Origin of the sequence: Candidatus Sulfuricurvum sp. RIFRC-1 (assembly GCF_000310245.1) — a bacterium.
Classification (GTDB): Bacteria; Campylobacterota; Campylobacteria; order Campylobacterales; family Sulfurimonadaceae; genus Sulfuricurvum.
The window spans coordinates 230,687-346,029 of the sequence record NC_020505.1 but is presented as its reverse complement, the minus strand read 5'-3'; the positions used below and the strand labels follow the sequence as shown (position 1 = coordinate 346,029).

The 115,343-nt window shown below is 44.2% G+C and carries 108 protein-coding genes and 3 tRNA genes (2 of these 111 running past the window's edge); 35 read left to right on the top strand and 76 right to left on the bottom strand.

Translation table 11 applies throughout. The features are described 5' to 3' along the window. Positions 1 to 102 carry the beginning of a nucleotide exchange factor GrpE gene (locus B649_RS01785; RefSeq protein ID WP_015652786.1) on the bottom strand. Its footprint begins 438 nt before the window's first position, so 102 of the gene's 540 nt are visible here — the first part of the coding sequence; it begins with the start codon at positions 100 to 102; the stop codon falls past the left edge of the window. Between the two features lie 164 nt (positions 103 to 266). Here B649_RS01785 and B649_RS01780 point away from each other — a divergent pair, with 164 nt between their 5' ends. Genes B649_RS01780 through B649_RS01770 form a run of 3 tightly spaced genes read left to right on the top strand, consistent with a single transcriptional unit; the run spans position 267 to position 4,452 of the window. Further along, the gene (locus B649_RS01780) at positions 267 to 1,664 is read left to right on the top strand and encodes a DASS family sodium-coupled anion symporter (protein ID WP_015652785.1); all 1,398 of its coding nucleotides are present in this window, start codon (positions 267 to 269) and stop codon (positions 1,662 to 1,664) included. Positions 1,665 to 1,702: 38 nt separating this feature from the next. Further along, a complete protein-coding gene (locus B649_RS01775; RefSeq protein ID WP_291750917.1) occupies positions 1,703 to 2,908 on the top strand; it encodes a hypothetical protein in 1,206 nt (401 codons plus the stop codon). Between the two features lie 47 nt (positions 2,909 to 2,955). After that, a complete protein-coding gene (locus B649_RS01770) occupies positions 2,956 to 4,452 on the top strand; it encodes a SagB/ThcOx family dehydrogenase (RefSeq protein WP_041192370.1) in 1,497 nt (498 codons plus the stop codon). Here the strand turns inward: B649_RS01770 and B649_RS01765 are convergent, their stop codons facing one another. The 5 genes from B649_RS01765 to rpmB all read right to left on the bottom strand — a co-directional run bounded on the left by B649_RS01765 (position 4,453) and on the right by rpmB (position 9,387). Next, positions 4,453 to 5,028: a phosphoribosyltransferase family protein gene (locus B649_RS01765; RefSeq protein WP_015652782.1), complete on the bottom strand. Its 576-nt coding sequence runs from the start codon at positions 5,026 to 5,028 to the stop codon at positions 4,453 to 4,455. It lies immediately after the preceding gene. 1 nt (position 5,029) lies between these two features. Then, positions 5,030 to 6,820: a translation elongation factor 4 gene (gene lepA / locus B649_RS01760; RefSeq protein WP_015652781.1), complete on the bottom strand. Its 1,791-nt coding sequence runs from the start codon at positions 6,818 to 6,820 to the stop codon at positions 5,030 to 5,032. Next, positions 6,820 to 7,749: a ribose-phosphate pyrophosphokinase gene (locus tag B649_RS01755; RefSeq protein WP_015652780.1), complete on the bottom strand. Its 930-nt coding sequence runs from the start codon at positions 7,747 to 7,749 to the stop codon at positions 6,820 to 6,822. Before B649_RS01755 ends, lepA begins: the two co-directional genes overlap by 1 nt. A 145-nt stretch (positions 7,750 to 7,894) precedes the next feature. Beyond that, positions 7,895 to 9,082, bottom strand: coding sequence for a bifunctional glutamate N-acetyltransferase/amino-acid acetyltransferase ArgJ (gene argJ / locus B649_RS01750; RefSeq protein WP_015652779.1), 1,188 nt, complete (start codon positions 9,080 to 9,082; stop codon positions 7,895 to 7,897). A gap of 116 nt (positions 9,083 to 9,198) precedes the next feature. Beyond that, the gene (gene rpmB, locus B649_RS01745; RefSeq protein ID WP_015652778.1) at positions 9,199 to 9,387 is read right to left on the bottom strand and encodes a 50S ribosomal protein L28; all 189 of its coding nucleotides are present in this window, start codon (positions 9,385 to 9,387) and stop codon (positions 9,199 to 9,201) included. 153 nt (positions 9,388 to 9,540) lie between these two features. Between rpmB and B649_RS01740 the strand changes: the two genes are divergently transcribed. The 5 genes from B649_RS01740 to B649_RS01720 all read left to right on the top strand — a co-directional run bounded on the left by B649_RS01740 (position 9,541) and on the right by B649_RS01720 (position 13,808). Further along, positions 9,541 to 10,350 carry an HDOD domain-containing protein gene (locus B649_RS01740; protein ID WP_015652777.1) on the top strand — a complete coding sequence of 270 codons (810 nt, stop codon included), beginning with the start codon at positions 9,541 to 9,543 and terminating at the stop codon, positions 10,348 to 10,350. After that, on the top strand, positions 10,334 to 11,728 hold the full coding sequence (locus B649_RS01735) for a chemotaxis protein CheX (protein WP_015652776.1): 1,395 nt from the start codon (positions 10,334 to 10,336) through the stop codon (positions 11,726 to 11,728). Before B649_RS01740 ends, B649_RS01735 begins: the two co-directional genes overlap by 17 nt. 66 nt (positions 11,729 to 11,794) lie before the next feature. Next, positions 11,795 to 12,436 carry a ribulose-phosphate 3-epimerase gene (gene rpe, locus B649_RS01730; protein ID WP_015652775.1) on the top strand — a complete coding sequence of 214 codons (642 nt, stop codon included), beginning with the start codon at positions 11,795 to 11,797 and terminating at the stop codon, positions 12,434 to 12,436. Next, positions 12,433 to 13,020 carry a phosphoribosylanthranilate isomerase gene (locus B649_RS01725; RefSeq protein WP_015652774.1) on the top strand — a complete coding sequence of 196 codons (588 nt, stop codon included), beginning with the start codon at positions 12,433 to 12,435 and terminating at the stop codon, positions 13,018 to 13,020. The genes rpe and B649_RS01725 overlap by 4 nt, the downstream gene beginning before the upstream one ends. Next, positions 13,017 to 13,808, top strand: a complete 792-nt coding sequence (locus B649_RS01720; protein ID WP_015652773.1) for a 3'-5' exonuclease — start codon at positions 13,017 to 13,019, stop codon at positions 13,806 to 13,808. Before B649_RS01725 ends, B649_RS01720 begins: the two co-directional genes overlap by 4 nt. Before the next feature lie 9 nt (positions 13,809 to 13,817). Here B649_RS01720 and accA read toward each other — a convergent pair whose 3' ends face one another. From accA to gpmI, 5 genes are all read right to left on the bottom strand, one after another. Further along, complete coding sequence (accA, locus tag B649_RS01715) at positions 13,818 to 14,753, bottom strand: acetyl-CoA carboxylase carboxyl transferase subunit alpha (RefSeq protein ID WP_015652772.1); 936 nt, start codon at positions 14,751 to 14,753, stop codon at positions 13,818 to 13,820. A 12-nt stretch (positions 14,754 to 14,765) separates the two neighbouring features. Continuing rightward, positions 14,766 to 15,983 (bottom strand): beta-ketoacyl-ACP synthase II, encoded by a 1,218-nt coding sequence (locus tag B649_RS01710; RefSeq protein ID WP_015652771.1) that lies wholly within the window; start codon positions 15,981 to 15,983, stop codon positions 14,766 to 14,768. A 105-nt stretch (positions 15,984 to 16,088) separates the two neighbouring features. Beyond that, complete coding sequence (gene acpP, locus B649_RS01705; protein WP_015652770.1) at positions 16,089 to 16,319, bottom strand: acyl carrier protein; 231 nt, start codon at positions 16,317 to 16,319, stop codon at positions 16,089 to 16,091. A gap of 83 nt (positions 16,320 to 16,402) precedes the next feature. After that, positions 16,403 to 17,146 carry a 3-oxoacyl-ACP reductase FabG gene (fabG, locus tag B649_RS01700; protein WP_015652769.1) on the bottom strand — a complete coding sequence of 248 codons (744 nt, stop codon included), beginning with the start codon at positions 17,144 to 17,146 and terminating at the stop codon, positions 16,403 to 16,405. A 99-nt stretch (positions 17,147 to 17,245) separates the two neighbouring features. After that, positions 17,246 to 18,721 (bottom strand): 2,3-bisphosphoglycerate-independent phosphoglycerate mutase, encoded by a 1,476-nt coding sequence (gene gpmI, locus B649_RS01695; protein WP_015652768.1) that lies wholly within the window; start codon positions 18,719 to 18,721, stop codon positions 17,246 to 17,248. An 87-nt stretch (positions 18,722 to 18,808) separates the two neighbouring features. On the opposite strand from gpmI, the gene mraY reads away from it, so the two are divergent. The 5 genes from mraY to galU all read left to right on the top strand — a co-directional run bounded on the left by mraY (position 18,809) and on the right by galU (position 24,304). Beyond that, on the top strand, positions 18,809 to 19,885 hold the full coding sequence (gene mraY, locus B649_RS01690; RefSeq protein WP_015652767.1) for a phospho-N-acetylmuramoyl-pentapeptide-transferase: 1,077 nt from the start codon (positions 18,809 to 18,811) through the stop codon (positions 19,883 to 19,885). Next, positions 19,885 to 21,093: a UDP-N-acetylmuramoyl-L-alanine--D-glutamate ligase gene (gene murD, locus B649_RS01685; RefSeq protein ID WP_015652766.1), complete on the top strand. Its 1,209-nt coding sequence runs from the start codon at positions 19,885 to 19,887 to the stop codon at positions 21,091 to 21,093. The genes mraY and murD overlap by 1 nt, the downstream gene beginning before the upstream one ends. A 64-nt stretch (positions 21,094 to 21,157) precedes the next feature. Then, a tRNA-Phe gene (locus B649_RS01680) sits at positions 21,158 to 21,233 on the top strand. A 119-nt stretch (positions 21,234 to 21,352) separates the two neighbouring features. Beyond that, entirely contained in the window at positions 21,353 to 23,266 is a 1,914-nt protein-coding gene (locus B649_RS01675) for an HD domain-containing phosphohydrolase (protein ID WP_015652765.1), read from the top strand. A gap of 189 nt (positions 23,267 to 23,455) precedes the next feature. Further along, positions 23,456 to 24,304, top strand: a complete 849-nt coding sequence (gene galU / locus B649_RS01670) for a UTP--glucose-1-phosphate uridylyltransferase GalU (RefSeq protein WP_015652764.1) — start codon at positions 23,456 to 23,458, stop codon at positions 24,302 to 24,304. A gap of 194 nt (positions 24,305 to 24,498) precedes the next feature. Here galU and B649_RS01665 read toward each other — a convergent pair whose 3' ends face one another. After that, a complete protein-coding gene (locus B649_RS01665; RefSeq protein WP_015652763.1) occupies positions 24,499 to 24,891 on the bottom strand; it encodes an META domain-containing protein in 393 nt (130 codons plus the stop codon). A gap of 116 nt (positions 24,892 to 25,007) precedes the next feature. On the opposite strand from B649_RS01665, the gene B649_RS01660 reads away from it, so the two are divergent. Both B649_RS01660 and B649_RS01655 read left to right on the top strand, forming a co-directional pair. Further along, the gene (locus tag B649_RS01660) at positions 25,008 to 25,409 is read left to right on the top strand and encodes a DUF948 domain-containing protein (RefSeq protein ID WP_015652762.1); all 402 of its coding nucleotides are present in this window, start codon (positions 25,008 to 25,010) and stop codon (positions 25,407 to 25,409) included. Between the two features lie 3 nt (positions 25,410 to 25,412). After that, positions 25,413 to 25,721, top strand: a complete 309-nt coding sequence (locus B649_RS01655) for a hypothetical protein (protein ID WP_015652761.1) — start codon at positions 25,413 to 25,415, stop codon at positions 25,719 to 25,721. Here B649_RS01655 and B649_RS01650 read toward each other — a convergent pair. Then, complete coding sequence (locus B649_RS01650) at positions 25,718 to 26,785, bottom strand: AI-2E family transporter (RefSeq protein WP_015652760.1); 1,068 nt, start codon at positions 26,783 to 26,785, stop codon at positions 25,718 to 25,720. The two genes, B649_RS01655 and B649_RS01650, sit on opposite strands and share 4 nt — an antisense overlap. 12 nt (positions 26,786 to 26,797) lie before the next feature. Next, positions 26,798 to 28,561: an ABC transporter ATP-binding protein gene (locus B649_RS01645; RefSeq protein WP_015652759.1), complete on the bottom strand. Its 1,764-nt coding sequence runs from the start codon at positions 28,559 to 28,561 to the stop codon at positions 26,798 to 26,800. Positions 28,562 to 28,723: 162 nt separating this feature from the next. On the opposite strand from B649_RS01645, the gene B649_RS01640 reads away from it, so the two are divergent. From B649_RS01640 to fetB, 4 genes are all read left to right on the top strand, one after another. Continuing rightward, a complete protein-coding gene (locus B649_RS01640; RefSeq protein WP_015652758.1) occupies positions 28,724 to 29,320 on the top strand; it encodes a peroxiredoxin in 597 nt (198 codons plus the stop codon). A gap of 222 nt (positions 29,321 to 29,542) precedes the next feature. After that, positions 29,543 to 29,884, top strand: a complete 342-nt coding sequence (locus tag B649_RS01635; protein ID WP_015652757.1) for a type II toxin-antitoxin system RelE/ParE family toxin — start codon at positions 29,543 to 29,545, stop codon at positions 29,882 to 29,884. After that, entirely contained in the window at positions 29,877 to 30,149 is a 273-nt protein-coding gene (locus B649_RS01630; RefSeq protein ID WP_015652756.1) for a helix-turn-helix transcriptional regulator, read from the top strand. Before B649_RS01635 ends, B649_RS01630 begins: the two co-directional genes overlap by 8 nt. An 18-nt stretch (positions 30,150 to 30,167) precedes the next feature. Continuing rightward, positions 30,168 to 30,911: an iron export ABC transporter permease subunit FetB gene (fetB, locus tag B649_RS01625; RefSeq protein ID WP_015652755.1), complete on the top strand. Its 744-nt coding sequence runs from the start codon at positions 30,168 to 30,170 to the stop codon at positions 30,909 to 30,911. On the opposite strand, the gene B649_RS01620 is transcribed toward fetB, so the two are convergent. The 4 genes from B649_RS01620 to B649_RS01605 are packed head-to-tail and all read right to left on the bottom strand — an operon-like array spanning position 30,895 to position 35,438. Beyond that, complete coding sequence (locus B649_RS01620; protein WP_015652754.1) at positions 30,895 to 32,133, bottom strand: DEAD/DEAH box helicase; 1,239 nt, start codon at positions 32,131 to 32,133, stop codon at positions 30,895 to 30,897. The two genes, fetB and B649_RS01620, sit on opposite strands and share 17 nt — an antisense overlap. Beyond that, the gene (locus B649_RS01615) at positions 32,126 to 33,202 is read right to left on the bottom strand and encodes a VWA-like domain-containing protein (protein ID WP_015652753.1); all 1,077 of its coding nucleotides are present in this window, start codon (positions 33,200 to 33,202) and stop codon (positions 32,126 to 32,128) included. Before B649_RS01615 ends, B649_RS01620 begins: the two co-directional genes overlap by 8 nt. After that, positions 33,199 to 34,191: an AAA family ATPase gene (locus tag B649_RS01610; RefSeq protein ID WP_015652752.1), complete on the bottom strand. Its 993-nt coding sequence runs from the start codon at positions 34,189 to 34,191 to the stop codon at positions 33,199 to 33,201. Before B649_RS01610 ends, B649_RS01615 begins: the two co-directional genes overlap by 4 nt. Then, entirely contained in the window at positions 34,191 to 35,438 is a 1,248-nt protein-coding gene (locus B649_RS01605; protein ID WP_015652751.1) for a hypothetical protein, read from the bottom strand. Before B649_RS01605 ends, B649_RS01610 begins: the two co-directional genes overlap by 1 nt. A gap of 78 nt (positions 35,439 to 35,516) precedes the next feature. On the opposite strand from B649_RS01605, the gene B649_RS01600 reads away from it, so the two are divergent. Further along, positions 35,517 to 35,777: an SEL1-like repeat protein gene (locus B649_RS01600; protein WP_015652750.1), complete on the top strand. Its 261-nt coding sequence runs from the start codon at positions 35,517 to 35,519 to the stop codon at positions 35,775 to 35,777. On the opposite strand, the gene B649_RS01595 is transcribed toward B649_RS01600, so the two are convergent. From B649_RS01595 to B649_RS12410, 19 genes are all read right to left on the bottom strand, one after another. Then, positions 35,774 to 36,520: an exonuclease domain-containing protein gene (locus tag B649_RS01595; protein ID WP_015652749.1), complete on the bottom strand. Its 747-nt coding sequence runs from the start codon at positions 36,518 to 36,520 to the stop codon at positions 35,774 to 35,776. The two genes, B649_RS01600 and B649_RS01595, sit on opposite strands and share 4 nt — an antisense overlap. Continuing rightward, complete coding sequence (locus B649_RS01590; protein WP_015652748.1) at positions 36,520 to 36,870, bottom strand: hypothetical protein; 351 nt, start codon at positions 36,868 to 36,870, stop codon at positions 36,520 to 36,522. The genes B649_RS01595 and B649_RS01590 overlap by 1 nt, the downstream gene beginning before the upstream one ends. A 9-nt stretch (positions 36,871 to 36,879) precedes the next feature. Further along, positions 36,880 to 39,708 (bottom strand): EAL domain-containing protein, encoded by a 2,829-nt coding sequence (locus B649_RS12025; RefSeq protein WP_015652747.1) that lies wholly within the window; start codon positions 39,706 to 39,708, stop codon positions 36,880 to 36,882. Between the two features lie 159 nt (positions 39,709 to 39,867). Then, positions 39,868 to 39,952 (bottom strand) — tRNA-Leu (locus tag B649_RS01580). A gap of 48 nt (positions 39,953 to 40,000) precedes the next feature. Continuing rightward, entirely contained in the window at positions 40,001 to 40,378 is a 378-nt protein-coding gene (locus tag B649_RS01575) for a F0F1 ATP synthase subunit C (RefSeq protein WP_015652746.1), read from the bottom strand. Between the two features lie 202 nt (positions 40,379 to 40,580). After that, positions 40,581 to 42,758, bottom strand: coding sequence for a polyribonucleotide nucleotidyltransferase (locus B649_RS01570; RefSeq protein WP_015652745.1), 2,178 nt, complete (start codon positions 42,756 to 42,758; stop codon positions 40,581 to 40,583). A gap of 13 nt (positions 42,759 to 42,771) precedes the next feature. After that, entirely contained in the window at positions 42,772 to 44,172 is a 1,401-nt protein-coding gene (locus B649_RS01565) for an MlaD family protein (protein ID WP_015652744.1), read from the bottom strand. A 13-nt stretch (positions 44,173 to 44,185) separates the two neighbouring features. Next, a complete protein-coding gene (lptD, locus tag B649_RS01560) occupies positions 44,186 to 46,339 on the bottom strand; it encodes an LPS assembly protein LptD (RefSeq protein ID WP_015652743.1) in 2,154 nt (717 codons plus the stop codon). Further along, positions 46,332 to 46,781: an RDD family protein gene (locus B649_RS01555; RefSeq protein ID WP_015652742.1), complete on the bottom strand. Its 450-nt coding sequence runs from the start codon at positions 46,779 to 46,781 to the stop codon at positions 46,332 to 46,334. The genes lptD and B649_RS01555 overlap by 8 nt, the downstream gene beginning before the upstream one ends. Continuing rightward, positions 46,781 to 48,049 carry a phosphoribosylamine--glycine ligase gene (gene purD, locus B649_RS01550; RefSeq protein ID WP_015652741.1) on the bottom strand — a complete coding sequence of 423 codons (1,269 nt, stop codon included), beginning with the start codon at positions 48,047 to 48,049 and terminating at the stop codon, positions 46,781 to 46,783. Before purD ends, B649_RS01555 begins: the two co-directional genes overlap by 1 nt. A 280-nt stretch (positions 48,050 to 48,329) precedes the next feature. Continuing rightward, positions 48,330 to 48,980, bottom strand: coding sequence for a uroporphyrinogen-III synthase (locus B649_RS01545; protein ID WP_015652740.1), 651 nt, complete (start codon positions 48,978 to 48,980; stop codon positions 48,330 to 48,332). Positions 48,981 to 48,989: 9 nt separating this feature from the next. Further along, a complete protein-coding gene (gene guaA, locus B649_RS01540; protein ID WP_015652739.1) occupies positions 48,990 to 50,534 on the bottom strand; it encodes a glutamine-hydrolyzing GMP synthase in 1,545 nt (514 codons plus the stop codon). An 82-nt stretch (positions 50,535 to 50,616) separates the two neighbouring features. Next, positions 50,617 to 51,942, bottom strand: coding sequence for a sodium:proton antiporter NhaD (gene nhaD / locus B649_RS01535; RefSeq protein ID WP_015652738.1), 1,326 nt, complete (start codon positions 51,940 to 51,942; stop codon positions 50,617 to 50,619). A 74-nt stretch (positions 51,943 to 52,016) separates the two neighbouring features. Then, positions 52,017 to 53,612, bottom strand: a complete 1,596-nt coding sequence (locus B649_RS01530; RefSeq protein WP_015652737.1) for a cation:proton antiporter — start codon at positions 53,610 to 53,612, stop codon at positions 52,017 to 52,019. A gap of 45 nt (positions 53,613 to 53,657) precedes the next feature. Then, positions 53,658 to 55,151, bottom strand: a complete 1,494-nt coding sequence (locus B649_RS01525; RefSeq protein WP_015652736.1) for a SulP family inorganic anion transporter — start codon at positions 55,149 to 55,151, stop codon at positions 53,658 to 53,660. 258 nt (positions 55,152 to 55,409) lie between these two features. Further along, a complete protein-coding gene (locus B649_RS01520; RefSeq protein ID WP_015652735.1) occupies positions 55,410 to 56,777 on the bottom strand; it encodes a sodium ion-translocating decarboxylase subunit beta in 1,368 nt (455 codons plus the stop codon). Continuing rightward, positions 56,777 to 57,028, bottom strand: coding sequence for an OadG family transporter subunit (locus tag B649_RS01515; RefSeq protein WP_015652734.1), 252 nt, complete (start codon positions 57,026 to 57,028; stop codon positions 56,777 to 56,779). The genes B649_RS01520 and B649_RS01515 overlap by 1 nt, the downstream gene beginning before the upstream one ends. Positions 57,029 to 57,069: 41 nt before the next feature. Then, on the bottom strand, positions 57,070 to 58,509 hold the full coding sequence (gene nadB / locus B649_RS01510) for an L-aspartate oxidase (RefSeq protein WP_015652733.1): 1,440 nt from the start codon (positions 58,507 to 58,509) through the stop codon (positions 57,070 to 57,072). After that, positions 58,499 to 58,624 carry a lipoprotein gene (locus tag B649_RS12410; RefSeq protein ID WP_291750916.1) on the bottom strand — a complete coding sequence of 42 codons (126 nt, stop codon included), beginning with the start codon at positions 58,622 to 58,624 and terminating at the stop codon, positions 58,499 to 58,501. The genes nadB and B649_RS12410 overlap by 11 nt, the downstream gene beginning before the upstream one ends. 116 nt (positions 58,625 to 58,740) lie before the next feature. Here B649_RS12410 and uvrC point away from each other — a divergent pair, with 116 nt between their 5' ends. The 5 genes from uvrC to B649_RS01485 all read left to right on the top strand — a co-directional run bounded on the left by uvrC (position 58,741) and on the right by B649_RS01485 (position 66,469). Continuing rightward, the gene (uvrC, locus tag B649_RS01505; protein WP_015652732.1) at positions 58,741 to 60,549 is read left to right on the top strand and encodes an excinuclease ABC subunit UvrC; all 1,809 of its coding nucleotides are present in this window, start codon (positions 58,741 to 58,743) and stop codon (positions 60,547 to 60,549) included. A gap of 70 nt (positions 60,550 to 60,619) precedes the next feature. Continuing rightward, entirely contained in the window at positions 60,620 to 61,033 is a 414-nt protein-coding gene (locus B649_RS01500; protein ID WP_015652731.1) for a PAS sensor domain-containing protein, read from the top strand. Between the two features lie 10 nt (positions 61,034 to 61,043). Further along, positions 61,044 to 62,645, top strand: a complete 1,602-nt coding sequence (locus tag B649_RS01495; RefSeq protein ID WP_015652730.1) for a hypothetical protein — start codon at positions 61,044 to 61,046, stop codon at positions 62,643 to 62,645. A 16-nt stretch (positions 62,646 to 62,661) separates the two neighbouring features. Next, on the top strand, positions 62,662 to 66,072 hold the full coding sequence (locus tag B649_RS01490; RefSeq protein ID WP_015652729.1) for an ATP-binding protein: 3,411 nt from the start codon (positions 62,662 to 62,664) through the stop codon (positions 66,070 to 66,072). A gap of 19 nt (positions 66,073 to 66,091) precedes the next feature. Beyond that, complete coding sequence (locus B649_RS01485) at positions 66,092 to 66,469, top strand: response regulator (RefSeq protein WP_015652728.1); 378 nt, start codon at positions 66,092 to 66,094, stop codon at positions 66,467 to 66,469. 97 nt (positions 66,470 to 66,566) lie between these two features. Here B649_RS01485 and B649_RS01480 read toward each other — a convergent pair whose 3' ends face one another. From B649_RS01480 to B649_RS01455, 6 genes are read right to left on the bottom strand one after another with little or no spacing between them, the layout of a single operon-like run. Next, positions 66,567 to 67,031: a hypothetical protein gene (locus B649_RS01480; protein WP_015652727.1), complete on the bottom strand. Its 465-nt coding sequence runs from the start codon at positions 67,029 to 67,031 to the stop codon at positions 66,567 to 66,569. After that, positions 67,018 to 67,959: a prepilin-type N-terminal cleavage/methylation domain-containing protein gene (locus B649_RS01475; RefSeq protein ID WP_015652726.1), complete on the bottom strand. Its 942-nt coding sequence runs from the start codon at positions 67,957 to 67,959 to the stop codon at positions 67,018 to 67,020. The genes B649_RS01480 and B649_RS01475 overlap by 14 nt, the downstream gene beginning before the upstream one ends. Continuing rightward, entirely contained in the window at positions 67,960 to 68,655 is a 696-nt protein-coding gene (locus B649_RS01470; RefSeq protein WP_291750915.1) for a hypothetical protein, read from the bottom strand. It abuts the gene before it with no gap. Next, the gene (locus B649_RS01465; RefSeq protein ID WP_015652724.1) at positions 68,616 to 72,809 is read right to left on the bottom strand and encodes a hypothetical protein; all 4,194 of its coding nucleotides are present in this window, start codon (positions 72,807 to 72,809) and stop codon (positions 68,616 to 68,618) included. The genes B649_RS01470 and B649_RS01465 overlap by 40 nt, the downstream gene beginning before the upstream one ends. Before the next feature lies 1 nt (position 72,810). Beyond that, entirely contained in the window at positions 72,811 to 73,224 is a 414-nt protein-coding gene (locus B649_RS01460) for a HEPN domain-containing protein (RefSeq protein ID WP_015652723.1), read from the bottom strand. Then, positions 73,208 to 73,549, bottom strand: coding sequence for a nucleotidyltransferase domain-containing protein (locus B649_RS01455; RefSeq protein ID WP_015652722.1), 342 nt, complete (start codon positions 73,547 to 73,549; stop codon positions 73,208 to 73,210). Before B649_RS01455 ends, B649_RS01460 begins: the two co-directional genes overlap by 17 nt. Positions 73,550 to 73,838: 289 nt before the next feature. Here B649_RS01455 and raiA point away from each other — a divergent pair, with 289 nt between their 5' ends. Continuing rightward, positions 73,839 to 74,375 carry a ribosome-associated translation inhibitor RaiA gene (raiA, locus tag B649_RS01450; RefSeq protein WP_015652721.1) on the top strand — a complete coding sequence of 179 codons (537 nt, stop codon included), beginning with the start codon at positions 73,839 to 73,841 and terminating at the stop codon, positions 74,373 to 74,375. 43 nt (positions 74,376 to 74,418) lie between these two features. Here raiA and recG read toward each other — a convergent pair whose 3' ends face one another. Genes recG through msrP form a run of 10 tightly spaced genes read right to left on the bottom strand, consistent with a single transcriptional unit; the run spans position 74,419 to position 84,290 of the window. Then, a complete protein-coding gene (gene recG, locus B649_RS01445) occupies positions 74,419 to 76,218 on the bottom strand; it encodes an ATP-dependent DNA helicase RecG (RefSeq protein ID WP_041192368.1) in 1,800 nt (599 codons plus the stop codon). Then, positions 76,199 to 77,440 (bottom strand): pitrilysin family protein, encoded by a 1,242-nt coding sequence (locus tag B649_RS01440; protein WP_015652719.1) that lies wholly within the window; start codon positions 77,438 to 77,440, stop codon positions 76,199 to 76,201. The genes recG and B649_RS01440 overlap by 20 nt, the downstream gene beginning before the upstream one ends. 46 nt (positions 77,441 to 77,486) lie before the next feature. Further along, positions 77,487 to 78,608 carry a dehypoxanthine futalosine cyclase gene (locus tag B649_RS01435; protein ID WP_015652718.1) on the bottom strand — a complete coding sequence of 374 codons (1,122 nt, stop codon included), beginning with the start codon at positions 78,606 to 78,608 and terminating at the stop codon, positions 77,487 to 77,489. Between the two features lie 5 nt (positions 78,609 to 78,613). Beyond that, on the bottom strand, positions 78,614 to 79,012 hold the full coding sequence (gene nusB / locus B649_RS01430; protein WP_015652717.1) for a transcription antitermination factor NusB: 399 nt from the start codon (positions 79,010 to 79,012) through the stop codon (positions 78,614 to 78,616). After that, positions 79,012 to 79,482 (bottom strand): 6,7-dimethyl-8-ribityllumazine synthase, encoded by a 471-nt coding sequence (gene ribH, locus B649_RS01425; protein ID WP_015652716.1) that lies wholly within the window; start codon positions 79,480 to 79,482, stop codon positions 79,012 to 79,014. The genes nusB and ribH overlap by 1 nt, the downstream gene beginning before the upstream one ends. A 25-nt stretch (positions 79,483 to 79,507) precedes the next feature. Further along, the gene (gene kdsA / locus B649_RS01420; protein WP_015652715.1) at positions 79,508 to 80,302 is read right to left on the bottom strand and encodes a 3-deoxy-8-phosphooctulonate synthase; all 795 of its coding nucleotides are present in this window, start codon (positions 80,300 to 80,302) and stop codon (positions 79,508 to 79,510) included. Between the two features lie 43 nt (positions 80,303 to 80,345). Next, positions 80,346 to 81,575: an FAD-dependent oxidoreductase gene (locus tag B649_RS01415; RefSeq protein WP_015652714.1), complete on the bottom strand. Its 1,230-nt coding sequence runs from the start codon at positions 81,573 to 81,575 to the stop codon at positions 80,346 to 80,348. A 36-nt stretch (positions 81,576 to 81,611) separates the two neighbouring features. Further along, positions 81,612 to 82,760 carry an aminoacetone oxidase family FAD-binding enzyme gene (locus B649_RS01410; protein ID WP_015652713.1) on the bottom strand — a complete coding sequence of 383 codons (1,149 nt, stop codon included), beginning with the start codon at positions 82,758 to 82,760 and terminating at the stop codon, positions 81,612 to 81,614. Further along, positions 82,757 to 83,359 carry a ferric reductase-like transmembrane domain-containing protein gene (locus B649_RS01405; RefSeq protein WP_015652712.1) on the bottom strand — a complete coding sequence of 201 codons (603 nt, stop codon included), beginning with the start codon at positions 83,357 to 83,359 and terminating at the stop codon, positions 82,757 to 82,759. Before B649_RS01405 ends, B649_RS01410 begins: the two co-directional genes overlap by 4 nt. A 10-nt stretch (positions 83,360 to 83,369) precedes the next feature. Next, positions 83,370 to 84,290, bottom strand: a complete 921-nt coding sequence (gene msrP, locus B649_RS01400) for a protein-methionine-sulfoxide reductase catalytic subunit MsrP (protein ID WP_015652711.1) — start codon at positions 84,288 to 84,290, stop codon at positions 83,370 to 83,372. Positions 84,291 to 84,341: 51 nt separating this feature from the next. Here msrP and rimO point away from each other — a divergent pair, with 51 nt between their 5' ends. Together rimO and tilS are read left to right on the top strand one after the other, a co-directional pair. Continuing rightward, positions 84,342 to 85,658: a 30S ribosomal protein S12 methylthiotransferase RimO gene (gene rimO / locus B649_RS01395; protein ID WP_015652710.1), complete on the top strand. Its 1,317-nt coding sequence runs from the start codon at positions 84,342 to 84,344 to the stop codon at positions 85,656 to 85,658. Then, on the top strand, positions 85,651 to 86,646 hold the full coding sequence (gene tilS, locus B649_RS01390) for a tRNA lysidine(34) synthetase TilS (RefSeq protein ID WP_015652709.1): 996 nt from the start codon (positions 85,651 to 85,653) through the stop codon (positions 86,644 to 86,646). The genes rimO and tilS overlap by 8 nt, the downstream gene beginning before the upstream one ends. Here tilS and lon read toward each other — a convergent pair. Together lon and bamD are read right to left on the bottom strand one after the other, a co-directional pair. Further along, a complete protein-coding gene (lon, locus tag B649_RS01385; RefSeq protein WP_015652708.1) occupies positions 86,621 to 89,044 on the bottom strand; it encodes an endopeptidase La in 2,424 nt (807 codons plus the stop codon). The genes tilS and lon overlap by 26 nt on opposite strands. A 14-nt stretch (positions 89,045 to 89,058) precedes the next feature. After that, the gene (gene bamD, locus B649_RS01380; protein WP_041192367.1) at positions 89,059 to 89,775 is read right to left on the bottom strand and encodes an outer membrane protein assembly factor BamD; all 717 of its coding nucleotides are present in this window, start codon (positions 89,773 to 89,775) and stop codon (positions 89,059 to 89,061) included. A gap of 131 nt (positions 89,776 to 89,906) precedes the next feature. Between bamD and fliW the strand changes: the two genes are divergently transcribed. Both fliW and B649_RS01370 read left to right on the top strand, forming a co-directional pair. Further along, a complete protein-coding gene (gene fliW / locus B649_RS01375; RefSeq protein WP_015652706.1) occupies positions 89,907 to 90,296 on the top strand; it encodes a flagellar assembly protein FliW in 390 nt (129 codons plus the stop codon). Beyond that, positions 90,289 to 91,050: a pyrroline-5-carboxylate reductase gene (locus B649_RS01370; RefSeq protein WP_015652705.1), complete on the top strand. Its 762-nt coding sequence runs from the start codon at positions 90,289 to 90,291 to the stop codon at positions 91,048 to 91,050. The genes fliW and B649_RS01370 overlap by 8 nt, the downstream gene beginning before the upstream one ends. Before the next feature lie 7 nt (positions 91,051 to 91,057). On the opposite strand, the gene B649_RS01365 is transcribed toward B649_RS01370, so the two are convergent. The 7 genes from B649_RS01365 to B649_RS01335 are packed head-to-tail and all read right to left on the bottom strand — an operon-like array spanning position 91,058 to position 96,232. Beyond that, positions 91,058 to 91,660 (bottom strand): hypothetical protein, encoded by a 603-nt coding sequence (locus B649_RS01365; protein WP_015652704.1) that lies wholly within the window; start codon positions 91,658 to 91,660, stop codon positions 91,058 to 91,060. Next, positions 91,657 to 92,190 carry a hypothetical protein gene (locus B649_RS01360; protein ID WP_015652703.1) on the bottom strand — a complete coding sequence of 178 codons (534 nt, stop codon included), beginning with the start codon at positions 92,188 to 92,190 and terminating at the stop codon, positions 91,657 to 91,659. The genes B649_RS01365 and B649_RS01360 overlap by 4 nt, the downstream gene beginning before the upstream one ends. After that, complete coding sequence (locus tag B649_RS01355; protein ID WP_015652702.1) at positions 92,187 to 93,218, bottom strand: hypothetical protein; 1,032 nt, start codon at positions 93,216 to 93,218, stop codon at positions 92,187 to 92,189. Before B649_RS01355 ends, B649_RS01360 begins: the two co-directional genes overlap by 4 nt. Further along, on the bottom strand, positions 93,215 to 94,057 hold the full coding sequence (locus tag B649_RS01350) for a tyrosine-type recombinase/integrase (protein ID WP_015652701.1): 843 nt from the start codon (positions 94,055 to 94,057) through the stop codon (positions 93,215 to 93,217). Before B649_RS01350 ends, B649_RS01355 begins: the two co-directional genes overlap by 4 nt. A gap of 12 nt (positions 94,058 to 94,069) precedes the next feature. Continuing rightward, positions 94,070 to 94,693 carry a lysophospholipid acyltransferase family protein gene (locus B649_RS01345; protein WP_015652700.1) on the bottom strand — a complete coding sequence of 208 codons (624 nt, stop codon included), beginning with the start codon at positions 94,691 to 94,693 and terminating at the stop codon, positions 94,070 to 94,072. Next, positions 94,686 to 95,984 carry a tRNA (N6-isopentenyl adenosine(37)-C2)-methylthiotransferase MiaB gene (gene miaB, locus B649_RS01340; protein WP_015652699.1) on the bottom strand — a complete coding sequence of 433 codons (1,299 nt, stop codon included), beginning with the start codon at positions 95,982 to 95,984 and terminating at the stop codon, positions 94,686 to 94,688. The genes B649_RS01345 and miaB overlap by 8 nt, the downstream gene beginning before the upstream one ends. Before the next feature lie 5 nt (positions 95,985 to 95,989). Further along, the gene (locus tag B649_RS01335) at positions 95,990 to 96,232 is read right to left on the bottom strand and encodes an HP0268 family nuclease (RefSeq protein ID WP_015652698.1); all 243 of its coding nucleotides are present in this window, start codon (positions 96,230 to 96,232) and stop codon (positions 95,990 to 95,992) included. Between the two features lie 162 nt (positions 96,233 to 96,394). On the opposite strand from B649_RS01335, the gene nusA reads away from it, so the two are divergent. Then, positions 96,395 to 97,525, top strand: a complete 1,131-nt coding sequence (gene nusA / locus B649_RS01330) for a transcription termination factor NusA (RefSeq protein WP_015652697.1) — start codon at positions 96,395 to 96,397, stop codon at positions 97,523 to 97,525. A gap of 127 nt (positions 97,526 to 97,652) precedes the next feature. Here the strand turns inward: nusA and B649_RS01325 are convergent, their stop codons facing one another. Together B649_RS01325 and B649_RS01320 are read right to left on the bottom strand one after the other, a co-directional pair. Beyond that, complete coding sequence (locus B649_RS01325; protein ID WP_015652696.1) at positions 97,653 to 98,606, bottom strand: ABC transporter permease; 954 nt, start codon at positions 98,604 to 98,606, stop codon at positions 97,653 to 97,655. A gap of 77 nt (positions 98,607 to 98,683) precedes the next feature. After that, positions 98,684 to 99,979: a porin gene (locus B649_RS01320; protein ID WP_015652695.1), complete on the bottom strand. Its 1,296-nt coding sequence runs from the start codon at positions 99,977 to 99,979 to the stop codon at positions 98,684 to 98,686. A 251-nt stretch (positions 99,980 to 100,230) separates the two neighbouring features. On the opposite strand from B649_RS01320, the gene B649_RS01315 reads away from it, so the two are divergent. Then, positions 100,231 to 100,653: a hypothetical protein gene (locus B649_RS01315; RefSeq protein WP_015652694.1), complete on the top strand. Its 423-nt coding sequence runs from the start codon at positions 100,231 to 100,233 to the stop codon at positions 100,651 to 100,653. Positions 100,654 to 100,677: 24 nt separating this feature from the next. Here B649_RS01315 and fabI read toward each other — a convergent pair whose 3' ends face one another. The 4 genes from fabI to gap all read right to left on the bottom strand — a co-directional run bounded on the left by fabI (position 100,678) and on the right by gap (position 104,572). Next, entirely contained in the window at positions 100,678 to 101,502 is an 825-nt protein-coding gene (gene fabI / locus B649_RS01310) for an enoyl-ACP reductase FabI (RefSeq protein WP_015652693.1), read from the bottom strand. Then, positions 101,502 to 102,224 (bottom strand): triose-phosphate isomerase, encoded by a 723-nt coding sequence (locus B649_RS01305; protein WP_015652692.1) that lies wholly within the window; start codon positions 102,222 to 102,224, stop codon positions 101,502 to 101,504. The genes fabI and B649_RS01305 overlap by 1 nt, the downstream gene beginning before the upstream one ends. 116 nt (positions 102,225 to 102,340) lie before the next feature. Further along, positions 102,341 to 103,531: a phosphoglycerate kinase gene (locus tag B649_RS01300; protein ID WP_015652691.1), complete on the bottom strand. Its 1,191-nt coding sequence runs from the start codon at positions 103,529 to 103,531 to the stop codon at positions 102,341 to 102,343. Positions 103,532 to 103,567: 36 nt separating this feature from the next. After that, on the bottom strand, positions 103,568 to 104,572 hold the full coding sequence (gene gap, locus B649_RS01295; RefSeq protein ID WP_015652690.1) for a type I glyceraldehyde-3-phosphate dehydrogenase: 1,005 nt from the start codon (positions 104,570 to 104,572) through the stop codon (positions 103,568 to 103,570). A gap of 78 nt (positions 104,573 to 104,650) precedes the next feature. On the opposite strand from gap, the gene nadD reads away from it, so the two are divergent. Together nadD and rsfS are read left to right on the top strand one after the other, a co-directional pair. After that, on the top strand, positions 104,651 to 105,184 hold the full coding sequence (nadD, locus tag B649_RS01290; RefSeq protein ID WP_015652689.1) for a nicotinate (nicotinamide) nucleotide adenylyltransferase: 534 nt from the start codon (positions 104,651 to 104,653) through the stop codon (positions 105,182 to 105,184). Next, positions 105,181 to 105,510: a ribosome silencing factor gene (gene rsfS, locus B649_RS01285; protein ID WP_015652688.1), complete on the top strand. Its 330-nt coding sequence runs from the start codon at positions 105,181 to 105,183 to the stop codon at positions 105,508 to 105,510. Before nadD ends, rsfS begins: the two co-directional genes overlap by 4 nt. A 167-nt stretch (positions 105,511 to 105,677) precedes the next feature. Here rsfS and B649_RS01280 read toward each other — a convergent pair. From B649_RS01280 to mqnP, 4 genes are all read right to left on the bottom strand, one after another. Then, a tRNA-Arg gene (locus B649_RS01280) sits at positions 105,678 to 105,754 on the bottom strand. 56 nt (positions 105,755 to 105,810) lie between these two features. After that, positions 105,811 to 106,326, bottom strand: a complete 516-nt coding sequence (locus tag B649_RS01275; protein ID WP_015652687.1) for a hypothetical protein — start codon at positions 106,324 to 106,326, stop codon at positions 105,811 to 105,813. After that, entirely contained in the window at positions 106,323 to 106,841 is a 519-nt protein-coding gene (locus B649_RS01270; protein WP_015652686.1) for a hypothetical protein, read from the bottom strand. The genes B649_RS01275 and B649_RS01270 overlap by 4 nt, the downstream gene beginning before the upstream one ends. Beyond that, complete coding sequence (mqnP, locus tag B649_RS01265; protein ID WP_041192366.1) at positions 106,838 to 107,701, bottom strand: menaquinone biosynthesis prenyltransferase MqnP; 864 nt, start codon at positions 107,699 to 107,701, stop codon at positions 106,838 to 106,840. Before mqnP ends, B649_RS01270 begins: the two co-directional genes overlap by 4 nt. A 186-nt stretch (positions 107,702 to 107,887) precedes the next feature. On the opposite strand from mqnP, the gene miaA reads away from it, so the two are divergent. Beyond that, positions 107,888 to 108,781 (top strand): tRNA (adenosine(37)-N6)-dimethylallyltransferase MiaA, encoded by an 894-nt coding sequence (miaA, locus tag B649_RS01260; protein ID WP_041192488.1) that lies wholly within the window; start codon positions 107,888 to 107,890, stop codon positions 108,779 to 108,781. Here the strand turns inward: miaA and B649_RS01255 are convergent. The 4 genes in view from B649_RS01255 to nuoL are tightly spaced (at most 23 nt apart) and all read right to left on the bottom strand, a layout consistent with a single transcriptional unit that may run on beyond the window. Beyond that, positions 108,773 to 111,130, bottom strand: coding sequence for a hypothetical protein (locus tag B649_RS01255; protein ID WP_015652683.1), 2,358 nt, complete (start codon positions 111,128 to 111,130; stop codon positions 108,773 to 108,775). The two genes, miaA and B649_RS01255, sit on opposite strands and share 9 nt — an antisense overlap. A gap of 23 nt (positions 111,131 to 111,153) precedes the next feature. After that, positions 111,154 to 112,659 (bottom strand): NADH-quinone oxidoreductase subunit NuoN, encoded by a 1,506-nt coding sequence (nuoN, locus tag B649_RS01250; RefSeq protein WP_015652682.1) that lies wholly within the window; start codon positions 112,657 to 112,659, stop codon positions 111,154 to 111,156. Further along, the gene (locus B649_RS01245) at positions 112,659 to 114,206 is read right to left on the bottom strand and encodes an NADH-quinone oxidoreductase subunit M (protein WP_015652681.1); all 1,548 of its coding nucleotides are present in this window, start codon (positions 114,204 to 114,206) and stop codon (positions 112,659 to 112,661) included. Before B649_RS01245 ends, nuoN begins: the two co-directional genes overlap by 1 nt. Positions 114,207 to 114,215: 9 nt before the next feature. Continuing rightward, positions 114,216 to 115,343, bottom strand: partial view of an NADH-quinone oxidoreductase subunit L gene (gene nuoL / locus B649_RS01240; protein ID WP_015652680.1) — the 3' portion only. The gene runs 759 nt beyond the window's last position; 1,128 of the gene's 1,887 nt are visible here — the last part of the coding sequence; its start codon lies beyond the right edge, outside the window; it ends in the stop codon at positions 114,216 to 114,218.

The following is a 115,343-nucleotide window of genomic DNA, read 5'->3' as shown; positions in this document are numbered from 1 at the left end:
TATAGTTTCTAATTCATTCATGCTCTCAGCAATAACTTCTTCACCTTCTGGAAGGGTAACTTGTTCTTCGCTGATCGCTTCTTCATTTACTTCTGTTGACATGATTTCTAAAGACTCCTTTGTTGAAATCTGACGTTATTATAATGCATTGAGTCAAGTGTTGTCAAGAGGTATGTGAATTTTTTTATGCAAAATAGTTGAGTCTATATATATCAACTATAAAAACTTCCCTAAAATGCTATAATAGAGCTAAAAAAAGAGCCCTTATGTCTATCACACGGTTTATACCGCTGTTTGCTTTAATCTTTTTCGCACTCATACTATGGTTTACTCCGCCGCCACTCGCGATGAGTCCTAATGTCTGGTACCTCTTTACTATTTTTATCACTACCATCGCCGCCATTCTTTTTAACCTCCTCCCTATCATCGCGGCTTCCATTATTGCCCTGGCCGTCAGTGTCCTGGCCGGAGTAATCGAACCCGCAAAAGCCTATGCCGGATTTTCAGAGAGCTTTATTCTCCTCATCGTTGCAGCTTTTTTGGTCTCTCACGCCGTCCACAAATCAGGTCTCGGGAAGCGGCTATCCCTTCATATTATCCGCCGATTCGGCCATTCAACATTGGGACTGGGATACAGCGTTATCGCCACCGATATCCTGATCGCCCCTGCATTTCCGAGCAACACGGCCCGCTCAGGAGTACTCTATCCGATCATCTATGGTCTTGCCCACGACTGCGGTTCGAAAGTAGGAGACAATACCCATAGACGGGCAGGAAGCTACCTGATGATGACTTCGATGGCAGGTCTTACGATCTCATCGGGGTTATGGCTCACCGCAATGGCGGTGAATCCGATCGGTGTCGGAATCGCCGAAACCATGGGGATACATATCACCTTCATCTCATGGCTCCTTTATGCCCTCCTCCCTACCATTATCGCGTTCATCGCAATACCGTGGGTTCTCTTTAAAATCTATCCTCCTGAGCTTCGCGACACCCCAGATGCACCTCAAATAGCGAAAGATGCGCTCAGCGCCATGGGGCGAATCAGCCGCAATGAATGGATTACCGGAAGCGTCTTTTTAGGGATGTTGATCCTCTGGTCTCTCTCAGGAATGTTTCCGATCGATAAAACCGCCGTTGCCTTCGGAGGATTAGGGATACTCATGGCAACACGGGTGTTTGGAATCGAAGATTTCAAAGCGCAGGGTGAAGCGCTCAGCACCCTCATTTGGTTTGCGATTTTGTTTGCCCTCTCGACCCAACTCGCCGAGCAGGGGTTCATGCGCGCCGTTGCAGAACACTTTACCCTCTATCTCTCTGGCCTCTCATGGGTCAGCGTTTACCTGCTGCTCATCGTCATCTATGTCTTGATCCATTACCTCTTCGTCTCTCAAAGTGCGCATCTGTTAGCCCTGTTTGGTATTTTTCTCTCCATCGGTGTCAGTGCCGGAGTCCCGGGTGAATTAATGGCGATGATGCTGCTCTTTGCTACCAACTTTAACGCTACAATCACACCGCAGGGCTCTTCGTGCAATGCAATCTATCTCAGTTCAGGATACATCCAGCCCCGAGAGATTTACATTTACGGCGGTGCCATCACCCTGCTTAATCTGATGATATTCCTCATCATCGGCACACCGTGGATATTGGCCATCTCATGAATATGCTTCATCGATTCCGACGAACTAAAACTGCGAAAGTGCTTCTGGCATTTATCGCCTTCATTGCGGTTCTCTATCTCATTTTATTTTCCCTATGGGGTAACCGTCTGATGAGCCCTATTGTTGAGAAAGCTTTGAGTTCAGGCTTCTCAACACCAATGAACGTACAGGAATTTACCCTGCGCCACAATCGCTTTCATATGATAGCACAAGATGATTTCGGTAATACCCTCTCAACGCAAGGAGGGTTTTCGCTTCTAACTCTGCGTCTGTACGCCCATTATCGATTGGAATGTTTTAGGGCAGATGGGATGAATCCTATGCGTGTCCCTTTTAAAACCGTTGGAGCGTTTAGCGGAGGGATTGGCGCATTTAATATTCGGGGAAATGCCACGATATTCGGAGGGGATATCCTTTACAAAATCGAGTTGCATCGCTTTCATCTATCACAGCTCGATCTCATAATCGATCAAATCGATTATGAGCCTATGATGCATTATCTGGATTACCCTTCCGATACCGATACACAACTGAGCGGTACCGTTGATTTGAGAGGACTTGATCGTCGTGATGTGATGGGAACAATCTACCTCAGCACCCAAACCAAACGATTTTCCCCCACACCGATCCATGAAGATGACAACAGCACCTTTAATCTCAAATCTTTGTTGGCCGATAAATTCGGTCAAATCAAACCGTTCGATGTCAATGTTGCCCTTGATGCTTCTTTGGAACATGCCGGAATTTTGGAACAATTTGTCGGTCTCCCCTTAGCCGGAGCGCTTAGCGCACAAGGAACTTTGAGCGGGGATAAAACGCTGCTAAAATTCAAAGCTTCTTCGGATGTTGCCCGAAGCAACACAAAATTCACCGTTATTATCCCTGATTTGGAACCTTCATCGATCCTATTGGATCTCCGAAATGCTGATGCACAACAAACCTTTGAGCTTTTTGCACTTCCTGCACCCATCACAGGTCAAATATCGGCTTACGCAGAGTTAAATGCCACCGCCGGAACGCTCCAAACAACCATTCGTAAAGGTTCCACTATTCCAGATATCTTACAACAACACTACCGCATCACCCAGCCCCTCATCCATTTTGATGCCGATGTTAATGCCGATATCTCTGAAAAAGGGGTTCATTACCGGGCTTCATTCAAATCGGATCTCAACCGCATGGATATCGATAATACCACCGCGCATGATCAAATGCTTCGAGAACTTTTAAAAACTCTACGCTAGAAAGAACGCAAAGGGTAAATTTACCCCTTATGTTCGACAATCCCGCTATGAAAAATATTTCTTCCGTACTTGAGTACCACGATCGTACCAAACATCGTCCTCACGCATATGCCGCAAGTTTGGGATATATGGACTGGGCAACCCAGCCCGACCCCTATCGACGCTATCATGGCGCACCGTTGATCTCCCTCATACATTCTGAGGTAACACCCCCCTATCATCTTCTGTTTCAAAAAGATGCTCTGCCAATAGCACCTTTGTGTATCGAATCGCTCTCCATGCTCCTACGCTACTCACTGGGACTTGCCGCGATCAAAAGTCATGGAGGGTCTTCATGGGCCCTACGCTGTAATGCAAGCAGCGGTAATCTCCAGCCCACTGAGTGCTATATTATCGCACCTGCCATCAAAGGTCTCAGTGAGGGTTCAACTCTCTCCCACTATGCTCCTCGTGAACATGCACTTGAATTACTTCATACGTATGATGAAACGTTAAAAGAGGGGAGCTTCCTGATCGCTCTGAGCTCGGTAATTTGGCGTGAAGAGTGGAAATACGGTGAACGGTGCTGGCGCTACTGCCAGCTCGATGCGGGACATGCGTACCAATCGATCAAAATTGCAGGCAGGATGCTGGGATGGGAATGCGAGATACTCCCTTCAGATACCGAAGAGATTGGACGTTTATGCGGATTGGATCAACATCACCGCTTTCATCCGCATGAGATCGAGAGCCCTGATATGCTGATACGCATCGGAAAATCAAACACTTCGACCCTTCCGATCACACCGTCTCTCCCCTATAGGGCAAATACCCTGAGTCCGGCGCACCATGAATGGCCGATTTTAGAGAGGATAGAGAAGGCAACTCAAGGAATTTATCCGCTCCCCCCTCCGCTTCATCCAACACGTGATGTTCCAAACCCCTCCAAAAGCGCTATCGATGTTGTCCTCAAACGGCGTAGTGCACAGATGATGGACGGGAGCGGCATTACATTGGAGCAATTTCGTACCCTTTTGAATGCCTCCCTTTTTTGCACCCATGCGAGTGATGTCCATTTCATCCTCTTTGTACATCGGGTAGAGGGTTTAGAAAAGGGCTTGTACACTTATCTCCGTAACTCGGATGATCTTGAAACGCTCAAACATGCCATGGATGAAAATTTTAGTTGGAAAGATCTCGGAAAGGGACTTTATCTCCTCCGAAGCGGTGACTTTCGCGGTGCCGCACAAATGGTCTCGTGCAACCAAGAGATTGCCAAAGAGGGGGCGTTTAGTTTCGGAATGCTTTGTAATTTTTCAAGCTCACTTGAAATGCACGGTGCCATCGGGTATAAAAATCTCTACCATCAATGCGGTGCCATCGGTCAAATGCTCTACCTCGAAGCAACGTCATTGGGATTAAGCGCTACAGGAATCGGATGCTTTTTGGACGATGAGTTTCACGCCCTTCTGGGCTTAAGGGATCAACATTATCAGTCACTTTACCATTTCACGATCGGTCGTGCTATCGTCGATACACGGATCACGACACTCAAACCGTATTAACTACTTATTCTCCGCATCGGTGAGGGTAAGACAAAGGATCACCTTCTTTCCCTGAGCGTGAAGTACTTCGGAGGCTTCACTCAGCGTTGTCCCCGTTGTCACAATATCATCAACCAAAATTACCTCATTTTCGGCAAACGGTTTATAGTGAAACTGCCGAGGGTTCATGAGACGTTCTTCGACACTTTTACCGGCATACTTATGAGCGTTTGTAGCACGCAGTTTTCCATAGCGAGGGGTGATATTTGCAGCGTTCAATGCACGGTTCAATACCGCTGTGTGAGAATAGCCGCTGCTAGCATGATCATCGATTCCGATGGAAGCGACGCGACGCTCATACTGCCACTCGTGCGCAAAAGCCGCCAGCGATCGTTTGGCTAAAATGGTATAAATATAGTATCCGACATCGGTATGTTTACTCAGCAACAGAGGCTCGATATCGTTGTAAGGGAAAAATGAATAGACAGGGATGGAACCCATAATTTTGCGTTTGTGGAGTGTCGGAATAAGCAGTGAATCTTGACATGCGGGGCAGATATGCGAGAGACTGAATCGCTCACACATCATGCAGCGCATATTAGTCCATTTTTAGAACGGACATAAACGCCTCTTGGGGAAGCTGAACTTTCCCGATTGCTTTCATCCGTTTTTTACCCTCTTTTTGTTTATCGAGGAGTTTGCGTTTACGGGAGATATCCCCTCCGTAACATTTGGCGGTAACGTTTTTACCCATCGATTTAACCGTTTCGCGAGCAATAACCCGGTTTCCGATAGAGGCTTGGATCGCCACTTCAAAAAGCTGACGAGGGACTATCTCTTTCATGTTGGTCACGAGTGCACGGCCGCGTGATTCCGAACTGCTGCGAGGGACGATAACGCTAAGTGCATCGACGACATCTCCCGCAACACGTACATCAAGTTTGACCAAATCTCCCTGACGAAATTCGATCGGATCGTAATCGAAACTTGCATACCCTTTCGAGGTTGATTTGAGTTTATCGTAAAAATCGACGACGATCTCATTCATCGGCATAACATAGATGAGCATAACACGCGTCTCGTTGAGATACTCCATCTTCTCTTGCATTCCCCGTTTGTTGGTCAAAAGGGTAATCACATTCCCCAAATAATCGGTCGGAACAATCACCGTCGCACGAACATACGGCTCTTCTATTTTATCGATGTTTTGCGGTTCGGGCAATTCGCTCGGGTTTTGAACTTCTACCATCGTTCCATCCGTCTTATAGACTTTGTAGACGACTGATGGAGCGGTAGCGATCAAATCGAGATTAAACTCTCTCTCCAACCGCTCTTTGACCACCTCCATGTGAAGCATCCCCAAAAACCCGACACGAAAACCAAATCCGAGTGCGATAGAAGTTTCCGGCTCATAACTGAGTGAGCTGTCATTGAGTTTTAGCTTATCGAGCGCATCACGCACCGCTTCAAACTCATCGGTATCAATCGGATAAAGCCCCGCAAAAACGAACGGTTTTGCAGGAGCGTATTCACCTACCGGCTCTTTCGTAGGGTTGCGAGCATCGGTAATCGTATCACCGACTCGGATACTCCCCACCTCTTTAACCCCCAAGATCACAATCCCGATCTCTCCGGCTTTAATGCTTTGGGTTTTTTGACGACGAAGGGGATGAGGATACATCAGTTCCAGCACTTGATGATTTTCATCGTTGTGCATCAGTTTAATCATCTGCCCCATCTTGATCTCACCGTCAAACACACGAACCAGTGCCATCGCCCCTTGGTAGGAGTCAAACCACGAATCGTAAATAATCGCCTTGGTCGTAGCGCTCGGATCACCCACAGGAGCGGGAATACGATCGACGATTGCATCGATGAGGGTGCGGATACCCACACCCGTTTTGGCCGAAATCATGATCGCATCGGTTGCATCGATTCCAATGGTTGTTTCGATCTCTTCGGCAACCCGTTCCGGTTCAGCGGCGGGAAGATCGATTTTATTGATAACAGGGATGAGGGTGAGGTTGTTTTCCATCGCCATATAGACATTCGCGATGGTTTGTGCCTCGACCCCTTGAGCCGCATCGACGATGAGCAATGCACCGTCACTGGATGCGAGCGACTTACTGACTTCATAGCTGAAATCAACGTGGCCCGGAGTGTCGATCAGATTGAGGATATAGTGCTGGCCGTCTTTGACATAATCGAGACGAACGCTTTGCGCTTTGATCGTGATCCCGCGCTCTTGCTCGATATCCATCGTATCCATCATCTGCTTGGAGAGTTCACGGTCACTTACTGCACCGCATTCTTGGATGATACGGTCAGCCAGTGTACTTTTCCCATGATCGATATGGGCGATGATAGAGAAATTGCGAATATTATTCATTAACTAAATAGCGAGTTAACGCTCTCGTTGTGATAGACACGGCGAATGACTTCAGCGAAAAGAGGAGCGACACTCAACACTTTGATCTTGTCACTTTGACCGCTTAATACCAACGTATTGGAGATTACCAGTTCATCGAGTTCACCGTTATTGAGATTGTCATACGCTTTTCCGCTGAGGACACCGTGGGTAGCACAGGCCATAACCGAGGTCGCTCCACGATTTTTGAGGGCTGCTGCCGCTTTGACCATCGTTCCTGCGGTATCGACCATATCATCGATAATGATGATATCTTTACCGGCAACGTCACCGATGATGTTCATGACTTCGCTTTCATTCGCTTTTTCACGGCGTTTATCGACGATAACCATATCCAGACCCAATTTTTCAGCAAAATATCGAGCACGTGCCACTCCTCCGATATCCGGTGATGCGATAACAGGGTTCGGAAGATTTTTAGAGCGAATATACTCTTCAAAAATAATAGCCCCATAAAGGTTGTCTACCGGAATATCAAAGAAGCCTTGGATTTGACCCGCATGCAAATCGATCGTAACCACACGGTCAATTCCCGCAGTTTCGAACATATCGGCAACGAGTTTAGCCGTAATCGGAACACGAGGAGCCGCTTTGCGATCTTGTCGTGCGTATCCGAAATAGGGAACAACTGCTGTAATAGAGTTGGCAGATGAACGGCGTAATGCATCGGTCATAATGAGGAGTTCCATCAAGTTGTCATTAGAGGGAGCACCGGTAGATTGGACGATAAATACATCACGTCCGCGAACACTCTCTGAGATTTGAACGTTGATTTCTCCGTCACTGAAACGTTTTACTGAAGCTTTGGAGAGGGGAACATCAAGGGTTCTGCACACTTCCGCTGCAAACTCGGTACACGCTGAACCGCTGAAAATTTTATATCCGCGCATTAGTCTTCCTCTTGAGCATAAATTATCGCGATTATAGCAAGAGGAGACTTAGGGTGAGATAATACGATACGCCTGTCATTCCGTACTTGATACGGAATCTGAGATCCTGAATCAAGTTCAGGATGACAAGAAACCGAACTTATGATTACGTGCGATAATCGGCATTGATTTTAACGTATTCATGACCCAAATCACATCCGTAAGCGGTAAACTCACCGTCTTGAAGTCCGATGTCACAATGGATCGTAAAGGCCGATTTTTGCATAATCGCAGCGGCAAAAGGCTCGAGTTGTTCATCGAACAGAAGCTCCCCTTTTTTGTAAACACATACATCGTCAAACCAAATGCTCAAAAATGCTTCGTCACACATGATACCGCTTGCACCGACGGTCGAAGCGATACGCCCCCAGTTGGGGTCTTGTCCGAAAAGTGCCGTTTTGACGAGAAGCGAATTACTGAGCGCTTTCGCCGCAATCTCCGCCTCTTTATGGTTGATCGCTCCGCTCACCTGATAGGTCACCAGCTTGGTCGCCCCTTCACCGTCACGTACCATCTCTTTCGCCAAAAAGAGCATGATAGACTCTAGAGCCTCTTTAAAAGCCGCCGCATGAAACGCTCCGCTTTGTCCGTTCGCCATAACCAATACCGTATCATTGGTCGACGTGTCCCCATCAACACTTGCCGCGTTAAACGTCGTATGGACACACTCATCGAGGATACTTTGCATGGTTACCTTATCAACGGCCGCATCGGTTGTGATAAAACAGAGCATGGTCGCCATTGCCGGATTAATCATCCCTGCACCCTTGGCCATGGCACCGAGGCGAAACGATTCTCCATTTTCAAGGACTACTTCATACGCAATTCGCTTTGCAAACGTATCGGTCGTCATAATCGCTTCGGAAGCGTTGATCCCCTCACGGTGAGAGAGATCAAAATTCATAGCACCTTCGATGATCTTGGCTTTCGGCAGACGTACCCCGATGACTCCGGTCGAACTCATTACCGGATTTTGAATCTGAGGAAATTTTGCTTTGAGTGCGTTCATGACCTCATCGATATCATCGATCCCTGCCCGTCCCGTCATCGCGTTCGCATTTTTGGAATTGATGAGGACAAAATTTCCTTCAAATTCCCCCTGCGCACGAAAATGGCGTATCGGTGCCGCCGTCATTTTATTGGTGGTAAAGACCGAAGCGATAGTACACGGTTTCTCAGAATAGATGAATGCTAAATCCTTAGCACCCTCTTTTTTGAGTCCGATATGAATCCCATCGGCGAAAAAGCCGTTTGCAGCACATACACCGCCATCAATAGGGTTAAGAGTATACATAAAAAAATTCTCCTGGAAAAACAAGTGTCAAATTATAGAGAGTTTTTGATTACAAAAAAAGTAAAGGGGAAAGAAGGGAGGAATCTCCCGGAAAAGCGTGGGGACCACGCGAGAGATTACGAATCTTTTTTAAGGGTACGAAGCTCAGAAGCAGCGATACGAAGTTTTTTCGTAGTACCGTCTTCAAGTGTTACACGAACAGTACGAAGATTTGGTAAAAAACGACGTTTTGTTCTGTTTTTCGCGTGAGAAACGTTGTTCCCGCTCATTGGGCCTTTACCACTAATAGCACATTTTCTTGCCATGTTGGGGCTCCTTGCGTAAATTTAGGTTGCGAATTTTATCTCATGCAACCCAAAGTTTACCTTAAGTAATGGTTTAAATTTTACTAAAGGCTTCTTTAATCAATACGCCATTACAATTAGTCCACATTAATAATCGATTGGAACTGTGAGCCCGTGATCACACAAGAACAAATATCGCTTTACATCCAAAATATTCCGCCGACACCTGCCATTGTCAAACAAACTCTCGAATTTGTCCGAGTCGGTGATCTGACCAAAGCCGCCAAATGTGCCGAAGGGGATCCGGCTCTCAAGCTCTACCTTAAAACACTCATTAACCGCCCCATCTACGGGTTTCGAAATGAAGTACACGACGTAGCCCAAATTTTTGGAATTTTAGGTACCTCGACAACACAACAAATTATGTACCATTACCTCCTAACCCTTTTGGCCCCGAAAGAGTGGAAGCTCTTTACGCTCAACAACAATGCATTCTATGATTTACAAGCTTCTCTGAGTCGAAAATGGGAAAAAATTCTTCGCCATCTTAATCTTTTAAACCATGATACCGAAAGCGCTATTACCCTTTTACCCGCCAGTATCATCGTGTGTGACGCACTCTTTGGGGATCATAAGAGCGAAGTGCAACAACTGCGCAGTGTCAAAGCGCTGGATTACAATACCATTCTCTACCGTCTGAGCAAACAATCATTATTTGATATATGCACCATTATCGCTGAAAAATGGGAAATGTCTCCCACCATCAGTCGAATTGTTCATGCCGCATCGGGCTTGGATCAAGAGGTGGCACCCAACGAGAAAATTTTGGCCCAGTGGATCCATTTATTGCTCTTTTATGAACTGAGCCAAAGCAGCTATGTGGAAGGCGGATTAAACGAGTTTATCGATTTCCAAATCGAGTTCGTCCAAGATATTTATGAATCTTTTATGCAGGTGGTGGAGTACGATGAGAGCAACCGTTAAAGGGAGAGTCGCCATCTTCAATCCGCAAGGTTTTTTGGATGGCAACAACGCCCCCTCTTTTTTAAGTATTGATGATATCAAAGCAACCGAAGCTCTCAACGTCGATATGCTTCTTGTCTCCCTTAAAAAAGTGATATTTTTCAACAAAAACGGCTTGGATGTTTTTATTAAACTCATGCTCGCCATCCGTAACCAAAAACATATTGCAATCGGTTTGTGCGATTACGATTCCGCCAAATTTAAAACCATCAAAGCGTTCTACGGAAACAATCTGAATTTTTCACTGTTTCGTACCGAAAAAATCGCCGAACTTTTTGCCCCGACCAACAAAAGCGACCCGAAAACGGTCCTTCTTTACAATGATGACCCCTCTCAGCGCTCGGCAATGGCCATCGAACTGTTCGATTACGGACACAATCCGGTAATTGCCCAAAGCAAAAAAGAGTTTGATGAGAAAAAACAAAATCCTGACCTCTATTACGCCATTATCGAAGATACCTATTTAGGGCTGTTCGGTCAAAAAATCGCGACCCGTGTCACCGGCAATGCGATCATCTATACCATTGCCAACTTTCTTGATGCCGAAATCGGAAATACCTTTAACATCGCCTACCATAACAACTCACTCAATGTCGGGTTCCGCCTCTTTATTTTTGATGCGTACAAAGTGGTCTCGATGAATGTCCATGCATTGAACTTTTTCACCAAACTTGCCTCCTCCGCAGCTGAATACAATGCCTCGATCTGTTTTGTCGGGCTCACCTTCGAAAAAACGCCGCAAAGTTTTAAAAACGATCTCGAAGATGCCGGTATCATCTTTTTTGACAACATGGATGATATTCTTAAAAACAAAGAACTGCTCCAAGAACTCGGCGGAAGCAGCGCAGCAGCCTCGAAACAAATGCGCACTCTCAATAAAGCATTGGTCAATGAACTGCCTCATTTTATCGATGCCACGGTTTCAACCATTGCGATGATGACCAACGCTCAAGCCACCAAAGAGTCGATGAACGTTCAAACCCTCGACATCCAAAACAGTTCAAATCAGTACGCCAGCTCGATCGGATTCTATGGGGATGTGGATGGAATGATCATCCTCGTTTTCCCCAAAGAGATCGCCAAAAAAGCGTGTGAACTTCTTATCGGGGAAACAACCGAAGATGAAGAGGCAATTTTGGACTCTTTAGCAGAATTCGTCAATATCATCGGAGGACGTGCCAAGGCCCTGTTAGGGGAGAAAAAGCAGCATGTTGATATTACCCTTCCCCGTACGTACGGCGATGTTGCGTCCCTTATGGAGATGGCACAAAACAAAAAAGGGGTTCAAGTGAACCTTAGCTTCGAGGGGAGTAACTTTATCTTTTTCCTGACACGATAAAAGTGTCAAAGCTATCTAAAAATCTTTTTCGCTAAAATAACGAAAATATTATTCAAGGTGTATCCTATGCTCGTTGCTCCCAGTGTCCTCTCAGCCGATTTCGGTAATTTAGCGCGTGATGTCCGTGCCATTTGTGACGCAGGGTGTGACTTGGTACACGTTGATGTGATGGATGGACACTTTGTCCCCAATCTCACCATCGGGCCGGTCGTCGTCAATGCTATCGCAAAAGCTGCGACAAAACCGCTCGATATCCATCTGATGGTGCAGAACAACACTTTTTTTGTTGACCTCTTCGCTCCCTTAAAACCGCAATACATCTCCTTTCACATCGAAGAGGAAAAAAATCCTCACCGCCTTATTCAGTATATCCGCTCGCTGGGGATCAAACCCGCTATCGTTCTAAACCCTCATACTCCCGCCGAAGCGATCGAGTATCTTTTGGGTGATTTGGATATGGTTTTGGTCATGTCGGTTAATCCGGGATTCGGAGGACAAAAATTCATCCCAACCGTGATTGATAAAATCAAACGTCTCAAAGCGTTGCGAGATCGTATTAACCCCGAGTGTTTGATCGAAATCGACGGCGGAGTGGGTAGTTCAAACATCCAACTGCTTAAAGAAGCCGGAGTTGATATCTGTGTCGCCGGCAGTTATGTTTTTGGGGCGGAGGATTTTAAAACCGCGATTGACAGCTTAAAAGTATGAAAGTCAAGATCTGCGGGATTACTAATCTAGAAGATGCTTATATAGCTATTGATGCGGGAGCCGATGCACTCGGATTTGTCTTTTATCCTGAATCACCCCGCTATATCACTCCTCAAGATGCTCGTTCCATCATCAAAATGCTCCCCCCCTTCGTGGAAAAGGTAGCCCTTTTTGTCAATGAAACTCCCGAAATGATTCGTGAAACCTGCCTCTTAAGCGGTTGCACCTTGGCACAGATCCATTTCGATGTCGAAGACGATTTTTTTACTCAGGTAAATTTCCCCTCTTTGCGTGTTGTGCGTGCCAAAAAACGAGAGGACATCCTCACTCATACCGATGAATACCGTCTGATTGATGCGTATTGTGAAAGTTTTGGCGGAAGCGGTAAACGGCTCAATATCGAATGGTTTGAAGGGATTGATTGTTCTAAAATTATCCTTGCCGGAGGGCTTGACCCAGGTAACGTGGCAAGTCTTAAATCGTACGGTTTCTACGGTGTTGATGTCAGCAGCGGTGTCGAAGCATCTTATGGTAAAAAAAATCCTCAGCGTGTTAAAGCTTTTATCCAAAAGGCTAAAGAGTGACACTATCGGATCCCAAAACCCTCTCTCGACTCTCTAAAAACGGTATCCCAAAAAAAGAGTTTGAAGATTCTTTAGGTATGGAGAGTGAACTTACCCTTGAACTGTTAAAAGCGCAGGGGATGAACATTGCACTGCATAATGATGTTTACCTCTTTGAAAGTACCGTTACCAGTGTTGATGATACCCTTTTTTGCATCGTTGATGTCGAGTCCAACGGTTCTAAACCCTCACGTGACCAAATTATCGAAATCGGAGCCGTCAAGCTTCAAAACGGCCGCATACTCGATACCTATGAAAGCTTGGTCTACTGCAACTCTATATCGGATCAGATTCAAGAAATCACCGGTATCAAGGTGGAACAAACCCTAAAAGCGCCCGTGATGGGAAAGGTCATGCGGGAATTCCGTCTCTTTTTAGGCGATGCCGTATTTGTCGGTCACGATGCCAAATTCGATTATAATTTTGTCTCCGGCATGATGGAACGGGTGGGCCTTCAAAAACTGCTCAACCGCTCTTTGTGTACGATTGATTTAGCCGAACGAACCATCGAGAGTGAACGCTACGGTCTCAAGTATCTTAACGAGCAATTAGAGCTCTATAAAGATGCCACCCATCATCGAGCCCTCTCCGATGCAATGACAACCACAAAGCTCCTCAAACGGACACTGACACTCATCCCCAGTACTATCCACAACACAGAAGAGCTGATCGCATTTTCAAAAGAGGCAAAACGGTTAAAAAGACCAAAAGTAAAAAAAGAAGAGAAGAGAATAAAAATAGAGGAATAAGGGTTAACCTTATTCGCTGAATCTGCCCATTCCGACAAGACGGTTGTAACGTTTTTCCAGACGTTCCGCATCACTCAAAGTTTTGAGTTTTGACACTTCACCCAGAAAATAGTTTTTAAGAGCACGGACAGCACCCTCTTTATCACGATGTGCCCCGATTAGAGGTTCATCAATAATATCATCGATCAAATCAAGCTCTTTAAGATCGGCAGAGGTGATTTTAAGCGCTTTGGTTGCAGCTTCCACTTTGGTCGGATCATTCCATAAAATAGCCGAACACCCCTCTGGAGAGATAACACTGAATACGGAGTAGCGCATCATCGCAAGGCGATCGGCCACACCGATTGCCAATGCTCCACCGCTTCCCCCTTCGCCGATAACAACCGATACGGTAATCGTATTAAGGTTAGAGAGTTCGAGCAAATTACGGGCAATCGCTTCACTTTGATTACGTTCTTCAGCACCAAGCCCTGGATATGCGCCCGGAGTGTCAATCAGCATCAACAAAGGGATATTGAATTTCTCGGCCATTTTTGCCACGCGGAGAGCTTTGCGATACCCTTCAGGATGCGGCATACCGAAGTTACGTTTGAGCTTGTTTTTGGTTCCGCGCCCTTTTTGCTCACCGATCACCATTACCCGTTCATCACCGATGGTTCCGATATAACAGATAATAGAGAGGTCATCACGAAAATGGCGATCCCCGTGAATCTCATATTTTTGATCCAAAAGGAGATTGATGTAATCAAGCGCATACGGGCGGTCTTGGTGACGCGCGAGCTGAAGCTCTTGATAAGGGGAAAGATTAGCATAGGTTTTTTGAACTTCTTTGTCCAAATCCTGCTTCAGAATCTCTACTGCATGGTGATCATAGCGTACTTCTGCCGCAATGATCTCCTCTTGGATTTGACGAATAGTCTGTTCGAAATCTAAATAGGTAGCCAACGGCTTGCCCTCTTATATTTTTTTGAAAATAACGACACCGTTAGTGCCGCCAAATCCAAATGAGTTGCTCATAACGATATTCAGCTCTGCTTTGCGTGCCACATTCGGAACGATATCCAAATCACAGTTTTCATCAGGGTTTACGTAGTTGATGGTTGGAGGGATAATACCATCACGCATCGCCATAATACTGATAACCGCTTCGATTCCACCCGCTGCACCGAGGCAGTGACCCGTTTGACCTTTGGTTGAACTTACCGGAGGACAGTTCTCTTTGGAACCGAATGCGATTTTAAGCGCCGCAGTTTCATTTTTGTCATTGGTAGGGGTGCTTGTTCCGTGGGCATTGACGTAATCGACTTTCGGATGTCCCGCCATTTTCAATGCCGCTTTCATGGCACGTAACGGCCCTTCAAGACTCGGAGTCGTAATATGATTCGCATCGCCGCTTTCACCGAAACCGATAAGCTCAGCATAAATACGTGCTCCGCGAGCCACTGCCGCATCATACTCTTCGAGTACCAATGCAGCCGCTCCCTCACCCATAACAAATCCGTCACGTTCCGCATCAAACGGACGTGATGCGTGTTTTGGATCATCGTTGCGGGTGCTAAGCGCTTTCATCGAAGCAAATCCGCCGATACCGACACCGGTAATCGCCGATTCAGCCGCAACCACGAGCATTTGATCCGCACCGCCGATCATAATCGTCTTTGCCGCTTCACTAATAGCGTGAGTCCCCGCCGCACATGCCGTTACCGCAGAAAGATTCGGCCCTTGCAAACCATGATCGATCGTGATAAATCCTCCGAGCATATTGACCAATGCACCCGGAATAAAGAATGGAGAGATACGACGAGGCCCTTTGGTCTCGAGGATAATCGAGTTGCGCTCAATCGATGGAAGACCGCCGATACCCGATGCTGCATCGATACCGAAACGCTCTTTATCAAACCCTTCCGGAAAATTGGCATCTGCCATCGCCTCTTGCGCCGCTTTAATCCCCAAATGGATAAAACGGTCCGCTTTTTTAACCTCTCTTGCATCCATAACCGATTCAGGATCGAAGTTTTTGACCTCACCGGCAATTTGCGCACTTTGTGTTGAAGCATCGAAAATCGTGATCATATCGATCCCGCATTCACCTTCACAAATTGCTTTGAATGAGCTCTCTTTATCATGACCAACTGCATTGATCATTCCCATTCCGGTTACTACTACTCTTTTCACATTCTCTCCTGATGGTGGATGGTCTGAAACTTTGGCTCCATTAAGCCAAACTCTTAGACCATATTGTTAGATTGATACTATCGAGGCAAAACCTCGATAATGGTTTTAGTTTTTGCTTTGGATGTAGTTGATGACATCTTGAACAGTTTGGATTTTTTCCGCTTCGTCATCAGGGATTTCGATATCGAATTTCTCTTCAAGAGCCATTACCAATTCAACAACGTCAAGGCTGTCAGCGCCAAGATCTTCTACGAATTTAGAATCCTCTTTAACTTCGTCCGGGTTTACGCTGAGTTGCTCAACCACTACTTCTTTAATATCGTCGATAAGTGCCATAATAGCTCCTGTTCCTATGAATAAAATCGGCAAATTATACCATATTTAGCTTAAGGAGGCAAAATAGACCTCCCAACCTAGTACTACATAAACATCCCGCCGTTGACTTTGAGGGTCTCTCCGGTAATGTAGCTCGCATGATCACTAAGCAAAAACGCCGTTGCTTCCGCCACTTCTTTTGCATCACCGAAACGTCCCATCGGGATTTTTGCCGTAAAGGCCGCTTTTACTTCCTCTTTTAACTCATCCGTCATATCGGTTGCGATAAAGCCCGGAGTGATACAGTTGTAACGGATGCCGCTGGTTGCCGCTTCGATCGCAAAACTTTTGGTCATCGCGATCATTCCCCCTTTGGATGCGGCATAGTTGGTTTGTCCCGCATTCCCGGTTTCACCTACGATTGAGGCCATGTTGACGATGCTTCCGAATTTTTGTTTGCGCATCGCTTTCATCGCTTCACGGCAACCGATAAATGCAGAAGTAAGGTTTGCATCAATGACACTCGTAAATTCTTCGGCCTTCATACGAAGCGCCAATTTATCGTTTGTAATTCCCGCATTGTTAACAAGATAAGAGAGTTCACCGTCCGCATCGACAATGGTTTTCACCGCATCGACAAACGCCGCTTCATCCGCAACGTCAAAACCGATCACCGCCGCACATCCGCCTTCAGCTTCAATCGCTTCTTTGACTGCGTCTGCCGCTGCCGCACCGCTGCGATAGTTGATCCATACTTTAAGACCGTATCCCGCCAATACTTTTGCCACTTCCGCACCGATTCCTCGGCTTGAACCTGTTACCAATACATTTTTACCTGTGAATTTCATCTGTTTCCTTATGTTGTAAAGTTTTGTCATTGCGGACCCGATCCGCAATCTTTGAGATCCTGAATCAAGTTCAGGATGACGAAAAAGCCTAATGATATACTAAATCAGCGGCCCATCCATCTCGGATGGAATGTCAAGCCCCATCAGTTTGAGAACCGTCGGTGCTACATTATTCAGTGCGCCCGGATGAACCTGCTTCACCCCATCTGCCATCACAAAACACCATACTTTTCCGACCGTATGATTCGTGAGGGTATTGCCCGCATCATCACGCATCTCTTCGCAGTTACCGTGATCGGAGGTCAAAACCATTGCATAGCCGTTTTTTTGTGCTGTTTCGACAATCCGTCCCAGCTCTTCATCAACGGCCTCAACCGCCTTAACCGCTGCTTCAAAGTTTCCGGTATGCCCGACCATATCGCCGTTTGCGAAATTAACGACCACAAAATCAACCCCTTCATCCATCGCTTTAAGCACAACATTACCTACTTCAGGAGCGGACATCTGCGGTTGCATATCATAGGTTTTCACTTGTGGGCTTGGGATCAGTACCCGTGTTTCGTTTTCATACGGCTCTTCGATACCGCCGTTAAAGAAAAAAGTAACGTGGGCATATTTTTCGGTCTCTGCCGTGTGAAGCTGTCGTAAACCTGCTTTAGAGATGACCTCAGCGAGCGTATTGATCGGCGCATCTTTAGGAAACAGCACCGGATAAGGGAAATTTTTGTCGTACTGCGTTATTGTCGCCAAATGAGTCGGTACAAATTCCCGCTTAAATCCGTTGAACGCAGAATCGCCCACAGCCGTTGTCAGCTCACGCATCCGATCGCTTCGGAAATTGAGTATTAAAACAGCATCACTCTCTTTAAATCCGTCATATCCTTCAAAAGCCGTAGGGGTGATAAATTCATCGGTCTCACCGGCAGCATAGGCATTTTCGATGTAATCGGCAACACTTTGTTCACTTTTAGGGTTGGCACATACGATTGCATCATAGCCCTTTTGAACACGATCCCAGCGATTATCACGATCCATTCCAAAAAATCGCCCGCCCAATGAGCCGATCTTAACGTTAGGATAGCCGTGTGCATTGACCGTATGCAAAAAGAGTTTTGCCGATGTAGGGGCCACATCTCTCCCATCGCTAATCAGATGGAGCCATACCTCTTTGCCCGCTTCGGCAGTAATCTCCACGACTCCCATCAAATGATCGATGTGCGAATGAACACCACCGTCGCTTAAAAGAGAGATCAAATGGATCCGCTTGCTGGTTTTGAGTAATGAGGCAAAAACACTATTATTCTCAAACGTTCCCTCTTCGAGAGCCAGAGAGATTTTGACTAAGTCCTGATACAATACCCGACCGCTTCCGATCGACATATGTCCTACCTCAGAGTTGCCCATCTGTCCCTCAGGGAGACCGACACTCAGCCCAAAGGTATCGATCAGTGAATGGGGAACATCACGAAACAGTTGATCGTACGTCGGCTTATGGGCCGCGTGAAAAGCATTATATTCACGTTTCTGAGAGTAGCCGATGCCGTCAGTAATGACTAAAACCGTTTTTTTACTCAAATTGGCTCCTTCGATTAATCAAACTTTTGACTAATTATATTAAAATGTCACTTGCTTTACAATTTTGTCTTTTAAAGAGTACCCTAAATGTTATATTGGTTTTATCAAAATATCCCTGCTGATTCTTTTTTCCACTTAAATATTTTTCAATACATTACCGTTCGGGCGGGCATTGCTTTCTTTATCGGTTTACTCCTTACCCTCTTTTTTATGCCTCGCTTTATCACCTGGGCACAGCGCTCCGCACGCGTGCAGCCAATCAATGAGTACGTCAGCGCTCACCAAGGGAAAGCCAAAACCCCAACAATGGGGGGAATCGTTTTTGTTGCTTCTACCGTTATAGCATCCCTCCTGACAGTAAATATCACAAACCCGTTTGTTATCGGCGGCTTATTGACGTTAGTATTTTATGCGTATATCGGTTTTACCGACGACTGGGGTAAAATTCGCGGCGGTGACAACCTTGCAGGACTTAGTGCCCGTGCGAAACTTACCCTCCAGATCATTTTTGGTATTGCCATTGGATTATTTTTGATCTATGTTGCCAAACTAGAGACCGGTTTTTACGTTCCGTTTATCAAATCGAGCCTTTTTGATATGGGGGGATGGAGTATTGTGTTTTGGGTTTTGGTTATGATTGCCACTTCCAATGCGGTCAACCTTACCGATGGACTCGACGGTCTTGCCACGGTTCCCTCGATCTTTGCCCTCCTCTCCCTCAGCATTATCGTCTACATCGTCGGTAATGCCGCACTCTCCCATTATCTCTTGATGCCGAAAATTCCCGCCGGAGAGGTTGTGATCATCGCGGCGGCATTGATCGGTTCACTGCTGGGCTTTTTGTGGTTTAACTGTCACCCTGCGCAAGTGTTTATGGGGGATAGCGGCTCACTTACCTTGGGAGCGTTTATCGCCTACATGGCAATCATCGGTAAAAGTGAGATTCTCCTTATCCTCATCGGCCTCATCTTCGTCATCGAAACGGTATCGGTTATCTTGCAGGTAGGAAGCTACAAACTCCGCAAAAAACGGGTCTTTTTGATGGCACCGATTCATCACCATTTTGAAATGAAACAGTGGGCGGAGAACAAAATCATCGTCCGATTTTGGATTATCGCCCTCCTCTCAAACATCTTCGCACTAATTACTTTAAAGATTCGCTAATGAAAAATCAAACTATCGCCTGTTTCGGGTACGGGAAAACGACCCGTGCCATCGCCAAACATTTCGGCCCTTGCACTTTTTTCGATGATAAATTTACGGAAGCTTCGGTCGATGAAGAGGGAAATTTTCTCAAACCGGTCGGTGAATTTGATTCCTCTCACTTTTCCCACGAGATCCCCTCACCCGGGTTCCCCCCTTCGCATGCGCTGATCCAACACGCACAGCACCTTATCAGCGAATACGATTTCTTTGCCCCGCAAATGCCGTTTTCGATCTGGATCAGCGGTACCAACGGCAAAACAACGACAACACAGATGGTCGAACACCTCCTCAGCGACAAAGGAGCCATCAGCGGCGGTAACATCGGGACTCCATTAGCCGATATGTCCCCCGATGCCCCGATCTGGATTTTGGAAACCAGTTCGTTCAGTATGCACTACAACACCATTGCACGTCCGAATATCTATGCCCTCCTCCCTGTTACCCCCGATCATGTCAGCTGGCATGGGAGTATGCAGGCTTATTACGATGCGAAACTGGGGCCCCTCACCATGATGAAGGAGGGAGAAGCGGTCATCTTGCCTAAAATGTTTGCCGATGCCCCCACCAACGGATTTAAAATCATCTACGAAGATGAAAAAGATCTCGCCGCATATTTCGGATTTGATGCTTCTAAGATCAAATTTAAAGGGGCATTCTTGATGGATGCGATGATTGCGATGGGGATTGATAAAATCCTCTATGATCGATGCGATTATGACCGTATTAACGCTTTCGTCCTCGATCCTCACCGTCAAGAGGAGTTTCGCGACGCTCGCGACCGTCTTTGGGTCAACGATTCCAAAGCGACGAATATCGATGCAACCCTCGCCGCATTACGAACCTACAGCGATCATAAAATTCATCTGGTACTCGGAGGGGATGACAAAGGGGTCGATCTCGAAGAGCTTTTTGCACCGCTTAAACGCTACGATGTAGATGTCTACGCAATCGGAAGCAACGCTTTACGTCTTGAAGCCCTTTGTAAACAATACAACATCCCCTGCACCCTCTGTAACACTCTCGATGTTGCGGTAGAGCAGATCAGCAAGAAACATAACCGCCACAGCATCGCGATGCTCTCTCCCGCAGCGGCAAGTTTGGATCAATTTACCTCGTACGCCCAGCGGGGGAACCTATTTAAGGAACTTGCGAAAGCGACAAAATAGTCGCTTTCCACACTTTAAGCTTATCTTTAAGCTTGTCAAGCTATAATTTCGGCCTCACAAAAGTGGCTAATTAGCTCAGTCGGTAGAGCAGTAGACTGAAAATCTGCGTGTCCTTGGTTCGATTCCGAGATTAGCCACCACCTATATTTTGAAACTCACAGCCCATTAAACCACAAGATACAACACTATTACTCCTCTGCACAATAAAATGCTATAATCATTGCCAATACAATTAAAGAAAATTGGACAGGGTCAAATTGTGAACAATACGCGAGAAAAGATAAATACTAAAATCGAGTATGCCTATCAAGAATGGTTGTACGCTTTGGATGCTATTTCATCTCCGATATTTCTGCATGACAAAGAGTTCCGTATCCTCCGCTGTAATAAAGCCTACAGTAAGTATGCCGGCATCCCCTATTCCGAGATTATCGGCCGACTCTATTATGAACTCTTCCCTAAAAGCGACGGGCCCCTGCCCCACTGCACCGAAGCACTCGAAGATCCTTTAAGTGAAGGAAGTGAGGAAGATGTTAAGATTGACGATAAACTTTTTCATTCAAAAGGTTTCATCATCAAAGATGAGCGAGGCAATTATCTTTACTCTTTGCATATCCTCGAAGATATTACCGAACAACGACAAATTGAACAGGCTCTTCGCGAAAGTGAAGAGAAATTCCGTATGCTTGTCGAATCAACCAGTGACTGGATTTGGGAAGTTGATCAAAATGGAAACTACACCTACGTCAGCCCAAGCGTGCAGACACTCCTTGGCTACACCCCTGAAGAAGTCTTAGGGAAATCCCCTTTTGATTTTATGCCCCCCGATGAAGCTCAGCGTCTCAGTTCCGGATTTAAAAAACTGGTAGCTGATCATACTGCGCTTACGACCTTGGAAAACACCAATGTGTGCAAAGACGGAAGTACCAAAACTTTGGAAACGAGCGGTCTCCCTTTTTTTAACGAGCAGGGGGAATTTGCCGGTTATCGGGGGATCGATCGGGACATTACGGAGAGAAAACTCTCTGAAATATCACTCAGCCGTGCCAACCGTGCACTCAAAACCCTCTCATCGTGCAATATGGCCTTGGTACGAGCTAAACATGAATACGAATTGCTTCAAACAGTCACCAATGTAATCGTTGAGCAGGCAGGATATAACCTCGCTGCCGTTGTATACGCTGAAGAAAACCCGCAAAAGAGTTTGACTCTCATAGCCGGAGCCGGATTAAACGTTAAGAATCATGAATGGGCCAATAATATCACATGGGATGATACGCCCGATGGTCAATTGCCCGTTTCGTTTGCGATACGGACCGGGACAACACAAGTCTGTCACAATATCGCCTGTGCCATCGGCGTAAAATTATGGAAAGAGGCGGCCCTCTCAGAAGGATATATTTCAAATATTGCTCTCCCGCTCTCAAATGCAGACAAAACTTTTGGCGCTCTGTGTATCTATTCCAGCGAAGAAAACACTTTTGACGAGGAAGAGATTCGCCTCCTCGAAGAACTCGCCAATGATCTCTCCTACGGTATCCTCAATCTACGCACCCGCGCCCTTCATGAACAACATACAATACTTCTTCGGCAAAGTTTGGAACAGTCTATTCAAACCATAGCCGCTACGGTTGAGGCACGCGATCCCTATACCGCAGGTCACCAACATCGTGTAAGTGAATTAGCGACAGCCATTGCCCGTGAAATGCAATTAGGTGATGAACAGGTGCAGGGGATACATCTCGCCGCTATCATCCACGATTTAGGTAAAATTCATATCCCTGCAGAAATCCTATCCAAGCCCGGTAAACTCAACAAAATCGAGTTCATGCTGATACAAACCCATCCTGAGGAAGGATACAATATTCTCAAAGATGTCAAATTTCCATGGCCGATTGCCGACATTATCTTACAACACCATGAGAAAATAGACGGTACCGGCTACCCGCAAGGGCTCAAAGGGGATGAAATACTGCTTGAAGCAAAAATTATCTGCATTGCCGACGTCGTCGAAGCGATGTCATCGCATCGACCTTATCGCGCATCATTAGGGATCGAACCGGCGTTAGAAGAGATCAGACGGGGACGGGGAAGCTGGTACGATGCTTCAGTGGTTGATGCATGTCTGAAACTGTTTCATGAAAATAGATTTACTTTCAGTAATACTCGATAATTTCGTACGATGCACACCATTCAATGCGAACACTAACCGTTCAAAGCCGATCATAATTACATCGAGTATTTCTTGTATAATGTCAAAGAAAATACCCGTTTTATTGTTATTTTATGAATTGCCATCCAAACCGTATTTTCAATTATCGGATTTTGTTGAACTTCCGAATACAAATCCCTAAGGTCATGCATGAAACAAAAATCTCCGATCCAAGTCTGTTTATTTCCTGCTGCAGGATACGGAACCCGTTTCTTACCCGCTACCAAAGCAATGCCCAAAGAGATGCTTCCGGTACTCACAAAACCTCTTATCCAATACGGAGTAGAAGAGGCGATGGAAGCGGGGATGAACACCATGGCAATCGTCACCGGTCGCGGAAAACGTGCTATCGAGGACCATTTTGATATCAGTTATGAGCTGGAACATCAGATCAAAGGGACATCAAAAGAGAAAATGCTCGCAGACATTCGTCATATTATCGATAAATGTACCTTTTCCTATACACGACAGTTAGAGATGAAGGGGCTGGGACATGCCATCTTAACCGGAAAACCGCTAGTCGGACATCAACCTTTTGCCGTCATTTTGGCGGATGATTTATGTGTCAATGATCATCAAGGGGTACTTACCCAAATGGTCGCATTGTACGAAAAATATCAATGCTCGATCGTTGCTATTGAAGAAATCGATCCCAATCATACCGATAAATACGGGGTTATCGCCGGTGAAGAGATTGAAAAGGGTATTTATCGCGTCAGTACGATGGTTGAAAAGCCCTCACCTGCCGATGCGCCAACCAACCTTGCAATTATCGGGCGTTATATCCTCACACCCGATATCTTTGATATTCTCAGCTCCACCAAACCCGGCAAAGGGGGAGAGATCCAAATCACCGATGCGCTCATGGAACAAGCACGCACCGGAAATGTTATCGCCTATAAATTCCAAGGCAAGCGTTACGACTGCGGAAGTATCGACGGATACGTTCAAGCTACGGTAGAGCTTTACCAAAAATCAAAACTACAGCCCTCACACTAAGTACTTTTATCACTCCTAAGCCAACTCGCTTATGGCAGTGTTATCACAACAATGCGTCTTTTTGCATCCGCTCTTGAAGCGCTATCAAAATATAGGCGCTCACTGTTCCTCCATGAAATTCTCTTATTTTTTCTTCCCACTCTACCGGTATGGTAATCAGCTTTTTTTTCTTCTCTTTATCACTTAAAAAAGGATTACGGTTGTTTTTCTATACGAACAAATTCACCGAGAATTTCTCCTGACGTACCCAATAGTGTCAATGTTTTTTCGCCTAAGCGGTATCGTTTAGAGAGCATCAGTACGTGACGAAACTGATCGGCACTTTTCATCCGCTCCGGCTCACATGCCATCATCGTCGACATCATTTTATCCGATATCATTAGGGTATCGCCGCTGGAAATATAAGCTGATCCGAAGCGGTTACACCCATCACTCCCGCTTATTCTTCCATTATCAAAACGGATCGTGGCACTCGAGCTGAGGGATTTCCACTCTCCGTTCAAAGGATCTTTTGACCCTATCTGAAGCGTTGAGCATCCACCTATCAGTAACGCAGCAGTCATCGTTGCAAAGATTCGTTTCATCATCAAAATTCCTCATATGGTTCTAGGATCAAATAATAGCTAATTTTGTCACTCAACGAGGATGAAAAAAACTGTAAGGATTAGTGCGCTATGATGCATCCATGCAAGGAGAGTATTTCATGGATAATCAACTCTTAACCATCTTTGTCGGAATTATCGCACTGTGCAGTGTGTTTATTACGGCCGTTATCATTCTCATCGCTTTGCAAATGCTCAAAACGATGAAGCAGCTTAATGAATTTACCGCACATGTCCAAAATGAACTCAGTTTTCTCTCGACAAAAGCGGCGCTCACCCTTCATGAAGTCAATGAGCTAATCGGTCAGTTCAAAGAGGAGACACGATCACTGAGCGATAAATCAAAACTCTCGCTGCATGAACTGCACGATTTGATCTCGTTTGTCCATGACGAAACCAAATCTCTGGCCCTCAAAGCCTCTAACGGGATTGCAAAAGTGACGATCGGTTCACTTGCAATCGGTGCATTGTCTCAAATGCTAAAGAAAAAAAACAAGGAGTAACCTATGAATCAAAATAACACGCTCAGTTTTATCCTCGGTGCCGCTATCGGTGCAGCCGCTGGATATTATCTCTTTAAACACCAAGACGAAATCGTCGATAAAATCCATGAACTCGAGGGAAATCTCAACATCGATCATAATGCCCTGATCGACAAAGCAAAAAGCAAACTCGATGATTTAACCCAGAGTGTTCAATCCACCATCGAACGTTACACTCATGGGAGTGAGCCAAAAACAACCGATGAGATCACCGCGATTATGGCAGAACTCTCAAAGTTGCGTGAAGAGGTTAAAACCCTGCAAGCCACTTAATGCAATGCACTTCGATTTGCTTTACGGAGCATTCGGAGTGTCGTTACCGCAAATGCCACGATTGCCGGACCGAAAATAAATCCCCAAAATCCAAATGTCGCCAAACCTCCGACAATCGAAAAGAAAATCAAAAATTCATTCATACGGCTTTTCCCCTCACTCAGAGTTCGATTGACAAAGTTCAAAATCACCAGTTTTATAATATTATCGATAAAAAATGCCAACATTGCCCAGGAATAAATTGCAATAATCACAGCATTGAATATATTGCCGTGGAAATACTCATTCAATGCAATAGGGATCCACACCAATCCTGTACCGAAAACGGGGATAATCGCAGAAATGGCGGTCATAAAGCCAAGTAAAAACGGGTTATAGCCATCAAAAAATGCGATAAAAACACCAAATGCCAACCCCTGAGCGATCATGACTCCGCCAAGCGTGTAAAAGACAACCGCTGTAGTCGTCAATATATCGTTGAAAAATGCCCGTTTTATACTCCGTGAGAGGGGGATAATCGGGAGAATAAAGAGCATAATACTGCGTCCGTACCAGCTAAGGAAAAAGAAAAAAACGACGATCATCGCCATCTCGCCCAACATGGAGACAAATGTTTTTAACCCGCTTCCAAGCCATCCGGCGATAGCGGTAATAATTTCTTCTTTATGAAGTTTCCCCATCACGATCAGCTGATCGAACGGCTCTTTTAACCATGAAAGAAAACTAGGAAGATGGGAGGGGAGCGTATCAATCTCACTCCCGAGCGATTTGAGTGTCGCAACAGCAGATGAAGGCTGACCGAGTAAATGGTACAAAAACAAAGCGATAGGGGCAAAAAGGATCAACGAGAGTCCCAATGTAACGATCCCTGCCGAAACCACCGAGGAAACGGGCTGGAACCAGCGAAGATTTCGTACTTTTGCCTCAACAATTCGGTGAAGCGGAAACACCACAATCGCCAATAAAAAAGCGACAAAAAAACTTTTTAAAAAAGGGAAAAAAAGCCAAGTGACCAATCCTAACGCTGTAAAAATCATAAAACGGACAAAGGTTGTATTTTCCATTATTTCCTCTTATTAGTGTTGTTTATGGACAAAGCTTTTAAAACTTCCATCCAGATGTTCCAGTGCTTCACGTGTACCCTCTTCCAAGACAACGCCGTTCTCGAGAACATAAATATAATCGGCTTTGGTAATCGTGCTAAGGCGGTGGGCGATGATAATTACCGTTTTGCCTTTCAAGAATTTCTCCAATGCTTCAAATAATGCACTTTCCGTATGAACATCCAAAGCAGAGGTTGATTCGTCAAAGATAACCACTTTCGGGTTTGCCAATACCATCCGTGCAATGCTGAGTCGCTGACGTTGCCCTCCGGAGAGGCGAATCCCCAGTTTTCCTACTTGTGTTTCGAGTCCGTTAGAGAGGCTGGAGACAAAATCATAGAGCTGGGCAATACGCAGTGCCTCATAAATCGCTTCATCACTGATGTCATCCCCCATCGATAAGTTAAATCGGAGCGTCTCGTTAAACATCAACGGCTGTTGCAAAACCACAAACACCGAATCGCGTATACGGGGAAATCCGATCTCCTGAACACTCACTCCATTGTAACGGATATCCCCTGATGTCGGCGGATAAAATCCTACTAAAAGTTGCGACAGGGTACTTTTACCGCTTCCGCTGGAACCGATAATCGCCACTTTTGCCCCGGCACCGATGGAGAGGGTGAGGTTTTTCAATATCGGTTCAGTTGGATCGTACCCGAAAACCAGCGAAGAGGTTTCAATACTGATCCCTTCACTGTGTTCAAAGGGATCATGATGTGCAGTATAGGAAGGCTCTTTTGGCAATGCCAAAAGTTCGTTGAGTCGTGCAAGGGCATTTTTTGCGTTGGCAAAGCTGTATTGCAAGGAGAGCAACTCCTGCACCGGTGTCATCATAAACCATAAATATCCGAATATCCCGAACATCAGCCCGATAGAGAGGTCGGAGAACAACACCATCACTAACCCCAACGCTCTGAATATCTCAAATCCGCTCAAGAAAAGAGTATACGAAAACCGCTCGCCCCGCAATGCCTGTATACCGTAGCGTCCGGCACTCTCTTTTAGCTTCTGTGCCTGAACAATACTGCGCTCGATAAAACGCTCCTCTTTGTTGCTCGCGCGGATCTGCCCGAAAAGATCACACATCTGAGTCAAGCTATCGGAAAGCTCGCCGATGGTACGGTTTTGCTCTTTTTTAAGTAACCCGACCCGACCCGAAATCTTGCGTGTCACGATCATAATCATCGGCTGAAAAATAAGGATCAAAATCCCAAACAGAGGATTGATCCAAATCAACACCACCGCTACACCGATGAGCGTTGCTACCGAGACGATCAGTTTGGAGAGGGCACTGCTCAAAAAATGCTCGATCGTATCGATATCGGTCACCAGATGGGTAACGACTTTTCCACTTCCCAGAGCCTCATACGCAGACATCGAGACGCATTTGAGATGATTCAGGGCTTGGGTTCGGATTTTGAAACTCATCTCTTGGGAGAGGGTAATGAAATAGCGCTGAGAAAGGACGCTGAGAACGAAAAATAAAAATCGAAGCGAGATTGTTACTAACAACACAATCCCGATATACAAAAGCGGCTCGTGCAACGGGGTAAATTTATCGATTTCATCGGTGATCCACCCCCCTTTATGGAGCAATACCTCATCGACCAGCAAAGGGATGAGAAGAGGGATAGGGATACTGACCAGCGTCGCAATAATCGCGATCATATTACCGCGAAGCAACTGGGGCTTGTAATCGCGCATCATCGAAAAAAGGTATCTAAAGGTAATCATAGAGTGATTATATCCTAAGCAAGTAAGTGAAACTACCTGTTTTATTCTAAATAATAAAAATTTTCCTTTAGAATTTAGGGTTACTTTCTGAGTTCTTATTTGAATTAATCTTCGTGTGTTACAATTTCCTCATATTACTCAAAAACCACACAAGGAAATCACATGCTCGTTACCAAAAAAGCTCCTGACTTTACCGCTACAACCGTTCTTGGAAACAATCAAATCGTTGATAATTTCAACCTCTACGAAAACCTCGGCGAAAAAGGTGCCGTATTGTTCTTCTACCCATTGGACTTTACATTTGTTTGTCCATCTGAATTGATCGCATTTGATCACCGTCTTGATGCATTTACAGAACGCGGAATCAACGTTATCGGTGTATCGGTTGACTCACAATTCAGCCACTTCGCATGGAAAAATACTCCGGTAAACCAAGGCGGTATCGGTCAAGTTCGTTACCCATTGGTAGCAGACCTTAACAAACAAATCTCACGTGATTACGACGTATTATTCGGTGAATCGGTTGCACTTCGCGGATCGTTTTTGATCGATAAAGACGGAACGATTCGTCACGCAGTCATCAACGACCTTCCACTCGGACGTAACATCGATGAGATGCTTCGTATGATCGATGCGATGTTGTTTACCAACGAGCACGGTGAAGTTTGTCCGGCAGGCTGGGCAAAAGGTGACGCAGGAATGAAAGCGAGCACTGAGGGTGTTGCGGAATACCTTGCAGAACACGCAGAAACATTATAATTTAAACGCCGAAGGAATAAAATCCCTTCGGCTACGCTAACGCTATGTTTTACCTCAGCGGTAAAAGCTCATTTTTCTTCTTAATATTGCAATTTGTCATTTTTCATTCTCTTCTAAAAAATCACTCTTATACTGTTAGCATCACCATAAAAGGTATGTAATGATGTCATCCTATTTTACCATCTCAATTGACAAAAATATATCTAATAAGATATAATAGCGATGCAGTGGAAAATAAATTATTATCAAAACCAAAACGGTAAGTTACCCGTAAAAGAGTGGTTAGAGGATATCAGCAATGAACCGAAAGCTGAAATATTCAGGATATTCACTCTGTTACAAAAATACGGTACAGAGTTGGGTCTACCATTTGTAAGACCGTTAGAACAAAAGATTTACGAAGTACGGGCTAAAGACAACTCCGGTATTTATCGGGTATTGTATTTTGCCTACACAGACAAAACGTTCGTGATGCTTCATGGGTTTCAAAAGAAAACCCAGAGCACACCAAGAAAAGAACTTGAAATTGCCATCAAACGGCTAAAAGAGGTACAAAATGGATGATTTTCAACACCATCTAAACGAATCACTACAAAACGAAGAGTTTAAAACGGCGTATCAGCAAAAAGAGTTACGCTTTAAAATTATCGATATTTTAGTCGGACTTCGGTTGCAATACAAACTCACCCAAGGTGAATTGGCAAAAAAGCTAGGAACGACACAAACGGTCATTAGCCGCATCGAAAACGGTTCGGTCAATGTCGGGATTGATTTCTTGCAAAAACTCGGAAATGCTTTTAATAAAAAGATAGAGATTACCGTGGTGTAGAACCTTGTATAATAGCTTATGCAATACTCTTTTTTAGCCTCTTACGCTCTTATTATTTTCGCTCTCTGGTACTCACGCCGTGAACAGTTCGGTTTGGAGAAAAAAATCCTCACCAACTCGATTTTGGCGATGGTGCAGTTGGGGCTCCTCGGGTATGCTCTCGTTTATCTCTTTAAAATCGAACACCCATCACTCTTATTTTTCGTATTACTGGGGATGGTGACATTCGGAGCGTATACGGCAAAAAAACGCTCCCCTTTAGGTGAGCACAGTTTTAAAATCGCCTTTTTTACCCTCGGAGCTTCATCGGGGATTGTTTTTCTCTCAATGATGGCATTTGGGGTGATCCACATGGTTCCCCATGAGATGATCCCTATCGGGGGGATGATTATCGGCAACGCCCTCAACGTCTATACCCAAAGCACCGAGCGGTTCCGTGCAGAGGTAAAAAATACGATTGAGATTATCGAGGGGATGGTGGCGCTGGGTGCGCCGCTCAAAGAAGCGCTTAGCTTTGCCTCGAAAGCCTCCGTCAAAGCTTCGATGATCCCGACGCTTAATATGCTCCAAACGGTCGGAATCATCCACATCCCCGGTATAACGACGGGGATGCTCCTCGCGGGTGCCGATCCGCTAAGCGCCATTTCGTATCAGCTCGCCGTCATGTATATGATGGTGGCGGTGGCGTTGCTCGCGGCGGTATTTAGCACGATGTTCTCCTATCGGGTCATTATCGGTGCGGCGTTTACAAACCCTCGCTAAATTGTTTCGCTTTGGGGTGGACAAAGCAAAGTTTTTCCCACCCCCGATTCGGACGAATTAATGTCACCCGATGTGCCGACACGGAACGTGACAACGCCACATAAAACTGGGACGGAGCAAAAATTTCATTGCTCTCGATGACGTAATCGGCCAAGCTCATCCCCTGCGATTTATGGATCGTAATCGCAAAGGCTAGCGTGATCGGAAACTGGCTGAGGGTGATCAGTTTCTCTTCGCTTGCCGTACTCCCTTTTTCGATCCACCGTGTTTTAGTGCTATCGACACGCTCCACTTTCACACTCACACCATCTTCTTTTTTGATCCAAATCAGATCCTCTTCGATGGAGGTGATCCGCCCCCGCTCGCCGTTGTAGTAGTTCCATGCGTTGCGGGTAAAGAGGATGGGGGCACCCACCTTCAAAGCCAAAATCGGCTCGATACGGCTCTCACTCATAAACCGCTCTACGTCGCGATCCTGCATCTTTTTATCATGAATCGTGACATAGGTTTCAACTTCGATAATCTCGCCGTTTAGGTGCTCCAACTGAGCGCGGTTATGGTTTTGGGCACTGATGTTTTTTCCAAACAACAGTGTCATCGTAGACATATCCTCGTTCAGCGGTTTGACCAATGCTTCGAGCGCATCGTGCGCCGCTTCATCAAGCCTCGCATGACGTACTTTTTCAAGCAATTCCAAAAATTCCGCTTCGTGGGTACGGTATGACCCCTCTAAATGAAGGGTCTCAAACCCAAGTCGCTCCCATGAGGGAGACTCAAACGCAAAATAGATTGGTTCATTCCCTCGTGTTACGGGGGGGAGCTGTAAGAAATCCCCTACCACAATGAGTCGTCCGTTAAATTCGGCTTGCAACAATCGCAGACGGATCATGTCAAGCAAAGGTGCCCCCACCATCGAAATCTCATCGATAACGATAATCTGCATGGAACGGATGAGTTTGATGATCTTTTTAGAAGGCTCAATCTTGCCGTTGCGTTCCAACTCCTCTTGAGACGAAGCAATCCCAAGATCAAAAAAGCTGTGGAGTGTCTGCCCCCCGATCAGCGTCGCCGCCATCCCCGTCGAGGCGAGACGGGCTACTGATTTCCCTTTTTCCACCGCATCCTCGATGATTGCACGTGTAAGGGTCGTTTTACCCGATCCTGCACCGCCGGTGATAAAGAGGTTGGAGTGTTCCACTATTTTCAACGCATTTTCAACCATTCTCATCCTTTAGCTCAATCACTCTTCCAAACGGAACTTCACCCTTCATCGGTGAAATCCATAATGTCTCATACGGCGGCTCATAAGGGGGGAATTTACCGTCTAGATCACTAAAATAGAGGAGGATTTTCGGACGGTACATCCATGACTCTATCAGCTCAAAGACCGGATTAAAATCGGTCCCTCCTCCTCCGCTAAGAGCATACGTGATAGATTCTCCCCGCTCAAATCGGGTCTGGCTTCGGATGCGATCATCACAAACGATCAGGTCGATGGTGTACGAACCAAACAATTCAGTAATCGATTCGACTTCGGCGATAAACTGTGCCAACAACACCTCATCCACCGATCCCGAGCTGTCAATCGCTATGGCTAACTCCAAATGACGCGAATGAACCCCCGGCAGATAGACCCCATCATAGAGGAGCTTTTTACTCGGCGGTATCAGAGTGTAATCGCTGACATAATGCCCCCCGACACTCTCGCGTAACTCACTTCTCCAGTCGATAAAACTCTTTTGGTTAGGTTGGATCAGATGGTGGATTTCAGCACTGAGAGGATCCGATTTCTCCAATGCCTCAAGGGAGCGTTTTTCACGCTGGGCACGTGAGAGTTTTTCATCGAGAGAATCCCCTTCTCTCTCCTCGTCACTGTCACGGTCATTTTGTTCCTGATCCAAAAACTCCAGTGAGAGCTCATGATAAATCTCTTCGGCACTGAGATTCCCGAAACGCTTATCGTAGGTGATAGCAGAAGGAGGAGAAAAACCACTCTCGATCAGCAGCGTATTAATCGCGTAATCGCACGCCATATTCCACAGCCAAGGACTGCGATTTCCCCGTCTATGGGTATGAGCAAGGGCTTCATGCAGCGCGGCGTTGCAGAGGGTAAATATTCGCTCCCCCTCACTCAGACTTTCCATATAGGCTTCACGATACTCAAAACGGTTCTCTCTTGTTGCAAAGCTCTCGATGTTGTCATTCACGATTGTTTCCATGCCGCTGGCGATGGTTCCGAAAAACGGATAATCGAGGAGGAGTTTGGCTTTGAGAGGGGGGAAATCGATCATAGCAGATAGGCGTATGCCTCGACCCACTCGCCGAAGGCATCCAGATGTTCCATCGCTACACCTTGACGCTGGAGGTCTTGGACGATGAGGACGGCAAACTCATTTTTGAGTTTGAGGGTGTAACGCAATACGTTAGAAAGTTCTTCTTCATCGCGCGTGTGCAACACTCGGGATACAAGGACGTTGGAGAGGGCATAGAGGGTAGAGAGTTCACTCGGCGCTTCACTCTCTTCGCCTCGTAAAATCGCATCGACATCGGGGAGATGATCCATGATTTTACAGTAGCCTAAAAAATCGATCGCGGCATCTTCTCCCACCGCACCCGCAATCGCTTCGAGTAAGAGATTTTGCGGCAACGAGCTTTGAAGGATCTTATGGACCGCTTCCCAACTGCGCGGTGTAGCGAAACTGCGGACGTTTTTGAGTGGATCGAATCCAAATAGTGCGCTGTTTTTAAATCCGATGTAGGCGATCAGACGGGGATCAATACGCATTTTCACTGCCCAATAACGCCAATCCTCCACGCTCACCTCCATCTCGATATGGACAAATCGGTTCGCCAGCGGCGAGGGGAGACGATAAACTACCCCTCGATCGCTTTCACGATTTCCTGCCGCGACGATCGACCACCCATCGGGGAGGGTATATTCCCCTACTTTACGATCCAAAATCAGCTGATACGCCGAAGCTTGCACGGCGGGAGCGGCCGCATTGAGCTCATCGAGAAACAATATTCCCACCCCCTCGCGCGGAAGAAACGACGGGGGTGCCCAGAGAGCAGTATGGGAATCACGCTCATAAAACGGAATCCCTTTGAGATCGGTAGGATCAAGGAGGGAGAGACGCAAATCGATGCATTCGAGATTTTTCTCAAAGGCGATCTGTTTGATGATAGAAGATTTCCCAATTCCCGGAGCCCCCCACAAAAAGGTCGGGATCTGAGAGACGATCAACGATTCGATCGTCGTTTTCGCATATGAACTGCGCATTAAAACCATCCTATATTATGAGTTTGTATATATTTTCCGAACGCGGGGTTTGTTTTCACCGCCCTCTCATACCGCCGATCAAAAGAGAGCTGATAGAGTGTCTCTATCGGAGTTGCTGTGTTTGCAGCTAAGGCAGACAATACCTCGGCATCACCATCTGCCGCAAGCGACTCCAGCATATCCGAAGAAAGCGATGAGTTGGAAGCAAGCTGTAAGTAAAATTTTCCACTCTCGAAAAGCTCCTCCAGTATTCTCCTCTCTACATGAGAGTTGGAAGCAAGTGCCCCCGATACGGCATTATTATTTAGTGAAAAGAGTTTTTGTTGCATCATGGGGGTGAGGCTTGGATTGCTCGCCAAATCCTGTGCGTATTGCTCAACTAAACGATCAAAGCTTTCCTCACGCAACACCGTTTTCGAAGCAATCACATTCGGATATTTTGCTTCTAACTGCAACGCTCCCTTCTGGGATAAGGTCGTGTTTTGAGCCAGTATCCTATTGACCTCTTCATCGTTCAGCTCTAACAATCCGATCTCCAATGCCAACGGTTCCCGATGGGCTAACAAAGCAGCACGCTCACCCAACAACAGACGTAAAATACTTTCCTGTGTTTCCGAATGAAGTGCTATTGCATCCAACACCCCGTTCAAAGAGCGATCTCTCGGATGTTTGATTTCATTGGCTATCGGGGGAAGCTCCGCTATCGCACTTATGAGTTCTTTGCTTCCGTACTGCTCAATCAAATGGGCCAATCCGCTCATCGCATACTGAACATTATGATTACGATCCAGATCGACGTAAAACCGCCCGATGATCGAAGCGGTGACATCTCGGTTGGTATCGTTGTCAAACAACCCCTCATTCTGCCAATCGTACAGTTTGAGAAGTTTGAAAAAAAGTTCATCGGTGATATAGGGATTTTGTAGAAAATCAACCAGACGCTCTTGGTTGCGGGAAAGCTTCAGGCTCATTAGTAATCGATTGGGTTCGATGGAGCGGCATAGCCACTCCTCTACACTTGAAATTTCCACAATAGGGGCATTCTGTGTCTCATAAAGATGCGCCAATTCGACCTGCTCGTAGGGATTCATCATTCTCCCTTCGATAATGAGGGAAACATCATCGGTGAAACTGCCGACACGTGTGATTTTATGCAATTTAAGAAGAGCATCAAATTCCTCTTCACTCAATGCACGGGTTTTTCCCAACAGTAGAATCGATTTATCGCAAAGCTCATCATAGTTCATAACGCGTATTATATTCACTCACTCTAAAAAACTTACACAAAGGTATAATGTCATCAATAGTTTAAAAGGATTTTAACGATGGACGAACTTTATGAGGGAATTGCCGCGTATGATGCGGGAGATTTTACCAAAGCCCATGAGCTTCTCTACCCATTAGCCGCTTACAAACGTGATCCTGAAGCGCAGTTTCATATGGGGATGATCTATTTTTACGGCGAAGGTGTTGAAAAAGATGTGGATAAAGCGATGGAGTGGTGGAAAAAAGCGATGCGCGCAGGGCATGTCGATGCGGCGTATCGCCTAAGCGAAATTGCCACCTCGACAAAAACAACGTTTTAGGAATTACCTAAAACCCGTCCAATACTGTAACGCATATCCTCATCGAGGCTATCCATGTTACCCAGCATCCAGGTTAGATATCCTTTGTCCGCTTCGGCAATCTCACTGAGGGTTTTCCCTTTATACTTTCCAAACTTCAACGGTCGTGTATAAAATACCGGTGTTTGAGTAAGCTCCACCATTTTATCGATTGGATTTACCCCCGCAAAGCGTTCTTGTAATCGTTTTCGAAGCTCAGTGAGAAACAGTTTCAACACCAAAACATCACCGATCGCATCGTGCGCTTTAACGACGATCCCTAGCGCATCCGCTTCGGCTTGTTCGATTTTATACAATCCAAAGCGATAACGAAAATACTGCAATCGATGAGCCTCTTCATCCTCAAACAGATGGCGTGCGCAGCGCAAGGTATCAATCAGACGCATCTGAGAGGTAAAATTTTCTTTAGCCAACATTCCCAAATCAAATGGGGCGTTGTGAATAATGAGGACATTCTCAGGAGTATTGAGCTCATGTAGAGTTTGGAAGGCATTTGTTTGCGTACATTCTGGCTTCCCCTCTATCATGTCAGGGGTAATGCCATGTACTTCCATTGCACCATAGCCGATGGGAACCTCAGCGGAACACAAATCGTTATAGACCTCGACTTTTTTACCGTCTAGAACCATATATCCCAGTTGAATAATACGATCATTATCCCCTGCACCCGTCGTCTCCGTATCGAGAAGTACGAATTTAGCCATTAATACTGATCATCTTCAGCATCAATATCGAACTCATCGTAATCATCTTCGTCTTCATCATCTTCGTCATCGTAAAGGTCATCCTCTCCATCACCTTCTCCTTCGCGCATGGAAGTAAGTTCGGTGTAAAGCTGCTCTGCTTCTTCTTCATCGATGTCGCCGCTATTAAGCTCTGTGAGAAGTTCTTTATACTCATCACGCAACGCCTGCATATCTTCAAGCTGTGCACGTTCTTCTACGGTTGCATCTTTTTGTGATGCGATTGATTCGAAAATATCGTCAATATGTTCTTCCACATCGGGAATCAACTCGTTTTGAATCAAATGTTTTAATTGTGTAATATAAGCCATGTTCAATCCTTATGATTTGGATACCTCATTATACTTCAAAAAATCAACAAATTTGTCTTCACTAAGCGGTCTTGCATACAGATATCCCTGACCCTGTTGGCATCCATACTCTTTTAATAATACGGATTGCGGTACTTCTTCGATCCCCTCAGCAATCGTTTTAAGCCCTAACGCATCGGCCATTGCAATGATTGCTTTGACGATTGCACGATCTTGTTCATCACTCTCTAATCCGCGAATAAATGACTGATCAATTTTGAGTTTATCGATCGGAAAGGTTTTTAAATAACTCAAACTCGAATACCCTGTACCAAAATCATCGATTGCGACTTCAATCCCCAACGCTTTAAGCTCAATCAGTTTTTGTCCCAGCACTTTCGGATTACTCATCAAAACACTCTCGGTAATCTCCAGTTCGACATACTTGTGTTCCAAACCGCTCTCATCGATAATTCGGCTCAACGTTTCCACCACATCAGGACGTTCAAACTGTTTTCCCGATACGTTTACCGATATCCTTCCCGAAAATAGTCCCTCATCGATTAAACGCTTTGTTGTTGAGCACGATTGCGCCAAGACCTGTTCGCCGATAGGGATGATCAGCTGATTGGACTCCGCCAAAGGGATAAACATATCAGGGCGCACAATCCCCAGTGAAGGGTGTTTCCACCGCACCAGCGCTTCAGCCCCGATCACCCGACCCGACAAAAGATCGACTTGCGGCTGATAATACACCACAAACTCTTTTTCATCAACCGCCCGACGCAACTCCCGCTCCATCAAAACCCGTTCAAAAAGCTGAACGCTCATCTCTTGCGCAAAATAGCAATAGTTGCTTCGTCCGGCCTCTTTGGCTCGGCGCAGTGCAATATCTGCATTTTTAAGCAATGTTTGCGCATCTTCGCCATCATCGGGGTAAATGGTTATTCCCATGCTGGCACTGAGAAGAAAATCATTATCCTTAGTATGTATACTCTCTTCAAATATCCGAATCACTTCTTTTAATATACGATCGCATTCACGTAAATCCTGTAACGATTCCAAGACAATGATAAACTCATCACCGCCGATACGTGCAATCGTATCTTCACGACGAATAATCTCTTCCATTTTAAAGGCTACTTCCATGATCACCGCATCACCGACCGTATACCCGTACGATTCATTAATATCTTTAAAATTATCGATATCGATATAGATGGCCGCCAGTTTGGTATTTTCACGATTGCAGCGTTCTATCGAATGTTTCAACCTTGCATTGAGCAATAATCGATTCGGAAGGTTGGTAAGCATATCGTAATGGGCCATCCGCTCAATTTCGCGTTCCGATTCTTGAAGACGGGTAATATCATCTCCCGATGAAAATGTTCCGATATTCTTCCCTTCACTGTCTTTGATCAGTGCGCTATGCCATGCGATAATCCGTTCATCCCCTTTTTTGGTCCATATTCTGTTTTCAAAATATTCAACCAACTCCCGTTCCCCGTTCATGATTTCATAAAATAGTTCTTTAACCTGCCCCACCTGTTCATACACAACAAACGTATCGAACCAATTTTTTCCGATAACCTCTTCTTGGTTCACCCCTAATACTTCACACCCTTTGGGATTTATCAGCTCGACTATCCCCTCCTGATTAAGGGCCAAACATATGACGGAAGCAACATCCAGATAAAGTTTACTTTTCTCTTTTTCCAACTCAATCGTATGTTCTAAACTCTTGCGAAGCTCTTCACCCAAATAGATCAATTCGCTAATATCGTTCAAAAAAAGTTTCATAATGGCTTGGCTGTTCACCTCTGCCTCGATTAATGTCACTTCATACACACGATCAGCAATTTCGATTTTTTCTTTATCGACTCCTCCATGCATTCTTAGTGTAACCATCAAACCATTCCAAACCCCGGCCGGAAACATTTTTGATACCGAATCATCAATCTTAATTTGAAACGTCATCATTGCTTCTGCATTCAACCACTTGATAATCTGGTCTTCACCTATATCGATGATTTCACAAAATGCAAGGCCCAAAAGATTATACGTTGCTTTGCTGTCACGCAGTTTTGATTCGAGCTTCATTTCTAATGCTGTACTGTAATTCAGAAGCATGTCTTTTTCACTCAAAAGATAAAGTTCTTTGTCTCTCCCCCATACCATCAAGTGATGGATATCACGCTCTTTCATAATCTCAATCGCATGATGGATCTTTTCGTTCAATTCCACTGTTATAATGGGTGAATGCATATATCGGGCAATAGATTCCCTGCTATCTACCTGACGATACGCTAATTCCAATACATCCTGTTCCGTCACAATTCCGACCGGTAACGTTTGATTCAGAACAATCAGAACATCTCGATTTTTATGCTGCATTAAACTAATAGCATCATACACACTCGCATCATGGTCTACCGTAATGGCACAATTTCGGCGATTTAAACACTGAAAAACTTCCTGTGCGGTGTGTACTTCGCTCTCATAGTAAGTCAATACATCACTTTGGGTAAGAGTGCAGAGGTATTTCCCATTTTCATCGATCAATACCAGTCGGCGTATTTCATAGTCTATCATTAATTCTACCGCCATTTCAACCGGACGATCGTCATGAATGGAGATAGTGGGATAGGTTGCATAATCAATCGCTTTTTTTTCTCCTTCAATCCCGTTACGATAAAGTCCAATAATATCTCTGAGTGTCAATACACCTACAGCCACATTATTTTCAATCAAGACAATATGGCTAATACCCTCTTTACCCATTCGTTCTATGGCATCAAATAAGGATACGTCTGAAGAGAGAAAATCTTTTTTATGCGTAACAAGATCACTGAGTAGCATTGCAATTGTCCTAAACTAAAGTAGGATTATTATACACCATTACAAGGATGATTTAATAAGAGATAAAAGATGCTGTAAAGAGAATAATTAAGCTTTCGTTGCAATTTTTTTTGGGGGGGAAATTTAAAGAAGTATGTAAAACAGGAGTTTAAAAATAGATGGTGCGGACGGGGGGATTTGAACCCCCACACACGTAATGCGCTACCACCTCAAGGTAGTGTGTCTACCGTTCCACCACGTCCGCGTTAAAGAAAATTCTCAAGCCGTAGCTTGAGAGAAAGAAAGATCGAACTTACGCAGCCAAGTATGGGTTAGCGTAAAGAGCGATAAGAGCGATAACAAGTGTATAAATAACTTGTGCTTCGATCATAGCAAGAGCGATGAACATAGTTGTCATCAATTTTCCGCCAAGACCCGGGTTACGAGCTGTACCAGCGATAGTTGCAGCAGCAGTGCTACCCATACCGATTGCTCCACCAAGAGCAGCCAAACCAAGACCAACACCCGCAGCGATCATAGAATACGCTTTCAATGTTTGGTTAGCAACGTCTGCAGATGCAGCAGCCGCAGCAGGTGCCGCTTCAACAGCAGCTTCAACAACCGCTACCGCTTCTTCAGCACCGAATACTGAAGCAACAAGAGCGAGCATAAGAAAAAGAACTTTTTTCATGAGTAATCTCCGTATTTAAATCAAAGTCTGTTCGGATAGTGTCCCTACTTATCACTTTGTGGGTGGAATTATAAAACCAAAGAACTAAAAGGTTACTGAATTCTCAAAAAACAATGTTTTTTGTAGCTTTAGGGGGTTGTAGGGACATTTGTCCCTGCCACTAAAACGGATGAATTCGTTTTAGTGTGTAACATGAAAATGATTACTTAGCTCGCCCTAATCCGATCTTGTTTCCTTTGAACTCGACGATCTCCACCATCAGCTCATCCCCTTCATTCACCACATCGCTCACACGAGAGATATGTCCGTCGGAAAGTTTAGAAATATGGATCAAGCCGTCAATTCCCCCCGGAAGCTCGATAAAAGCGCCAAAATCAACGATCTTTTTCACCTTCCCTTTGACAACATCCCCCACTTTATATTCCACTTTTTCCACAGGGGTAGATCCGCTTACGATCCCTTCGATGTGATCGCGTGCTCCGCGAAGCCCGTCTCGATTTTTACCGGTCAGCTTGACTGAGCCTTTTTTCTTATCGATATCGATGGTTACATCGAAACGTTCAATGATCTCACGGATTGTTTTTCCCGCTTGTCCGATGATATCGCCGATAAAACTCGGATCAATATGGAAAAGATCGGTACTCGGCAACGTCCCCTCGTTAAGCTCGATACTATCTTCCGCACCCATCATAATGTCAATGATATGGGCACGACCTTCTTTGGCTTGATAAAGAGCCTCTTTGAGAACATCGAGATGGATACCGCCGAGTTTGATATCCATCTGCATCGCGGTAATCCCCTCTTTGGAACCCGCTACTTTGAAATCCAAATCTCCGTCATGATCTTCAAGTCCCATAATATCGGTCAAAATCGCGTGACGTGAACCCTCTTGAACCATCCCCATCGCAACACCGGCAATCGGGTCCGCCATCTCGATATCACCCGCACGAAGTGCCATATAACCGCCGCAGACCGTTGCCATTGACGAAGAACCGTTGGACTCAAGAATCTCGGAAACTAAGCGAATGGTTTGACCGTTACGGACACACGCACCTTCCAAAGCACGTTTAGCCAAATTTCCATGTCCCAACTCACGACGGCGCGGCGCACCTATCGGAGAGGGCTCACCCACGCTGAACCCCGGAAAGTTATAGTGGACCATAAACCCTTCGTTTTGAGTGCCGCTGTCGGTAAGATTTTCAAACATCTGCGCATCTTTAGCCCCGCCGAGTGTCAAAACAACCAACGCTTGGGTCTGTCCACGGGTAAAGAGGGCTGATGCATGGGCACTTGGCAATACATTCGTCTCAATACGAATCGGACGTACTTCATTGAGCGCACGACCGTCTGCACGTACCTTTTCATTCAAGATCTGAGTACGAACCATGGTACGTTTTACCGATTCGATCGCTTTTTTCAAATCGTGTTCATTCCACTGCGGTTTTTCATTCATGATCGTTTTACGGATCGTACGCAATGCGGTAGAGCGTTCCGTTTTTGCCATTTGATTAATGCCGCGCTTTAGATCTTCCGTATGATTGGCACGGACATAGTCGATCATTTCACCGTTCATTTCACTGATCACGTACTGAATCTCAAACGGCTCTGACGCGAATGGTTTAAACGCAGCCTCATACGCACTGTTCGCTTCACTCAAAGATTCTTGTGCCGATGCGAGAACACGGATAAGGTCATCTTCATTCATCGCATTAGAGACACGTACAGGGATCGCGGGTAGACTCATAGAGGGATCAACCAACGGATCGATCATCCCCATCTCGAGAATCTCCACTTCATCAGATCCGAGCGTTTGCATCTCGATCATCAACATATCTTCTTTGCTACCCGCCAAATACAAATCGAGAGTACTCTGTTCGATTTGGCTGCGTGTCGGATTGAAAACAATCTCTCCGTCGATTTTACCGACGCGCACCGCACTCACCGAGTTAAAAATATCAATATCAGAAACATAAAGAGCGGCAGACGCAGCATTGAGTGCCAGTACTTGTAAATCGGCCTCTTTATCGGCACTCAAAACCATAACCGTGATTTGAACCGGATTCGCAAATCCTTTCGGGAATAGCGGACGCAATGAACGATCGACAATACGTGACGTCAATGTTTCAAAATCACTCGGTTTCGTCTCACGTTTGATAAAGCCCCCCGGAAATTTTCCGGCAGCATAACTTTTCTCGATGTATTGAACCGTCAAAGGTAAAAAATCCTCATCCACAAAATCGGTCTCATCGACAACAACCGTTGCTAAAATAACGGTATCTCCACATTTAAGCCATGCAGCTCCATTGGCTTGTGCCGCAACTTGATTAAACGCGTACGATTCCGTTTTATTTTTTAATGCCAATTCAACATTGTATTTCATTCATTCTCCATTTTTATCGTGCCATCGAGGCAGCACCCATTGTGTATTTAAGATCGTTATCGATAAAACGCAGGCCAAGCCCTAAGAAAATATTTTGCGACTGCGGATTGAGGAAATTATCCCATCCACCGTACAGTTCAAGATGTTTTAACATTTGATAGCGTACTTGTGCTTTCAAATGGGTACGAGTTCCACGGATATCATTAATAGCATTAAAATCAAACGCTTCGGCACTGAATTTCAGACGATCATGATCCATGAAATAATCGACTCCGATACCGCCGGTTGACTCGATTGCTCCAAAGCGGAGCAATGTGTTATCAAAGCGTTTTCCGTATTGGAGAGAATAATAGGTCTCCCCTTTGATATTTTTACCCGGAGGATTCGTATCGTAGCGGGAATAATCATCGGTACTGACCAAATCAAACATATAATAGGTTTCAGGATTGGGAAGATAATTAACCCCCAAATAGACTTTTCCATACTGATCTCGTATCATGTAATCAGTATGCATCGCCACCTGAAGTTCACTGGTTGTAAAGTTGCTCAACATCGAGTCAATTTTCCCGAATGCTTCCTCACCGCTTTTGAAAAATGATCCTGCCGTTGTAATCGTATCTTTCAATGAAGAGCGATTTTCCGTGAGGATAGCACTGACATTATCTTCTATCTTGACAAATTTATCGACCGCCTCAGGAAGTTTATGTTCCAATGAACCGCTAATATTATCGAGGCGCGTTGAGAGTGAATTGATACGGGCCATAATGGCCGGCAAATCTTTATTGACGGTATCTGCCGTCTGAGAAAATCCGGCGCTCATCGTTCTAAAGTTAGCAATCGCCGCATGCAAATCATCTCTGTTTTCAACAATCACACCATCAAGGTTCACCCCAACATTGCGAAATGCAATGATCATCTCTTGAATCGCGGCGCGGTGCTCATCATCCAACGTAGAACGGAAATCTTTGAGTAATAATTCCAACTCTTTGGCTGCCGCATTGACTGAATCACTCGTTTGATCAAACGAAGCATAACGCTTGGATTGGGACAAGACCCCTGCCTCTTTAAGCACTGATAGTGAATCACCGACGACGATATTGATTACTTTTGATCCTAAAAGAGACTCTTGAGCCACAATCACCGATGAGTCATCCGGAATTTTCACCCCTTTATCAATCATAAGCGTGAGTCTAACCCGCTTCCCTTCGATCATAATATCTTCAACATCACCGATTGTTACCCCGTTCATCAAAACATGGGTATGCTTTTCTACACCCGAAGCATCTTCAACATACGCTTGGACTGTGTAGCCATCACTTCCCCATTTTCCGAGTGACGTTACCTGAGTCGAGAGGAACAACAATGCACCCAAAGCCATCACGACAAAAAGACCAATTTTTGCTTCCAGTTTCATAAGCTATCCTCTTTTAATTACTGGTGAGTTTATAATTAAATTCCGATCCGCCGATCGGCTTTAAAATGAGTGTTATAAAGATATACGAATCATCTACCGAATCATTCCCCGTCGTATTCGTCAAGATCGGACGTCGATTTTGAACGTAGCGAATACCGAAATCAAGACATCGCTGAGTATATAAAAACCCGATCTCACTTCGTTTCATCAAATCTTCACGATAATCGTAAGCCAAAATACCGAAAAAACGATAATGTCGGTTGTATTGATACGCCGCATCGGCTGTCCAGTAACTTGCGTATTCGGTAACATTGCGCAATAGCGTAGAGTCGTATCGCAGTTCATCGGTATAATAATGACTCACACCCGCCGTTACGATTCCATCATTATAGCGAAGAGTATTCTGTTCTTTGGTGATACGATTTCGATCATGATTATATGCCGTCTGATTATAATACGAGACCGCACGGCTAATCTCCCATTCGAGCTCATTTTGCAACTCACCGTAATAGCTTCCCTGATCGTCATATCGGAAATTTTGACTCAAACGATCCACGAGGAATTGTTTTCCACCTTCAAGAAGGTAGTTATTTAATCCAAACGATAAAGTATCACTTGGTTCATTCAAACTGTAATATTCACACTCAGGAAGGGTACTCCCCGCAGCACACATTCCATTATCATGATAGGTCTCGTAATAACCATTATAAAAACGGTTCCCTGAGACTGTATAGCTTACCGAAGGGCTAAGGACATGGGTTAGAGATTCGTACGGTTTCACCAGCGTTGATGAGAGGGAAAAGGTGTGATCGAGCTGAGCATAAAGCCCTTCTTCATAGTTGGTGGTTTCTCCGGATTTCGGATTTCCATAAAACCCAATCACATTTGAAAATGCGGTAGCGGTATAAGCGACATCGAGATACTCATCAAATAATGCACTCTGAAAAGTGATTGGAACGGTGAAATCACCTTGAATGGCACGTTTTCCGTCCGGCCGATAAAAATGGGTTGCTATTGCATCCGCACTTAGAAGAATATGATTGTCTAAAAAACTCTCCAAATAACGGTGATATTGTAGACTTGGAAGGGTTTGAATCGTTTGATCATTACTCTCTTGATCCAAGTACTGATAATGTTTCAGATAGGTTCCAAAATAGTTATCTTCACTGCTGTAATAGGCATTGATGCGTGAAAGAACCTGATTGGCAGTCACATTTTGGGTTTCGTCACTCTGTTGCAGATTAAGATAATCGACATCGTTCATCCACAATCCGTCAAGATATAGCCCTGACTCACCCTCGAGATTTAAGTCAAACCATTCACGCAAAGGGGCAGAATGGCGATATTTAACGTTATATCCGTAATGTTTAAGATTGGCTAGATCGTACTCTTCCGCATATTTAGACTGCTCTTTGAAATAACCCAAACGGATCGATCCCTCTGATGAAGCAGTGTCGACAAATCGAAAATCGGTATACATACCCGATCCGCGTGACGTTCGTATTTGAGGACGAAGCTCTGCATCCCACCAATTTTGTGGTGCAAAATAGATCGGCTGCTGATAATAAAATCCTTCCGAGTTGGAGAGCCCAAACGACGGGATCAATAATCCGCTCCGCCTTGTTTTATCGGTTGGATAACCAAAATACGGGAGATAAAAAAGAGGTAAATCATTGACCAACAAACGTGCATTATACAAATTAACCCACATCTCTTCGGTATCGTAATCCGCACTACTGAATCGTATTTTCCAGAGAGGATCATGTGAATCACATCCCGATACCGATCCGCTGGCCAAGTCAATCTCATTTTTACACGCTTGCGCTTCATCGGTACTGATCCATGCCCCTGAATCTTGATCGACCATGTAATAAGGTTTGGAATAACGGGTTTCATTGATCAAATCGACACGTGCATAATCACTGAGCATATGATATTGTTTGGCTTTAAAAACATTCACATTGCCCATCGCTTCAATGACACTCGTATTGCGATCATACATGAGTTTATCGGCACTGAGTATCTGATCTTGATAGAGGGCTACCGGATCGCCTATCGCAGTGGCAATCGAACCGTTTGCATCAACATTGGTTCCATACAATTCAACACGATCTTCACCCAAAAGTAAAGTAGATGTAACCAGACTGATCCAGATAAATTTACGCATTAATCACCAATGTCCGTGCGGTTCGATCATGCCAGCTCCGTCTATACGGATCAAGCATCGCCCAGACGAAACCCAGATAAAAAAGGATCTCGCTCACTACCCGAAAAACACTTCGGTTAAAAGCACTTAAAAAACTTGGGTTTGAAAGGGTTGAGAGTTCAATAACACGGATTTTCATAATAATTTTTCCAAGACTGGCACCGTATTGCATCGTAAAAAAAGTTTGGTAAATAATTTTAATCGCCATATACTCCAGCAAAAAGCTGTTTGTCACCGCTATCATTGCTTCTAACGTTTCGGCTTTACTCATCGCATCCCATAAAATGATAATCATGATGATGGATAAAAGCAATTCATCGATTCCAAAGGCAGCCACACGCTGACGAATAGAAGAGAGTTCCAAATGCTCTCGTTGTAAAAGCGAATCGATGCGTTCGTCCATTAACGAAGCGCCTGATACGCGATATCGGTACGCAATTTTTTGCCGGCAAAATGAACTTGCCCACAGAGCATATAAGCACGGTCACGCGCTTGTTTGATGCTATCACCAACACCGACGCAGACAAGAACACGTCCGCCCGTCGCATAGAGTTTTCCATCTTCTTCCGCTACACCTGCATACGCGATATGGGTATTTTGAGCGATTTCTTCATGATGGACTTCATCCACAATGATTTCGGCAGGTTCTGAATTGTCATACGGATAGTTACGGCTTGCCATTACCACACCGACTGCATATTTATCGTGAAATTCAACATTCAGAGTATCGAGTTGTTTGGTCGCGGCTTTGTAAAACAATTCACGAGCAGGAGTTTTGAGCAATGGCATCAAAATCTCACATTCAGGATCACCGAAACGTACGTTAAATTCAAGCGTTATAGGCTCACCATTCACCACCATGATACCGATAAAAAGAACTCCCTCAAACGGTGCTCCTTCTTCTTGCATCCCCAACAATGTTGGACGGATTACCCGCTCTTTGACTTTTTCATAAATCACATCATCGACGAGAGGAGTCGGTGCATACGCGCCCATTCCTCCAGTATTGGGTCCCTCATCGTTATCAAGGAGCCGTTTATGATCTTGTGCCGCAGGGAGGAGAATAAAATCTTTTCCATCGCAAAGAGCAAACATGGAAAGTTCATAACCATCCAAAAACTCTTCAATAATAACGCGTAAGCCCGCATCTCCAAACGATTTTCCACTCAACATTTCTGAAACGGCTACTTTGGCTTCATCGTGGCTCATGGCGATAATAACACCCTTACCGGCACACAAACCATCCGCTTTTACAACGATCGGAGCAGTTAATGATTCGATAAATTTGAACGCGTCACCAATATGGGCTGTTTCGATATAGCGTGCCGTCGGAATATTGTATTTGGCCAAAAAGTTTTTCATATAGACTTTTGAACCTTCGAGTTGTGCTGCGGCTTTTGAAGGACCGAAAATCACCAGCCCTTTAGCTTTGAAAATATCCACAACGCCATCGGTCAAAGGACCTTCAGGACCTACGATTGTTAAATCAATCGCGTTATCGAGTGCAAATTGCGCCAGTTCTTCATAATCTTTGATTTCAATATTTGTACCTAACATCGGTGTAGCGCCATTGCCGGGAGAGAAAAAAAGCTCAGTTACTTCGGGGTCTTGTTTTAACACCCGTCCGATTGAAAATTCACGTCCGCCGCTTCCGATTACCATTACTCGCATAGATCACCTTGAAAAAATTTAATTATCTTATCTGAAATACGTTAACGTTTCTCAAATAAGGTAAAAGCCCAGGCGGGCGTTTCGCAGTAGCTTTGGTTCTTCAAAGCTGTAATTGCGCCACATCGAGCGTCTCTACCGGCGGCAATCTCTCATGCGTTAGCACTCAAACAAGATCACCGACACACCGAAACATCTACAGATATGACTTATTGTATATGTAGAACCCTCATATTGCGATTACTCGCTGCGCCCAGAGAATACAATTATATCCTCAAAATGCTTAAAACGCAGATGCGTCTTGGGCAATTTTTCGTGCCAGTTCAATCGCCGATTCGACACTGGTTAAAGGACTTACATGAACCTCTTTGGCAGTTTTGAAAGCAGCGCGAGTTGTTTTACCGATAGCGACAATACTGTACGACGAAAGGATCGGATAAGAAGCGCAAAAACAATCGATGGATGAGGGAGAAGTAAAGACTAAAACGGCATCTTTGTCTAGCGTATACTCTCTCGCCGCTTCATTGCAGGTCGTCTCATATACCACTGCTTCGTCAATCTCAACCCCCTCCTTTCGAGCTTCCATAACCCAATCCGAAGCAATCACTTTCGGACGCACATAAAGCCATTTTCCCTTTCCCGCTTTGGTTCGTAAAATAGCCGGAATCGATCTCCCATAGCCATCTGCCGCTTCAACATTCAGAGCACCCGCTTTTCGTGCCGCTTCTGCCGTACCTTCCGATACGCAGATGCATTGCAGTTTTTCCCATCCAAACGTGTAATGTTCTAAAGCTAACAATGCTTGTTTCGAAGTGAGAATAATCCCCTGATAGGTGTCAAAATCAATACGAGGTTGTAAAAAAGAGATCGTGAGGATAGGGATATGAATTACTCCCTCATAGGGAGTTTTTGAGATGAGATAAATCGGGCGCAAGGGAGCGCCTTATTCCCACTCGATCGTAGCAGGGGGCTTGGAACTGATATCGTATACGACACGATTGATTCCATCAACTTCGTTAATGATACGGCGGCTGATACGTTCCAACAAGGTGTGAGGAAGATGGGCAAACGTTGCCGTCATCCCATCCACCGCTTCCACAACACGGACACAAACGGTGTTGTCATAGGTACGGTTATCTCCCATAACGCCGACTGATTTGACGTTCAGGAGTACCGCAAATGCTTGCCATGTTTTGGTGTAATAGCCACTCGCTTTGAGTTCATCAAGCAAAATCGCATCGGCTTCACGTAAAAGATTCAAATCCGGTTTGTTAACCTCACCCATGATACGGATACCAAGACCCGGTCCCGGGAACGGATGACGGTTAACCAATGAATCCGGCAATCCGAGTTCAAGCCCGAGTTTACGTACTTCGTCTTTGAACAAATCACGGAGAGGTTCAATCAACTCGAAATCCATCCAGTCAGGGAGTCCGCCGACATTGTGATGGCTTTTGATCGTCACCGATGGGCCGTTAACGGAAACCGATTCGATAACGTCGGGATACAATGTCCCCTGCGCCAAGAATTTAATACCGTCATGCTTTTTCGCTTCCGCTTCAAACACTTCGATAAAGGTGTGTCCGATAATTTTTCGTTTCGTCTCAGGATCCGTCACACCGGCAAGCTTGCCGAGGAAATTTTCCGATGCATCGGCAACGACGAGAGGTACCTTGAGATGAACTTTGAAAATATTTTCAACCGAGTCACGTTCCCCCTTGCGCAATAATCCGTTATCGACGAAAACCGGGATCAACTGATCGCCGATCGCTTCGTACAACAATGCCGCAACGACCGAAGAGTCCACCCCTCCGCTGAGTGCGCAAAGTACTTTCCCCTCACCCACTTGGGCGCGAATTTTCACGATTTGCTCTTTGAGAAAATGTCCCATGTCCCATTTTTCGGTAATGCCGCAAATTTTGCGTGCAAAATTGCGAAGCATCAAATACCCCTCTTCAGAGTGGTTTACCTCCGGGTGATATTGCATCGCGTAGATCATTTTTGCTTCATTTGCGATGGCTGCATACGGGGAGTTTGGCGAATACGCGATAGGGACAAAGCCTTCCGGCAATACATCCACTTTGTCCGAATGGCTCATCCACACGGCGCGTTCGTCTTCGCACCCCTCGAAGAGTATTGAGTGCTGTGTCATATCGATGGTAAGTTCCGCTTTTCCGTATTCGTGATGATCACTTCGGATAACCGAACCGCCGAAATCAACCGCGATACGCTGCATACCGTAACAAATCCCAAGAACAGGGATTCCAAGTGCGTAAACACCTTGATCGACAGTATACGCATCTTTGTTATAAACGGATGAAGGTCCACCGCTGAGAATGATACCTTTTGGATTTTTTGCTTTAATAGCATCGATTTTAGTGTGGTAAGGAAGTACCTCACAATAGACTTTATCTTCGCGCAAACGTCGTGCGATCAACTGTGTGTACTGTGAACCAAAATCAAGAACGATAATATTGACATCTTTCAAAGGAGAGCCTTTAAGTGGAGATAATCGGGAGGGTAAGCAATTATGTACCCTTTGCGTTAATGAAAGGGTACCCTAATATAGATTAATAGAAGCCTAAAACACTAAACTGAACATACCACACTATCAGTGAGACGATATATCCAACCAGCACCGTCCATGCCAATTTCATATGGGAGGAAAAGGTATAAATACCGTGCATTTTCCCCATTACTCCCACACCTGCGGCACTTCCAAAACTGATCAACGAACCGCCGATTCCCGCTGTCATCGTCACCAACATCCATTGAGCATGATCGATAGAAGGATTGGCTTTTAAAACCGCTGACATTACCGGAACGTTATCAACGATGGCGGAGAGCAATCCCACACCGATGTTAACCATCGTCGGGTCGAAGGCTTCATACAGTTGAGCCGCATAAGTAAGAAACCCAATAAAATGGAGCGCTCCTACCGCCGCCAAAATTCCAAAGAAAAAGAGAAGTGTGTTGTTTTCCACTTTGCTCATCGCCTCGAAAATATTCACATCGACATTGTGCTTCGCTTTGAGAAAATACATATAAAGCTGCAAAATTGCCAAACCAAAAAGCATCCCCCACATCGGAGGTAGATGAAGAAGCTGTTTCCCTGCAACCGCAAGGGCAATCGTCAATGCACCGAATGCGATAATGACTTTCCCCCCTTTGAGAATTTCGATTTTTTCGGCCGCTTCGGGATCTCCGTCTTTATGTGGATCGAGATCGGGAACATATCGAACGAGCAATGCTGCGGTAATAAGCCAACCCATAAACGCCGCAGGAAAAAGATAAAGGAAATCGACAAAGGCTCCCTTCTCAGCTGCCCAAACCATGAGCGTCGTAATATCCCCAAACGGACTCCAAGCACCACCGGCATTGGCTGCGACAACCACATTGATGGCACTGGGAACCAAAAATTCTTTTGTTTTATTATCAATCGTCAACAAAACTGTTGAAAGAATAAGTGCCGTTGTAAGGTTATCAGCAACCGGTGAGATAAAAAATGCCAACGTACCCGTGATCCAAAAAAGCTCACGGTAACTGTACCCTTTTGCAATCAGTTTCGCACGTAAAGCACTAAAAACACCTCGCTCAACCAATGCCTCGATATAGGTCATCGCGACAAACAAGAAAAAGAAGATCTCAGCGATTTCCAAAATCAGATGATCGACTTCGTGCTCAAACGGAGTTAAATCCGCCCCGACGCTCACATAATAAAGTCCGATCAGAACAAACATCAACGTTCCGGTAAAGAGTGCCGGTTTGGCTTTATCGATATGGTATTTCTCTTCAGCAGCGATAAAATAATACCCTATGACAAAAATACTAAGAAGTAGCCATCCAAAAGGGTGAAATACTAAGTCTATAGGCTGTTCCGTGATAACGGTAGTCATAATTTTGTTCCTTTTGTATTGGTTGAAAATTAAAAATCGTAGTTTATCGTAAAAAAAAAGTCTTAACGCATTGATCAATCGATAATAAGCCGAGATACCTGCTGACTCATCACATCATTTTCAATGATAATATTGCTAATTCCTAGTTCGGCAATAATATTTTTTTCATGCTGTGTATGTACTTTGACAATAATTTTGGAGTTATCAACAAACTGCTCAATCGTTTGGCATACATGATAGAGTTTTGCCGGATTATCGATCGCGACAATAACGTATTTAGCCATATGAATATTGGCTTTTTTTAATACCTCTTTTTTAAGAGCATTACCGAAAATAGCAGGCTCTCCCATCTTTTGAATCTCGTGAAACGTGTTGATATTGTTTTCGATAGCGAGATAAAATTCACCTTTTTCTTTGAGTGCTGCGGCAACGTTGCGCCCAAACTCGCCGAATCCCAAAATAATCGTGTGATCTTTTAACTCATCCGAAAAGAGTTCATTTTCAATATTCTCATCCTCTTTTTTTATAAACAGATCGGTAAGAGGGGTGAGATGTTTCAAGATGAGCGGGGTAATAATCATCGATAAAACGATCGTTGCGATCAATACTTGGCTGTAGGGTTGTGCGATCAGATCGTTTGAGCGTGCCAACTCCAAAATTGCCAGTGAAAACTCACCGATTTGTATGAGACTAAAAGCCGTCTTGAGCGTGACTCTTTTGCTTTCATCGATCTTAACAAGAGCGAAAATAATGATAAATTTCAGGACCATAACACCCATCAATATCGCCAAGATGAGAGGGAGTTGAAAAATCAGCAAGAAAAAATCTATCTGCATCCCTACGGTGATAAAAAAGATACCGAGCAATAAATCCCTAAAAGGGATCAAGTCGGCTTCCGCCTGATGTTTGTATTTCGTTTCGGCGATCAGCATACCTGCGATAAAAGCACCCAAAGAATAGGAAAAACCCAAAACATGCGCTAAATACGATGCACCAATCGCCAAAAACAAAACACTTCCTACAAAGAGTTCATCCGAGTTTGTTTTAAGGATTTGGGTTAAAAAAGGCTCCAGTATATGCTTACCGAATATCCATAAAAATGCCAGTAATATCACCGCACTTAGTAGCATATCCTGCAATGCCAAAGAGATATTTGTGGAATTGCTGCTCATAAACCCGATAATAAGCAAAATAGGGATAACGGCGATATCCTGCATAATGAGAATCCCCAGCGATCTTTGCCCGTGTCGGCGGTTGATTTCACCACTTTCGTTTAAAAGTTTAAGGACAATAGCAGTTGAAGAGAGGGCAACAACAAGAGAGATAATAAAAGCAGAATTTTGCTCAATATGTAATCCGTAATAGGTAAGGAAAAAAACAAGAGAAGATGTGAGAAGTATTTGCAATGTTCCCGTGACAAATACTTCATACTTCATCCGCTTTAAATGAGCTACAGAAAATTCCAACCCGATAGTAAACATCAAAAACACAACCCCGAATTCGGCGATCTCTTTTAGATCATGATTACTGACCGCATCATGAAGATTAAAGATATACGCTATCGTCGTTCCCGTTATAATATAGCCGATAATGGTAGGCAGATGAATTTTACGAATAAAAATATTGATTAGGAGTGATAAGAGCAATGTTGTTACAATAATCGTTAACAAGCCAACCCCTCTCTTTTATTTTTCAGTTATTTTAACGTATTAGCATTAATGCCCGCCCATTACCTTTTCAATGTCAGAGGGTTTGTCGTGAATGCCGAAACGATCGATAATCGTTTGGGTCGCTTCATTGTGTCCGATCACTTCAACCTCTTTTCCCATATTACGCAGTTTTATCACTGCTTTATCGAGAGCATAAACGGCCGTAATGTCCCAAAAATGAGCACGTGTTACATCGATAATGACTCTATTGACATCCTCTTTATAATCGAACGCATCGGCAAAACGATCGGCGGAATTAAAGAAAATCTGCCCGATAAATTTATAGATACGGGTACTGCTCGTCTCTTCGAAGTATTTCTCCCAGTACATAAAATGGCTAATTTTATTGGCAAAAAACAGCGATGCCAGCAATACCCCTGTAAATACACCCAATGCCAGATTATGGGTTCCCACCACTACAAAGACGGTAGAGAGCATTACGATATTCGTTGAAAGCGGAAGTGTTTTTAGCCCTTTAATCGAGTCCCAGTTAAATGTCCCTATCGAGACCATAATCATCACGGCTACGAGTGCTGCCATCGGGATTATTTTAATCAAATCGGACATAAAGACGACCATAATGAGGAGCAATACCCCTGCGGTGAGGGTAGAGAGACGTCCCCGTCCCCCTGATTTGACATTGATAACCGATTGACCGATCATTGCACAGCCTGCCATCCCCCCCATACATCCGCTGGCGATATTGGCGATCCCCTGCCCTTTGGCTTCGCGGTTTTTATCACTGTCGGTATCGGTCATATCATCAATGATGGTTGCCGTCATAAACGACTCCAACAGCCCCACCGCAGCCAATGCCGCAGCGTAAGGGAAGATAATCGCCAACGTCTCAAAATTCATCGGAACATCGGGCCATAAAAAAATCGGCAATGTATCGGGGAGTGATCCCATATCGCCGACGGTACGGACATCAATCCCCATCGCAACCGTAACCGCAGTCAGCGTGATAATGGTGACTAACGGTGAGGGGATCAATTTTCCGATAGTAGGGATATAGGGGAAAAGATAGATAATCCCTAACCCCGCTGCTGTAAGGGCGTAAACGTGCCACGTCACATTCGTAAGCTCCGGCAGTTGAGCCATAAAAATCAAAATGGCCAATGCGTTTACAAATCCGATCACGACGGTTCGAGAAACGAAGCTCATAAGGACCCCGAGTTTCAAATACCCTGCAAGGATTTGTAATACACCCGTCAAAAGGGTCGCCGCCATCAGGTACTGCAAGCCGTGCTCTTTAACGAGTGTTACCATGAGCAGTGCCATTGCCCCTGTAGCCGCCGAAATCATCCCGGAGCGACCACCGACGAACGCGATCACCGCTGCGATACAAAATGAGGCATAAAGTCCCACTTTTGGATCAACTCCGGCTATAATCGAAAAGGCTATGGCTTCGGGAATGAGGGCAAGAGCGACAACAATACCGGCGAGGATATCGCCTCGGATATTGCCGCACCACTCTTGTCTTGGGGACATCAATAACATTGAAGCTCCTGTAATAATAGGGTTAACTGTGTTTATCTTTCTTCGCATAATCACGTAATGTGATGAAGAGACCCAAACAAAGAATTAGAGATTCATGAATATGAGGGGTAGATGAAGATTATAGACAGCAATGCGTAATTATGCCGAAAGAGTACTTTGACATGACTTTACAAAATCTTTCAAGAAGAGTGTTAAACGTCAGCTTTCTCCCGTATCCGAAAGATACGGGTAGCTTTAGAAGGTTATAAGGGACATCAACTATTTAAACAGTGCGATCATAACACCCGCAGCAACCGCAGAACCGATAACACCGGCAACATTCGGTCCCATTGCGTGCATCAGCAACATATTGCTAGGGTCGTCTTTCATCCCTTCTTTTTGAGAGACACGAGCCGCCATCGGAACCGCTGAAACCCCCGCAGAACCAATTAATGGATTAATTTTCTCTTCGCTGAATACGTTCATGAGTTTCGCCATCAAAACTCCAGCAGCCGTTCCGACGGAAAATGCCAAAAGACCAAGACCCAAAATAGCCAACGTATCGACAACCAAAAACTGCTCTGCCGCCAGTTTCGATCCTACGGCAAGACCTAAGAAAATGGTGACAATGTTGATCAATGCATGCTGCATCGTATCACTCAAACGATTGACAACGCCCGTCTCTTTAAAGAAGTTACCAAGTGCAAACGCACCGACCAACGGAGCCGCATCGGGAAGAATAAAAATAATCAGCATCAGTACAAGAATCGGGAAAAGGAGCTTTTCGAGTTTCGTAACGTGACGCAGTGTACGCATACGGATTTTTCGCTCTTCAGGAGTCGTCAATGCTCTCATAATAGGAGGTTGAATAATCGGAACCAATGCCATGTACGAATATGATGCAACGGCAATCGCACCTAAAAGCTCCGGAGCTAACGTCGAAGCGATAAAGATCGACGTCGGGCCGTCCGCTCCGCCGATGATACTGATAGCGGCAGATTGTTGCAACGTAAAATCAAAAATTGTTGTATATTGGCTGAGGGCATACGCACCGACGAGGGTTCCAAAAATACCGAACTGTGCCGCACCGCCCAAAAGAGCAAGTCTCGGGTTGGCGAGGAGCGGTCCGAAATCGGTCATTGCCCCTACCCCCATAAAAATCAGGAGAGGAAAAAGACCGTTGGCAATCCCCATATGATAGATGATACCGAGCAAGCCATCCGGCCCCGCCATGTTTGCGATTGGGACGTTGGCAAGTAACCCGCCGAATGCGATGGGTAGAAGCAATAACGGTTCAAATCCTTTGGCAATCGCCAGATAAAAGAGGACGAAAGTGACCAAAAACATAATCAGCCGTCCCCACGTTTGGTGGAAATCCGACATCGGTTCGCCATGAGAAGTCAAAACCCCTTTTTGAGGCTCTACAAGAGCACTGATTCCTGTCGTGTGATAGAAGTTAATCATCATTTCATTGAAACTCATCGGTTGATAGTTCTCTTCACGATAAGTTGATTTTTTAGGTGCCTCAGTTTCAGATGCGACCGTTGTTGCAGTTTCCACCGTAGTATCAGTTGCCGTAGGCTCTGAGGCCATGCTCGACAAAGAGAGACTTAATATCATTGCAAGAGAAAAGAATAATTTTTTCATTAAATTTTCCCCTCTCGTTCTAATTGATGATGATGCTGTAATGCACCTAAAATAGCAGCAATTTTTGCATTCTCATTATTTTTTTGGACCGGAGCTTTTGGTGCAGATGTGTGTGAATGTACTTTCGGTGCTTCCGGGAAATAACGAAGAAGCAGTTTTGACATCAGTTTAGTCATGTAAATCATAATAATAAGGAAGAGGTAAACCGTCCCCATCCCCAAAAACATGATTTTTATACTTTCGAAAAACATTAAAACTCCTTATATTTATATGGTGAATTATAACTAACGTTTTATTTTATAATATAGTGAACTCCGATCGATTCCGTTCTCTTCTGAGCACTCTCCACGATAGCTCTAGCCGTCAAAAGACGAAGTTTCAACAGCTTCCCGATTGGCTCACGCAACAGCGCTTCAATCTTCTCTTGTGCTTCTTGAAGCCCTTGCGGTGTCCGAACGATCGAAGCCTTCTCCCACATAATATGTCGAAGCTGATCTTTTTTCTCTTTATCCCCCGCCATTTCCAGCGGTTCGTCTCCAATGTCAAACGTTTTACTGCAATGTGAAAATGAATGGGAAAGGATTGAAAGGGCGACTTTTTGAGCGTATACCAGCCCTTCTAAAAGCGAATTGCTCGCCAAACGGTTTGCACCGTGGACTCCGGTCGAAGCGGCTTCACCCACAGCATAAAGCCCTTTGATCCCCGGCACATTCCCCTCTAAATCGGTTTTTATTCCCCCGATCGCGTAATGAAATGCCGGAGAGATAGGAACACGCTCTTTAGGCAAATGAAATCCCATATCGTTCAGTGATTTGTAAATGTTGGGAAACCGCTCTTTGAAATATTCGCTTTCAAAATCTTCGCACGAGAGATAAACCTGTTTCCCGCTCCGCTTTTTGTAATCGAAAATAGCGCGGCTGACAATATCGCGAGGAGCCAGTTCCCCGCGCGGGTCGTACTCGAACAAAAAGCGGTATCCGTTGTCATCTACGACATGAGCACCTTCCCCTCGGAGTGCTTCGGAGAGGAGCTGTTTACGTGCCCAATCATTCGCCACAAAAACCGTCGGATGAAACTGCATCATCTCCATCGATTCGAGTTCAATCTTCTTTTCGATACAAATTCCGTGAATGTCCCCACTGATGCTCGAAGCATTCGTATGGTATTCGTACAGCGATCCTACCCCGCCGCTGGCGATAATAACATTATCGGCCAAGATAATTTTTCGCTTCCCCTCAATCAGAACTTCCACTCCGCAGCATTGGGCGTTCTCAATCAACAAATCGATTACGGTAGCCTCGCTAAGCATCGGATGGGGGTTTTGATTCAACAAGAAAAAGTGTAAATATCTCCCCGTCGCATCCCCTCCGGCATGGAGAATCCGACTGCGCGAATGGGCCGCTTCTTTGGTGTACAGGAGATTTCCTTCTTCGTCTTTGTCAAACGAGAAACCCCGATCAATGAGATCATGAATAACGCTCTGAGAATTTTCACTCAGTATTCGAACTGCCTCTGCATCACACATCCCCGCACCCGCGTCCAGCGTATCTTGGATATGCAGCGCAATATCAGCATTATCGTACGCCGTGGTAACTCCCCCTTGGGCATAATAGGTGTTGCATTCCCACGGATACGATTTGTTGATCACCAAAACATTCAGCGTTTTTGGCAGACCTATCGCCGCGTATAAACCTGCAATTCCGGAACCGATAATGACTACATCATAACGCAACGGACGATTCCTTTGCCGGAGCCGGTTTTTCGTAATACGGGGGAGCTTTATAGCCGCATCCGCTCAAAAATAGTATGATGGCGACAATGACGCCCACTGCAAATATTTTTGACATCGTTCCCTCTTTTTTTAACTAAATGTTACACATTAAAATGAGCAAAGCCCATTGTCAGTTCTTTAATGACGGATGGTATAATAGCTTCAATAAATTATTGATTAAAGAGTTCAGCGATGGTCAATCAGATTCGCTCTTTGCCTCAGGTTGCAGGGATTTATCAGTATCTTGATGAAAAAGGTCGAATCCTCTACATCGGAAAAGCCAAAAACCTCTCCAAACGGGTCAAAAGCTATTTTAATCTTACCCCTGAACTTTCACCCAAAACATCGCTCTCCTTGCGTATCCAAAAAATGCTCTCTGAAACCGTGGGGCTTCACTATATTATCGTTGAAAACGAACACGACGCTCTGATTTTGGAAAACTCGCTTATTAAACAGCTCAAACCCAAATACAATATCCTCTTGCGTGATGACAAAACCTATCCCTATTTGTATGTCGATATGGAAGAACCCTACCCAAGATTCGAGCTTACCCGCAAAATTATCAAGGGCAAAGGGGTCCGCTACTTCGGCCCTTTTTCCATCGGGGCACGCGATATTCTCGACTCTTTGTACGAGTTGCTTAAACTGGTACAGAAAAAAAGCTGTTTGAGAGGAAAAAAAGGGTGCCTCTTTTACCAGATGGAGCAATGCCTCGCTCCCTGCGAATTTCCAGTACCGCGTGAGAGCTATCTTCCGATGGTACAGCAGGGGATCGAATGGATTCAAAACAAACGGCGTCTCATCAAGCAGCTCGAAGCGAAAATGGAGTTTTATTCCGAATCGCTCCGCTTTGAAGAAGCCCTGATACTAAGAGACCGGATTGAGCGGATTTCCAAAAGCGAAATCACCTCCCAAATAGATCTGGCCTCGACCGAAAACTACGACGTATTCGCCATAGCCGTGAACGAAACACGCGGCTGTATTCTCCGTCTTTTCATCCGTGAGGGGAAAGTGGCTTCCAGCACTCACGATTTCATCCCGGTTACCCCCTATTTCTCGCTGGATGAGGCGTACGAGCGGACACTGGTGGGGTTCTATGGCAGTGAAAAGCCCCCTATCATTGCCCCTATCCTGACAGCCCACCCGTTTGAATCGAGAGACTGGGTTCATGAACATCTAAGTGAACTTTTCGGTAAAAAAGCTCACTTAGAAACGCCTCAGCGAGGCGGGAAAAAAGAGCTGATCGATCTCGCCATTACCAATGCCCATGAGCTTCTGCGGACACCGCAACCCACTAATGAGGTACTCTTATCTCAGATTCAAGAACTCTTTGGGCTCGACACCCTCCCCAATCGGATCGAAATATTTGATAACTCTCACCATGGAGGCGATGCCATAGTAGGAGCAATGGTCGTTTACGATAATGGCCATTTTGATAAAAAAGGGTACCGTACCTATCACTTACAAAGCCGCGATGAATACGGACAAATGTCCGAAATGCTCCGTCGCCGAATCGAAGGGTTCGAATCCAATCCTCCACCGGATTTATGGGTTTTGGATGGCGGTTCTACTCTACGGACTTTAGCGGTTGATCTACTGAATTCTCATGGTATTCATCTCGATGTCATCGCTATCAGCAAAGAGAAAATTGACGCAAAAGCCCATCGCTCTAAAGGGGCCGCTCATGATATCCTTCACACGGAGCATCAAATCTTACGGCTGGAGAGTTCTGATAAACGGCTTCAGTTTATCCAAATGCTTCGAGATGAAGCTCACCGCAGTGCTATTACCTTTCATAAAAAGGTTAAACTAAAACGTGACCAGCACTCTAAATTACTACTGGTTCATGGAATATCACAACCAAAAATTCATAAATTAATCGAGTATTTTGGAACGTATGAAGCCATCGCAAAAAGCGATTTTGAGACACTTTGTGACCTAATCGGGGAAAAAGATGCAAAAAATATCCAAAATTGTTACACAGAGAAGATCTCTAAGTAATCTTTTATGGAGTTTATGCCATATTCCAAGGATTATGTTTTCAGCAGTTTTTTAGCTAAGGGGTCAAATGATGGGAAAACCTATTCCAATCGATGAAGAGTATCTTTTTGACGGGCGCGCTATTGTTAGCGAAACAGACTTGCATGGTGTGATCACTTTTGCAAACCGAAAATTTTGTGAAATCTCCGGCTACAGCGTCGATGAGCTCATTGCTCAACCGCATAACATCATCCGTCATCCGGATATGCCCAAAGCGGCGTTTGCACTCATGTGGAAAACAGTTCAATCCGGTACACTTTGGCACGGATTGGTCAAGAACCTCCGCAAAGACGGCCGCTATTATTGGGTTGATACCGAAGTAACCCCAACCTATGATGAGAACGGGAAGCTCAAAGGGTATATGGCAGCACGAAAACCGGCATCTCGTAAAAATATTGAAGAGACGGCAGCGTTGTACCGAAAAATGATCGAACAAGAACAATAAGGGGAAATGAGTGCTATTTTATAATCACAAACACGAATTTATAGGAATCGATGAAGATGGGCTCAAGCTTTTAAATTATGCAACCCTCGACGATCTGTTAGAAGTATGTGAAGATGTTGCCGATCTTTTTGCAAAAGAGCCGGGGTATATCCACAACTTCAAAAGCTTTGGCTGGATCGATTTTCTTCTCCATGCCGATTCGGATGCCAGATCAGCTATCGTTCACGCACATGGGAAAACATTTTCATGTACATTGAGTGTCCATAACTTTTTCCTGTGTGCAGAACCCGGGCAAAATGGCTATATGATTGATATGACCCATATTCAGTCCATTAGCGGCGATGAGATCAAACCCCATACCATCACCCCTAAAGCTCAGCCTGAATTCAAGCCTGCCCCTGTCGAAACACCCGCACCTTTTGCTCCAAGCACCGATATTCTACCCGATTATGGGCATATCACCCCTACAACACTTACTGAACCCGGTACCTTGGATATTCCTGCAGCCATCGATGATTTAGAACCGCTTGGTGAGCCTGCAGAGGATTTGTATGCCAAACTTTCCCTCCCGCTGAATGAAGAAGAACTGCACGAAGATCTTCCAACAGCAGCGCCTGTCGTTGAAGAACGTGTAGAGCGTCCGATGCTCGGTGATGTTTATTACAGCAATGCAGAACAAGGGTTTTTGGAAACGCTTAAAGTCGATAAATCATACCGCTTTGACCCAAATGTTGCAGCCCATGAGCTTGGCCTTCCGGTCGATTTGATCCAAGAATTTATCGGTGATTTTATTCAACAATCTTACGAGTTTAAAGCCGAACTTTTTGAAGCGGTCCACAAAGGGGATAGCAATAATATCAAGATTCTTTCCCATAAGCTCAAAGGGGTTGCAGCCAATCTTCGTATCGAAGATGCTTTTGAAACCCTCAGCATTATCAATACCACGAATGACCCGATCGAAATCGAAGCAAATCTCAAATATTTCTACACGATTATTTCAAAACTTGAGGGGAAAGAGCCGCCCAAAGAGGCTGAAAACGTCCCTTTCTTTAAACCGGAGAGAGCAGAGGCACCTACATCTGACATGAAGGTATCCGTTTCTGCCGATGCAGTGGAAGAAGATGATATCTATAGTTTCATGCTTAAAGACGATGCCCCTGCTCCCATCGAAAAGACAAAGGAAGTAATTGCCGATTCTACCGATGATGAGAGTTTCTTTAAACCCCTTAGCAATGAACCTTTCGAAGATGCATTAAGCACAAACCTTGATGATTCGGATGAAACAACTACTGTCACTGAATTTCCGACTCCGCCTTTGCATTATGATAAAGTATTCATTTCAGGGCAGCTGGGCATTGAGCATGACTTCTTTGATGAGCTGATTGATGAGTACAAGCATGATGCCCTCACATCAGGAAAAGCAATTACCGCAGCAATTGGGGCATTTGATACCCATGCTTGGAAAAAAACTGCTTCTCAACTCAAGGGGATAAGCGATAATTTACGTTTAAGCGAAATTTCCGATGAGTTGGCGATCTTGTCTCAAACCAATGATGCTCAAGAAGCCAATAAAGCTTCCAAACGACTCAATAGCTTTATCGAACAACTATAAATTTATAGGAGAACCAATGCAATTAGGACTTAGAAATCGACTTCGCCTTATCAGTCTCTTGCCAATTCTGATACTTTTCACCCTTGCGAGCTACTATGTTTATAACGCGTATGTCAGCTATAAAGGGGCCGGACAGCTCCAAGTGAGACTTGAGGGTAATAAACAACTCAATGATCTTATCAACAACCTCTCGCGTGAACGTGGTATGACGGTTATGTATATGGGTAACGCTTCAGCTGCCACCCTCAAATCGCTCCACGCGCAACGTACCATTGTTGATCAAAAAGTAAGCGATTACCAAAAACATCTTGCTACGCTTGCTCGCACCAATGTACAAGAAGCTGCCAAGGCCAATGATCTGTCGAAACTCATCATCACGCTTCATAAAGAGATTGTGCAATCTCGACCAATTGTTGATAGCGGCACCGCTGATTTTAATAAAATTTTTACCGATCTTTACGGCAACTCGGAAGAGAAGCTAATTAATGAACTCGCAGACCTTGCAACGCTCCATTTTGATGAAGAGGTCAACTCCCTCTCTTCAAGCTATCTCTCGCTGGTACGCGCAAACGAATACAGCAGTATCGAACGTGACTATATCACCTACGTTCTCTCTCGTGCAACGCCGCTTGCCGAAGATGAGCTAAATAAATGGATTTCTCTGATCGCCAAAGCCGATACTTTTAATCTAGAAGGTATCAGCAATAAAGCGATTCAAACCACTTTGAAAGAATCTCTGTTTAACGAAGACAACACCGAGCTTTACCTTGATATTACGACTGAGCGAACCGGTATTTTGCAAGCGGCTACTACCGGTGTTTATGAAACACAATCGGGTATCTGGTTTGCAATGATTTCAGAAAAAATCGACGCGATCAATGAAGCTGAACAAGTTTTGATCGAAGCTATGGACCAACGTGCACTCGTCGTTCAAGAGCAAGCGGTTCAAATTCTGGTTATTGCAATCGGTGTTTGGATTTTAGGGGTATTGGTAGCCATTCTAGGCTATCTCTTCTCTGCTGAGATCACTACCAACATTAAAAACCTCGAATCGGTTTTGAAACGGGTTGCGGAAGACACCCATGACAATGAGGCAGAAGCACTCAGTCATTCGATTAATCTTGATACGACTGCCGGAACGGCGCAGGCGTACGCCCTTTTGGAACGTATCATTGAACAAACGCTCAATGACAAACAATATGCGATGGAAGCATCCGAAGCCAAATCAATGTTCTTGGCGAATATGTCCCATGAAATCCGTACTCCACTTAACGGTATCGTCGGATTTACCGAACTTCTCAAAGATACGGAACTCCATGATGAACAGCGCGAATTTATCGACATCATCGAAAAAAGTTCTGAAAATCTTCTCGAAATTATCAATAACATCCTTGACCTCTCGAAAATTGAGAGTAATAAACTTGAAATCGAAGAGATCGTCTTTAATCCGATGGACGAGTTCGAGAGTGCCGTTGAAGTATACGGTGTTCGTGCTTCTGAAAAACATATCGACCTTGCTTGTTATGTTGATCCAAGCCTTGAGCGTCCGCTCAAAGGGGATCCGACTAAAATCAAAGAGGTTATTATCAACCTCCTCAGCAATGCCGTCAAATTTACCAATAGCGGTGGGGCGATCAGTGTCGATATCCGCCGCGTAGAGTGTGAAACCCTTAACCGTGCACGTATCCGTTTCGAAGTCAAAGATAACGGGATTGGGGTTACCAGTGAACAACGTTCACGCATTTTCGAAGCGTTTTCTCAAGCAGATACATCCATTACCCGTAAATACGGCGGGACCGGTCTTGGTCTTACCATCTCGAGCCGCTTCGTTGAGCTTATGGGATCACAACTCGATCTTGAGAGTGAACCGGGCAATGGAACAACCTTCTTCTTTACCTTAGAGTTTGAAGAGATTGAAACCCTTAATGAACCGCTTAAAGGATCATTTTCCAATATCAATGCGGTCATCTTGGAGAACCACAGCAAGAAAAAACTCCAAAATACTTACCTCAAAGAATATTTGGACTACTTCGGTGTCAGCTATACCACTTTCCATGAATTGGATGAACTTAAAATGTTGGAGCGTCAGGTCAATTATGACCTCCTCTTTATTGACAACGATTACACCAGTGACGATGACATCCTCTCCTATTCATCGGCGCAAGAGCAATTAGTACTTATTACCAAATCGTACTACATGAAAAAAATCGATTCTATGGGAATCGAAATTTTCAAAGTATTGTACGAACCGCTTAACAGTTCTAAAATCCGTTCTACACTTGATGCATATGATGCTGAAGCATTTAGTAATCGCAAACAAAAAGCAACACGTCGTAAAAAATTCGATGAGAAAAACTCTCGATTTGCAGCAACTGCACTCGTTGCAGAAGACAATATTATTAACCAAAAACTGATTCGACGTACCCTGGAAGACCTTGGGCTGGAGATCACCATTGCCAGCAATGGTCTTGAAGCGTTTGAAAAACGTAAAAACGGTAACTTTGATGTTATCTTTATGGACATTCAAATGCCGGTACTTGACGGTATTGAAGCGACTCAAGAGATCTTGGATTTTGAAGAAGATTACGCTCAACATCATATCCCGATCATTGCTCTTACCGCCAATGCGCTCAAAGGGGACCGAGAACGTTTCTTGGCTGCTGGTATGGATGAGTATACGACCAAACCACTTGTCCGTTCTGAAATTATTTCATTGCTCAATAATTTCTTGTCCCATAAAATTATTGATATTAAAGCCATTCCGAAATCGATTCATGATATCGCAACAAACACAGAAGATTCAAATACTCCTGAAATCGAGACAGAACCAACAATCGATACTGCTGTAGAAGATTCATTTGTATCACTTGATGAACCTTTCACGTTAAACGCGGAAGAAAGTTTTGAACCATTGGATGAAATTGAAGCACCGAGTATTTTAGAGGAGTTAGTCGAAAATCCTGTTGTTCCAGAAGAATCAATACCGGAAGAAGATGAGGAAATCGTACTCACACCTGCGGAAGAAGAACCTCTTTTGGTTATTTCAGATGTTGTGCAAGAAGAACACAAATCTGCATATGCTGCAGATATATTGATTGCGAAACAAAACAGCCTTGAGATGAAGCTCTTTTGTCGTATCCTAAACGATTTAGGATATACCTATAAAAGTATCGGCAGTTCCGAAGAATTGATGCATGAGCTTCATGAACACCGCTATAAACTTGCATTATTTGACAAAACATTAAGCGGCCTGAATCTCAAGGATCTGTATGATATAATTCGTGTCAATAATAGTGATACGTCTCTGGTCATGCTTATCGATCCGAATATTCCGGAAAATGGAGATGATGCTATGTATGTTCATGAAATCATCAAAAATATCATTAACAAAGACTTGTTACGTCTTGTTTTTGAAAAATTTATCTGAAAGATTGGGGAAACTCTAAATGGGCGAGAAAAAACTGAAAGTACTTGCAGTTGATGATGATTTGATCAATCTCAAATTGCTCAAAACCATGCTAATGAAAACCCCTAATGTCTCTCAAGTTGTCGAAGCCAAAAATGGGGCAGATGCAATCGGGGTTCTTAAAACACAAGACGATATTGATATTATCTTGCTTGATATTATTATGCCTGTGATGGGGGGTATTGAAATGCTCAAAGTTATTCGAGCCGATGAATCTCTCCGTCAACTTCCCGTCATCGTTTTAACAACCGATGAAACAAAAAAAGGCGAAGCATTAGAGTGTGGAGCTAACGGTTTTCTTATGAAACCGGTCCGCGAAAAAGATGTCCTCGCTAAGATTGCTCAACTCGCACTCTAAGATCCTGAACCAAGTTCAGGATGACACAGGTGAATCGAAAAATGTCATTCCGAACTCGATTCGGAATCTAACTTTCAACTTATAGCCATTTTCTTTCTTACAGCTTTTGCCACGAACGTTTATGGATACGGATTGGCTCCGTACTTAAATTACGATCCGTCACCGTTACATCCAGCAGCATCATCGTATCTTTTCCTGTATTGTGCGCCAAAATATTGGAACACGACGTATTTTGATTCAGATAACGAAATGAGTAGGAATATGAAATAGAAATATCAAACATTTCATTCCCTGCCGCTTGCCCGTTAGCGTTATACACGGTAATATTCAGATTATCAAGACAATCCGTATTCCCATTGGTATTGAACCCTTGGGCTCGCATTACACCAAATTCGGTTGCACTGTCAGCTAAAAGTTCCGCCTGAGCACGCAGATAATTATCACCTACGGATTTTGAACCCATAGAAGCATTACTGAGCAATAATACTCCACCTAAGGCAACAAGAACAACGACAAATATCGCTAAAATCATTGCGAATGCAGATCGTTTAATACCGTACATGCACTCTCCTTTCGCGGCAGATTCCTTGGCTTTCAGTATCACTGGTACTGAGATTAGTATCGAGACCTCTCATACACACCTTAAGGCGCCAGACGAGACCTCGATCACTTACACTCGGATTGTTCATAAAATCGGTAGCGTTGTAATCGGCATAAAAATGGGCAACATTTTGTCCTAAAAGATTAATCTTTCCCGAAGCGGAAAAATGTTCATCCACCCATGGTCGGAAATTACTGTACATCCAAAAACTGCCATTGTCATCAACCCGAAAAGCATAACCGGTTCGAAGCAGATATTTACGATGCCCATGCGTAGCATTGTTATCATTGTTAAGTCGTAATAAACCATTGGCCATCGGGTTTGGATTTACACCATCGAGTTTATGAAATCCTACTTTTCCTTCTGCTGCAAAATTAAATCGTACACAAGCATTCGAATCTATACTCTCTGAATCATATAACGCTGAACCTCTTAACGTCGATGTTCCCAAGAGACTGATTATATTATTTGCCATCGTATAATTCGCATCCGAGCCATTAATGTCATTTGACCCGGCAACCAATTGTACCTCTTCGCTCCAACCGGGACGATTACCGGAAATACCACGCATACTATCAACATCTACTCCGATAAAAGCAACGGTAAAATCAGACGCACTCGCTGTTGGAGGGCCATAACATGCGACTGTGCTTGGATCAATATCTAAATTAACAATCGAACTGCTGATTGCATTTTCAAAATATTTGGAAAGCTGCTCGAGAATTTGATCCGCTTCCGCTACTCTTTTAGTATACTCTTGGGTACGATAAATACCTTCATAATATTGACGAACCGCTTCGAGTGCAAATCCTCCGACAATACCAAGTATGACAATAACAAAAAGGAGCTCTATCATCGTAAAGGCTTTACGTACTCTCTGAGTGATCATCTAATTGCCTTTATTTGATTTGAAAAATGTCAGAACGACATCGGTATCCAATGTCGCATCATTAAAACGGATGACCACACGTTTGAGATGACTTGTTGTTCCGGTCACATTGGTATTTATACTGTTGGACGAACCCAAAAGCCATACAGCAGATTGAGTATTGGAAGTGACTTGCGTCACCGATGAGGGAACATAGTCTACTTCATACGTCGCTGTCACATTATAGGGTGTTCCGCCTGTAGGGGTAATCGTAATCGATTCGCTTCCACCATTGAGTTGTTCAATCCCCAATGACAAATTACCATCCGTACTTGGAGTCGGTATACTGGTAGTCCACGCATTCATATTGCATTGCATTGACGATACATTCTCATCCGATCCGATCCGATACCCGCCTGTTCTCGAACAGTTCAAATCGGATGTCGCTGAAAGGTTGAGCGCTCCAGAACCTGAAGCACTGTAGTTTCCATCCCAACGGGCTTGAAATTTATCCATAGCCCACCCCTGCAAGCGTGCCATAACATCCTCATCGATAGCAACCACTTTGGATGCATTGTTAGCTACGCTCATCATTGTCGGGATCGTAATCACACTGATGGCAATAATAACGATGGCAAAGATCAATTCGATCATCGCCATACCGCGACGAGCGAACATCATCGGATCGCCGGAGCGTAATCGCTGGTGCTTTTCCACGTTCCCCCTCCGCTATCGGATTTTTTGCTCGCTTTAGTTCCTTCATTAGTCGATTTCGCGCTGCCGGTTGCTCCAATCGATGGAACAATAGTGATATTGAAACACGGATGATTAATACAATCATCGGAGTTTACTGTCCCATCAACAGTTCCATTCACATTCATACCCGGATCCGCATACCCTAGGGCATTTATACCGTACCATAACCATGGATCAGTATTGATATGGGCTTTGTATCCACCCAATGCCATTCCATCACTATCCGTATAGTCTTCCGTGCCATCATTGCCAACATTACTACTCATCGGAGGGGCCAAAGCAGCTGAACCGATATACGTTACATTCGCATCACCATCATAGGTGGTTGAGAGATCACTGTGTTGTGTATTGGTATACCAAGCACTTTCATTCTTACTTGCTGGTAAAGTTCCATTGATACTTGGAGCATTGTATACTTCATAGTACGCATTTGCTGTAAATGGTGTAGCTCCTCCAAAAACACGTATATCACGAGGGATGACGCGGCCGTACACATAATAAGCATTATTGTTAGTACTCATCGTTCGATTTCCATCGACTGAATCCGTATCGGTTGCATTAATTTCATTAATAACGATATTAAATGGATTGACCAATAATATTTGATTACGGTCAAAATTAATCCGATAATCAAACTGGCCAGTCCCATTGGTATCATTGTTATCAAACTGCGTATTCAAAAACGGTATTGAATACTGCATTGTCCCATTAAATACGATTGAGCCGTTATGATCAGGGGCATAGTGATACCAAATAACTTTACTCAATGCTCCTGATGGTGTAACAGCAATAGCATTCGCCAAAGAGAGGGTCAAGTTCCCACTTTTTGCATAGCACGACGCGTTATAGTTGGTTGTAATATTATTATCTGCGGCTAATGCGGATATATTCATATCTAATACTGCCGATATATTGCGGCTATCATTTGAATCGTACTGCTCAAAATTAGATAAATAGGTAAACCCATTCGAACCATTTGTTAAATTTCCATCGAGTGCAAAATGATCAGGAACTACTTTAATCTGCACTTGATACGGAGTAATCAGCCGATCTACTTCAAGTGTATCACCACTATCAGAATCAACAAGAGCATATTCTGAACCGTTAATTTCATGCATAGTGACATTAAAATCACCCACATTGCTTAATGTATAATTATCTGTCACATTCCCATCAATAAAGTCAATACTTGGACTAAAACTGATATTCATATCTTGACAATTCTTTGTACTGTCACTGATATTGACATCGACTACAAACGACGTGTGCTCCGTTTCGTTATAATCGACTGTTCCCGTTCCGCCGAACTGATCGGCACGGAATGTGATAGAAGTAGGTTGCATTGCCGTAAATTGTTGATTTGCAGTGATTGTATTATTAAAAGCATTTGGACGGATGGCAAAATTATCACGTGAACAAGTTTCCGTGTCGCCTATTGCATCCAATATACATGCCAAACAACCATATGAATGATTATATTTACTAGGGATAATATATCCTTTTGACCCTCCACTTTGATAAGCATTTGAATCACAAGCACTATCTCCTACCGTTTGATTCAAACACATTGTAGCAATTGATGGATATTTTGCTCTCAAATCAGCCGCAAGATTATCTTCAGATGCTGAGCCTAAAGAATTCAAACACTGAGGCAATCCATTAAAGTTTGCTGCATCATTGCTATTATTAAAACAAGGAGCTGTATTATCCAATCCTTGCATAATACTAGACCAGTCTGCATATTTTGCTAAAATTTTTGAATCTTTACTTGCTATAGCTTTCATAACAAAAGTATTTGTACTTGCATTGTTCTCATTTGGTGAGATATAAGCTACAACCGGTTGTCCAGCTAGATTTCCAGTTGTGGGTTCAGCAAGTGCAAGTTCAGGAGCGCTCGTACTACAAGGAGAATCCGTACGATATAACATGACCCTCAAAGGCTGATTTGAAGATGCTATAAATGGTATATAATTTTTGATTGCTAATGTAGCCGGGTTTAGATAAACGACTTTTAATTGCACAGAGTCCTTTTTAGCTATCTTTGTTTTGATAACCGGAGCTGTTGAATATGTGACTAGTTTATCAGGGTCAACAACATCTACAGTACCCGTTGGTGTAGGTGCACGATACCCCCAAAAACTGTTTTTAGAACCATCGCAAGAAGATATTACGACAGGATTATTAGTATAATCAAGCCCTAAAACACTATTTATATATCCTGCCTGATATACGTTACTATAATTATTGTCTATAGCTTTAACTATAGCACTATACTCAAATACTGCATACGTAGGACTACCTGATGATATCGTATTAAATTGTCCGCCAGAAGTAGCAGTCGCACCAACTCCTAAATTTATTTTTGCTAATGTAGTCGTGCTATTGTATTCGTATAAATCATTTCCACTGCTGTCACTTGCTGTTGTTCTAGTATAAGAAGGAGGCATCAGTGTCTCATAGGCAGGATTGCTATTATTATAATTTGCCGAATTTACCGAATAAGGAAAAGAGCTATCAAATTGATGTCGGATTTGAACACCAGTTGCTGCCTCAGTCCCTTGATTTTTAATATAAACTCGTACCGTTAAATTATCATCTTCATTAACCTGAGTACCTATTCCACTAATATTTGTATTACCTTTAAAAATATTTTCAATATAACAAATTTGAGGCTGATAAATATCTGTTGAAAAAGCAAATACACCGGGGTAATAGGTATCACTATCACTTGATGCGCCTTTGAGTTTAATAGTTGTTGTTGTCTGTCCAGTTCCTATAATAGATGGAGATCCATTAGTTCCAATATCAAAAGTATGAATATCAATACCAATTGTATTTTGGCAACTCGGATTACGTGTTGTTATATTGCTACCACTACTATTCGTTTCACTTGAATTAAAAACATTACTACCTAATGAAATATCAGTACCAACATTATTTGTTAAAGTAGTACTATCATTCAATGAAATATCACCTTCTCCCCCAAAGATTAAAAATTTGGAATTAACCGGCGTAGTGTTTGGGGTTAAGAAACCAGTAAGTGTAATTGGAACCGGAGTATTTCCAGTTACCTCTTTATAACCGTCATAGACACTGATATTCTTCAGAGTATCTGTCGAATCTTCATACACTATTACCAATGACCATGCTCCAAAACCATTCCTCATTTCTTTTGCAAGAATATTCGCCGCCCAAAAAGTTCCTGAAAAACCGCTTGATACAATCGTGGTGCTAGGAACTTTATCAATACTTTGCTTGACCAAGCTCGTCACATCATCTATCCCTTGATAGCTCCTATCTTGAGAACGGATAGACCAGTTAAATTTACGATTTAGAGATGTGATTGATTGATATGACGTAAATCCTTCAGGCTTAAATAAAATTGTATTTCCAGAACTAAATGCTTCACCGCTATCAACACGCCCTTGCCAATAGAGTCCTGCATATTTTATTTTTGTACTATCCACACCTGCTGGAAGTTTCAAATTTGCCGAAGTAGAATTCCATGTTGTTGCATTAGTATCTTTATCCGCCCAAACAGGATCAAGGTCATTATTATTTGTTGTAGTATTTGGACAAGTCCCTCCATTCTCAAGCATTACTGAATTCCCAATAATTTGCATGTTTCCGTTTATATTATAGGTAGTTAGTAATTCGAAATCACGAAAATTATCTATAGTGTTTAATGCCCCTGTCTCCAAACTAACATCATCAATAGTCACATATTCACTAGAACTACTTGAATTAGATTTAACTGTCACATTTAATTCACCACTTGTATTGAGATACCCATTAAAAGTTACCGTTTCATCTAAATTTGAACTTGTGACTTGCACGCCATTAATAGTAATAATATAAGATTCACCTGAATCATAACCTGTTTGGTCAAGTGTCAGAGTCAATTTAATAGGTTCATTTGCATATGCTGAATGTACAAAGATTTTAGATGCCGTTACTTGACTTGCAATTTTATACTTTGAACTCACAACAGAACCATTACTCCAGTTTTCACTTCCAGCACTGAAATCATCTGTATCCAATACTGCAGCCCATATGTTAATTGAGATTAATGTTAATATCACAACTATACGTAAAAAAAGTTGACTCATTTTCATCTCATCCTCCTTGGGATTGATTATTTTGCTCAAAATCCAACGAAAGCACAACTAAAATTTTTTCGACAATTGCTATCGCTTTTTTTGATTCTTTTAATGTCGGTTGACCACCGGGTAATAATCCAAAACTTGCAGGATAACGAGACTCTATATAAACACTGTCTATATAAAGCAAATCATCCAAATCAACAGGATGATCGATCGAATCAGCGATCAATTCATACAGTTTTTTGCTATTATGGATACGTGGTACATCGGCTCCGCTCTCTTCTATGATCCCCTTAAAAAGCTTTTCAATGCATTGTTGAGCATGAAACAATACAATATTTGTCAAATACTCATCCCCATCGAGCTTTTTAAGGGCATAATAGTCCTTTTTGGCAAATTCGATCCATTCGTTATGCAACGTTCTCAAGCATAACCCCCTTATGGTTGATTTCGCGGATGAATGAACTGTTTTTTAATTGTAAATCCTCCCATTCTTGTTTCGTATAAGCTAAAACGTCGACCGCCTGTTCAAGTTGATCCAATTTTCTCATAATTTTCATTTTGATCTCTATCCGTTCTGAAAAACTCTTATATCCTTCTTCATTCGCTATGAATACCAAATCAATATCACTATCAGTTCTCGGAATTCCGTAAGCATACGATCCAAAAAGAATAATCTTATACGGCTGAAGTACTTTCAGAGAATCCACTATCTGCTGTTGAATCTCTTGTGACAACGGTATAACACTCATCTCATCCTCCTTGGGATTTTTAAGGCACACACAATCAGGGCTCGGTAGCATTCATCACTGAGACCCGTTTTTCCTAATTGGTTACTATCGACCATTGTCCCTCTTTTCTGAAACATAAATACGAGGAGACGCCATACTTTGATTGTAGTGCTATGTAGATTAAATGAGGATTAAAATGTGTTAATAATTATTTTGCCCAATCGATTTTGTTTTATCTAAAAGACTTGACGTTTGTTTTTTGTGTGTTATAATCGAAGTTCCTCTATATCACTACAAGGTGGGTAAAATTATGAATATCTCTCTCGTCGGACGCCACATCGAGCTCAGCGATGCAATAAAAGATCATCTGATGCACTCTATCGATACACTTAGTAAATATCATCTCGACCTTATCAGTGTCAATGCGGTCGCAAGCGCCAATGAGCGTAAAAAAGGGGTAACGATCGAATTCACGATCAATGTTGCCGGAAAAAATACTATTGTGATCAGCCAACGCGACGATGACCTCTACGCCGCCATCGATATCGCAATCGACCGTGCCCAAAAAGCGCTCCGCCGTTTGCATGATCGAATATCAGATCATAAAAATGAGGGGATGAACGAAGCCAAACAAGCAGCAGCCGCAAAAGTAGACTTGCATGAAGCGAGTGAATCGATGGAAGACGAAATCGTTCCTGCCGAACCGGTACTCTTTAAACCCCAAGAGGTTGCCGAAGTGTTAGAAAAACTTAAAGAGAGCGCAAAAGTATTTGATGTATTTTATGATAACGACGGGAAAATGCGGGTGCTGTATAAACGTGCTGATGGACGGTTTGGGCTGTATTAAGTCCTCGTCATCCTGAACTTGATTCAGGATCTAAGATTGCGGATCACGTCCGCAATGACGGAGAATCTAACCACTCCTTCACTTCTTTTACAATTTTTTCATCTTCACCGATATCCGCCCATCGAAATTTTTTACCGCTTTGGATACTCCCCTCTAACAAATCCCCGCTTGAGCGAAATTTTAGATCCAGTGCGGCAATCTCAAAACCGCTGTTGCACGTGCTAAACGACTCCAAGCGTTCATTTTTGCCGCTTTTGTTTGTATAGAGATAACAATACCCCTGCAATCCGGTACGGCTCACACGGCCTCGAAGCTGATGGAGGGTCGAGAGTCCCAATCTCTCTGCTCCGACAATGACGACGCTGGAGAGGCGCGGAAGCGAAATCCCCACTTCCACCACAGTCGTTGCGAGAAGGATATGCCCGTTTTCGCGAAACGCCATTAATACCGCCTCTTTCTCTTTATCTTTTCCGTGAGTGACGTAGACATTCTCAAAATTCTTCTCCCAATATCCCCGTGCTTCTTCGATACTTTGATAATTGATACTCTCGCTCTGCTCCACCAGCGGATAGACGATAAGGACTTGATGGTTTTGGGCTATTTCGGAGCGAATATGCTCCAGCAGAGCGGGAAAATCGCTTTTGCCGATAATACGGGTGGCAATATTTTTCGTAAACGGGGTTTGGACAATCAAACTCACATCGATGTGAGCCGAATCAATCATTGCCTGTGTGCGGGGAATCGGGGTAGCAGAGAATTGAAGATAGTGCGGTGAGGTGTCATTATCAGTGAGCTTGGTCAGGGCATGGCGCTGAGCCGTACCGAAACGGTGCTGTTCGTCCACCATTACAAGCCCTGCCTCAGGGAGGCTACGATGAAGAAGTGCGTGGGTGCCGATAATGAAATCGTAATCCTCTAACGACCCTTTTTTCGTTGCATTGGTTACCAATGCTATTCGCAAATCAGGGAGAAACTTTTGCGCCTCTTCATAAAGCTGTGCTGCGAGGATCGTTGTCGGTGCCATCAAAATAGAGCGATACGGATGCATCAAAACAACCGAAGCCAATATCACCATCGTTTTCCCCGAACCAACATCCCCGACGATCATCCGACGCGCGGCATTTTCTCCGGTAAGATCTTTTTCTATAGCACTTATCGCTTTTTTTTGATCCTCTGTCAGTTCAAACGGGAGGGTTTTCATCCATCTTTTCACATTACCTGAAGCACGAAATGAGGTTTTATGATAACGGCGCTTGAGACGGAGACGACGCATATACTCAAAGAGTTCGCCAAATTTAAGGGCATGAAGCTGTGATTCACTCAGAGGCTTCGGTTGATCAGGAAAATGAACGCAATAGAGTGTTCGTGCTATAAGATCAGGGAGCCCATCGTTTATCAGCTGCAGAACCGTGACATACTTTTCAACCAGTCGTCTCATTACATCTATTCGAAGAGTTGTTTTATAGATGGGAACGAGAGAACCGACAGCGCTGATTTTTACCGGATGGACAATCGTCCATTTTCCTAGTTCCCACTGCGCTTTTCCGCTGAAAAAAGCTCTCTCACCTCTGACGAACTGATGGATCATATAGGGTTTTGGATGAAAAATCACCCCTTCGATCACACACTCAAGGTTATGGGCAAAAAACGTAATTTTGAGGGTTTTTGGAGTGCGGACGACATGCTCCACCATTGCATCGATGACACAGGAGGAATTATGAAAAAGCTCCGTGCTGAGACGACGATCTTCGAATGAGGTGGGGGCGATAAGGGAAAGAGCGGTGATACTGCTCACCCCTAAGCGGTGAAACTTGTCACCCTCCTCACTTGGTAACGATAGCATAGCTAAGATCGCGAATTTCACCGTGGCGTTTGATAAAATCGTTCACGTCATCAAGAGTGAGTGCACGGATCATTTCCAACTCCTGGACACTTGATCCAAGCGGTTTTCCACTGTAATATTCGCCAAATGTTCTGCCCAACCGCTGTGAGAGAGTTTCAACACGAAGAGGCTCTGAACCGAGTAAAAATTTGCGGGCTTGATCCAGCTCGCTCTGGGTCACTCCGTAGCGAACAAAAGTATCGATTACTTCGACCACCGTTTTTTTCGCTTCACCTTGTGATTCTAATTTTGTTTGAAGATAACCGCTGAAATAGGTATGGGTTTTCGCTACAGATAGACGTGAGTACGCTGAATAAGCAAGCCCCCTCTTTACCCGAATCTCTTCCATCAACCTACTCCCAAATCCGCTGCTCCCTAGGATAAACATGGCGACACGAGCTTTGTAAAACTCGCTATCACCCTCCCTCATCGCAAAAGGAGAAGCAAAATAGAGATATGCCTGCTCCGTTTGAGGGCGGTTTAAGATCGATTCTTTAGGAGCTTTTCGAGGATCGTAATGACGTTCATTCCCTGCTTTCCCTGCATCTAAAACACTTAGTAGCGATTGAACTTTGGCTTTTGCATCAGCCATGGAAATATCGCCACCCATCACAATAAGGGCATTTGAAAGAACCATCTGATCTCGTTTGAATTTTTCAACGTCACTCAGCTTGATCGCTTTAATACTCTCTTTGGTTCCAATGTTAGGCACCGCCATAGGAGTTCCCTCAAACAGAACTGCTTTAAGCTCATCCGATGCGACCGTATCGAAATCAGCCTCTTTACGAGCAATATCGCTGAGCGCCATCGTTTTTACTTTTTCGAGCGATTTGGCGGTGAAGTTCGGTTCACGCAATTGTTCATTTAGTAGCGAGAGTCCTGTATCGAACTCCTCTTTTAAACTGCCAAGTTCAATGACAAAAGTCTCATTTCCCGCATTAGCGCTGAGTTGAATAGCTCTCGCATCCAGTGCGTCGGCAAAACCCACTGAACCTTTTTTCAATGACCCTTCATTCAACATTTTGCCGCTTATGCGTGCCAATCCGTAATGTTTTCCTTCATCGATACTGCCGCTATGGGTAAAAACAATCTGCATCGAAACGATCGGAAGACGCTTGTCCTCTTCAAAAATAAAAGGTATCTTTACCCCGTGAACTTCAATAAAATCCAATGTGCTTGCCATAAGTGCTTGCCCTAATAGTAAAATCGCTATAAAAAACTTACTCACACTAATTATCACTGCCCTGAAAAGGGCTAGCTTCAGTGCCACAGCGGCTAGCGTAACCGGATGGGCTTTGCTCATTCGGTGTGAAAATCTCAAGTAGATCGTAAGCGGTATTACGAATCGCCGGAGTTTCGCCGATATCGCGGATCAGATGAACCATTTCATCTTTTGCCATCCGAAACCCTGCACCGGCACTGCGAACAACGTTCTCTTCCATCATCGTTGAACCCAAATCATTCGCACCATAGAGCAATGCCATCTGACCGATGTAAGGTCCTTGAGTTACCCATGAGCTTTGAACATTCGGGAAATTGTCCAAGAAAAGGCGTGAAACCGCTAACAGTCTGAGATAACGGTTGGAAGATTGTTTTTCAATCTCAGGGTGCTCAATCATCAACTGAGTATTTTGCCCCTGAAATGACCACATAATAAAAGCACGGAATCCGCCCGTCTCATCTTGAAGATCACGAATCAAATTCCAATGCTCGATAATTTCTTCATCGGTTTCTACCGTACCGTACATCATTGTGGCTGTCGATTTAATCCCGAGTTTATGCGCTTCTCGATGAACATTCACCCAGTCTAACGAATCCATTTTTTTCGGTGCTATGATATCACGGACACGGTCACTAAGTATCTCAGCCCCGGCACCCGGAATCGATGCCAATCCTTTGGCATGAAGCCGTGAAAGGCACTCTTGGATCGTGATATGGGAAACTTTGGCAATAAAATCGAGTTCAATCGAGGAAAACCCATGGATAGTAATCGTAGGGTATTTAGTATGGATATGTTCGACCAAATCCTCATACCATTCGATTTTGAGTTTCGGGTGGACACCCCCTTGAAACAAGATCTGGGTTCCGCCGATTTCTAAAAGTTCGTCAATTTTTTGGTCAATCTCTTCAAAAGTAAGGACATAAGCATCTTCGTCTTTACCGTGACGATAGAAGGCGCAAAATTTGCAATCAACCCAGCAGACGTTGGTATAATTGATATTGCGATCAACGACAAATGTCGTAATACCTTCTGGATGCAGCTCACGTTTGCGAGCCGTTGCCATCTTTCCGAGTTCTTTAAGATCAGCGTGGCGAATGAGTTCGAGTGCTTGCTCTTTACTAAGGCGCATTGTGTCTATTTATCTCGTGAAATTGCGTCAAGAACGCCATTGATAAACTTTGGTGATTGTTCACTTCCGAACGCTTTTGCCACTTCGATCGCTTCGTTGATGATAACCGCCGAATCAAGCTCACCGTACATAATCTCATATCCGCCCAAACGGAGTGTCGCACGCTCAATTGAACCTAAACGGTCAAAATCCCAATCTTTGAGATGTTTAACGATTGCTTCATCCACTTCCGCCAAATGTTCCGTTACCCCTTTGAATAAATCAAGGGCAAAATCACGCTGTTTGTTACGGATTTTTTTCTCTTCAAGGATTTCATCACTAAAATCAGAGATAGTCTGGTTCCCCAAATCGTATGCGTACAATAAACTTACTACCGCCATGCGGGCTTGATGACGTGTTGCCATTATGCGCCAATTTCCGCGTATAAATCTAACATTTCGATGACAACGGTCATTGCTTCAAACCCTTTATTCCCTGCTTTGGTCCCTGCACGTTCAATAGCTTGCTCGATGGTATCGGTCGTCAAAAGTCCAAACGATACCGGTTTTTTGTGTTTCAAACTCACCGTTGCAATCCCTTTGGTCGCTTCAGCGGATACGTAATCAAAATGAGGCGTTGAACCACGGATTACGGCACCCAATGCACATACAGCGTCGTATTTACCGCTAGCTAGAAGCTGCTCGATCACCATCGGAAGCTCGAACGCACCCGGCGCTAAAACGTGTGTCAACTCATCAGCGTTTCCGCCGTGACGTGCATAGGCATCTTTTGCCCCTTCGACAAGACGATCAACGATAAAATGGTTCCAGCGTGTGCTGACGATCGCTACTTTTTTATCCGTGCGAACACGAAGTTGTCCTTCGATAAGTTTCATACATTTCCTTTGTAAGTTTTAATCTCTATTTAATTTCACTTAGTTGCAATAATTTTTCGCTAAGTTCTTCTAATTGTTCTAATTTTAGCATATTCGGCCCGTCACTCAAAGCACAAATAGGATCGAAATGGGTCTCGAAGAAAAATCCGTCCACTCCGACGGCTGCGGCGGCGCGTGCGAGGTGTGGAACCATCGAACTGTCTCCTCCGGTTTTCCCCGTTCCCGTTCCCGGCATTTGCACGGAGTGGGTCGCATCGAAAATCACCGGTGCGTATTCGCGCATTATCACAAGTGAACGCATATCAACTACGAGGTTGCCGTATCCGAAACTTGAACCCCGTTCACACAACAAAACACCGTGTTTTTGAGAAGCTTCATAACTCACCTCATCACATCCTCGGGTTTTAAGTACTTTAGCAACCGAAAAGCGCATATCTGCGGGAGTCATAAACTGCCCTTTTTTGATATTCACCATTTTATCGGTTTTGGCCGCCGCCACCAATAAATCGGTTTGACGACATAAAAAAGCGGGAATCTGTAACATATCGACCACTTCTGCCGCAAGGGGAACCTGATAGCTCTCATGTACATCGGTGACGATTTTGTAGCCAAAATCGTCTTTGACCTTTTGGAGTATTCGAAGTCCCTCTTCGATCCCCGGTCCGCGATAGCTCTCCAATGAAGTGCGGTTCGCTTTGTCAAAACTCGATTTGAAATAAAAATCAAATCGAGGATCATTCTGATAGCGTTCGAGCGATTTGGCGATTTTAAAAATCGACTCTTCGCTCTCGATGACACACGGTCCGGCTAAAAGTATCATCCATGCTCCTATGAGTTAATAGTGATATTGTACTGTGAAAAAATTAAAATCCCTTTCGACAAGGGCCTTTATTTTTTCGCAACAGTTCAACCCCTTTAGCGCACTGCAAATGTATACGAAATCGATAACTTCGCATTACTATCGTCTTTATCCAATAGCCCAATAAACCACTAAAACGGATCCATCCCAGCAATGAGACACTGGCATACTTGCCGCCCAAAGCTATGAGCGTCCCTCGTATCCGTAAATCAGAGGGAATCATTATTTCATTTTTCATCAGTGCTATGATATTTTTTGCCGCATGTTCAGCGCTTTGCCCTGCACTTTGAGCCGAAGGTGAAACCATGTTTCCTTTTCGGTCACGTAACTCGGCTATATCTCCAACCGCGAAGACCTGTTCACATGATGGGAGACGCAAATAATCATCGACGATTAATTGCCCTTTTTTATTTTTCGGAACATCCAGAGCCGATGTCAAAGTCGATGCAACAATCCCTCCGGCAAAAATCATAAAATCAAAACAAACGGACTCTTTTTCATTGAGAATCAGAGTATGTTCGTCAACCGATGTAATGCGGGAGTGATTGATAATTTTCACCCCGAGCTGTAAAAGTCGCTGTGTTGCGTGTCGGACCAAATACTCTTCCATCCCGTCCAAAACATTTTTATGAGGAATAATTAAACAAATATGTATTTTTTCGCAGGTAAGAGTGTTGTCTCTGTGAAATATCCGCACATAATGGGCCATTTCCGCTGCAATTTCAACACCGCTCAATCCGCCGCCGCCAATCACGATATTAAATGGCTCAGTGTGCCATCCCCCCTCGCTCTCCATTTTTTCATACAAACGCTGTTCAAACTGCTGTTTGAATGCCAATGCACCAGAAAGGGTTTTAACTCCATGGGCATGTTCTCTTAGCCCAAGGATAGAGCTCGGATACGCGGTACGGCTCCCGGCACATAAGACTAAATAGTCATACGGATGACCCGAATTTTCTCCGAGAACATGTTGGTTTTTAAAATCAATCTTACGGACAGTGTCTTTAACGTAGAGTACATGCTCCCCATAGCTCAAACAAAGGGCCACAAGATCGATCGAAACCATCGTCATTGAGCACTCATTAGCAATCAATTCATACGCATCGGTCTGCAGATAGTGATAAGGGTGCTGATCGATTAAGACGATATCGCATATTCCTGACATCGCCAGAACATTGAGCGCTTTAACCCCTGCATATCCTCCACCGATAATAACAATACGATGGCGTTTCATAGTCTCCCTCACTCTAAAGCTTTGGAACCGATTATATCACTGTTTCATAATTGCAGTGGAACAAACAACAGCAGAGCTAAACGCCCACTGAAAATTATATCCCCCCAACTCACCCGTCACATCCACTGTCTCGCCGATAAAATAGAGTCCACTTACTTTTTTACTTTCCATGGTTTTCGGGTCAATTTCTTCGCACGCTACCCCGCCGCGACATGCTTCAGCTTTACTCAAACCGAAGGTCCCTGATGGAGCCATAGCATAATTTCGGATACGTAAAATATGCTCCCACTCATTCGGACTTAAGCGGTTACACGGTTTATCTTCGACTCCGACAGCCTCTAAAAATGCTTTGATAAACCGTTTCGGCAACGGCAATGCACTACTGAGGAGTTTTTTCTCTTTTTGAATTAACTTCAACTCAAAATTGGGGAGAAAATCGATCACGATCTCCCCGCGATGCCAATAAAGCGATGCGGAGAGGACAACGAGGCCACTGATCCCCTTATGGGCAAACAGTAAATCTTCATCCAGCGTTTTTCCTGCCACATGAATGCGTGCAGGGCAACTGATCCCGCTAAGCTCCTTCATCCAAAACTCTTTAGGCTGTAATGTCAGCCCCACCAATGCAGGGGAAAACGGCACAGTTTGAATCCCATAATTTTGAGCAATCTTTACTCCGATATCACTCGCACCAAGTTCTTTGTAACTCGCACCACCCGTTGCAACCACGACACGACGGGCTTGAAGTTTCCCTTTGTCGGTTATGACGATAAAAGGATTCTCCCCCTCTACGGAGAGGATTTTATACCCCAAAAGAAGATCGCATCCATTTGCTTTTCCCATCAAAATAGCAATCACTTCATCACTGCTTTTCGGACAAAAGTAATACCGTTCTTTGCGGATAACCGGACGTAAACCGCCTGTTTTAAAATAGTCTAAAAGAGCTTTTTGAGGGAAAACGGAGAGTGCATTTTTCACCAAATTTTCATCCCCTAGAAAATGGGTCTCATCCACCTCAACATTGGTGAGGTTGCATTTGCCTCCGCCGCTGGCTTTGAGCTTGAGTGCGGGACGATTATTTCCCTCGATAATTGCAATGGAAAGGGAGCTGTTTTGACGTAACTGTGCCGCACACATCAGCCCGCTCGCCCCGCCTCCGAGAATAAGTACGTCGTAATGTTTCATCGTTTAATAAGCCGCAGTACCAGCAGAGAAATAAGAACCCCCGCTACTGATATATTGTCCCATGTGATCGTTTTATGACTCATCAGATAGTGAATCACAATCAATACTGCGGCAATATAGACCATCCTATGCCATGTTCGAAACAATCCAAACAGTTTTTTGGTCGAGGTAAGCGCCATGGTAAGCATAATGACAAATGCCCCCATTCCAAATGCGATGAAAGGCTTTGTTAGCACTTCATGCATTACATCCTGAAGGTTAAATTCCTGATCGATTCCAATAAATAGCATCGCATGAATCAATGCATAAAAAAATGAAAACAATCCGCTCAAACGACGATATCGGATGAGATTGAGTTTAAAAAAAACACGAATAGGGGTGAAGCTAAGGGTGAGAGCCAAAAGCCAGAACGCACTGTTACCGGATAGATTAATGAGGAACTTCAATGGATCATTCGGAGATTTAGTCAGTGTTAGAGGGATAAAATGCTCTAAATAAGCAAAAAGTCCACGTAACCACTCCGGCTGAAACTCGACACTAAAACGAAGCACTGCATAAACAATCGGAAGTAACGCACCGATCCAAATTAGTATTCTCATTAAACCTCTTTTAGTAAAACTTTCGTAAATCCATATTTTTATACAAATGGGCAACTTGGTTCCCATAGCCGTTAAACGCTAACGTATCTTGTTTAAAGAATTTACCCAAGACACGCTCGCGCGCTTGCGACCACCGAGGATGATCGACAGAAGGGTTGACGTTGGCATAAAATCCATACTCATTCGGAGCGATTTGATTCCACGTCGAACGGGTTTGATGATTGCTTAGAGTAATTTTGACAATGCTCTTGATACTCTTAAACCCGTATTTCCACGGCACAACCAAGCGGATCGGTGCACCGTTTTGGGGTAAGAGCTCTTTGCCGTACAACCCCACGGCTAAAATCGTAAGGGGATTCATCGCTTCATCGATTCGCAATCCTTCTCGGTATGGAAATGGAATATTACCGAAACTTTTGGATTGCTGCGGAAACTGGAGCGGATCAAACAGTGTCTCAAATTCGACATATTTGCTTTTGGAGGTCAAACCGGCCTGTTTCAGCAGAGAGGCGAGACTAAATCCGACCCACGGTACTACCATCGCCCACCCCTCTACACATCGAAAACGGTATATCCTCTCTTCCAGCGGTATTTTTTTTATCAGAGTATCTATATCCAGTGTCAGAGACTTTTGAACTTCTCCCCCTACTGTGAGTGTCCACGGACGTACTTTCAAATTTTTAGCCAATTTTGCCGGAGACTCTTTATCGGTTCCGTACTCGTAAAAATTATTATACGTCGTAATTTGATCATACGATGTCAGTTCCAATGCACTTTTGGATTTCTCAAATCCCAATGCCGCCATCAGTGGCGATGTTCCTAGCAATGCGGCCGATGCACCCAGTTTCATAAACGCACGACGCTCATGATAGAGCGACTCGGATGTTATCTCCGACGAAGGGATCAAATCGTAATTGTGTCGTCTAAGCATCTTCAACCTCCAGTTGGCTATAATTGCACTATATTATCCAAGGGTTGGTAAATGTCCAAAAAACTCCATATAGTTTCATTAGGTTGTACTAAAAATCTCGTCGATACCGAGGTCATGCTTGGGCGTCTTAAAGATTTTGAAATGACCGATGCGAGCGGTGAGGCAGATGTCATTATCGTTAATACCTGCGGATTCATCGATGCGGCGAAACAAGAGTCGCTCAACACGATCTTTAATCTCGACGCGGGACGTAAGAGTGATTCGGTTCTCGTTATGGCGGGATGTCTCTCTGAACGGTACAAAGAGGAACTCTCCAAAGAACTGAGCGAAGTCGATATTTTCACCGGAGTGGGTGATTACGACAAAATCGACGAACTTCTCGCTGCGAAACAGAGTCGCTTTACCCCTGAAGTTTACCTTATCGACGGTGCCGAGCGGGTCGTTACGGGATCGACGTATCATGCCTACATCAAACTCTCCGAAGGGTGTAATCAGGTATGCAGTTTCTGCGCTATCCCCTCGTTCAAAGGAAAACTCCATTCACGAGATTTAGAGAGTATCGCAAAAGAGGTTGAAGGGTTAGTGGCCAAAGGGTACTATGATTTCAGCTTCGTTTCCCAAGACTCCAGTTCCTATCTACGCGACCAAAATATTTCGGATGGTCTCATCCACCTTATCAAACGGATCGAATTGATCGACGGGGTAAAAAGTGCCCGTATCCTTTATCTCTACCCTTCTACCACGACGTTGAAGCTGATCAAAACGATCGGTGATTCCAAAGTTTTCCACAACTATTTCGACATGCCGATCCAGCACATCAACGATGATATGCTTCGCATCATGAAACGGGGATTTGGAAAAGCAAAAACCCTTGAGCTCCTTAATGCCATGAAAGCACTCCCTAATGCCTTTATCCGCACCAGCTTTATCGTCGGCCACCCGCAAGAGTCTGAAGCCATGTTTGATGAGATGGCAAAGTTTGCAGGGAGTTTCGGATTTGATCGTCTGAACGTCTTTAGCTACTCTGACGAAGAGGGAACAAGCGCCTATACGATGGACGAAAAAATCCCCTCCAAAGTGATCAATGCCCGCGCTAAAAAACTGGGGGAAATCGCTTCCGATGTCGAAGTGGCAAGTCTGCAAAAACTTGTCGGTCAGGAAATCGACATCATCATCGACGGTGAAAGTGACGAGCACGAATTTCTCCTGAGCGCCCGAGCACTTAACTGGGCACCGGAAGTAGACGGCGAAATCTACGTCAACGATCGTGAAGTAGAGGGCGAACTCAGCTTCGGAAAAATCTACCGTGCCCGCATCACGGAACTTGCCGAAAAACGCCCTCTGGCAACCGTAACGGGAAATGTCTGAACTTCTCCATCTTGAGCGTCTAAAAGAGGGGAGAGTTCTCCTCGCTTTCTCGGGAGGGGTCGATTCGACTGCCCTCTTTCATCTTCTCCTTGAGCATAATATTGCATTTGATATTGCCCATGTCAACTATCACACCCGCGACACCAGTGAGCATGAAGCGCAAAGCGCCATTGATCTCGCCCAAAAACACAATCTTCAATGCCACACCCATTCTTGCCATCTTGCAGGAAGCAATTTCGAACATCGTGCCCGTGAAGAGCGATACCGATTTTTTGGCTATCTGATGAAAAAGTACGGCTATACCTATCTTCTCACCGCCCATCAGCTGAATGATCGTTTGGAGTGGCTGATGATGCAAATATGCCGAGGATCAGGTTTACCGGAGATGCTGGGAATCCGTTCACACGATCAACGTGAGGGGATTGAAATCCTCCGTCCCCTTCTCGAATGGGATCGCGAATCGATTGAAGGGTATCTATACAAACACCATATCCCCCATCATATCGATGAGAGCAATGCGGATGAGCGCTATACCCGAAATGCTTTTCGGCATCGATACAGCACTCCGATGATGCGTGAATATCGTGATGCTATCCGCCGAAGCTTTCGTTATCTCGAAGAAGACAGCGAATCGCTAATTCACCCCGTTGATTTTATGTGTGTAGAGGCTCTCTCTTATGCCCGAAATCCTGAAAATATCCGCTCATTAATGGTTGGAATTGATACCTTTTTTAAAAATAGAGGATATTTGCTCAGCCAACATGACAAAGAGGCGTTGAAGCGTGGTGGTGAACATATTATCGCCCGTCACACTGTAGTATCGATCGAGGGTAATTATACGTTTATCGCTCCGTATGAGCATAACGTTGTCATGGATAAAGGGTTCAAGGAAGAGTGCAGAAAACTAAAAGTAGGTAGCAAACTTCGAGGATACCTTTACGGTTCACCCGAAGCTATGCGTGTTATCCGTCGATTAAAAGGCGACTGAGAACTTCTTCAATCCGACTCACGCCGACGATTTCGATCGCTGCTTTCACTTCATCCGGTATATCACTCAAATCACGATCATAATTTTTCTGAGGGATAAGAGCCAGCTTCATCCCTGCACGGTGTGCGGCGATCAGTTTTTCCTTCAATCCGCCAATCGGAAGAACATTTCCAGTGAGGGATACCTCACCCGTCATCGCGATATCGGCACGTACTTTTTTGTTGGTCAAAATCGATGCGATAACGGTGGACATTGCAATCCCTGCACTCGGACCATCTTTCGGTGTTGCACCGTCAGGTACGTGGATATGAAGGTCAAATCGCTTATACACTTCGCTCGCATCGACCGGGAGATCGTTTTCACGCTCAGTAGGGCTGAGAGGAATAATCGAGTGATCTACCGTAATTTTTCCCTCGTCAATCAACGTTTTGACAACCGAGAGGGCAATACGGGCAGACTCTTTCATTACGTCCCCTAAACTACCGGTGAGCTGTAATACCCCTTTACCGTTGATACGGATCGCTTCGATTTTCAAAACATCGCCGCCCACTGCCGTCCATGCAAGACCATTGACAACACCGATACGATCGATATGGTCGGTTCGGTCGATCTCAAAAATTGTTTTTTCCAAAAAGTCTTTGAGATTTTTCAAACTCACGGTCACTTTTTGGGTACTCGGATCTTCGAGAATCTTTTTCGCCGCTTTACGGACGATATCGGCAACACGGCGGCGAAGGTTACGAACACCTGCTTCGCGGGTATGTTTTTCGATCACTTCTGCCAATGCCGTTTTCGAAATCGAAAGTTCCGCCGGTTTAAGACCGTGTTTCTTCAACTCCTGAGGGATCAGATACTGTTTAGCGATCTGAAATTTCTCCTGCGGCGTATAAGAGCTTACCGAGATAAACTCCATCCGATCGCGCAACGGTCCCGGAATCTGTCCTACGTCGTTCGCCGTCGCGATAAAAATCGCTTTGGAGAGATCGAGGTTGAAGTTGAGATAATAATCTCTGAAATGGGTATTTTGCTCCGGATCGAGAATCTCCAACAATACCGCCGTCGGATCACCCCGATGCGATTTCGCTACCTTGTCGATCTCATCGAGGACGATGACCGGATTCATTTTTTTCGCTTCGATCACACCCTGTACGATTCGCCCTGGCATGGCACCGATGTAGGTACGACGATGTCCACGCAGTTCGTTAACATCTTCGAGTCCACCCAGTGCGATTCGCACAAGAGGGCGTTTAAGCGCTGTGGCTATCGAGTTGGCAAGTGAAGTCTTACCCACACCCGGAGGGCCCGCGAAACAGAGAATCGCACCGCGCCCCTCTTTATCGGCAATACCGCGCAATTCCAACAACTCTTTGACCGAGAAGAATTCTAAAATACGTTCTTTCGGTTTCTTGAGTGAGAAGTGATCTTTGTTGAGCTGGTTTTCGACGTCGTGGATATTGAGCGCTTTTTTTGACTCATCACCGTAAGGAATCTCCAATACCCATTCGAGATAGGTCTGAATCATCCCCGCATCGGCACTGTCAGGGTGCATCCGTGCAAAGCGCTCCAGCTGTTTGTTGATCTCTTTGTACGCATCAGGATGCATTTTATCTTTTTTGGCATCAAGCTTTTTGCGGAACTCTTCGATCTCTTCGTCACGATGGGTATCGGTTCCCAGCTCTTTTTGGATCTGCTTGAGCTGTTCTTTGAGAAAATACTCTTTGTTCACTTTTTCAATGCGGGAATGAACTTTGGATCGGATCTCTTTTTGGAGCTTGGAAGCTTCTGTCTCTTCAATCAATTCATCAATCAACATCAAAAACCGTTTTTCCGGATCACGCTCGATAAAAAGTTTGTAGGCATTCTCTTTTTTGATCTTGATCGAACTGCAAATCAAATCGACGATACGATTGTATTCGTGATTCTCTTCGATCGTACGAAGCAAATCGGGGGGAAAATAGTTGCTTACCTGTGAAAGTGCACGTACTTTTTCACGAAGCACTTCCAAAATTGCATCCATTTTGAGTTCATTAACCGCATTGGACGATATCAAATCGACATGGGCACGCAGAGGGTTATCATGAACCATCTCAATTACATGACCACGCGCCAATCCTTGAAAAAGTACCTTAATTCGGCCATCAGGTAACACAACCTTGCGCATTATCGAACCGATTACTCCGGCATCATAAACGGAATCACCTTCTCGCTCCCCTTCGTGTTCCGGTTTCACAGGACATACGATCACGAGAGAGTTATTTTCAATCGCTTCGGCAGCAGCGGCAATATTTTTTTCATCGTTTAGAAATAACGGTGAGATCATAAATGGATATAAAAAAAGCTCATCTTCGGCAATAACCGGTAAATTAGTGGGGAAAGAGCTGTAATTACTGAGTTGCATGGGAAAAAATCCTCTTATTTACTTTGATTATCATCCATAGAGATGACATTGCGTGTTTTCGGAATAAGGAAATCATACCAACTGCTGCTTCCATCACCTTCAAACATTTCACGATACCACGGAATATCGGCATTGACGACTTCATCCGCTTTAATCCACGTTACCGGAGCCATTGAACGATAATACCCTGCGCCTTTAGGTTTGCCTAAACGCTCATACATTTGGGCAATATTTTCATTCAGTACTCCACGAGCGAGTTGCAATTGTGTTTCCATCGTATTAATTTGCGGTAAATAGGTGGAATACGGGTAACTCATTTTAAATGTCTCCACCCCTTTTAACGTTTCATCGATCAATCCCTGATCCCGTCCCGGATTCGGAAGGGCCAAGAATTTTGCTTTGATTTTCAAGAACTCCGCATTCTCGCGCCCTGCAGGAGTGGCGTAACGACGGATATATTCATTAAGAAAATGTTCCGCAAGCAGATATTCATCATGCGCCATATGCGCTTGAGCCATAATCATGGTTGCTTCCGCTAAAAATGGAGAACTGATATGCTCACTTTGAAGTGAACTAAAATAGCTGTCTGCTTTTTCCAGATTACCGTTTGAAACTGCCGTAACCATCTTTTCATACCAATACTCTGCAGGCTTATTAAACTCTTCGAGTTCTTTACCGCATCCGGTAAGAAGAATAAGTGCCGTCATTGCGATTAACCATGTTCTAATCATTGAGAAAACCTACGCTCTATTTGAAATTATCAGCTATTTTACCGTAAAGAGATTAAACACCCCTACAATGAGTTGAAACTTTTTAGTTTGATGTGTTAAAATCAGTCCATTATAGATATAAGAAGGTAGTTATGCAATTTGATTTAAAACTTCCCCTGCTGGGTTTTGAAGCAGTCTCGAAAATGGAGCTTCAAAAACTGGACGAAATTTTTTTACGGTTAGAAAGTGTTGGAGATGGTCCCTCTTTTACCTTAATCAACCCTTTTGCATTACGCGAATACTCTTTCGATATCCCTTCCTCACTCCAAGGATTGTTGGGGATTACCCCTGAGAGCAACCTTTTGATTTATAACATTATGATTTTACAAACGCCCATCGAAAAATCGACCATCAATTTTATCGCACCTCTGATTTTTAATACCGACAATCAAACCATGGCCCAGATTATCGTCGATAACCGTGCCGATTTCGGAATTGCCGAGCCGGTTGAAAAATACCTCAAGGGATCTACCAATGGCTAAATCAATCACCTTCGTCGGCAACGGGAAAATGGCCCTTGCCCTTGCAAAAGGCCTTTGTGAAACCCATGCGATCGAGGTGATCGGCCGAAGCATGGCTGCGATGGAAAAATTCGAGCAATCCTTGAATATCCCGCTTAAAAAAACACTCTACGCGGATGCCGATATCACCAATAAAACGGTTATTTTGTGTGTCAAACCTTCTAACCTTAACGAAGTAGCCCCTTATCTAAAAGGGAATGCGCATGCGTTGTACTCGGTTTTGGCCGGTACACCCCTGGCAGCACTTAAAATAATCTCTGCACGTACGTATTGCCGTGCAATGCCTAACCTTGCTGCGGAAGCGGGAGCCTCTATGACCTCTTTGGTCGGCGACAGTACAATCGTGACCAATGCAATCGCATTGTTTGAAACGATTGGCTCAACCCTCTGGCTTAGCAGTGAAAAAGAGCTCGATATTGCAACCGCCCTCGCCGGAAGCGGACCGGCATATCTTGCTCTCATTGCCGAAGCACTCTGTGATGGAGCGGTACGTGAAGGGCTCAAACGTGATGATGCCATGGTATTGATGCGCGGCCTTTTCAATGGATTTGGCAAATTGATCCAAACCACTCATCCTGCCCTCCTAAAAGATGCCGTTATGAGTCCGGGAGGAACAACGGCCGCCGGTTATGGGGCATTGGAAAAAGGGAAAGTAAGAGAAGGGTGTATGGAAGCGATTCATGCGGCCCATGATCGTGCCAAAGGGATGAAATAATCCCCTTTTAATGGTGAGGCGGCGGAGTATGTTCCTTCATGGGAGCATGCTTTTTCGTTTCTTTCTTAGGAGGAAGAGATGCTTCTTCATTTTTTTCTTTTTCCAAAGAGGCATTATGCACTCTCATAGTAAAACTTGAGCGAATTTTATCCCCGTCTCTCTCAAAATGGATCGGAAAATTAACCCCGATTATCCATTTACTTTTATTGACCGATTCAATAAAGTTGTAAAAACTTTCCGGTGATGTAATTTTAGAGGTTGCATTCACTTCGTAAACCGTAAAACTCCCATTTGTTTCAAATGTTGTCACTTCGGTTAGATACAGATCGGTGAACTCTTGTTTATAAATTTTTTCAAAGTGATCAGGGTTAAAAGAGGTGTTAAACGCTTTAATCGTATGCCCATTACGTTCTTGAAGTTCTTTGAGACGCTCTTGTGTTTGATCGTGTTCCCGCTGTGCCACATCGAGTTGTTGAAACTCTTTTTTACTCTCAAGGCGCAATGATCGATACTCTTTCCCTGTCGGAATCAACAAGAAAAAAGAGAACAAAATCACCGCGATTAAAAGGACAGCCGAGAGAATGACGATATAGAGCGTTTGACGGTTCATTTGATCTCCTCGCCCTGAGTCATCGTTTCATCATCCAAATAATTCGATGATACAAATCGATACCATCCGTTTTCTATCGGATAAAAACTGGTGTAAGTACGATGAAAAATAGAGCGGAGCGGAGCATGAAGCCTATATTCATAGGTATCTTTATTCGGAGTCGTACCGTATAAAATAAGCGATGAACTCTCCAGCTCGGCGCGATCAAGGGTAATATCATCAGGGACCAGATCGAACAAATTGCGAATGCTCTCTTTCATAACCGTATTATCGGTTGTAATCTGCTCGGCAATTTTTACCTCTTTTTCGATTGTTTTGATCTCTTCTTCCATTTGAGTAATCGAGTGCTTTAACGATTTTTCTTGCTGTACAACTTCTTCGCGTTCATCGATAAAATCATACGTTTTATATTCTAAAAAGAGATAAGTTCCCACTAACATCATAATGGTAACAATGAAAAAGAAAAGGACGAGGCGCAGTTCTCCACTGATAAGACGCTTAGGGTTCGGAGTAATAAAACTGTGTTTCACAGTTCCTCCTCTTCGCTCATTGCGAGAGATATCACCTCATCACCCATATCGATACGGCGGATCAATACATTTAAAAAAAGTTCCTCCTCGAGATACCGCTTCAGCTCAACTCCGCTCCCGTACGCATCAGCAATATAGACCGTTTCTACAAAACGATCATTGCATTGTTCTGAAGCGTAAAAACGGGAGAGAGTTTTTTGAATAAACTCAAACCGGGCAAAATCGTCATTGAAACCCTCCATCTCCTGCTTGATCTCATCACTGCGCGGAAGAACTAAACGTTTCTCTTCAATGGTAGGCTGATCATCGCTGAATTCGTCTATATCCTCGAGAGCATCAAGATCTTCGATATCACTTAGATTATCCAGTTCATCAATAATGTCCAAATCGTCCAAATTTTCAATATCATCTAGACTGATCCCTCGTTCAACCACTTCGTCTTCTTCGACACCGACGGTAAATCCGATGACATTTCCTTCTTGTTCAATCCCTGCTCCTTCATGTCGGTGCATCGGATAATGATGTGCGTATTCAAGTTTCCCATCATCAAAAAATGCAACACTGAACGAATCTTTTTGAGCCAATGCGTAAAGGGCAAATCCGGTGCCGATTTTATCTCTAAAAAAATTTTCAATAATCGAAAACGGTGAAAAGACAAAATCCAATCCTAGAGTAGAATACTGTTTTTTCAGCGTTTCAAGTTCCAATATCGAAGTATAAAGAAGCCATTTTTGATTACGGCAAAGAGTTTTGGCTCCATTTAAATCCTCTGCAATGTCGTGCAATGAACAGCCGTTCAATGCCCCTTGATTCATTCCCGGATTTAAGATGGCAATATAATGCAGAGGAGAAATATCAAGTCGTTTTCGCACATACCCCGCCATATCCTCGTATGCCGTGGATCCTTCAAAATGTCGGCTCTCTTTGGAGAGGAGTTTTTTCTGTTTGAGGGTAACAACACGTACGTCGTAAGAGCCTCCATCGGGAACAATAGCGATAAAGATTTTCTGATATAACCACGCTATCACAAAGATTCCCCATGAGGAAGGCATAATGGATGCGATTGACGATAATGATCCATTTTCAAAGCATTTCCCAATTTGGTATAAATCTGTGTGGTAGCCATACTTGCGTGACCCAACAATTCGCTAACATCGGCAATCCGCGCACCATTGTTTAACAGTTCGGTCGCATACGTATGACGCAATTGATGAGGTGTCACTTTGAGTCCAACCTTTGCGAATGCCTTGGTAATTATATATCTTAGACTATTTTCGCTTAATTTTTCACCCAAAGCCTCAAAAACGTACTCTTTGGAAGGGTAATGAACAAGATACTCTTGTGCCATCACCCGAATTGACTCAATCATCGGAATGTCGCGTTCTTTTGACCCTTTTCCTCGAATACGAGACCACTCATCCGACATATCAGCAACACGAAGATGGGAAAGTTCTGAAATACGAAGTCCCATCGTATACAAAAGGATAATGGCCAGTTTAGCGGTCGGTTCAGCGTATTGAAGTGCATGAAGAACATGCTCATGTGCGATCGGTTTCGGGAGAGTTTTGGGAATTTTCACACTCTCATCCCCCTTAAGCTCAACAATTTTTCCTTGTGAACGGAGGTATTTGATGAAACTTCGGATGGCACTGAGTTTAGAGGCAATCGATTTGGGATTGAGCGAAGCGATTTTGAGTCGTAAAGGCATAAGATTGATCGACAATACCCCTGATTCTTCCTCGATTTCAGCGTTACAGAGCATTGCATCGATCGAATCATGATAGCTTTGGATGGTAAGAGCTGAATATCCCCGTATCCCATCGAGATATTTTAAAAAATCTTCTTTGGCACGATGGAGTTCACTCATCGTCGCAGCACCTTAGAGTACATGTTCCATCAATTTTTCTTTGATCACCGCTTTGGCCGCTTCCATCTCCAATCCGTTCACATCGATAGGTTCAGACGCATAGAAATCAAGGGTTCCAAACGGTTTTGGAACACTAAAACGGTCCCAACTGGGGAGTTGCCAAAACTTTGAGGGGACACAGCTGTAAACGATCACTTTGGTGTTCCGTTTTTGCGCCATAATCACAACTCCGTCACTCATCTCATGACGAGGCCCTTTCGGACCATCGGGAGTTATTCCTATATCATACCCCTCACTGAGTGATTTAAGCCCCTGAATAAGTACTTTAGCTCCTCCGCGAGTGGTAGAGCCGTGAATCGTCCCCAGTTTAAAATAACGCATAATACGTGCGATAATCTGACCGTCAAAATGATCGGAAATCAAAACATTGGCTTTAGGGTCTTTGCGGAATTGGTAATAGAGATACGGTTGCATCAGTAAATCTCCGTGCCAAAAAGCAAAAATAACGGGTTCTGAAGGGATAACGTTGGGAAGATGAAACCGCTTTGCGTTCGTAAGATAAATAAGACGAATCAGGAGTGTTCCGATAGGAGGGATAAACCACAACGCAAGTTTGCGAAGAAGTTCTTTACGCAATGATCTCTCCATACTGGACGTTACGCGAAACCTCCGTAATTTTCACCGATGCGATTGTGCCTAGCATCTCCTCGCTCCCCTTAACTTTAACCCCGAGATTATTATCACTGCGACCCGCAACATAACCACCCTCGCGCAACTCTTCAAAATAGACCTCAACGATCTTACCTAAATTGACCAATTTCATCTCATCGAGTATCTCATCATGCCTTGCTTGCAGTCTGCTGAGTCGTTCGGAACCCACTTCTGAATCCACTTCTGCCATTTTCTCCGCTTCTGTCAATGGACGAGGGGAGTATTTAAAACTAAAGAGCTGTTCAAAACGAACTTGATTCAGCACCTCCATAGTCTCTTCGAAATCTTCATCACTCTCTCCGGGAAACGCGACGATAATATCGGTGCTGATACTCACATTAGGAACCAACTCCCGCAATTTGCGAGCGCGGTTTAAAAACCAATCTTTGGTGTATCCGCGCTTCATCGCTTTGAGAATCTCAGTCGATCCGCTTTGAAGCGGCATGTGCATCGATTTACAAATTTTTGGATTGCGGGCAAACTCTTCGATAAATTCATCATCCATATGAAGCGGGTGGGGAGAGGTGAATCGGATACGTTCCAACCCTTCCACTGCACTCACACGACGAAGAAGCTCAGTGAAGTTGATTTTTTCATTCCCCCCCGACAAACGGCGACCGTAGTTGTTAACATTTTGACCAAGGAGGAAAACTTCTTTCGCACCGCTGTCTACCGCTTTACGCGCTTCGGCGACGATCAAATCGGGAGGAATTGATATCTCATCCCCACGGGTTTTCGGAACGATGCAAAACGTACACTGCTTATCACAACCGATCGAGATATTGATATAGGCTTTATAGGGGCTGCTGCGGAAATCTTTGAAGGCAAACTGTGATTCATCATAATCGATTTCGATTTCAACCGCTTTATCACGGTGCAATACATCGGCAATCTTAGAGACATTTCGGGCACCGAGAACGAAATTGACATACGGTGCGCGCTTGATGATCTCTTTACCCAAATGAGACGCCGTACATCCACACACGCCGATTTTAGCGTCCGCTTTTTTGAGTTTGTTAAAAACACCGAGTTCAGAGAAGAGTTTGTGTACCGGTTTTTCGCGGACGGAACAGGTATTGATGAGGATGAGATCGGCAGCGCTCGCATCATCGGTGAGCTCATACCCCTCATGGGCGTTAAGTTCCGCGATCATGTGCTCAGAATCACGCGTATTCATCGCGCATCCGAGCGTCTCGATAAAAAGTTTCTTACTCATTCAGACTATAAAATATGTACTTCGTACATGTATTCGTTAGCTGAAAGTCCAAATTTTACTTCGCGCATGTAAAAACTTTTACCTTCGCCTTCGAAATGATCTTGAAGCGCAAGAAGGTCTTTGTGTGAGTTTTCACGGTCAAAATAGAGGATAGACGAGTTGCTTTTCTCTACCATCTCAGTGATTTTTTTGAGGTCGATTTTACGAGGTTTGGTGTCGTGTTCGCTACGGGCGAGTTTGAGTTCCATTGCTTTTCCCTTTTATAGAGTTCTTGATATTAGGGGGATTATAGCGGTGATATGATAAATATCCTATTAAGAGAAATTTATGTATAATACCTATCCTTCATAAAAAAGCTTTCCCAACCAACCAATTTTTTATGAGTTACCACTAATCAAGAGGATAGTCCTATGGAAAATATTTTAGATATTATTGATTCAATTGCCAACGAAAAAGGGCTGAGCCGCGAAAATGTCCAAGAAGCGATCAAAACCTCATTTATCCAAACCGCTAAACGAATTATCAATCCGACATTCGCTTTTGAAGCGGATATCGATGATCGCACAAAAGCGGTAAAACTCCGCCAAATCATCACGGTTGTGGCTGATGATGCCCCTGAAATCGAAGGGGAAGAAGCGGGTGCTTATATGAGCATCACTAATGCATTAGAGATTGATGACGAAGCTGAGATCGGCGACCAGCTCCAAATGGAACACGATATCGAGAGCTACGGGCGCAGCGCATTTGCCGCTTTACACCGCGAAATCGAATTTCATATTCAACGCCTCGTAGAGAATGAGTTATACGATAAATACAAAAGTAAAATCAACCAAATCGTCTCCGGTCGTGTCACCCGTGTTGACGGAGATCAAAATACTACTATCGAGATTGATGAAATCCGTGCTGTATTACCGATGAAAAGCCGTATCAAAGGTGAAAAATTCAAAGTGGGTGATATGGTCAGCGCCATTGTTCGCCGCGTCCATGTAGATAAAGCCAACGGTATTTCGATGGAGCTTTCCCGTACTGCTCCTAAATTTCTCGAAGAGCTTTTAGCTCTTGAAGTACCTGAGATCAAAGACGGTATCGTCGTCGTTGAAAAATGTGCTCGTATCCCGGGTGAGCGTGCGAAAATTGCCCTCTACACCAACCGTCCTCAGATCGATCCGATCGGTGCAACCGTAGGTGTACGCGGTGTCCGTATCAATGCAGTTAGTGAAGAGTTGTGCGGGGAAAATATCGACTGTGTAGAATACAGCTCATCACCGGAACTTTTCATCTCTCGTGCCATGAGCCCAGCGATCATCAGTGCGGTTGTGGTTTCCGAAAACGGTGACGAGAAAAAAGCGGTTGTCACCCTTCCAAGCGATCAAAAATCCAAAGCAATCGGAAAAAGTGGGATTAATATCCGTCTTGCGTCGATGTTGACAGGTTATACCATCGAGCTCAATGAAGTGGGCGGAAGTGCTCAAATGGGTGAGAAAGCTCAGGAAGAGAAAAAAGAGGGATTAAGTTCGCTCGAAGCTCTATTCGGGAATTAATATTTATACATACTTTTCTTTTTCATAAGAAAAGTATCAAAAGAAAATCGCCCCCACAACAAATCGCTGTCGGTACGCCTCCGCACTACTGCGGGCGACCTTGCTCTTGTATGTTGTGGTGGCAGTATTATCTTTTTACAAACGGATTCAACTTCAACAACACCGCATCCGCAATCTGATTCCCGATCAACGTCAAAAACGCACTCATCATTAAAATCCCCATAATCACCGGATAATCCCGACTCATCGCCGATAGATAAAACAACTGTCCCATCCCCTCGATCCCAAATATCGATTCCAATATCACCGATCCGCCGATAAGTCCCGGCAACGATAATCCCAACATCGTCACAATCGGCGGTAAAAGATTGGGGAGGATATAGTAGCGGATAACTTTAATCTCCGATATTCCACGTGAGCGGGCAAAATAGATATAGTCACTTTTGAGGATTTCGAGGGTTAGAGAGCGGATATAGAGAACCAAACTCCCTACCCCGACAAAGACCATAACCGCAATCGGCAAGGTCAAATGCCATGCCATATCAATATAATATCCGAATCCCTCAGGTGGCTCAAGTGAATGCATCCCCGCAATCGGAAACCATCCCAATGTAACACTCAGAACCATCATCGCCACCAGTGCCAGATAATACGACGGCATCGCAAAGCTGAGCAGTGCGAACTGACTCGTAATCGTATCGGCTTTACGTCCGTGCGCCAATGCCGCTTTAATCCCCATCCATAGTGAAAGAGCAAACGTAACCGCCATCGCAATGACATTCATCCACAGTGTTACCGGAAGACGATCCGCCACGACATCAGAGACCTGTGCACCACTGACAAACGAGATACCGAAATTGAGCGTAAGAAGATTAACAACCCAATCACAATATTGTTGAAACAAAGGCTTATCAAGCCCGTAGATAGAGCGCAGCTGTGCGATCGCTTCAGGAGTCATATTAGGGTTGAGTTCCCCCCCCATAAAACTGTTCGGCGCCATATGAATCGCCCCAAACGACAGGACCGAGATCAGAAAAAGCATTAAAAATGTGTAGAGCAATGATTTGAGAAAATATTTCATAGGATGATTATAGCGAAAGAGGAGAAAGGGTAAAAGAAGAATTCATCCCCGAAAGGGATGAAAGAAGCAAAAAACTCTTAGAAGTTAAGAGTTAAGTATGCTTGAACCGTATTGTAATCTGAACCAGAATTTTGATCATCAGCATCGGTTGAGATATACGCCAAAGTCGCATCCAATGGTCCGAAAGATTTAGAAGCAGTCAATGTTACTTCATCAACATTTTTAGTACTTCCAACAATATCGTTATCTACAGATGTATAATACGCACCTAATTTAGCGACACCTGCGTTGTATTCAGCAGTTACGTTCACAGATTCAGCGCCTGGAGCACCTACGTATCCATAGTTCCACCATGCTTCAGTGTACAATTTAGATTGCGCTGCAGAAAGATTATTGGTTGCAACGTTTGCAATTTTCAATGTGCCATCATTATCAGCATCTGAATATGCTACTGAAACTTTAAGATTCTCAACACCTTCATAACCTAATTTAACTGCAAATGCAGAAGAATCTTTCGTTACACCAGCATCAGCCAAAAGACTTTTTGGATCCATATTTGCGTATTGTGCACCGATTTTGACACCTTTAACAAGTTGGCAATCGATATCTGCTTGCAACCAATATGCATCAGCGACACCGCCAACATTGTAATACCACGCTTGTACGGTAGCAGGCTTGAACGAGTTGTTCACCAATGCTGCAGCATACGCACCTTGTTTTGCAAATGTTGTGAACTTCGCATTGGTTGTTAGAATACCATCAATACCAAGAGCTTGAGTACCTGCAGTTGTACCGTCGATATCTTGACGATTGTCAGTCACACCAAGAAGCCCGTTAGCTCCTAGTACGTTTACACCATTTCCTTTTCCTACCCATGCACCGACCAAAGTCGTGTCCGGAATATCTTGATTAATCAATACTGCTGCATCAAAGGTATTTGCTGCAACTGACCATTTTTCAGAAAATGCAAATGGAGTATCTAATTCCATACGTCCCAATTTTGCAGTTGTTTTACCAAGAGTAGCAGCAATCCACAATTCACTAACCCATGCTTGATCATCAACTGAACCACTGTGATAGTGTGCACCTGTCCAAGTATTTGCTACAAGGTTGTTTTCAAGACCAAGAGTACTTACTGCATTTGCAGTCACACCGAATGAAATACCTTTTGCCAAATCACCGGTTACACCAAGACGCAAAGCAGTATCAGCTGCACTCTGAGCTTGATCAAATAAATCAGTATTTGTACCAGTCCCTGAATCATTTGTGCTATAGAATACTTTCGCATCCCCGCTTACTTTTACATTATCGATTGCGAACGCGCTCGCTCCTAGCAACACTGCTGCTGCAAGACTCATTTTAACTAACTTCATTGATTCTCCTTAAGTTAAGCTTGACCTTATGTTTTTGTTTCGTCGGGGTTAATTGTAACGCCGCTATTCTTAAACATAGCTGTAAAAAATAAATTTCATTTACTCATGGTTTACTAATCAAAAATCCCTATTTTACGGAGTATTACATTTTTGTTTAATTTTTTAAATGAATAATCATCATAAATCTAGGACGCTTTGTGGTATAGTTCAACTTAGTATCAAATTATCAAATAATCCAAAGGAAACTGCTAATGAATCCAATTCACCTGTTAACTGCCGCTGTAAGCACCTTACTCCTCGTTGGATGTGCTAATCGTGAAGGGGTAGCCCCGTCACAAAACGCATCACTTCATTCTGTGTCGCCCAATACTCCTGCGGCGACTGAGGGGGGTGCAATGCAACGTGCTTTGGATGCTTGGTTAAAAGAAGAATGGTCACCGTTGACCAAAACGTCAGAGGTTACAACAACGACAACAACACCCGATGGGAAGGTCATTACAGAGACTAAAATGATGGAAGTTCCTAATACGGATATCAATGAAACGTTTACATTGCAAAAATATGCGGATAAATGGAAAGTGTATCAAGAAAATAAAGAGAAGATGAATGCAGGAAAACCGAAAGATCCTTCCCACATCGATATGTTAAACAGAATGCCGCTTATCGGAAAGTAACTATTGGTAACACTGGGAGAGATTTTATTCTCTCTCATCCCAACAAAATACGCTTTTACCTTCTGCATTTTTCTCAACAGCTGCCATTCCCATAATATTATAACCCGCATCAACGTAATGAACTTCACCACTTACACCGCTTGAGAGATCACTGAGCAAATACATCGCGGAGTTTCCGACTTCTTCGATCGTAACGTTTTTACGAAGTGGCGCATTGGCCTCATTCCAATTCAGAATTTGTTTGAAATCACCGATACCGCTGGCTGCAAGGGTACGGATAGGCCCTGCACTGATCGCATTTACCCGTTGTCCTTTTGATGCGCCAAGCTCTACCGCCATATAACGCACCGTTGATTCGAGCGCTGCTTTAGCAACTCCCATAACATTATAGTTCGGGATGTATTTCGGTCCGCCGAGGTAACTGAGGGTGATAATCGATGCACCCGGAGCTAAAACAGACTCAAGACGATTGGTCAAATCGATCAAAGAATAGACCGAAACATCCATTGCGATTTGAAATGCGCTTTTAGACGTTTTCATAAAACCTTCGGTAAGTGCTTCTTTCGGAGCAAATGCAACTGAGTGAACCAAAAAGTCAATTTGACCGAAATCCGCCGCCACTTTTGCCGCAATCGCTTCCATATCGTTCTCATCGGAAACATCAAGTTTGTAAACCGGGGAGTTATTAAAACTCGCTGCGATCGGTTCTACCCGTTTTTGCAACGCTTCATTGAGATAGGTGAACGCCATTTGCGCCCCTTGAGCGTGCAATGCCTGTGCGATCCCGTATGCGATTGATTTATCGTTGGCTAAACCTACGATCAGACCTTTTTTCCCTTGCATTAACATTAATTATTCTCCTCTTCTGTATTTAATTCCGCTGCTTGAGCAATCATTTCGCAAAAATCATTGGCACTGAGAGAGGCTGATCCGACAAGAACACCGTCCACATTCTCTAAAGCCATGATTTCACCCGCATTTTCCACTTTTACACTTCCGCCATAAAGCAATGGCGCATGCGTTTTCCCCCGAAGTACTCCGTGAAGCAGTTCAATATCACGATTGGATGGAGTCAGCCCCGTTCCGATTGCCCATACCGGCTCATACGCCAAAATCAAATCACCATATGAAAGATCAATCCCCTCAAACTGTTTCTCAATATACGACAGCAGGGCAGCATCACCCGCTTCACGTACTTCGAGAGGTTCACCGACACAGTAGACGATTGCAAATCCCTGATCCGCGAAAAAACGGAATTTTGCCGCAATCTGTTCTTGTGTCTCACCGATAACGTGACGACGCTCAGAGTGACCGATGAGGATCGTCTTAATCCCGAATTCTTCGAGCTGCTCAAGTGCAATCTCTCCGGTATACGCACCATTTTGGACAGGGTAAGCGTTTTGAACACCAATCAAAACATTACGGGGGTCATGATCTAGCGCCGTAAAGGGAGGAAATACAATAATCGTATCACTGATATCGTTTGCACTTACAAATGACTCCACTACCGCCATATAAGCACGTGTCTCTTGACGTGTTTTGTTCGCTTTGAAATTAGCGCATAAAATCATGGTAACTCCTTTATCTTAGGCTTCTTGACACATTATCCGTTCGCCCTGAGCCTGTCGAAGGGTAAGCGGTTTGTTCATGGTTCGACGAGCTCACCACGAACGGAATTTAGTCATATTTATTTCATTAAGGGTTTAACGCCCGGAAGAATTTTTCCTTCGAGTAATTCCAACGATGCTCCGCCGCCCGTAGAGATAAACGTCATCTCCTCGTCCAATCCGATGCGTTGAACCAAATCAGCCGTGTCACCGCCGCCGACTACCGTCGTTGCATACGAATCCGCAACAAAATGGGCAATTTTATTGGATCCTCGCGAAAAGCGATCCATTTCATACACACCCATCGGTCCATTCCATAAAATCGTTTGAACATCCGCAAGTACTTGACGATAAAGCCGTACCGTTGCCGGTCCGATATCCAGTCCCATCCATCCGGCAGGGATCTCTTGGACACTGCATAAACGGCTCATCGCGTCAGGAGCAAATTTCTCAGCGGCAACAACGTCCACCGGAAGGTAGAATTTGACACCGAGACGTTTGGCTTCATTCATAATGTTGATCGCTTCATCCAACAAATCATCTTCAACCAATGAATTACCGACATCATACCCCAAGGCTTTGAGAAATGTAAACGCCATACCGCCACCGATAAGAACTTTATCCACTTTCGGTAAAAGGTTAATGAGTGCTTCGAGTTTTCCTGAAACCTTCGATCCTCCGACGATCGCCGCAAACGGTCTGACCGGACGCTCTAACAAAACACCGAAAAATTGAATCTCTTTTTGGAGTAAAAAACCCGCTGCTTTATGGGCATTATCAAAATGTTGTGTAATACCCTCAACCGAAGCATGGGCACGATGGCTCACACCAAATGCATCATTGATGTATACTTCAGCCATCGACGCCAAAGAAGCACTGAATTCAGGGTTGTTTTTCGTCTCCCCTTTTTCAAAACGAAGATTTTCCAGCAATAAAATCTCTCCCCCTTTCAAAAGCGCTGAGAGTTTCATCGCACTCTCTCCGACAACATCTTCCGCCATCTGTACGTCTATTTTTAATAACTGATGCAATCGTCGAGCTACCGGAGCAAGAGTATATTTATCATCACGTTCCCCTTTTGGACGACCAAAGTGAGAAGCCAAAATAATTGCACATTTTTGATCAAGACAATAATTGATCGTTGAAAGGGCTGAACGGATACGGCGATCATCGGTAATATTGCCATAATCATCCATTGGGACATTAAAATCACATCGGATAAATACTTTTTTACCGTAGATGTCACACTCTTTGATGTTCAATAATTCCATTATTTCCTCTTACTGTAAGATTAAATTTATTATATTTTATTGTTTATTAATAAACAATGCCATTTCGATAAGGCGGTTTGAATAGCCCCATTCGTTATCGTACCATGCCATGATTTTAATCAGATTTCCGTCAATAACTTGAATCAAGTCATCTGCCACTGTGGCACTGTAAGACGACCCGACAAAATCCTGCGAAACACGATAACGTTCATCCACTTCTAAAATCCCCTGCATCTTTCCATTTGCATACGACTTAAAAAGAGCGCTTAGTTCCTCTTTGGTAGTTGACTTACCTACCAGAACATTCAAATCGACCATCGAGACATCCGGAGTAGGGACACGAACACTTTGCCCATGAAGCTTCCCTTCCAGATTCGGGAGGACGATACTGATCGCTTTTGCCGCACCGGTGGTGGTAGGGATCATGTTGAGTGCTGCCGCACGTGAACGGCGCATATCGCTCCCATGCGCCGAATCAATAATCGCTTGACCGTTCGTATACGCATGGATCGTCGTCATCAACCCTTTTTCGATCCCAAATGTCTCATCAATGATTTTGGCAATCGGCCCCAAACAATTCGTTGTGCACGAAGCGTTCGAGATAATATCTTGCCCCGCATACAAATGTTCATTAACCCCTAAGACGAATGTCGGAATTGCACTGTCTTGGGTTGGGGCGGAGAGAATCACTTTTTTAACCCCTTTTGCCAAATGATGCGACGTTGATGCTCCACTCAAAAATAGACCGCTGCACTCGAAAACAACATCCGCGCCCAGTGCACCGAAATCAAGATTTTCAGGATTCTTTTCACACAGAATACGAACCGTATTTTTTCCGATTTGAAGGTACCCATCCTCCACTTTTTTCACATCAATTTCAAACTGTCCGTGAACGGAATCATTTTGCAATAGATAGAGCACCATATCGATTGAAGCCATGTCGTTGATCGCGACAAGCTCCACATCATTACGTGCGGCGATTAGACGGGTAACACAGCGGCCGATGCGGCCAAATCCGTTTATAGCTATCTTCAGCGCCATCACCTTATCCTAAACACAAAATAGGGGGTTATTTTACCAAAAATCGGTTATAATTTCGATTAAAAGAAGTTGAGGCTCATGAAGCTTGCACTCTACGGCGGCAGTTTCGATCCGCCGCATGCCGGACATGTCGCTGTCGTTACCAAAGCGCTGGAAGTTTTGAGTGTCGATAAGGTTATTATTGTCCCTGCATGGCGCAATCCGTTCAAGCCCTCCGTTGTCGCTGATGGAGCATTCCGTTACGAGTGGTTGAAAGAAATTTTTGCCCCTTTGGAAAAGGTAGAAATCAGCGATTTTGAGATCACCCAAGAAAAAAGTGTGTATACCATCGAAACGGTAAAACATTATACGACTCAATGCGATGAGATTTACCTCATTATCGGAGCCGATAATCTCGAAAAACTGCCAACTTGGCACTCTTTTAATGAACTTAATACTATGGTGCACTGGGTCGTTGCAGCACGCTCCGACATCCCAATCCCGGAAAATATGATTCGGCTCACTATCAACGCACCGATCAGTTCAAGCGATTTTCGTGCCTCGGGAAGCCCTTTGGGGTTGGAGGCGAATATCGAACAAAAAATTACAACCTACTACAAGGAACATCTGTGAACCCACGAATTGAAAAGATCAGTGCTATTCTCGATCAAAATAAAGCCGAAGCAATCGAAGTATTCGACCTTCATGGTAGCGATTATTTCGCCGACTACGTTATTCTCGCATCATCATTAGGAGAGCGTCACACCATAGCGTTGCTCGATCACCTCAAAAAAGGGCTCAAACCCGAAGAGCAGTTTTTGTACGTTGATGAAAGCGGAGACTGGGTTGCAATTGATCTGGGTGACATCCTCATCCATATCCTCACTCCGCAATACCGCGTTAAATACGACCTGGAAAGCTTTTTGGGCGAAATTACTGCACGAAAAAATAAACAATAATATCGTCATTCCGTGCCACGACACGGAATCTATCCATCTCCTGTATCAAGTACAAGATGACGAAAAATAGAGTTATCAAAAAAAAGTGGGATCAATGATGCGAATGATTGGATTCTTAGGTGTTTGGTTTTAGGAGTTGAAGGGTTGATAATTACGGTGTTTGTAAGTGGTGCGCCCGAAGGAATTCGAATCCCTGACCGCCGGTACCGCAAACCGGTGCTCTATCCAGCTGAGCTACGGACGCATTTTAAAGAGAACGAAATTATAGCTAGATAAGCTTAAAAAGTAATTAATACACCATCAGCGAAGCTGATTGATTTTTAGAACAAATTCTACTTCCGCTTTTGAAAGGCGAAGTTCTTTGGCGATAGCATCGACTTCCAATCCTTGATTGTAGCGGCTAATCACTTTTTCATCATCTAACCCGCTGATCGACGTAGGAAGAGAGAGATTTCGGATTCGCTCTTCGAGGTAACGTAATCGGTTCTCCGTCTTCTCTTTATAAGCACTCAAACTCCCTTCGATATGAGCCAATGACTCCAGGATCGGAACCGAGATTTCATTCACCTCACGCCCAAGCTCAGCATGAAGAGAACTCTGACTCATAGGAGTACTCTCTTGAAGCGAGGCAATAATCTCCAGCTCTTGCTTAAGCCGTTTGTCCATCATAAAGAGTTCACGATGCAGATCATCGACCGCCTTGGCAATCGAACGAATTTGTGAAGCGACTTCCCCCTCTTTGCTGATGACATAATAAATAAGCCCCATGAGTAATATTGCCAACGCGACAAGAGCTATCTCGATGGTGTAATTCATTCATATCCTTTTAAATGGCGAATTATAGCTCGCTCACGTGCCATCATGTAACTTGCCCAGTCGCTGGTATCTTTTTGGTGCATCCGAACAATTTTCGCCAGAGTAGGAGAAAGAGCCTCAAAATAAAAACTGACTTCCCTCTTAGGATGGACCGGCATTTCGAGTCGCGCGTAATAATTTTGGCCGATTTCAAGCTGCGGCTCAAGCAGTTCAAAATGCTCATACCCGATTCTACTAATCTTGCCCTCATACGATAACACAGTCCTCTTCGGTGCACTCAGGAGCAATACCTGTTCTAAGTGATCTATTTTTCGATACAGTTCAACCAACAGCTGTATCACTACCGTATCATCCACCGATTCACCTTTACTTCTTGCGTTACGGAGCCATTGGCCTATTGCATCATTTTCTACTTCGCTCAGCTGTATATATTCACGATCAAATTCAACTTTGTTGCTGCTCTCAACACTAAATATGATCTCTAGCGGAGCTTCAATCAAACGTACATCACTCATAGATTTACCACCTTATCTAAAATAATCAATCCGATAAACACAAAGCCCAAATAGCCGTTCACCGTAAAAAAAGCCCGATCGATCTGAGTAAAATCTTTACGTACGAGGTAATGCTCATACGTAAGCATCAAGGCACTAAAAACAATAGCGGCAACAGCAAAGAATCCTAACTCTGCGGTACTGACAAAGAGCCCCCAGAACAGAACACTCAAAAGATGAAAGGTAACGGAAATTTTAAGGGTAGCACTGCTCCCATAACGTGATGGGATAGAGTGAAGGCCATTTGTTTTATCAAATTCCATATCCTGCAATGAATACAGCAAATCAAACCCTGCCACCCAAAAAACGACGCCAATACTCAAATAAACGGACCACAGAGGTACCGTTCCCAAAACCGCTATTGCCCCTGCCATCGGTGCAAGGCCCAATGATATCCCTAAGACGATATGAGCCATCGAACTAAAGCGTTTGAAATACGAATAACTAAACAGTACCAGAAGTACCGGCAGACTCACATAAAATGCTAAATCGTTGACAAAATAGGCTACCGCCATAAAGACTAAAGCGTTGACAGCGGTAAAAATAGCAATGGATGCCCCGTCCAGACGGCCATCCACACTGGGACGTCCTGCTGTGCGGGGATTATATTGATCGTAAACGCGATCGACATAGCGGTTAAATCCCATGGCTGCATTACGGGCACTGATCGCTGCCAATGCACCCAAAATGAGAAGTTTAAAGCCAAACCAGCCATCCGCCGCTACGATCATCGCAATAAAAATAAAAGGGAGCGAAAAGACACTGTGCTGAAACATCACCAGCTCATTAAAGTCTTGTAATCTTTTCACTAATCGTTTCACAATAACCCTTTTCAATCATAATGACTTTATTTTATCGTAAATTCTCTTTGTCATCATAAAATCCGTTCGTGCTGAGCTCGTCGAACCATAAAATTACCCTTCGACAAAACAAGGATACCGCACGCGAAGCGATGTTTCCTTGAGCTCAGGGCGAACGCTTTAACTAAAAGTTATATAATGTCATTTATGAAAACCTTAGCGATTATCGGTTCCACGGCATCAGGCAAGAGTGATTTGGCACTCTCTCTTGCACAGCAGTATAATGCCCTAATCCTCTCCATCGATTCTCTCAGTATCTATAAAGAGATCGATATCGCCTCGGCTAAACCTTCCAAATCTGAGCTCTCAATGGTAGAGCATTTCGGCATTGATCGGCTCAAACCGGATGAAACAGCCAGCGTCATCACTTTTATCGATGAATATCACTCCATACGAAATAAAGCGTTGAGGGAAAACCGAAACATCATCATTGTCGGCGGAAGCAGTTTTTACCTCAAAAGCATGATCGATGGTTTATCTAAAATTCCCGATTATTCTCCTGAGACTCTGCAAAAAACAAAAGCTATGCTCAGTGATCTGAGTGAATGTCATCGTCTATTGAGCGATATCGATCCTCTCACAATGGATAAAATCACTCCAAGTGATACCTATCGGATCGAAAAAATGCTCCTCATCTATCTCGAATCGGGGTTGGCTCCCTCAGAATGGTTTCACGCTCATCCGCCGCAGCCGATCATCACCGAGTGTCCCGTACTCAATTTGCAGGTTGATCGGGAGATACTGCGCAATCGAATTGCTCTGCGTACCGACAAAATGATTCATTCGGGACTGATTGATGAAGTTGCCGAGCTCGAACGTCTCTACGGAAGAATCCCCAACAGTATGAAATCGATCGGGATAGTTGAAACATTGGAGTATTTAGACGGAAAACTGACAAAAAATGAGCTTATCGATCAGATCAGCATCCATACAGGACAATTAGCGAAGCGGCAACAGACTTTTAATACTCATCAGTTTACTTTGAGTGCCAGCGGTTTATCCGAAGAACTCATGGGTATCGCCGAAATAATTTTAAAATAGTGACAGTGCGTCTTTGGCCAGTTTTCCCCATGCGGAGTTTTTATCGGCTTTGATACTCGCATTAAACGCCTCTCTGGATTGACGTTTATTCCCCAATTTTTGCTCAATTGCTCCGATCAAATACTGCTGACGTGAGCGTTTTTCATTCACCAGCTTACGCGGATTTAGTGTTCTCAATACTTTTAACGCATCGGTGTCTTTTCCGATATTTTGGTACGATTGAGCCAACGTAAATTCAATATAAGGGCTTTGCGTATAGGTTTTCGTCCGCTCTTGCAACGCCATCACCTTACGAGCATAGGTTTGCGTCATCGCTTCATCTTTGCGTTTCAGCCCTAAACTCACCATTTGGGTATAACGCTCGATATCTTTAAAATCATTCTGGTAGGCAGCTTCGATCAATTTGACATGACGTATCATCCCCTCGGCATCTCCGACACGCTGTGCCGCATCATACATCGTGCGATAGATATCATTAAGCGGAGGGTTTTTCTCAACACCCAAAAGGGTTATCAGTTCTTCGCCCCCTTTAATCGCTTCTTTATACTCCCCTAAACCAAACTGCGTTTTTACCATACGCGATAGCCACACTTGACGTTCAGCTACCGATGGGGCTTTTAGATGTCTTTGCGCTATTTTTTTAGCGGTAGCATATTGTGTCGTTTTCAGTGCACAGTTAAAAAGGGCCTCATCCCATTCCGGAAGAAGTTTTATTTTGTACATTTTCTGAAATTTCATCGCCTCAGCGCATTTGCCCTCTTTCAAAAACGATTTTTCCAATCCAATGGCACTTTTTGAAATCAACGTATTGGTCTGCGGATACTCGGTCGAATCCAAACGGTACAGCTCATCTTCTAAATCCAATACCTCTTGGTATTTTTTCTCTTTTAATAATAACTGCGCTTTTTTATACAATGCTTTTCGACCGACACTGTCATCTCCGTAACGTCCAATCAGATCATCGTATTTTTTGATCTCTTCAGTGGTGTTTTTCTCCCCATCTTCAAAAAACAATCCGTCTTTTGCCCGTCGTACCTCTTCAACGAATTCACCGTATTTATACGTTTCCAGATATTCATTAAACCGTTTCAGCGCTTCATTTTGTTTTCCCGCTTTAGCATACTGAAATCCAAGATTTTTCAACAATTGCGGATGCACGGACGATTTCGGATCGATCACACTTAAAAGTGCCTCGGTAATGCGTAAAGCTGTTTTAGGATCGTTTCGGTCATAAAATGTTTCTGCCATTAGCATCGCATCTTCAAGTACTTCTTTTAAATACTTGGAATTTGCAGAGGTGATTTTTTCAATGTAATGTGCGGCTTGTTTGGTATTACCATTAGCCAGTTCAATCTGTGCGAGTCTAAATGCCGCTTTAGACGCTATACCGACATCACTGCTCGTTGCAAGTGAACGTTGATAATAAATCATCGCTTGTTTTGAACTGCCGGAATTTTCCAGCTGTTCTGCTTTGTAAATCATCCCGAGTGACGCAAATGGACTTTCTGATTGTTCATTAAACAAACGATCAAAAAAGTAATCGGCATCCGTACTCTGACCCACTTTTCCATAGGCGTTCCCCATATATGCCAATACCTCGGCAAGATTAGGGTCCGAAGAATAAAGTCTCAAAAACTGCTTACCGATTTCCAAGAGCTTTTCGGATTCATCTTCATAATGAAGCGCTCGAATTTGATAGAGCATCAATTCATTTTTAAAGACGGTTTTCGGATAATTTTTTAGAGTATATTCGGAGAGTTCAAGAACTTTATCGTAATCTTTAGCCTCATACGCCTTTTTCATATTCATATAATCGGTTACATCTTGCACTCGTGATATTTTGATCGGATTTCCCTTGAGATCCAATCCTCCAATATATGGGCGGTTATTTTTTTTAATTTTTACCGGAAAATTAATCCCATCGGCAGAAGGTGCCGAGATACTGAGCAAAGGGAGTTTTTTCGCATACCCGACTACACTCCAGTGGCTCGACTTTTTCACATCCGATTGATAGGTATCGGACTCTTTCGTGAGATTAAACACTACCGGCATTAATTTCATTTTAGACTTAGGAAGAATCGTTAGGGTGTATCCTTGGGGTGATGTGGCTGCACTAACGCTAAACCTTTCATTGTCAATCGGAGGAAATTTTTGTTTAGGGGATTTGGGAAAACGGCAGTCAATACGCTTTGTCTCACCAAAATCATCTTGTGTGGCTTGACACGTAAAGGGGGAAGATTCGCGAAGATGGAGAACGCTGTATTTTTCCCCACTCTCTTTACCGCTCTGAAGGGTAAGTTCTAATGCCAAAAGGGGGAACCAAAGAGATAGAATGATCCAGTATCTCAATCTATCCCCCTTTTATCTTCCTTTTAATAGCCGCTATTATACACGAATAGCGTAATAACTTTCAACAAAGGATTCACGGCAAAGACTGCAAAAATAGTCCCGACAACTGCTATCCCGATAATGGTTTTGAGAGAGAGTGAAGCATTCATAAAATAGAACTTTTCATACCCTACCATCGGCTCTTTCATAAACATGAAAACAATCAATTTGAGGTAATAATACCCTGCGATTGCCGAGTTAAGCGCCATAATAAGAGCCAGAACGGTATATCCTGCGCTTACCGCTGAACCAATCATGTATATTTTACCCCAAAACAGACCAAACGGTGGAATACCGGCGAGAGAGAGCATAAACAACGCCATCATCACCGCACCCATCGGCATGGTTTTTACCATACCTGAGAATTTTTCGTACGGATGATCCGAACTTTGTCCCGGAAGGAGATTTTTCTGACGGTTTACCCATAGCATGGTAAACGCACCAAGATTGGTAAAGCTAAACAATGCCCAATACAAGAATAAACCCGTATTTGATTGTGTCGTACCGATCAAAATTGCCGCCATTACAAAACCGGCATGACTGATAGAGCTGTACGCCAACATACGTTTAACATCGCTCTGAACCAATGCCCAGATATTCGAAGCGGTCATCGTCACAACCACTCCGATGTAGAGAATCACTTGAAGCCATACGACACCGCTGTGTACCAAGAATTCGAACAAACGCATTGCGACGACGAATCCTGCGATTTTCGGAACGATAGACATATAACCGGCAAGTGCCGCTGATGAACCCTCATATACGTCCGGTGTCCACGTATGAAACGGCACCATTGAGAGTTTGAATCCAAATGCCGCGATCATAAATGCCATTGCGACAAGTACATATCCGATATTGCTGTAATGATCTTCTGCCAATACGGTAGCAATTTGGTTAATTTCAACCGAACCGCTGATGGCGTATAAAATCATCGAACCGAATGCAAAGAAACCGGCTGCCAGTGCGCCCATCGTAAAATACTTCACTGCCGCTTCAAACGATTTAGAACGGTTGTGTAAGGCGATCAAGGTATAAAGTGCCAACGATGCTGTCTCTAAACCGACAAAAATCAAAATAAGATTATCGGTAGCTACCATAAACTGGAAGCCCGCAATCATAAACAAGAAGAGGGCAAAATACTCAGGATAATCATACTCATGAAAACGTTTTGAGGTTAGTGCCAATGGGATAAATAGCATGGACCCGACAACAATAATAATTTGTGAAAGGATCGCAATCCCATCCATCAGCATGACGTCAAAGAACCCTAAAATCGTTCCGTTTTTAAGAAAAACACCGGCAAAATCGACCAATGCACCCAAATCAAGGAGTAAGAAAAGAAGGCTGATCATTACGTATAATGATTTGTTTAACCCCCCCTTTATCATATCGATCACTAAAATAGTCAGTGCACCAACGATTGCGACAACCATCGGAGCTAAGGTCGCTAAATTAAGCGACGCTAGTGAAACATTAATCGGCTCCAACATTAGTGCGCCTCCTGCAGTGAGATAGTATCATTCTTACCTGTTAAATCAGGAATACGTGCTTTTGCTTCAGGACTTTGTGCTTTATCGTGCATCAACTGAATGACGGACTCAACACTGTTATTGATCGGCTCTAATACCGGTTTTGGATAGATACCCAACCAAATTGCCACGATAACCAAAGGTATCAACCCAAGCATCTCGGTACGGTTAACGTCTTTCAAGTTACGATTTGCCTCATTGGTAACGGTTCCAAAGAACATTTTTTTGTACGCCGCAAGCATATAGATAGCTCCAACGATAATCGCGACACCGGCGGTGAGGGTTAACATATGAGACTGTTTGTAAAAACCGAGTAAACTCAAGAATTCCCCTACGAAGTTAATGGTCAAAGGCAAACCGACAGAAGCCATCATCATGATTCCGAAAATGGTTGCATAACGCGGCATAACGGTTGCAAGACCACCAAATTCTGACATCAATTTCGTATGGCGGCGATCGTAAATAACGCCGACCAGCAAGAACAGCGCCCCTGAAACAACACCGTGTGCCAGCATTAAAAATACCGAACCGCTGACCCCTTCAACATTGAGCGCAAACGTTCCGAGGATAATAACCCCCATGTGAGAAACCGAGCTGTAGGCAACCACTTGTTTAATGTCTTCTTGCGCATACGCTACCATCGCCGTATAGATAATCATAATGATCGCGATAATAGCAATCGGGAACATAAAGAATACGGATGCGTCCGGGAACAATGGCAATGAGAAACGTACAAATGCGTACGTACCCATTTTGAGCAAGATTGCTGCCAAAATAACCGAACCGATGGTTGGTGCTTGACCGTGGGCATACGGAAGCCAGGTGTGGAACGGAAACATCGGAACTTTGATCGCAAAGCCCAAAAAGAATGCGGCAAACAACCACAACTGGAAGTTCTCCGGCAAAATCAAACGGTACCACTCAAGGATTGAGAAACTCCATTGTCCTGTTGCTTGGTAATAGAAGTACGCCATAAAGAGCATACCGACGAGCATCACCAATGAACCGGTAAAAGTATAAAGAAAAAATTTGATCGACGCGTAAATACGCAACGGTCCGCCCCATGCTCCGATGATATAGAGCATCGGAACAAGAGAAAGTTCCCAAAATACATAAAACACGATCGCATCAAGAGCGGCAAATACACCCACCATTGTCATTTCAAGAAACAGCAAGGTGATAATCAAATCTTTTAAACGGCGTGTTTCGGTTAATGATGCAATACCGATCAACGTGAAAAATGTTGAAAGGATAATGATGAACAGTGAAATTCCATCGACACCTAAGAGGTAATTAATACCAAACTGCGGAATCAACGGCATTGACTCCATAAACTGCATCCCCGAGATCATCGGATCGTACGCATACCACAACCACAAAGAGAGGACAAATTCGATGAATGCAACGGCAATACCGTACGCACGCATGCTATCCTTTGTGACGACAAACCCGAGCATTGCAGCCAATGCAGGGAAGAAAATTAAAAGTGTTAAAATATGATCTATCATCATTACTCCTTAAGCGCCAACCGCGTTGTATCCGACGGTAAAGGCGAAGGCCAGTGTTATTAAAACAACTAAACCGACGACCATCCAACGAAGCATCGTGGAGAGATTTCCATTTTGAATATCGCGTGTATTTTCACCCGTTTTGTAGATGATATTTGCGATCCCATCAACCGTTGCATCAACGATTTTAAGATCGATTTGTTTCCACGCGATTTTAGAGAGTTCTGCATACGGTTTAGAAAACACCTCTTCATAAAACTTCGGAATGTAATACTGATTCCAGAGTAATTTGTAGCCAAAACTATTTTCCATTTTAGAGGTACCGTCCGGTACGCTGTTCCAATTGCTGTATTTTTTGTAAGCGAATGCAATTGCCGCGATTACAAACAGTTGTGTTCCGATCGTCATAATCCAATAGGTCATTTCACTGTGTACATGATATTGGGTATCGGGGAGAATGTTAATCACCAATTGATAATAGGTCATTTTAAATGAACCTGCAATGATTGCCAAAATAAGCAATGGTGACATTCCCACCAACATAAATTTGTACGCTTCATGCGGGTGGATACCGAAAAGCTTATAACGCTCTTCCCCATGGAAGATCAACGCTACAAGACGGAATGAGTAAAACGCTGTTAGTCCTGCAGTCAATAACAATACCGTATAGATAACATAATGGTGTTCAACAAATCCAACTTCCAAAATCAAATCTTTCGAGAAGAATCCGGCAAACGGATAGATACCGGCCAATGCGACGGAAGCGAGGGTCATCATAATAAATGTCCCTTTCATCACTTTGCGCAATCCACCCATCTTAAACGGATCGAGTTCATCGTGCATGGCGTGCATAACATTACCCGCACCGAGGAACAACAACGCTTTGAAAAAGGCATGTGCCATAAGGTGGAACAATGCAACCCAGTATGCGCCCAAACCTGCGGCTACGAACATGTATCCGAGCTGTGATAGGGTTGAATACGCGATGATACGTTTCATATCGCGGTTAACCAGTGCCATCGATGCCGCAAAAAGGGCAACAAAAGCCCCGAGGCTTGCAATGAAGATCCCGACATTCGGGATCAAATCATAAATCGGATTGGCACGAACAACGAGATAAACCCCTGCGGTAACCAT

Excerpts from the sequence above, each read along its gene's own strand:
- B649_RS01300 (WP_015652691.1), bottom strand. The coding sequence starts at position 103,531 with ATGGAATTATTGAACATCAAAGAGTGTGACATCTACGGTAAAAAAGTA.
- nusB (WP_015652717.1), bottom strand. The coding sequence starts at position 79,012 with ATGGCAACACGTCATCAAGCCCGCATGGCGGTAGTAAGTTTATTGTAC.
- B649_RS01520 (WP_015652735.1), bottom strand. The coding sequence starts at position 56,777 with ATGAAAAAATTATTCTTTTCTCTTGCAATGATATTAAGTCTCTCTTTG.
- lepA (WP_015652781.1), bottom strand. The coding sequence starts at position 6,820 with ATGAATAATATTCGCAATTTCTCTATCATCGCCCATATCGATCATGGG.
- B649_RS01435 (WP_015652718.1), bottom strand. The coding sequence starts at position 78,608 with ATGCGCCTTAGTAAAGAGCAAGCACTCGAACTCATTCGCCACGCTGAT.
- B649_RS01350 (WP_015652701.1), bottom strand. The coding sequence starts at position 94,057 with ATGAGTGAACTCCATCGTGCCAAAGAAGATTTTTTAAAATATCTCGAT.
- B649_RS01590 (WP_015652748.1), bottom strand. The coding sequence starts at position 36,870 with ATGGCTTATATTACACAATTAAAACATTTGATTCAAAACGAGTTGATT.
- miaB (WP_015652699.1), bottom strand. The coding sequence starts at position 95,984 with ATGAGTAAGAAACTTTTTATCGAGACGCTCGGATGCGCGATGAATACG.
- B649_RS01630 (WP_015652756.1), top strand. The coding sequence starts at position 29,877 with ATGGATGATTTTCAACACCATCTAAACGAATCACTACAAAACGAAGAG.
- B649_RS01660 (WP_015652762.1), top strand. The coding sequence starts at position 25,008 with ATGGATAATCAACTCTTAACCATCTTTGTCGGAATTATCGCACTGTGC.
- nhaD (WP_015652738.1), bottom strand. The coding sequence starts at position 51,942 with ATGACTACCGTTATCACGGAACAGCCTATAGACTTAGTATTTCACCCT.
- fabG (WP_015652769.1), bottom strand. The coding sequence starts at position 17,146 with ATGAAATTCACAGGTAAAAATGTATTGGTAACAGGTTCAAGCCGAGGA.
- murD (WP_015652766.1), top strand. The coding sequence starts at position 19,885 with ATGAAAAATCAAACTATCGCCTGTTTCGGGTACGGGAAAACGACCCGT.
- rpmB (WP_015652778.1), bottom strand. The coding sequence starts at position 9,387 with ATGGCAAGAAAATGTGCTATTAGTGGTAAAGGCCCAATGAGCGGGAAC.
- B649_RS01610 (WP_015652752.1), bottom strand. The coding sequence starts at position 34,191 with ATGCGCAGTTCATATGCGAAAACGACGATCGAATCGTTGATCGTCTCT.
- B649_RS01645 (WP_015652759.1), bottom strand. The coding sequence starts at position 28,561 with ATGATTACCTTTAGATACCTTTTTTCGATGATGCGCGATTACAAGCCC.
- B649_RS01665 (WP_015652763.1), bottom strand. The coding sequence starts at position 24,891 with ATGATGAAACGAATCTTTGCAACGATGACTGCTGCGTTACTGATAGGT.
- B649_RS01525 (WP_015652736.1), bottom strand. The coding sequence starts at position 55,151 with ATGTTATTGATGTCCCCAAGACAAGAGTGGTGCGGCAATATCCGAGGC.
- B649_RS01370 (WP_015652705.1), top strand. The coding sequence starts at position 90,289 with ATGGCTAAATCAATCACCTTCGTCGGCAACGGGAAAATGGCCCTTGCC.
- B649_RS01465 (WP_015652724.1), bottom strand. The coding sequence starts at position 72,809 with ATGAAAATGAGTCAACTTTTTTTACGTATAGTTGTGATATTAACATTA.
- B649_RS01640 (WP_015652758.1), top strand. The coding sequence starts at position 28,724 with ATGCTCGTTACCAAAAAAGCTCCTGACTTTACCGCTACAACCGTTCTT.
- mraY (WP_015652767.1), top strand. The coding sequence starts at position 18,809 with ATGTTATATTGGTTTTATCAAAATATCCCTGCTGATTCTTTTTTCCAC.
- B649_RS01275 (WP_015652687.1), bottom strand. The coding sequence starts at position 106,326 with ATGAATTACACCATCGAGATAGCTCTTGTCGCGTTGGCAATATTACTC.
- nusA (WP_015652697.1), top strand. The coding sequence starts at position 96,395 with ATGGAAAATATTTTAGATATTATTGATTCAATTGCCAACGAAAAAGGG.
- gap (WP_015652690.1), bottom strand. The coding sequence starts at position 104,572 with ATGGCGCTGAAGATAGCTATAAACGGATTTGGCCGCATCGGCCGCTGT.
- B649_RS01305 (WP_015652692.1), bottom strand. The coding sequence starts at position 102,224 with ATGATTTTATGCGCTAATTTCAAAGCGAACAAAACACGTCAAGAGACA.
- B649_RS12025 (WP_015652747.1), bottom strand. The coding sequence starts at position 39,708 with ATGCTACTCAGTGATCTTGTTACGCATAAAAAAGATTTTCTCTCTTCA.
- B649_RS01490 (WP_015652729.1), top strand. The coding sequence starts at position 62,662 with ATGCAATTAGGACTTAGAAATCGACTTCGCCTTATCAGTCTCTTGCCA.
- miaA (WP_041192488.1), top strand. The coding sequence starts at position 107,888 with ATGAAAACCTTAGCGATTATCGGTTCCACGGCATCAGGCAAGAGTGAT.
- B649_RS01325 (WP_015652696.1), bottom strand. The coding sequence starts at position 98,606 with ATGAAATATTTTCTCAAATCATTGCTCTACACATTTTTAATGCTTTTT.
- purD (WP_015652741.1), bottom strand. The coding sequence starts at position 48,049 with ATGCGAGTAATGGTAATCGGAAGCGGCGGACGTGAATTTTCAATCGGA.
- raiA (WP_015652721.1), top strand. The coding sequence starts at position 73,839 with ATGAATATCTCTCTCGTCGGACGCCACATCGAGCTCAGCGATGCAATA.
- B649_RS01455 (WP_015652722.1), bottom strand. The coding sequence starts at position 73,549 with ATGAGTGTTATACCGTTGTCACAAGAGATTCAACAGCAGATAGTGGAT.
- B649_RS01515 (WP_015652734.1), bottom strand. The coding sequence starts at position 57,028 with ATGTTTTTCGAAAGTATAAAAATCATGTTTTTGGGGATGGGGACGGTT.
- msrP (WP_015652711.1), bottom strand. The coding sequence starts at position 84,290 with ATGCTTAGACGACACAATTACGATTTGATCCCTTCGTCGGAGATAACA.
- B649_RS01780 (WP_015652785.1), top strand. The coding sequence starts at position 267 with ATGTCTATCACACGGTTTATACCGCTGTTTGCTTTAATCTTTTTCGCA.
- rimO (WP_015652710.1), top strand. The coding sequence starts at position 84,342 with ATGTCCAAAAAACTCCATATAGTTTCATTAGGTTGTACTAAAAATCTC.
- B649_RS01335 (WP_015652698.1), bottom strand. The coding sequence starts at position 96,232 with ATGGAACTCAAACTCGCCCGTAGCGAACACGACACCAAACCTCGTAAA.
- recG (WP_041192368.1), bottom strand. The coding sequence starts at position 76,218 with ATGCTATCGTTACCAAGTGAGGAGGGTGACAAGTTTCACCGCTTAGGG.
- B649_RS01600 (WP_015652750.1), top strand. The coding sequence starts at position 35,517 with ATGGACGAACTTTATGAGGGAATTGCCGCGTATGATGCGGGAGATTTT.
- B649_RS01415 (WP_015652714.1), bottom strand. The coding sequence starts at position 81,575 with ATGAAACGCCATCGTATTGTTATTATCGGTGGAGGATATGCAGGGGTT.
- B649_RS01405 (WP_015652712.1), bottom strand. The coding sequence starts at position 83,359 with ATGAGAATACTAATTTGGATCGGTGCGTTACTTCCGATTGTTTATGCA.
- B649_RS01475 (WP_015652726.1), bottom strand. The coding sequence starts at position 67,959 with ATGATCACTCAGAGAGTACGTAAAGCCTTTACGATGATAGAGCTCCTT.
- B649_RS01245 (WP_015652681.1), bottom strand. The coding sequence starts at position 114,206 with ATGATAGATCATATTTTAACACTTTTAATTTTCTTCCCTGCATTGGCT.
- B649_RS01650 (WP_015652760.1), bottom strand. The coding sequence starts at position 26,785 with ATGGAAAATACAACCTTTGTCCGTTTTATGATTTTTACAGCGTTAGGA.
- lon (WP_015652708.1), bottom strand. The coding sequence starts at position 89,044 with ATGCAACTCAGTAATTACAGCTCTTTCCCCACTAATTTACCGGTTATT.
- B649_RS01320 (WP_015652695.1), bottom strand. The coding sequence starts at position 99,979 with ATGAAGTTAGTTAAAATGAGTCTTGCAGCAGCAGTGTTGCTAGGAGCG.
- ribH (WP_015652716.1), bottom strand. The coding sequence starts at position 79,482 with ATGAAACTTATCGAAGGACAACTTCGTGTTCGCACGGATAAAAAAGTA.
- rpe (WP_015652775.1), top strand. The coding sequence starts at position 11,795 with ATGCTCGTTGCTCCCAGTGTCCTCTCAGCCGATTTCGGTAATTTAGCG.
- B649_RS01575 (WP_015652746.1), bottom strand. The coding sequence starts at position 40,378 with ATGAAAAAAGTTCTTTTTCTTATGCTCGCTCTTGTTGCTTCAGTATTC.
- fabI (WP_015652693.1), bottom strand. The coding sequence starts at position 101,502 with ATGTTAATGCAAGGGAAAAAAGGTCTGATCGTAGGTTTAGCCAACGAT.
- argJ (WP_015652779.1), bottom strand. The coding sequence starts at position 9,082 with ATGTATACTCTTAACCCTATTGATGGCGGTGTATGTGCTGCAAACGGC.
- B649_RS01440 (WP_015652719.1), bottom strand. The coding sequence starts at position 77,440 with ATGGCAAGCACATTGGATTTTATTGAAGTTCACGGGGTAAAGATACCT.
- B649_RS01410 (WP_015652713.1), bottom strand. The coding sequence starts at position 82,760 with ATGAAACATTACGACGTACTTATTCTCGGAGGCGGGGCGAGCGGGCTG.
- uvrC (WP_015652732.1), top strand. The coding sequence starts at position 58,741 with ATGGTCAATCAGATTCGCTCTTTGCCTCAGGTTGCAGGGATTTATCAG.
- B649_RS01605 (WP_015652751.1), bottom strand. The coding sequence starts at position 35,438 with ATGAACTATGATGAGCTTTGCGATAAATCGATTCTACTGTTGGGAAAA.
- kdsA (WP_015652715.1), bottom strand. The coding sequence starts at position 80,302 with ATGATACTTTTAGCCGGACCGTGTGTCATCGAGAGCGAAGAGTCGATT.
- B649_RS01365 (WP_015652704.1), bottom strand. The coding sequence starts at position 91,660 with ATGAACCGTCAAACGCTCTATATCGTCATTCTCTCGGCTGTCCTTTTA.
- B649_RS01615 (WP_015652753.1), bottom strand. The coding sequence starts at position 33,202 with ATGATCGATTTCCCCCCTCTCAAAGCCAAACTCCTCCTCGATTATCCG.
- B649_RS12410 (WP_291750916.1), bottom strand. The coding sequence starts at position 58,624 with ATGTCAAAAATATTTGCAGTGGGCGTCATTGTCGCCATCATACTATTT.
- B649_RS01480 (WP_015652727.1), bottom strand. The coding sequence starts at position 67,031 with ATGTACGGTATTAAACGATCTGCATTCGCAATGATTTTAGCGATATTT.
- B649_RS01755 (WP_015652780.1), bottom strand. The coding sequence starts at position 7,749 with ATGCGCGGATATAAAATTTTCAGCGGTTCAGCGTGTACCGAGTTTGCA.
- B649_RS01595 (WP_015652749.1), bottom strand. The coding sequence starts at position 36,520 with ATGGCTAAATTCGTACTTCTCGATACGGAGACGACGGGTGCAGGGGAT.
- fetB (WP_015652755.1), top strand. The coding sequence starts at position 30,168 with ATGCAATACTCTTTTTTAGCCTCTTACGCTCTTATTATTTTCGCTCTC.
- B649_RS01315 (WP_015652694.1), top strand. The coding sequence starts at position 100,231 with ATGAATCCAATTCACCTGTTAACTGCCGCTGTAAGCACCTTACTCCTC.
- B649_RS01655 (WP_015652761.1), top strand. The coding sequence starts at position 25,413 with ATGAATCAAAATAACACGCTCAGTTTTATCCTCGGTGCCGCTATCGGT.
- B649_RS01565 (WP_015652744.1), bottom strand. The coding sequence starts at position 44,172 with ATGAAACTGGAAGCAAAAATTGGTCTTTTTGTCGTGATGGCTTTGGGT.
- acpP (WP_015652770.1), bottom strand. The coding sequence starts at position 16,319 with ATGGCACTTATCGACGATATTAAAGAAGTAGTGGTTGAGCAACTCAGC.
- B649_RS01570 (WP_015652745.1), bottom strand. The coding sequence starts at position 42,758 with ATGAAATACAATGTTGAATTGGCATTAAAAAATAAAACGGAATCGTAC.
- B649_RS01485 (WP_015652728.1), top strand. The coding sequence starts at position 66,092 with ATGGGCGAGAAAAAACTGAAAGTACTTGCAGTTGATGATGATTTGATC.
- B649_RS01725 (WP_015652774.1), top strand. The coding sequence starts at position 12,433 with ATGAAAGTCAAGATCTGCGGGATTACTAATCTAGAAGATGCTTATATA.
- B649_RS01770 (WP_041192370.1), top strand. The coding sequence starts at position 2,956 with ATGAAAAATATTTCTTCCGTACTTGAGTACCACGATCGTACCAAACAT.
- nadD (WP_015652689.1), top strand. The coding sequence starts at position 104,651 with ATGAAGCTTGCACTCTACGGCGGCAGTTTCGATCCGCCGCATGCCGGA.
- nuoN (WP_015652682.1), bottom strand. The coding sequence starts at position 112,659 with ATGTTGGAGCCGATTAATGTTTCACTAGCGTCGCTTAATTTAGCGACC.
- B649_RS01765 (WP_015652782.1), bottom strand. The coding sequence starts at position 5,028 with ATGCGCTGCATGATGTGTGAGCGATTCAGTCTCTCGCATATCTGCCCC.
- bamD (WP_041192367.1), bottom strand. The coding sequence starts at position 89,775 with ATGATTAGAACATGGTTAATCGCAATGACGGCACTTATTCTTCTTACC.
- galU (WP_015652764.1), top strand. The coding sequence starts at position 23,456 with ATGAAACAAAAATCTCCGATCCAAGTCTGTTTATTTCCTGCTGCAGGA.
- B649_RS01735 (WP_015652776.1), top strand. The coding sequence starts at position 10,334 with ATGAGAGCAACCGTTAAAGGGAGAGTCGCCATCTTCAATCCGCAAGGT.
- B649_RS01635 (WP_015652757.1), top strand. The coding sequence starts at position 29,543 with ATGCAGTGGAAAATAAATTATTATCAAAACCAAAACGGTAAGTTACCC.
- B649_RS01555 (WP_015652742.1), bottom strand. The coding sequence starts at position 46,781 with ATGGACGAACGCATCGATTCGCTTTTACAACGAGAGCATTTGGAACTC.
- B649_RS01500 (WP_015652731.1), top strand. The coding sequence starts at position 60,620 with ATGGGAAAACCTATTCCAATCGATGAAGAGTATCTTTTTGACGGGCGC.
- fliW (WP_015652706.1), top strand. The coding sequence starts at position 89,907 with ATGCAATTTGATTTAAAACTTCCCCTGCTGGGTTTTGAAGCAGTCTCG.
- B649_RS01620 (WP_015652754.1), bottom strand. The coding sequence starts at position 32,133 with ATGGTTGAAAATGCGTTGAAAATAGTGGAACACTCCAACCTCTTTATC.
- lptD (WP_015652743.1), bottom strand. The coding sequence starts at position 46,339 with ATGCGTAAATTTATCTGGATCAGTCTGGTTACATCTACTTTACTTTTG.
- B649_RS01270 (WP_015652686.1), bottom strand. The coding sequence starts at position 106,841 with ATGAGTGATGTACGTTTGATTGAAGCTCCGCTAGAGATCATATTTAGT.
- tilS (WP_015652709.1), top strand. The coding sequence starts at position 85,651 with ATGTCTGAACTTCTCCATCTTGAGCGTCTAAAAGAGGGGAGAGTTCTC.